The following is a 115,343-nucleotide window of genomic DNA, read 5'->3' on the forward strand; positions in this document are numbered from 1 at the left end:
CCAGCGGGGCGGTCGCCGATATCGTGCCGCTGGCGTGGAAAACCGGCACCAGCTACGGCTATCGCGACGCCTGGAGCGTCGGTATCACGCCGCGCTATCTGATTGGCGTCTGGGTGGGCAGGCCGGATGCCACACCGGTTGCCGGCCAGTTCGGTTACGCGTCGGCGGTGCCGGTGATGCAGCAGGTTAATCACCTGCTGGCGGGACACCTGCCGGCGCGCGGCGTACCCGGCGATCCGCGCCCGGCGACGGTCAGCGCCGTCAGTATCTGCTGGCCCGGCGGCCAGCCGTTGCCCGCCGGCGACGAGAACTGCCGGCAGCGGCGTTACAGCTGGGTGCTGAATCAGACCGTGCCGCCAACGCTGCTGGCGCCGGGGCAGGAGGGCGTCAATGGCTTACGCCAGCGCTTCTGGCAAAATAGCAAAGGGCTGCGCGTGGCGGCGGATTGTCCGGATGCGCAAAGCCGGGAACGCGTAATGTGGCCGCTGCCGCTTGAGCCGTGGCTGCCACCGGGCGAACGGCGGGCGCAGCGCCTGCCGCCAGTGGATGCGACCTGCCCGCCGCTGAATCAGGGGGACAGCGCGCCGCTGCTGGTGACCGGCGTGATCAATGGCCAGCGCGTGCAGCCGCTGCCTGGTAAGGCCGTATTGCTGCTGCCGGTGGCGGTGCAGGGCGGGCAGGGTACGCAGCGCTGGTGGTTTTTAAACGGGCAGCCGGTGGAACTGGCGGCGGGAAAAAACAGCGCCTCGCTGGTGCTGCGCGAGCCCGGTCGTTATCAGCTGGTGGTGATGGATGAGGCCGGGCAGCTGGCTTCGGTGTCCTTCACGCGTGGCTAAACGCAGCGCTATGGCATATTTTTTGCGTGTTTGCCCCGACAGAAATCAATTATTTTCAATAATTCCTCTCTTCACTCATAGGCAAGGCGCACCGATCTCCCTATAATCGGCGCGTTTTCTTACCGGGAGCGGGTTCCCGGTTTCTTCAGGATGCTAATCAGAGGTAATCATGGCAATCGAACGCACTTTCTCCATCATCAAACCAAACGCCGTCGCTAAGAACGTGATTGGTGCTATCTACAACCGTTTCGAAAGCGCTGGCTTCAAAATCGTTGGTGCGAAAATGCTGCACCTGACCAAAGAGCAGGCTGAAGGCTTCTACGCGGAGCACAAAGGCCGCCCGTTCTTTGATGGTCTGGTTGAGTTCATGACTTCTGGCCCGGTTGTGGTATCTGTTCTGGAAGGCGAAAACGCTATCCAGCGTCACCGCGATCTGATGGGTGCAACTAACCCGGACAACGCGCTGGCCGGTACGCTGCGTGCTGACTACGCAGACAGCTTCACCGAAAACGCCACCCACGGTTCTGACTCTGCAGAATCTGCGGCACGCGAAATCGCTTACTTCTTCGCAGAAAACGAAGTCTGCCCACGTACCCGCTAAGTGCGCGGTAGCGGATGCGGACAGGCGTCTTTACACCTTGTAACCGGTGGCTAAGACGTTCCCCTGGCATCACGCAGCAGATGTAGTACAATTATGCGCCCTTGTTGAGCCTGGCTCAGCGAGGGCGCTGTTTTTTTCCTATTCTTAACCAGAGCCGTAACGTGTAACAACGAGGCCAGAGAACATTATGTCCGAACAGATTGTGACGCCGTCGTCCGCTTCCCCCGTGGTTGTTTCCCCGAAAAACGAAAAAATTAACCTGCTGGATCTTAACCGTCAGCAGATGCGCGAATTCTTTGTTGAGATGGGCGAAAAACCGTTCCGTGCCGATCAGGTCATGAAGTGGATGTACCACTACTGCTGCGATGATTTCGAGCAGATGACAGACATCAATAAAGTGCTGCGTGGCAAGCTGATGCAGCGCGCTGAAATTCGTGCGCCGGAAGTGGCGGAAGAGATGCGCTCCAGCGATGGCACCATCAAGTGGGCGATTCGCGTCGGCGATCAGCTGGTGGAAACCGTGTATATCCCGGAAGCCGACCGCGCCACGCTGTGCGTCTCCTCGCAGGTAGGCTGTGCGCTGGAGTGTAAATTCTGTTCGACCGCGCAGCAGGGCTTTAACCGTAACCTGCGCGTGTCTGAAATCATTGGTCAGGTATGGCGCGCGGCAAAAATTATCGGTGCCGCTAAAGTGACCGGCCAGCGTCCGATCACCAACGTGGTAATGATGGGCATGGGTGAGCCGCTGCTCAACCTTACCAACGTGGTACCGGCGATGGAGATCATGCTGGATGACTTCGGTTTCGGCCTCTCCAAACGTCGCGTGACGCTGTCGACCTCGGGCGTAGTACCAGCGCTGGATAAGCTCGGCGATATGATCGACGTGGCACTGGCGATTTCGCTGCATGCACCGAATGACACCATCCGCGATGACATCGTGCCAATCAACAAAAAGTACAACATCGAAGCCTTCCTGGCGGCGGTGAAGCGCTACATTGGCAAATCCAACGCCAATCAGGGCCGCGTGACGATTGAGTACGTGATGCTGGATCACGTCAACGACAGCACCGAACATGCGCATGAGCTGGCGGCGCTGCTGAAAGAGACGCCGTGCAAGATCAACCTGATTCCGTGGAACCCCTTCCCGGGCGCGCCGTATGGCCGCAGCTCGAACAGCCGTATCGACCGCTTCTCCAAAGTGCTGATGGAGTACGGTTTCACTACCATCGTGCGTAAAACGCGCGGCGACGACATTGATGCCGCCTGTGGTCAGCTGGCCGGCGATGTTATCGACCGCACCAAGCGTACGCTGCGTAAAAAAATGGCCGGTGAAGCCATCTCTGTGAAGGCGCTCTGAAAGATCGCGCCCGCTGCTACGCATCGGGCGTCAGGCATGGCAGTCTCTGCGCTGAACTGACAGGGAGAGACTGAGATGCGTAAAGGATTACCCGCCGCGCTGCTGGCCGGCTTTGTTGTAACTGGGTGTGTCGAAGCACCGGCACGGCACGGCGCGGCCGATATCCGGCTGCAGCTGGGATTGCACTATCTGGCGGTGAAGGATTATGCCGCGGCGCAGCGCAATTTGCTGCGCGCGCAGCAGGCCGCGCCGCGCGATTACCGGGTGCCGCTGGCGCTTGCGCGCGTCGCGCAGGCACAGCAGAATAACGCCCGGACGCGCCATTACTACCAGCGCGCGCAGCAGTTAGCGCCGCTGAATGGTTATGTGGCTAACAATTACGGTGCGTTTCTCTGCGGTTTGAGGCAGTATGACGAAGCGCATCAACAGTTTAAGCTGGCAACTGAAGCGCAGCACAGCGACGCCGCTCAGGATGCCCTGCTGTTTTCGGGCTATTGTTACCTGCAGGCGGGAGAGGATCGCGCCGCGCGCCAGCAGTTCGATCTCGCGCTGGATGCCGCACCGGAGCAGGGCAGTATGCTGCTGACGGAAGTGGAACGACGGCTTGAACAGCAGCAGTGGGCTTCAGTGCCGCTGCTTTTAGAAGTTTACCATCAACATTTGCCGGCAACGGCAGAGAGTCTGGGGTTACAGATACGTTTCGCCGCGCAACAGGGAAACGCTGCTGACGTTACACGTTATGGCGACCGGTTGGCGCGAAGTTTTCCACAATCGATACAGTACCAGCGTTATTTAGCTAATGAATACTGAAGCCACTCAAGAGAATTCTGCAGTACATTCCACAGGTGAACGCCTGCGTCTGGCCCGTGAGCAGATGGGGCTGACCCAGCAAAACGTCGCTGAGCGCCTGTGCCTGAAACTTTCTACCGTGCGTGATATTGAAGAGGATAAATCCCCGGCGGATTTGGCCTCGACCTTCCTGCGCGGCTACATTCGCTCTTATGCGCGTCTGGTGCATGTACCTGAAGATGATCTGCTGCCGATGATGGCAAAGCAGGCTCCGGTGCGTGCGGCGAAAATTGAGCCGATGCAGAGCTTCTCACTGGGTAAGCGTCGTAAAAAGCGTGACGGCTGGTTGATGATCTTCACCTGGCTGGTGATTTTCGTGGTGGTCGGCCTGACCGGCGCCTGGTGGTGGCAGAACCATAAAGCCTCACAGGCGGATCTGGTGTCGATGGCTGACCAGAACGGCAGCAGCAGCGATAACAGCCAGTCGATTCCGCTGGGTGATAACAGCACGGACAGCACTACCGACAGCGACACTAACGCGGCCGGTACGCCGATTGACACCGGTGCCGGTGCGGTCAGCACGCCAGACAACGCTGGCAGCACTAACTCTGCGCCAGCAGCGACCAGCAGCAACACGGCAACCAGCAGCGACAACGCAGTGGTGTCACCGAGCCAGGCGCCGATTGATAACGCACCGCCAGCGGCCACCTCACCGGCGCCGGCCAACAGCGTGCCGGCAGGCTCAATGCCAACCGGTACCGCGGCCGTCAGCCAGCCCGCGGGCGATCCTAACGCCGTGGTGATGAACTTCAAAGCTGACTGCTGGCTGGAAGTCACCGATGCGACCGGTAAGAAGCTGTTCAGCGGATTGCAACGTAGCGGCGGTAAACTCAGCCTGTCCGGCACCGCTCCGTATCGTCTGAAAATTGGCGCTCCGGGTGCGGTTGACGTGCAATATCAGAATCAGCCCGTTGATTTAAGTCGTTTTATCCGTAATAACCAGGTTGCCCGTCTGACGCTGGGTGCGCAATAACGCGCAGCGCGCTTTCCGGGTAATTGTGGAGAGAGAATATGCATAACGAAGCACCCATTATCCGTCGCAAATCTACACGTATTTACGTCGGCAAGGTGCCGGTTGGCGATGGCGCGCCTATCGCCGTTCAGTCAATGACCAACACCCGTACCACGGACGTCGAAGCCACGGTGAATCAGATCCGTCAGCTGGAGCGCGTCGGCGTGGATATCGTGCGTGTGTCCGTGCCCACCATGGATGCGGCGGAAGCCTTCAAACTGATTAAGCAGCAGGTCAACGTGCCGCTGGTAGCGGACATTCACTTTGACTACCGCATCGCTCTGAAAGTGGCCGAGTACGGCGTCGATTGCCTGCGCATTAACCCGGGCAACATCGGTAACAACGAGCGTATTCGCCAGGTAGTGGATTGCGCCCGTGACCACAATATTCCGATCCGTATCGGTGTTAACGCCGGTTCGCTGGAAAAAGATCTGCAGGAAAAATACGGTGAGCCAACGCCGCAGGCGCTGCTCGAATCCGCGATGCGTCATGTTGATCACCTCGATCGCCTCAACTTTGACCAGTTCAAAGTGAGCGTCAAAGCCTCCGATGTGTTCCTGGCGGTGGAATCTTACCGTCTGCTGGCAAAAGCCATCGATCAGCCATTGCACCTTGGCATCACCGAAGCCGGTGGCGCGCGTGCGGGAGCGGTGAAATCAGCGATCGGCCTTGGTCTGCTGCTGGCGGAAGGGATTGGCGATACGCTGCGCATTTCGCTGGCCGCTGACCCGGTTGAAGAGGTTAAAGTCGGCTACGACATCCTGAAATCACTGCGCATCCGCTCACGCGGCATCAACTTCATCGCCTGCCCGACCTGTTCGCGCCAGGAGTTTGACGTCATTGGTACGGTGAACGCACTGGAAGAGCGGCTGGAAGACATCATCACGCCGATGGATGTCTCGATCATTGGCTGCGTGGTGAACGGTCCCGGCGAAGCCACGGTCTCGACGCTCGGCGTCACCGGCGGCAACAAGAAAAGCGGTTTCTACGAAGATGGCGTGCGTCAGCGCGATCGCCTCGACAACAATGACATGATCGATCAGCTGGAAGCGCGCATCCGTGCAAAAGCCACCATGCTGGACGAGAGCCGCCGCATCAACGTGCAGCAGCTGGAAAAATAAAGGACGGTGTGCGCCCGGCGCACGCCAGTTGTGATTGAACCTGTGCGGTTTCATCCTCATAAGGTATGATGCCGGACAGGTTTTTTGGTATTAAGAGATTCTAACGTGGCGAAGAATATTCAAGCGATTCGCGGGATGAACGATTACCTGCCGGCAGATACCGCCATCTGGCAGCGTATTGAGGGCACCCTGAAGCAGGTGCTGGCCAGCTACGGCTACAGTGAAATCCGTCTGCCAATCGTCGAGCAAACCCCCCTGTTCAGCCGCGCGATCGGTGAAGTCACCGACGTGGTTGAAAAAGAAATGTACACCTTTGAAGACCGCAACGGCGAAAGCCTGACGCTGCGTCCGGAAGGCACCGCAGGCTGCGTGCGCGCCGGTATCGAACATGGTCTGCTGTACAATCAGGAGCAGCGCCTGTGGTACATCGGTCCGATGTTCCGCTACGAGCGTCCGCAGAAGGGGCGCTATCGCCAGTTTCACCAGATGGGTGTGGAAGTGTTTGGCCTGCAGGGGCCGGACGTGGACGCCGAGCTGATCATGCTGACCCATCGCTGGTGGAAAGCGCTGGGTATTGCTGACCACGTTGAGCTGGAGCTGAACTCCATCGGTTCACTGGACGCGCGCGCCAACTACCGCAGCGCGCTGGTGGCCTTCCTCGAACAGCATAAAGAGGTGCTGGACGAAGATTGCAAACGCCGCATGTATACCAATCCGCTGCGCGTGCTGGACAGCAAAAATCCGGATATTCAGACGCTGCTTAACGACGCGCCGACGCTGGGTGAATTCCTCGACGAGGAGTCACGTGAACACTTCAGCGGCCTGTGCGCGCTTCTCGACGATGCCGGCATCAAATACCGCATCAATCAGCGCCTGGTGCGCGGCCTCGATTACTACAACCGCACCGTGTTCGAATGGGTGACCAGCAGCCTCGGCTCGCAGGGCACCGTGTGCGGCGGCGGTCGCTATGATGGTCTGGTGGAGCAACTGGGCGGCCGCGCGACGCCGGCGGTCGGTTTTGCCATGGGGCTCGAGCGTCTGGTGCTGCTGGTGCAGGCGGTGAATCCGGAATTTGAACCGACGCGCATTGTTGATGTCTATGTTATCGCTTCGGGGCAGGGCGTGCAGTCCGCCGCGATGCAACTGGCGGAAAAACTGCGTGATGCCGACCCGGCGCTGAAGCTGATGACCAACTTCGGCGGCGGTAACTTCAAAAAGCAGTTTGCCCGTGCAGACAAGTGGGGCGCACGCATTGCGCTGGTGCTGGGCGAAGACGAAGTGAAAGCGGGCCAGGTGGTGATTAAAGACCTGCGCACCGGCGATCAGCAGACGCTGGCGCAGAGCGACGCCGCCGCGACGCTGCACACGCTGCTGCAGTAAGCGCAGCACTGCAACAGGCATTTTAAGGAGAGGGATTGCGTGGAAGTTTACAGCAACGAAAACGAACAGGTTGATGCGCTGCGTCGCTTCTTTGCCAATAATGGCAAAGCGCTGGCGGTCGGGGTCATCGTCGGTATTGCTGCACTGGGTGGCTGGCGTTTCTGGAGCAGCCATCAGGAAGGAGCGGACAAAGCCGCGTCGGCGCAGTATCAGCAGCTGACCAGCGCCATGCAGGCAGACAAGCCGCAGACGCTGGAAGCGGTCGCCAGCTTCGCCAGCGAGAACAACAACACCTACGGTGCGCTGGCCGCGCTGGATCTGGCTAAACAGTACGTTGCCGCCAATCAGTTAGACAAAGCCATCACGCTGTTACAGAGCGGGCTGAAAGACACCAAAGATGCCAATCTGCAGGCGGTGATCAACCTGCGTCTGGCACGCATTCAACTGCAGCAAAATCAGGCCGATGCCGCCCTTACTACCCTGAACAATGTGAAGGGTGATGGCTGGACAGCCATTGTGGCGGACATTCGTGGCGAAGCACTGCTGAGCAAAGGCGATAAGCAGGGCGCCCGTGATGCCTGGAGCAAAGGTGCGGAATCGCAGGCTTCTCCTGCGCTGAAGCAGATGCTGCAGATGAAGATGAATAACTTAAGTTAAGCCAGTCAAGAGAGCGCACATGGAATTACGTAAATACCTGCTGCCAGGGCTGATGTCAGTCACTCTGCTCAGCGGTTGCTCGCTGTTCAGCGGCGAAGAAGATGTAGTGAAAATGGCCCCGCTGCCGAAGGTTGAAAACCAGTTCACGCCGGAAACCGCGTGGAGCACCTCGGTCGGTGACGGCGTGGGTGATTTCTACTCCAATCTGCATCCCGCCTGGCAGGACGGCACCGTGTATGCCGCCGACCGCTTCGGTATCGTGAAAGCGCTCGACGCCAGCAACGGCAAAGAGAAGTGGAAAGTGAACCTCTCTGAGAAGACCGGCTTCTTCTCGAAAAACATTTCGGCACTGCTGTCTGGCGGTATCACGGCCAATGGCGATCGCCTCTACATCGGTAGCGAGCGGGGACAGGTATTTGCCCTGAACAGCAGCGACGGCAACATTGCCTGGCAGACCAAAGTGGCTGGCGAAGCGCTGTCGCGTCCGGTGGTCAGCGATGGTCTGGTACTGATTCACACCAGCAACGGTATGCTGCAGGGGCTCGATCAGAGCAGCGGCGCGGTGAAATGGAGCGTGAATCTGGATATGCCAGCGCTGTCGCTGCGCGGTGAATCGGCGCCGGCAGTAGCGTTCGGCGGCGCGATTGTTGGCGGCGATAATGGTCGCGTCAGCGCGGTGATCATGAACCAGGGCCAGCTGATCTGGCAGCAGCGTATCTCCCAGCCAAGCGGTGCGACCGAGATCGATCGTCTTAACGATGTCGACACCACGCCGGTGATCGTCAATGGCGTGGTTTATGCGCTGGCCTACAACGGTAACCTGACGGCGCTGGATCTGCGTTCCGGTCAGATTCTGTGGAAGCGTGAAATCGGCGGCGTCAAAGATCTGATCGTCGATGCCGGTCGCATCTATCTGGTGGATCAGGATGACCGCGTGATTGCGCTCAACGCCGATGGCGGCGTGGCGATCTGGCGTCAGAGCGATCTGCTGCACCGTAACCTGACGTCGCCGGTGCTGTTCAACGGTTACCTGGTGGTCGCCGATAGCGAAGGCTATGTGCACTGGATCAACACCCTGGACGGCCGCTTCGTGGCGCAGCAGAAACTGGACAGCGATGGCTTCCAGACCGAGCCGGTCGTGGCCGGTGACAAGCTGCTGATCCAGGCGAAAGGCGGTGAGGTCTACGCCATCACCCGTTAAGGCGATGGCCCGACGGGCAGCGTTTCGCACGCATTGATACGGCTCCTGATTCGTCAGGGGCCGTTCTGTTTTTAGTCAGGCATGATATTCTTGGCGCCTGCGGCCTGAACCTGACGGCAAATGCCGTTATAATCACGCCATTCGGGCGATTTATTTTTAAAACTGAGGCAAGTGTTATGGTACCTGTGGTCGCGCTGGTTGGGCGTCCCAATGTGGGGAAATCCACGCTGTTTAACCGCTTAACGCGCACACGTGATGCGTTAGTGGCCGATTTCCCTGGACTGACTCGCGATCGCAAATATGGTCGCGCCGAAGTGGAAGGGCGCGAATTTATTGTTATCGATACCGGCGGTATTGATGGCACCGAGGAAGGCGTGGAAAACCGCATGGCGGAGCAGTCGCTGCTGGCGATTGAAGAGGCCGATGTGGTGCTGTTTTTAGTCGATGCGCGCGCTGGCGTCATGCCGGCGGATCAGCAGATCGCCAATCATCTGCGTTCGCGCGATAAAGCGACATTCCTCGTTGCCAACAAAACTGACGGTCTCGATCCGGATGCTGCGGTGCTGGACTTCTACGCGCTCGGCCTGGGTGAGATTCACCCGATTGCCGCGTCGCACGGTCGTGGCGTCACCAGCCTGCTGGAAACCGCGCTGCTGCCGTGGATGGATGACATCGCGCCGCGGGAAGTCAGCGAAGAGGACGAAAACGAAGCCTACTGGGCCGCGTTAGCCGCCGAAGAGAACGGTGAAGCGCTGGAGGAAGAAGAGGAAGAAGCCTTCGATCCGACCGGTCTGCCGATCAAACTGGCGATTGTCGGGCGTCCGAACGTAGGTAAGTCAACGCTCACCAACCGTATCCTCGGTGAAGACCGTGTGGTTGTGTACGACATGCCGGGCACCACGCGCGACAGCATCTACATTCCGATGGAGCGTGATGACCGCGAGTACATTCTGATTGATACCGCGGGCGTGCGTAAGCGCGGCAAAATCACTGATACGGTGGAAAAATTCTCCGTCATCAAAACGCTGCAGGCGATTGAAGATGCCAACGTGGTGATGCTGGTGATTGACGCGCGCGCGGGCATTTCCGATCAGGACCTGTCGCTGCTCGGCTTTATCCTGAATAGTGGGCGCTCACTGGTGATTGTGGTCAACAAGTGGGATGGCCTGTCGCAGGAGATTAAAGATGAAGTGAAAGAGACGCTGGACTTCCGTCTCGGCTTTATCGACTTCGCGCGTGTGCACTTTATCTCGGCACTGCACGGCAGCGGCGTGGGCAACCTGTTTGAATCCGTGACCGAAGCGTACGACTGCTCGACCAAACGCGTAAATACCTCCATGCTGACGCGTATCATGAACATGGCTGCTGACGACCATCAGCCGCCGCTGGTGCGTGGCCGCCGCGTGAAACTCAAATACGCGCATGCCGGTGGTTATAACCCGCCGATTGTGGTGATTCACGGTAATCAGGTGAAGGATCTGCCGGATTCCTACAAGCGTTACCTGATGAACTACTTCCGCCGCTCGCTGAACGTGATGGGAACGCCGATTCGCATCCAGTTCAAAGAGGGCGATAACCCGTATGCGGGCAAACGTAACCTGCTGACGCCAACCCAGCAGCGTAAGCGTAAGCGTCTGATATCGCATCTGAAGAAAAACAAACGCTAAACATGATGAGGGCCCGGATGGGCCCTCTTTTTTTGGCGTAACATCCGGTTTTATCACGATCCTCAGCCACGATCCCGGAGTCATCATGCTCACCCCATGCCCTCACTGTCAGCAACCGCTCACTTACAGCGAGCAACGCTTCGACTGCCCGCACTGCCAGCGTCATTTCACCGCACTGGCCTGCTGTCCCGACTGCCAGCAGCCGCTACAGGTGCTGAAAGCGTGCGGTGCCATAGATTATTTCTGTACCCACGGTCACGGCCTGATCTCCAGCAGACGCGTGCATTATCACCCGGAAGACGTCAGGGAATGAGGGGTTGCGATAGCGCGAAGTGGCGCTGGCTGCTCGCTTCGCGCTGCGTTTGTAGCAAAAATGCTATTGCCCAGTAACTACCGCGTTATGGATGTTCACTTTTAATTGTACCGGATGGTACAATCCTGCCCGCCTTGTCGCGAATGCCAGCGGATGTTGATCCTGCGGCCTCGCTCACAAGCGCTGCATAACGGGCGTAGCTCCCGTACCAACAGATATAAAATAAAGCGTAACGGATAACTTCCTGTCCCTGCTCAGTCAGGAGGACATTGACCGGCAGCTCCCGCATTCCGGCCGCCACGCGTTATTTTTTCAGGAGAGTTTGTGTTATGGCAGAAAATTCCGCTCGTCCCGGTAAAGGGTTGAGTCTCTGGTCCGTGTTATTCGGGCTGGTCCTGCTGGCGATCGGCCTGTTCTTCGCGATCGGTGGCGGTAAACTGGTGGCCCTGGGCGGCAGCTGGTACTTCCTCATTGCCGGTATCGTCATGTTACTGTCGGCGATTCAGTTCTTTCGCCGTAAATCCTCGGCGGTTACGCTGTTCATTCTGGTCTTCGCCGGTACGCTGATTTGGGCGCTGTACGATGCTGGCTGGCAGTTCTGGCCGCTGGTGTCGCGCCTGATGGTGCCGGCCGGCCTGATGGTGCTGGCGTTTATTACCTGGCCGGCGCTGCGTAAGCGTGAGGGCAAGGCCTCGCTGGCGAAGCTTTCGTATGCGCTGTCGGCGGTGATTGCCGTTGGTATGGTGGTCACCTTTGTCCAGATGTTCCAGCCGCATCCGACTGTGGCTTTCACCGGCAAGCAGCTGCCGCTGATCCCGGTAGATAAAAGCAAACCGCAGCAGGACTGGAGCAGCTACGGCCGTACGCCGCAGGGTGACCGTTTTGCCGCTATCGACCAGATTACCCGCGACAACGTGAAAGACTTGCAGGTTGCCTGGACGTTCCATACCGGCGACACGCCGATCAGCCCGACCGGTAACGGTGCAGAAGATCAGGAAACGCCACTGCAGGTGGGTAATACCCTGTATCTGTGTACGCCGCACAACAACGTGATTGCGGTGGAAGCCGACAGCGGTAAGCAGATCTGGAAGCGCGAAATCAATGCGCAGGCGCAGGTGTGGAACCGCTGCCGTGGTCTGGCGTACTTTGATGCCACCAAACCGGTACAGCAGCCAACGCAGCCGGGCTCCACGCCGGTGCCAGCGGTAACGCTGGCGGCGGGCGATAGCTGCCAGCGTCGCATCCTGATGAATACCATCGATGCGCGTCTGATTGCCATCAACGCCGATAACGGTGAACTGTGTGAAAACTTCGGTAACCACGGCGTGGTCGATCTGAAGCAAGGTCTTGGCAGCGCGCCGGACCCGCAGTATCAGCTGACCTCGCCGCCGCAGGTGGCAGGCACCACGGTCGTGGTGGGTGGTCGCGTCGCGGATAACGTCCAGACAGACATGCCTGGCGGCGTTCTGCGTGGCTTCGACGTCATCACCGGCCAGATGCGCTGGGCGTTTGACCCGGGCAACGAAGATCCGAATGCCGTGCTGATGCCGGGTCAGGATTACACCCGCAGCACGCCAAACTCATGGGCGCCAATCTCTTACGATCCGGCGATGAACACCGTGTTCCTGCCGATGGGCAGCTCGTCGGTGGACCTGTGGGGTGCCAACCGTACCGCGCTGGATCACAAATATGGCGCGTCGGTGCTGGCGCTGGATGCCACCACCGGTAAAGAGAAGTGGGTGTATCAGACGGTCCACAATGACCTGTGGGACTTCGACCTGCCAATGCAGCCGAGCCTGGTGGACTTCCCGATGAAGGACGGCACCACCAAACCTGCGGTGGTGATCGGCGGGAAAACCGGCATGATCTGGGTGCTGGATCGCCTGACCGGCAAGCCTTTAACCAAAGTTGAAGAGCTGCCGATGCCGCAGGGCCATATCCCGAACGAGCAGTACACCAAAACTCAGCCGCACTCGGTAGAAATGCCAAACATTGGCAATCAGAAGCTGACCGAGTCAGACATGTGGGGTGCTACGCCGTTTGACCAGCTGGCTTGCCGTATTGCTTTTAAAGGCATGCGTTATGACGGCCTGTTCACCGTGCCGGACACCGATGTTTCGCTCAGCTTCCCGGGCTCGCTCGGTGGCATGAACTGGGGCAGCATCTCGTTCGATCCGAACAACCAGTACATGTTCGTTAACGATATGCGTCTCGGCCTGTGGGTGCAGATGATTCCGCAGGACACCACCAAATCGGCTGCCAGCAACGGCGGTGAAGCCATCAACACCGGCATGGGTGCGGTACCGCTGAAAGGCACGCCGTACGCAGTAAACAAAAACCGCTTCATGTCGCCGCTGGGCATTCCGTGTCAGGCACCGCCGTTCGGTACGCTGTCGGCCATCGACATGAAGACCCGTCAGATTGTGTGGCAGGTGCCGGTTGGTACGGTGCAGGATACCGGTCCGTTTGGTATCAAAATGCATGCGCAGATGCCGGTCGGTATGCCGACGCTGGGCGGTACGCTGGCAACGCAGGGCGGTCTGGTATTTATTGCCGGCACCCAGGATTACTACCTGCGCGCCTTCGACAGCTCAACCGGTAAAGAAGTGTGGAAAGCACGTCTGCCGGTGGGCAGCCAGGGCGGACCAATCAGCTATGTTTCGCCGAAAACCGGCAAACAGTACATCCTGATCTCCGCAGGCGGTGCGCGTCAGTCACCGGATCGCGGTGATTACGTGATTGCTTACGCGCTGCCCGACAGCAAGTAAGCCGCAGTAAAAGAAAGGCCGACATCATGATGTCGGCCTTTTTTATTAACCTTCCGTGGCGTACTCCTTCCTGTAAGGATCCTTACTTACTTCTGCTTAGAGGGGCGACGGCTTTTTTGACCTCCTTTTCTTCCAGCTTCCCTGGCTCTCTCAGGATCGTTCCTGAAATTGCCCCCACTGACTTTGCCGCCCGCGCTACCGGCTTCCCTGGCGCGCTCCGGGTCCTCTGCAAAGTTCCCGGCACCGCCTCGTTGCTTGGTTTGTGTCATAGCAGAGACCTCATCTAAGGGTATTTTCTTTGATGTGGACTAGCTAGCCACGTTATCCAGTATAGTCAGTTAGTTACGGCGATGCTGTGGGAACTGTCTAAGTTATTCTTCGCCATCGCGCCACAGCGCCTGCAGTTCAGGAGGCGCAACGTTTTCCGGAATCAGAATCACAATCGTTCCGGCTTCGCGGTGGGTCGCGTAGCTTATCTGGATGCGAAAATAGCGCTGGTCGCCGCGCCCGATACTGGCGGCCTGTTCCTCCGGCTCGCCGAGCGGCAGCGCCTGCTCCAGCACGTTGCACACGCGCTGCTTTTGCGGTTCCGGCAGCTGCGCCAGCGCAAATCGCCGCTCGCTGCGCAGGCCGGGGATAAATGCAATGCCGCCTTCACGCGCCAGCTCAATGATGGCGTCATCGGTCAGCTGAATATTCACCTTACACCTACCTCGTGCCACGCGGACTGAATCGCCTGTGCCACCGTGTTATCAAAACGTTTTGCGGCATGCTGCACGGTAAAGCGCGCAAAGGTGCTGAAATCGGCATCCTGTGGCAGTTCCTTATCACACAGCGTGTCGTACCATGCCTGACCGGCCCGTTCCCAGGCAAAGCCGCCCAGCGCGGTCGCTGCCAGATAGAAGGCGCGATTGGGTATGCCGGAGTTAAGATGCACGCCGCCGTTGTCTTCGCGCGTGTCGATATAGTGATCCATATCGGCAGGCTGCGGATCTTTGCCGAGCAGCGGATCATCATAGGCGGTACCGGGCGCGGACATAGAGCGCAGGCCGCTGCCCTTAATACCTGCCGCCAGCAGCCCTTCGCCGATGATCCAGTCGGCCTGATCGGCGCTTTGCCTGAGGTGATACTGCTTCACCAGCGAGCCAAACACATCGGACATCGATTCGTTGAGCGCACCCGCCTGCTGGAAGTAAATCAGCCCGGCTTCGGTTTCGGTCACGCCGTGCGTCAGCTCGTGCGCGACCACATCAATGGCAATGGTAAAGCGATTGAAGATCTCACCGTCGCCGTCGCCAAATACCATCTGCTGGCCATTCCAGAAGGCGTTCTGGTATTCCCTGCCGTAATGCACGGTGCCATCCAGTTTCAGGCCTTTGTTGTCCAGCGAGTTGCGCTGGTAGATCTGCCAGTAAAAATCATAAGTGATGCCGAGATAGTTCCAGGCTTCGTCGGCGGCGACGTCACCGTTACCGGGCTGGCCTTCCTCACGGATCAAGGTGCCGGGCAGATTTTGCGTATTACCCGCGTCGTAGATAGCACGCAAAACACTGCCGGGCTGCGCGGTGCTGGCTGCGCTGGCGGTGTGAGGATGTTCCGCCATCAGCTGTTGCACGTGGGTGAGGGTGCGCCGCGCGTAATCCTGCTGTGCGCCGGAACAGTTATCGATGATGTTTCGCAGAATGTACGGAGGAATAACGCTGTAAGGCATGTCGGACTCCCTGACGGATGGGTATGTCAGAAAGTATAGACCCGCTTATCAATCGCGCGCCGCTGCGTCTGCAGCCCGCGCGATTTACGGGGGTTATCAATCATTTATGCGGCTGAAAAGATTATCACGCCTTACGGCTGCGCGTCTTCTGTGGTTGTAACGCCGTCACCTGACTCTCCACCCAGCCATCATCCAGCCGGGTACGCAGCAGATCGCCGGTATGCAGCTGACGGGTCTTTTTCACCACCTGGCCCTGAGCATCGGTGGTGACGCTAAAGCCGCGCGCCAGCGTCGCCAGCGGACTCACGCCTTCCAGCTGTGCTGCCAGCGTACCAAAACGCTGCCGGCTGTGATTGAGCTGTTTTTCCATGCCCTGCTGCAGCCGGTAGTGCCACTGCTGTAACTGTTGCTGAGCGCGCAGAATACGTCCCTGCGGCTGCTGGGATTGCAGGCGCTGCAGCAGGCGATCCTGCTGGCGATGCGCCAGGCGCAGCCGCTGGTCGGCCGCTTCCTGCAGACGTCGCTGCAGCTGAATCAGCGTGGTTTGCTGGCGTGCCAGGCGCAGCTGCGGATGCTGCTGTTGCAGACGATGCTGCAGCCGGGTGAAGCGGCGCTGCTGCTGCGCCACGTAATAATCCATCGCCATCTCCATGCGCTGCTGCTGAGACTGCAAACGGCGCAGCAGCTCGATCTGGTTGCGGCTCACCAGTTCGGCAGCGGCAGAAGGCGTCGGCGCGCGCAGATCGGCAACAAAGTCGGCGATGGTCACATCGGTTTCATGCCCAACGGCGCTGACGATTGGCAGGCGGCTGGCAAAGATGGCCCGCGCCACGCGCTCGTCGTTAAAACTCCACAGATCTTCCAGTGAACCGCCGCCGCGCCCGACGATCAGCACGTCGCACTCGTCACGCTGGTTGGCCAGCTCGATGGCGCGCACGATGGCGGCGGGCGCATCAACGCCTTGCACTGCGGTCGGATAGATCACCACCGGCAGCGAGGGATCACGGCGATGCAGCACGCGCAGCACGTCGTGTAATGCCGCGCCGGTGGCGGAGGTGATCACGCCCACCTGGCGCGCCGGCTCCGGCAGCGGTTGTTTAAACTGCTGGTCGAACAGCCCCTCCGCCGCCAGCCGGGCTTTCAGCTGCTCAAACTGTTGCTGCAGCAGCCCTTCACCGGCCGGATGCATGCTTTCGATAATCAGCTGATAGTCGCCGCGCGGCTCATACAGCGTGATGCTGGCGCGCACCAGCACCTGCTGACCGTGCTGCGGGCGAAAGCTGACGCGTCGATTGCTGTTGCGGAACATGGCACAGCGCACCTGCGCGCCATCGTCCTTCAGGGTGAAGTACCAGTGACCGGAAGCGGGCTGGGTGAAATTGGAAATTTCAGCGCTGAGCCACACCAGGCCCATCTCATTTTCCAGCAGTTGGCGCACCGTGGTGTTCAGGCGGCTGACAGTAAAAATATTGGCGGTTGGCGGTAGCGACATGTGATGAGGATCAAATTTCAAATCAGAGGGTTAATTAACCGATACTACATGCCTGCCCCGGAGGATCAAGACTTTTTCCGAAAAAACACTGGAGGCAACCGATTTCGGCCTGTATAATGCCGCGGCAATATTTTATCTGTTTTAAACGCCCCAGGTGGAGATATTGCAATGTTAAGAATCGCGAAAGAAGCCCTCACATTTGACGACGTCCTGCTCGTTCCCGCTCACTCCACTGTTTTACCCAACACGGCCGATCTCAGCACCCAGCTGACCAAAAACATCCGTCTCAACATTCCTATGCTGTCTGCAGCGATGGACACCGTGACCGAAGCCGGTCTGGCGATTGCGCTGGCGCAGGAAGGCGGTCTGGGCTTTATCCACAAAAACATGTCGATTGAGCGCCAGGCGGATGAAGTTCGCAAGGTGAAAAAACACGAAAGCGGCGTCGTAACGGAGCCACAGACCGTGCTGCCAACCACCACGCTGGCCGAGGTAAAAGAGCTGACCGAACGTAACGGCTTCGCCGGTTACCCGGTGGTTAACGCCGACAACGAGCTGGTGGGCATCATTACCGGTCGTGACGTGCGCTTCGTGACCGATATGACGCTGCCGGTGACCGCGGTCATGACGCCGAAAGAGCGCCTGGTGACGGTGAAAGAGGGTGAAGCGCGTGAAGTCGTGCTGCAGAAAATGCACGAAAAACGCGTCGAGAAAGCGCTGGTTGTTGACGACAGCTTCCACCTGCTGGGCATGATTACCGTTAAAGATTTCCAGAAAGCTGAGCGTAAACCCAACGCCTGTAAAGATGCGCAGGGTCGTCTGCGCGTCGGTGCCGCGGTGGGTGCCGGTGCCGGCAACGAAGAGCGCGTTGATGCGCTGGTCGCTGCGGGCGTTGACGTACTGCTGATCGACTCCTCGCACGGCCACTCCGAAGGCGTGCTGCAGCGTATCCGTGAAACCCGCGCAAAATATCCGGACCTCGAAATCATCGGCGGCAACGTGGCGACCGGTGCAGGCGCACTGGCGCTGGCTAACGCGGGCGTGAGTGCGGTGAAAGTGGGCATCGGCCCGGGCTCCATCTGTACTACCCGTATCGTTACCGGCGTTGGCGTACCGCAGATCACGGCGGTATCCGACGCGGTTGAAGCGCTGGAAGGTACCGGTATTCCGGTCATCGCTGACGGCGGTATCCGTTTCTCTGGCGACATCGCCAAAGCCATCGCCGCGGGTGCGTCGGCGGTAATGGTTGGCTCAATGCTGGCCGGTACCGAAGAATCGCCGGGCGAAATCGAGCTCTACCAGGGCCGTGCGTTCAAATCCTACCGCGGGATGGGTTCACTGGGCGCGATGTCCAAAGGCTCGTCTGACCGTTACTTCCAGAGCGATAACGCCGCCGACAAACTGGTGCCGGAAGGTATCGAAGGGCGCGTTGCCTATAAAGGCCGCCTGAAAGAGATCGTGCACCAGCAGATGGGCGGCCTGCGCTCCTGCATGGGCCTGACCGGTTGCCCGACCATCGACGATCTGCGCACCAAAGCCGAGTTCGTGCGCATCAGCGGCGCCGGCATCAACGAAAGCCACGTGCACGATGTGACCATTACCAAAGAGTCACCGAACTACCGCATGGGTTCATAATCCCGTAAGATTTCCCGCCCGGCTCCAGCCGGGCGCTTTTATTATTAAGTCCATCCCAATGGAAACGCCTCAATGACGACTGAAAATATTCATAAACATCGTATTTTGATCCTCGATTTTGGTTCTCAGTATACGCAGCTGGTCGCGCGCCGCGTGCGTGAGCTGGGCGTCTACTGCGAACTCTGGGCGTGGGATGTCACCGAAGAGCAAATCCGCCAGTTCAACCCGAACGGCATCATCCTGTCCGGTGGCCCGGAAAGCACCACCGAGCACAACAGCCCGCGCGCGCCGGAATATGTGTTCAACGCTGGTGTGCCGGTGCTGGGCGTGTGCTACGGCATGCAGACCATGGCGATGCAGCTGGGCGGTAAGGTTGAAGGCTCGAACGAGCGTGAATTTGGTTACGCGCAGGTTGAAGTGACAACCCCGAGCGCGCTGGTGCGTGATATCGAAGATGCCATCAGCGCGGCGGGCAAACCGCTGCTAGACGTGTGGATGAGCCACGGTGACAAAGTCACGGCGATCCCGGCAGACTTCGTGACGGTTGCCAGCACCGAAAGCTGCCCGTTTGCCATCATGGCTAACGAAGAGAAGCGTTTCTACGGCGTGCAGTTCCACCCGGAAGTGACGCACACCCGTCAGGGCCTGCGCATGCTGGAGCGTTTTGTGCGCGACATCTGCGGCTGTGAAGCGCTGTGGACGCCAGCCAAAATCATCGAAGATGCGGTAGAGCGCATCCGTGAGCAGGTGGGTGAAGACCGTGTGATTCTCGGCCTGTCCGGCGGCGTGGACTCGTCCGTGACCGCGATGCTGCTGCACCGCGCGATTGGCGAGCGCCTGACCTGTGTGTTCGTCGATAATGGACTGCTGCGTCTGAATGAAGCTGAGCAGGTGATGGACATGTTCGGCGACCACTTTGGTCTGAACATCGTGCACGTTGCGGCAGAAGGGCGCTTCCTCGACGCGCTGGCGGGCGAGAACGATCCGGAAGCCAAACGTAAAATCATCGGCCGCGTGTTCGTGGAAGTGTTCGACGAAGAAGCACTGAAGCTGACCGACGTGAAATGGCTGGCGCAGGGCACCATCTATCCGGACGTGATTGAGTCGGCGGCTTCAGCTACCGGTAAAGCGCACGTGATCAAATCGCACCACAACGTGGGCGGTCTGCCGAAAGAGATGAAGATGGGCCTGGTTGAGCCGCTGAAAGAGCTGTTCAAAGATGAAGTGCGTAAAATCGGTCTGGAACTCGGCCTGCCTTACGACATGCTGTACCGCCATCCCTTCCCGGGCCCGGGCCTGGGCGTGCGCGTACTGGGTGAAGTGAAGAAAGAGTACTGCGACCTGCTGCGCCGTGCCGATGCCATCTTTATCGAAGAGCTGCGCAAAGCCGATCTGTACAACAAAGTCAGCCAGGCCTTTACCGTGTTCCTGCCGGTGCGCTCCGTCGGCGTGATGGGCGATGGGCGTAAATACGACTGGGTGGTTTCCCTGCGTGCTGTCGAAACCATCGACTTCATGACGGCTCACTGGGCGCACCTGCCGTACGACTTCCTCGGCCGCGTCTCCAACCGCATCATCAACGAAGTGAACGGCATTTCACGCGTGGTTTATGATATTTCAGGTAAACCGCCCGCGACGATTGAGTGGGAGTGATTATCTCTGTAGTTAAATTATTCAATTAATGTTAAGCCTGCATCAGCAGGCTTTTTTTTATTTCAACATATAGTCTAGTTCATCTTTTATGGGTATAACTTGTTCATAAAGACGATGGTATGATTTACCTATTGCCCCTCTAAATTGTACTAACTTTGGAGGAGTAGACCCTATATTGATTATATGATCCTGAGTAATTCCAGGGTATGGATCAATGAATATCACTTCAGATATACCAAGTTGATATGCTTTCTTGGCGCATAATTCACATGGACTGGCTGTGGTATATAATTTCCCACCTTCAATCCCCGAGTTGCCATATTTTACTAATTGTAAAAAAGCATTCTCTTCAGCATGTAAAGCTCGTGTATGAACTTGGTTGCTTTTATTATCTATACTATTATGTATGTCTTTAAAACAATATGAAATTGTTCTTCCTTTAAATATTTCATTTTTTATATTTATTGGTTTGAACTTAATGAGAAGGTCTTTGGCCTTCTCTCTAAATTTTTGATTGTTTCTCTCATATTCACTATATTGGTTTATGTCAAAATCATTAAGTAATCCATCAATAGATCTCATAGCACAAGGAATTTGGCCTTTCGCTACATCATTCCAACCAACTGATTTTATTGAATTATTGTCATCTGTCACTACAGCTCCCACTTGACGTGATATGCAGCCTGAGTTTAACTTTACAGAACATGCAACCTGCATTACTCGCTCCATTGAAGTGGGTGATATCAGGCCTGGGTGCTGCATGAGGGATATATACCAGGCAATCTGAGCTTTTAATACATTATTGTTATCAAATTCATTCTTTGGATTGAAAAGGTGAATATCAGAAATCTCAATGCACTTTTTAACGTTTGGGTTTGTGAGATGATTATATTCCCCCGTTCCTTTACCTGATTCTTCGTCATCGATTTTTTTTATTTGTTCGGCAGAGAATTTATGTAATCTTTGTAGGTATTTTGTTCTATGTTCATCTGGAGCATTTATAGAAATTAAATGAAATGCAGCATAGCGATCTTTGAAAAATTTAGCTTCATAAGGATTTCGGATTGCGTCGATAACAATATAGGCTTTATTGTTCTTTACTTTTCTAATTAGCTTTATTACTCGATTTATAGTTTCAGGTAAATGAAATACCGAATTTGGAACAAAATTTTCAGTATTATAACTTGCATCAACTCTCCCTATCCTTCGAATAGATTTTCCTGCAGATTGATACAAGGCAACATATAATCCAGATTCAATTGAATTAAGTTCGTGTTTTAAATCTCGTGTGAATTTTCTTACTAACTGCAGTATTCTAATAAAAGTGACATTTCTCCTATCTGCGAAATCAATATCATTGTTATGATCTAACAAGTTACGTAACACCCCAAGATAGTTTGTTTTTAGTAAGCTTTTTGACAAAACTCCATTTTTTACTAAGTCTAAAACTGATTTCTTTGATGCTGCATTTGCACAGCTCTGAATAAATTGTAATAATTTTGTGCTGGGCAAAACGAGTAAATAAATAGAAATAAGATCGCTTACTTTAATTGAATAAAAGTTCTCCCAATGGTTTTCAGCGAAATCCTTTACTATTGAGTAACGATTCAAATCCAGCCCACTATAAAATCCATTTAGGCTATTAATCTCTGGGAATGATATTTCCTTGCCTTCCAATATGTTAGCTGTTGTTGTGCAGCCAGAACCAGTTCTGCCTGTTAAACCAACCAAAATAAATTGACTGTTCTCTAAAAAAAGCTCACTAATAAACTTTTGGTCATTCATGGAGTCACCTCATTATTGTTATGATTTATCTTTATTGCAATTGTAGTCTTATGAAAAGGTTGCCATATTCATCCTCATGAAAGTTATATAATGTTATTAAATATTAGGTGCATCTATGCCAAAATATTCTTGCCAATGAAATTTCCAATGATCATTTAATGAGAATAAAGTTCTGCTACCAACTACATGTTTATCAAGCCACGGAAGCTGAAGTATTTTTTTGTTTCTCAATTCTCGTGATAAATTATTAGTTGCAATTTTAGGTCTATTTAATGTAATTATTATGTGTTCATTGATGAGCTTGGTTAGCTCTGCAGCATAACTTCTATTATAACCTTTAGCTTTTCTTAAGACTAAAGCTACTAGAATAATGGGAATATAAATTGTACCACCAATTTTTTTAATGCCTATATTATTTGGAATTGAGTTCAAAAAGTCTTCGTTTATCGACTTTTCGATAGTTGTCTTAAGTCTATGTTGTTTTTCTGGTAATTGTAATTTGTCTGAAGAGTCAATAAGATTTAATCTTAATTGACCATTCGAATCATCAAGATCTAGGATTGAATTTCGAACAGATCTATAATCTGATTTTGGTATTTCTATATATTGCAATTCATTATTATCGTTACAGTCAATTATTAAACCTAGTGGCGCATTTTTGGAAGACATCAACTCTACATAGCAACCATAATCAAGGGTATATAATGTGTACTTTTTGCCCACAGTACTTCTTGCTGATACACCTTGTTTAAGTACATGAATAACTCTCATATCATATAAATAATCGATAAGAGGATGACTTTTTTCATTGCTTAATAAGAAACCACGTGACTTTCGATGGCCTATTACTTCGTTAATGATTTTATCGAGCAAAGATACTGCTTCAGGCCTACTATTCAGAGCTGAATGTTTATTAACTTGAAACCATCGTTGTGCTGAGTGCCTTATATTCGAAATTGATATCTTATTTTCATTGGCATGCTGAGCAGCAAATGCAATTATATTAATTGCGTCTCTTGGAACTCCTTCGACAGCGCGGACATATTCATCAAATGAAGACGTCTGACTAAATATATCATTAATAAATGTGTGGTTATCATCAGGATAATCTAGGGTTTCATCAATTGCAGTAACATGTCGATAAAGTAATTTCTTGAAAAAATCTTTGGCTGCTGAGCTATCATTATCGAATACCATATATTCATCGAGGTTAATTACTGACGATGCATCTGAACCTAACTCAATCCCAATGGAACTAAAAGTTTTTGAATCGCTTTCCATAAAATTACATCTGTGAGCGATTGCGGCAATTTTGACAGTGATTCCAGGGATAGGAAATAAAATTCGACGCAGAAGTTCAGCTAAATAGGGTTGTAGCTCTAGTGGGACTTCAGACCATTCATCAATCAGAATCCAAAGTTCTTGATGCGGTAATTTCCCAATTAGTTTATTGAGTAAGCTTGTTATCGAGCCAAAATGAACTCGAAGAATTTCTTTGCCGGATGTTTTATTTTTTTCATTTTCGGTGTTACTGTCTCTCTTTGTATGATTAAATCCCGGACTAAAAATGTTGTTGCTGAAGCTGGCTGACAAAGAAACCTGCTTTTCAAGTGACGTAGATATACTGGCTTCTTCTTCTTTTGTACCAATGATACTCAACTCTGTTGCTTGATCAATAAAATCATTGAGTATCGAGGAGATTTCAGCTGTATTTTCAAGGTCATTATTGAAAGTATAGTCAAGTATATTCTCATGGATTATACATAGAGTATCGGATAAAAGGCGAGTTGCTCTCTCACTTAAGGGGATGTTCAGATCAGAAAAAATACCGCCTGTAGAACCGATTAAACGCATATCTATCGATACACTAATAACACCACGCTTAGTTATGTCATTATTGAGTACAGATAAAAAATGCGTTTTACCTGTACCTCGGCGACCGAACATTATTTGGTTATCAGTGCTGGAAAGCAGAGTGTATGTAGGGCCAACATCAACGAAAGATTTTACTAAGTAAGCAGTTTTTAATTTCTCAGCTCGTTTTGCTAGCATTAGAAATGCTTTATTTATTTTCCTCATGATCACCTACTTATAATTCCAAATTTTATTATTGAATTAATAATATGTATAAGGTTTCTTAAAAATGGGTGGTGGTGCTTTAGATTTCAATTAAGGTTTTCTTTAAGTTATTTAATTTTTTAAATTCCATTTTTCCTTTCTTGTAAGGTCTGTGTGCAGATTTATTTTATTAATGTGGTTTATATTTGATTGCAATGGGATTGAATTTGCATTGTGATAAAAAGTTAATAATGCTGCCGCCGCAAACATAGTAAAAAAGTGGCAGTGAATTATATGTGTATTGATTACTTACAATATTCAACACTTAAACGAAGCTGAAGTCAATATGTGGCTTCATGATTTTATATGCTGAATCAGACGAAGTTTATCCTTCCTGTTCATCTGCAGTTCAAAAGAAAATCCAGGGCTGGGTATCCGACTTACAAAAACACATTGAGAACTTCAGCAAAACAGAGATTACTTACAGACTTAAGTAATATATTTCAATGACATGTGGCATTACAAGTCCGTAAGGCTCGTATCATTTTCAGGTGAGCTAACATATGGGCGGAGTCCTATAGAGATTCTAGTACTCTAAACGAAACCAGCAATTGCAGGGCCCAGTACTGTAAGAGAAATGATGGCAGAGGAATTTTAAAAACCGCTGAACATGTCTGAAGATGAACTGAGGAAAACAATGAATTTTTGACAACAGGATATTGAAAATATCATTTTTGATATTCGTCGTCTTAATGATCATAAGGTTCGCTGGCAACCGCCAGCACCTGAAGCCTCAAAGCCCGCGTAACTGCGGGCTTTTTTATCCTGCCATCTTTCGCATCGCCCGATCCGCGCAGAATTCAGATACAGCGCCTACAGCCGTGCCGCCTGTTGTTCAATAAATTCCCTGAACCACTGCTGGGCGGGATGCGCGTCGCTGCGCCGGTGCCAGATCAGGTTGAACACCATTTCGGGCAACGACAGCGGTGGAGGGAACAGCACCAGCTGGCGACTGGCCTGCGCATGCAGTGCCACGCGCTTCATCACGGTCGCCGTCATGTGGGTTTGCGCCACGATAGACGGCACCGTAAACATCTGCTGGACCGTCAGCCCCAGCCGGCGCTTTTTACCCTGCTGCGCCAACACCTGATCAACCAGGCCGTACAGTTCACCTTCCGGCGAGACCAGAATATGCGGCAGCGCCAGGTAGCTCTCCATATTCATGCCGCGTCTGGCCGCCGGATGGTTGCTGGCGACGATGGTGACGAATTCGTCGCGCAATACCGGCCGGGAGATGATGCGGCTATCGCTGTGGGTAGGAATGACGCCGATGGCGACATCAATCGCGCCGGCATCTAACAAATCGACCGCGTGATCGCGGTTGGTAAACGCCTGCACATTCAATGACACGCCGGGGGCGACGTCCTGTAGCGCCTGCATTAACGAAGGCAGCAACACGAAAGCCGGATACTCCGACACGCCCAGTTTGAAGTTTATTTGCGCTTTTTCCGCTGCAAATGCGGGCTTTGCCACCAGCGTCGCTTCGAGCTGGCGCAACGCCCCGGCGATGGGGCCGGACAGATCGCGCGCACGCGCTGTTGGCAGTAAACCCTCCGCGCTGCGCATGAACAGCGGGTCACCGAACAGGGTGCGTAACCGTGACAAAGCGGCACTCATCGCCGGCTGGCTGACGCCCACCTGGGTTGCCGCCCGCGTGACGTTGCGCTCGTTCATCAGCGCGTCAAAAGCCACTAACAGATTGAGATCGATGCCATGAAAATCCATACGGCAAATAATCACTCATATTGAATATTTGTTGGACGAATTGTAGGGCGCTGCGCAAAATTCCACAACCAACCCCCACCTGAAAGTGAATAACGATGAATCCAGCAGCAGAATACGTACAACGGCTCAAAATTGAACGACAGGCGGTAGAGACGCTCTATCAGGCCTTCAGCGACAATAACCCCGATCTGGTCGATAGCGTGCTGGCTCCGTCATGGGAAGACATTCCGCTGGCGCCAGGACAAGTTGCCGGACCGGAGGGCATCAAGCCGATCATTCGCATGCTGGCGCAGGCCTTTCCGGACGTGAAGATCGTGGTGCATGACATGATTCAGGAACCGGGCCGCATCGCGGCGCGGGCGGAAATCAGCGGCACCCATCTCGGCGAAATTTTCGGTATCGCGCCGACCGGCAAGAAAGTCAGCTTCCGGCTGCATGAGTTCCATGCGCTGGAGGACGGCCGTCTGATCACCACCTGGCACATGGAGGATTGGTTTGGCCTGTTCCTTCAGCTTGGCCAGTTTCCGCCACAAGCCTGAATCAGACCGGAGAGTTGATAATGAAAGCAGCATTGATTGATACGTTTGGCACCGCCGATGTGCTGACTATTGGCGAACGTCAATTACGCGCCGCCAGTCCGGATGAGGTGACGGTACAGGTTGAAGCGGCGAGCGTTAACCCGCTGGATGTGAAAATTATCTCAGGGCACATGCAGCAGGTTTTCCCGGTGGACCTGCCTTACGTGCCGGGCATGGATTTCTGCGGCGTGATTACAGCAGCTGGCGAGCGCGTTAGCCATTTAAAACCGGGCGATCGCGTATTCGGGCGCACGCCACCTGGCGCAGGCGGGGCTTTTGCACAAAGCCTGGTGATCGCCGCCGATGACGTATGCCTTGTCCCGGCAGCGATGAGCGCCGAACAGGCCGCGGCGCTGCCTACCGCGTTTGGCTCCGCGCAGCAGGCATTGTTCGATGTGGGTCAGCTGCAGCGCGGCGAGCGCGTGCTGATTCACGCCGCAGCGGGTGGCGTCGGCAGCATGGCGGTTCAGCTGGCGCATCAGGCGGGCGCTTATGTCATCGCCACGGCGTCGGCGAAAAACCACGCGCTGGTGACCAGTCTGGGTGCCGATGAGGTGATTGACTACCGCACGCAGGACTTTGCAGCAACGCGCGATATCGACCTGGTGATAGATAGCGTCGGCGGCAAAACGCTGAGCCGCTCCTGGTCCGTGCTGCGCGCCGGCGGGCGCATTGCCACGCTGGTGGAGTTTGGCATCACGCCCGTCGGCGGCCAGCACGGCGAGTTTGTCTTCTTCGCCAGCGCGACGCCGTATCTTGCCCGGGCGAGCAGCCTGTTCCAGGCCGGGCAGTTACAGGTCATCATCGACGCTATCTTTTCGCTGGATGATGCACGCTCCGTGCTGGAGAAGGTGGCGACCGGCCATGCGCGCGGCAAAGTGATTATCCGCGCCAACCCTTAACGCCTGGCGTCATGTCGCAGTAAAAACGCGCCCGCTACCCCGCGGGCGTTTGTTTACCGGTCTGTCGCAGGGGATAAGGATGTGTTAATAATCTGGCGTTAACGGCAGAGGCTTCAGGAGGAAACGTGCTGTTTAATTTCAGAGCCGCGGGCAAGCGCGCACCACCTGGCAAACGCCCGCTGACATCCATCATCATTCTCTATCTTGTGATGCTGTGCGGTACGGCTTTTCTCGCGTTTCTGCCGCTGATCTGCGCGATGGGCGCCGGATATGTCGCCAGTCTGGCGGGCTGCCAGCTGGACGAAGGCAACGTGCATCCCTGTTACATCCTGGGAGAAGATCGCGGCCAGTTGCTGTATGAATTAGGCGTCATGGGCTGGTTCCTGCTCGGCACCATTCCCCTGGGTGGGATACTGTTTTTACTCGCAACGCTCACCTTCATCGTTCAGCTGGTGGGCTATTACCGGCAAACACGCGCTGAGGGTAATCGGTAATTTGCGTCAGCTCTGTTCCGCACAAATCTCCAGGCAAAAACCGAGAAATGCCTCCACCGCCGCCGGGGCCAGACGGCGCGAAGGCCGGGTGATAAACAGCGGATAGGTTTCGTCAGGCCAGTCGGGGAAAAGTTCGACCAGTTCACCGCTGGCGATCAGATGTTGCACGCTCAGCGCCAGCACCTGGGCCACGCCGGCACCGCCGACGCACGCCTGTACCATTAAATCCGGATCGGTGGTGGTCAGATGGCCGTGGGTGGCGACCGTCAGCCGCTGCGTGCCACGATGAAACTCCCAGCTAAAGGGCTTATTGCTGCGCGGATCGATGTATTGCAGACAATTGTGCTCAGTCAGCTGCTGCGGCTGCGTCGGGCGGCCACAGCGTGCCAGATAGTCCGGAGCGGCCACCGTCAGGACGCGCGTTTGTAACAGCAGGCGTGAGGTCATGGTGGACGGCGGCTGCGGCCCAAAACGCACCGCAACATCAATACCTTCTGCCACCAGATCGCCCACATCGGGCTGCTGCAAAATCGTCAGTTCCAGATGCGGATAACGGGCACGCAGCAGCGGCAGCTTTGCCGCCAGCACATAGCGGGAAAACAGCGGATTGAGGCTCACGCGCAGCGTACCGCGCACCGTCACGGCGGCGCCGGAGACGTAGTTTGCTGCTTCTTCAATCCCTTCCAGATGCGGCGCTGCCCGCTCATACAGGCTGGCACCTTCGCTGGTGAGATGCAGGGTGCGGGTGGTGCGATCCAGCAGGCGCACGCCAAGACGCTGTTCCAGTCGTGAAATCGCCCGGCTGACGCCCGAGGCGGATAACCCCAGCACCTCACCGGCGCGGCTGAAGCTGCCGGCTTCAACCACGGCTGCCAGCACGCTCATGCCGGATAATAGTCGGCCATCAAAACTCATCCTGTTCTCCATCTTTGATTTTTAGCAAAGATCATTTGCCTGAGCCTACCTTTATCAAAAATGCGCTGCAACTTATTGTGTGCTCCGAAACGCGACCGGCACTGACCGCCGGATTCTGATCCCTTTTGAGGAGAATGTTATGACTGTACGGCGCACCCTTTTTAAAGGCGGCACTATCCTGACGCTGGACGCCAGCGTGCCCGACCTCGTCTGTGGCGATGTGCTGATTGAGGACGATCGTATTGCCGCCGTGGGGGAAAACCTTTCCGCCGACGATGCGCAGGTGATTGATGCCCGCGGCCATATCGTGATGCCGGGCCTGGTGGATGCGCATCACCATATGTGGCTGGGCGCGATGCGCCGCCTGATGCCCAACGTTGACGACCTGTTTGTCTATATCGATGTGGTGGCAGAAACGCTCGGCGCGCATTACCGTCCGCTGGATATGTACCTCAGCACCCGGCTGACCGCGCTGGCTTGCCTGGATGCCGGCATCACCACGGTGATTGATGCCTGCCACAGTTCACGCAGTCCGGCGCATACCGATGCGGCGCTCGACGCGCTGCAGGAGAGCGGTATTCGTGCGCTGCACATGGTTGGCGCAGCAATGGATAAGCAGGCTTCCAGCGATCATCTGCCGGGCGATCTGGCCCGTCTCGCCAGCCGCTGGAACCACGCCAGCAGCCGTGTGCAGGTTGGCCTGTTTGGTCAGCTCAACCTGGCGTGGTGGCGCGTGGCGCGCGAGCTGGATATGCGCATTCTCACCGAGTTTATTGGTGACCTGGCGCAGCTGCCGGCAGAGTTTGCTGAACCCGGCTTGCTGGGTCCGCACAACATTTTCAATCACTGTACGCGCGTACCGGCGCACACCTGGCAGCAGCTGGCGGACGCGGGCGTCAACATTACCGTGAATCCGCGATCGGATGCGCTGTTTGGTTTCGACGACGACAGCTTTGCCTGGCAGCAGGCGGTCGATCGCGGAATGACGCCGGCGCTCGGTATCGATCTCGATACTGCCTTCGGCAGCGATCTGTTCGGTGAAATGCAGGCGCTGTTTAACCAGCAGCGCTCAGCGATGCGCTATCGCCGCTTCCGGGGCGAAAACGACGTACCGGCACCGATTAGCGTGGAAGCCGTACTGCAGTCGGCAACGATTAACGGCGCACGTGCGGCCGGGCTGGAGCAGCAAACGGGCACGCTGACGCCAGGTAAACAGGCCGACGTCATTATGCTGCGCACCGATGGTATCGGCGTTTTCCCGCTGACCAGCGTGACGGCAACGGTAGTGCAGGCGGTGCAACGCGCCGATGTTGATACCGTGATGGTGGCGGGTGAACTGCGTAAACGTCATGGTCAGTTGCTCAACGTCGATGTGGCACAGCTGAACGCGGAAATTACCGCCTCGCGCGATTATCTGCTGAATGCCAGCGGCTATCACCATTCTTTGTTTGCCTGATTTTCCGCAGCGCGGCGTCCTGCCGCGCTGTCTGTTCATTTATGGAGGCTGTTATGTCTGCATTAAGCGCGCAGGCTGAAGCTGCGCATTTGTCGCGACCGGCGACCGGCGTGATTGCCGCGCTGTTTTGCGGTTATCTGGCGGTCGGCTTGCCGCTGCCGGTAATCCCGCTGTTTATCCATCAGCATCTCGGTTTCAGCAACCTGTGGGTCGGGCTGGTGATCGGGATACAGTTTGTCGCCACCGTGCTGACGCGCGGTTACGCCGGTCAACTGACCGATCGCGTTGGCGGTAAGCGCTCGGCGCTGCAGGGCGCGGCGGTGTGCGCGCTGGCTGGCGTGCTCTACTGGCTGGCCGCACTGCCGGGCTTTTCACCGGCGGTCAGTCTGGCGCTGGTGATTGCCGGACGGCTGGCGGCGGGCATGGGCGAAAGCCAGTTCGTCACCGGCTGCGTGGCCTGGTCAATCGCCTCGGTCGGGCCACAGCGTGCCGGTCTATCGATGTCCTGGACCGGCATCGCCATGTTTGCCGCGCTGTCGCTCGGTGCCCCTGCCGGTATGATGCTGTATCAGCACGTCGGCTTAGCGGCGGCGATGCTGGCCTGCATCGCGGCTCCGCTGCTGGCGGCGCTCATCGCCACGGCTGCCAGCGGTTATCGCGCGGTCGGAGGGGCTCGTTTGCCGTTCTATCGGGTGATTGGCCGCATCTGGCGTGAAGGCTGTGGCCTGATGCTGCAGGGCGTCGGACTGGCCGGCCTGACGGCCTTCGCCTCGCTCTACTTCGCCGCGCGTCACTGGCAGCTGGCCGGCTGGGTGATGACCGCGTTTGGCGTTGGTTTTATCGCCGTGCGCCTGGTGCTGGGACATCTGCCGGATCGCATTGGTGGCTACCGCGTGGCGGCTTATTCACTGCTGGTGGAGGCGCTGGGGCAGATGCTGCTGTGGTTTGCGCCTGACGAAACGCTGGCACTCACCGGCGCGCTGATTACCGGTCTTGGCTGTGCGCTGATCTTTCCCGCCCTCGGCGTGGAAGCGCTGAAGCGCGTGCCGCCGGCCAGTCGCGGCAGCGCCATGGGCGCCTTCGTTGCTTTTCTCGACATCGCTTATGGTATTTCCGGACCGATTGCCGGTGCCATCGCCAGCCACTTCAGCTATGCCGCCGTCTATCTGTTTGGTGCGGCCTGTGCGCTGCTCGGGGCGCTGCTGGCGCTGACATCGCGCGCCGCTTCACTTCACGCTTAAGGAGTTTTCCATGTCACGTATTTTTATTTCCGGTTCATCCACCGGCCTCGGGCTGATGGCGGCTGAACTGCTGGTTGAGCAGGGCCATCAGGTGGTGCTGCACGGACGCAACGCCGCGCGTGCCCGCGCCGCGCAGGAGGCGCTACCGCAGGCTGAAGCCGTGGTCAGCGGCGACGTGATAACCATCGCCGGCGCCCGCAGTGTGGCGCAGCAGGTTAATGCGCTCGGCAGATTTGATGCGGTGATCCACAACGTGGCGGTTGGCTATCGCGAGCCTTATCAGTTAACCGCAGATGGCCTGCCGCATCTGTTCGCCATCAACACGCTGGCACCCTATATTCTTACGGCGCTGATTGAACGGCCGCAGCGGCTGATTTACCTCAGCTCAGGCATGCATCATCATGCCGAAGCTAACCTGGATGATATTTTGTGGCAGCGGCGGCGCTGGCACGCTTCGCAGGCTTATGCTGAGAGTAAACTGCATGATGCCATACTGGCGTTTGCCATCGCCCGGCGCTGGCCGCAGGTATACAGCAACGCGCTGGAGCCAGGCTGGGTGCCGACCAAAATGGGCGGTGCCGGGGCACCCGACGATCTTGATCAGGCGCATCGTACCCAGGTGTGGTTAGCCACCGCCGATGAGGCGCGGGTCAGCGGGGAGTACTTTTATCACCGTCAGGCGCTGGCGGCTAATCCGCAGGCGCGCAATCCACGGCTGCAGCAGCAGTTGCTGGCGATATGCGCCGATATCAGCGGTATCGCCCTGCCTGACTAAGGAAAAATCAGCTGACCGGGCACCGCAACGCATTTTTTGTCCACCGCATAGTTGGTGAATACAGACGCTACCGTTTCGGCGCATCATGGCGGGAGCGTTTTTTCACCACCGGGATGCCCATGCATGTTGCCTGTTAAAGCTGTTTTACTCTCTTTTCTCTGTGTGGTGTTACTGTCGCTGGCGGCCAGCCTGGCGCAGGCGACGCGCAGCGGTGAGTTCACCACCGAACGCGGCGGCTGGGCGACAGCGCGCCGTGATTCGGCCGGGCTGGCACCGGATCCGCAGCGCTTCGCCAGTGAGGCGATTGTGCAGGTGTATGCTGCGCCGACCTACGGCTGGAAAGGCGCGGTGGCCGTGCATCCGTGGATTATCTTTAAGCGCGCCGGAGAAACCCGCTACAACCGTTATGAGGTGATCAGCTGGGGCAGCGGCGATAAAGTGCGGCGCAACAGCAATCTGCCGGACGGCTACTGGTACGGTGCGCGTCCGCGTTTGCTGGTGTCACATCGCGGTGCGGCTGCGCAGGCGATGATCCCGCAGATTGAAGCGGCAATTCAATCCTATCCGTGGCCCAACACCTATCATGCGTGGCCGGGCCCCAACAGCAACACCTTCCTCGCTCACATTGGCCGTGAAGTGCCGGCGCTGAAGCTCGATTTGCCCGCCAATGCTATCGGTAAGGATTTCCGTTCGCTGCTGCATCCGCTTGGCCTGCCGCCATCCGGGCGCGGCGTGCAGCTGTCGCTGCTTGGCGTGCTGGGCGTCACGCTGGGAGCGGAAGAGGGCGTGGAGGTGAATCTGCTGGGACTCAATCTGGGGCTGGATTTCACCCCGCTGCGTCTGCGGCTGCCGTTTATCGGCGGGGTGGGGCAGGATAATTTACAGAAGGATAAGCCCTGAGACAGCGCCGCGCCGCGACAGCATCGGTTCGCGGGCGGCGCGGGCTCGCAGCCGTTAACAGACGCCGAAATCCCCGTCTTCATGATAGAGATTGACGCTGTCGGCCTTCACCTCGATCTCTTTTTTGATCGGATCGTCAACGCGGGCGCACCACAGCGTATCGCCCGCAACGCGCAGCACCTGCATTTTTGGCCCACCGGTTTTCGCCTGCACAAAATCATCCACGTTAAACATCACTGCTCTCCAGCTGATTAGGGATCAACGCTGATTGTAGCTGCGCTTTAGTGGCCGTGCAGCAGAAACAGCGTGGCCAGACCGAGGAAGATAAAGAAGCCGCCGGTATCGGTGATGGCGGTGATCAGCACGCTGGAGCCGACCGCCGGGTCGCGTTTGAGTTTGGTCATGATGAGCGGAATCAGCACGCCCATCAGCGCCGCCAGCAGCAGATTCAGCACCATCGCCAGCATCATCACGCCGCCCAGTTGCAGATTGTCGTACATCAGCCAGGTCACGCCACCCATGATGCCGCCCCAGAACAGGCCGTTAAGCAGCGCCACGCCGAGTTCACGCGCAATCAGAAACGAAAAGTTGCCGGGTTCAACCTGATGCAGCGCCAGCGCGCGTACGATCATGGTGATGGTCTGATTGCCGGTGTTACCGCCAATGCCGGCGACAATCGGCATCAGCGTGGCCAGCGCCACCAGCTGCGAAATGGTGTCCTCAAACAGACCAATGACGCGCGAGGCGATAAACGCCGTACACAGGTTGACGGCCAGCCAGGTCCAGCGCTTTCTTACCGCTTTGCGCACCGGTGCAAACACGTCTTCACCCTGGCTGATGCCGCCCATCTTACGGATGTTGCTTTCGTTCTCTTCGTTCACCAGGTCAATCACATCTTCCACGGTGATACGGCCAATCAGCTTGCCTTTGGCATCGGTCACCGCAGCAGAGATCAGGTTATAGCGTTCGAAGGCGCTGGCGGCCTCTTCCGCTTTGTCATCCAGCTGGAAAGTGGTGGGGCGCGCGTTCATCACCTCAGCCACCAGCGTTTTAGGCTTGTTGAGCAGGATATCGGTCAGCGCCAGTTCACCCAGCAGCTGATTGTGTTCGTCGGTGATGAAGATTTTATCGGTGCCGTCCGGCATGCTTTTGCGCTTGCGCAGAAAGCGTTGCACCGTCGCCAGCGTCACGTCTGAGCGCACGGTGAGAATATTGAAGTCCATCACCTGGCCGACGCGATCGCGATCCAGCTCAATCACGTCCAGCAGCCGGGCGCGCAGGCTGGGATCGAGCGTGGTGAGCAGGCGGCCGGTGAGATCGCGCGGCAGATAACGCGCCAGATAGACCTGATCGTCAATATCCAGCGGCTCGATGGCGCGCAGGATTTCGCGGTCGGTCATCTCTTCCGTCAGGCTGGCCCACACGGTTTCGGAGGCCTCCACCAGCACGCGACCGCGCTGCTCGTAGGGCACCAGCCGCCACAGCGCCAGACGCTCCTCTTCCGGCAGCGCTTCGAGAATGTCCGCCAGGTCGGCCGCGTGCAGCTGCGGCAGTTCATGCTCCAGCTGCTGACGCCAGCCGGTGATTTTGCGCAGTTCGGCGGCATTGAGATCGACGGATTTATCCAGCAGCACATCGACTAAATCGTGCTCGCTGAGCAGAAGGTGCAGAATTCGCTGGCGGGTTTCTGATAGTTGTTGTGCGTGCGAAGCAGACATAACGCGTCCTTTGTGTCTGTAAAGTCAGGTCAAAGTGTAGCGCGTTGCGGGTAAAGTGGGCGTAACAAGCAGCATTGCCGCGGCGGACAATGTGATGGAAGAGCGACGATGACCCGCAAATTCCTTAGCGCGTCTCGCTGGTGCTCAGTGTGACCGGTTCAGGTGCGGCTTTCTTTTGCTGATGATGCTCGATGGCACCGGGAATAATGAAAATCAGACGGCCAACCAAAATAAAGAAACTGATCAGCAAAACAATGCGGGTCATGGTACCGGTTTTGGGACGTCTTCGTGCAGAGATGGCGCTATTCACGCGGGGTGGTTCCTGTCAAAGCCCGGCTGGGCGGTGGCAACATTTAGTCACAACCCGACCGTGAGGTCAACCGCTGCGTTAAAAATGAGCAGAAAAGGTTAAGGTTGCTTTGATCGATATCAGCCGCCGGGCGAAGCGTGCGTCATCGACTCTGCAGGGGCGACATTTATGACGACCAAAACCCGCATGATGTGACTCATGCCAGTTAACCTTTGAATTTATTCAAAAAAGAGGCACTTTTCGTAGCGGCGCAATTTATTGCGCGATGAATCGCGCCGCTACGATAGGGTACGGCTTGCGTTTTCGTCACCGAACGGCATGACGCCATTGATAGCGACCGAAAGCCGCATGATGTAACGCTTGCCAGTTAACCTTTGAATTTATTTAAAAAAAGAGGCACATTTCGTAGCGGCGCAATTTATTGCGCGATAAATCGCGCCGCTACGATAGGGTGCGGCTTGCGTTTTCGTCACCGAACGGCATTACGCCATTGATGGCGACCAGAACCCGCATGATGTAACGCTTACCAGTTAACCTTTGATTTTATTTAAAAAGAGGCACTTTTCGTAGCGGCGCAATTTATTGCGCGATAAATCGCGCCGCTACGATAGGGTGCGGCTTGCGTTTTCGTCACCGAACGGCATCACGCCATTTATGGCGACCAGAACCCGCATACTTTCACCAACCGCACTAATCCGTTGTAGGGTCGCCATTCATGGCGACCGGACCATCATGATGCCAGCCATCAGTAGCTGGCTTTCTGCGCCAGCAGGGTAGCGAAGCGATACTTAATGCGCTGACCGTGTTCATCGCGGCGATGCAGTTCACCGACCTCTTCGTTGTACTTCACGATGTGCCAGTTACGGTAATAATGGCTCAGCTCGCCCGATTTAAAGGTAAACGGGAAGTTTTGCGTGTTGGGATAATCGTCGGTGCTCATCGCCGCCACAATCAGGTTGTAACCGTACTTGCGCGTGCTGGCCTGCATATCGGCGATCAGCTGCGGAATGGTCGCCGGCTGCAGGAACATCATCACCACGGTGGAAAACACAAACTGATAATCACCGTTGAAGCGCACCTGATTCAGGTCGCACTGTTCGGTATGTATCTGCTGCAGCTGCTCTTCCGCGATGATGCTGTTAAGGCGTTCCAGGCTCTGCGGATTGTTGTCCCAGGCGGTCACCGTAAAACCGTGCTGATTAAGCAGCAGGCTGTTGCGGCCCTGGCCGCAGCCGAGGTCCAGCGCATTACCCACTTCCAGTTTTGGCAGCGCGGCCAGCACTTCGGAGTGGGGCGGCGTCAGGCCGTATTTCTCCGCAAAATAGTTATCGGGGCGTGTTGTCATAGTGCTATTGCGGGCCTGAAGCCCGCGTTACTCCTCTTCCAGCATCAGTTTCCAGCCGGTGACGTCATTCCAGTAAGCCTGCTCCCGCTCCAGATCCAGCTGAACCAGCGTGTTCTGGCTGAGGAAACCGGCCGGGAAGGTCAGCGTCCAGTGACCATCGTCGGTGCTCAGCTTCAGCGTGTCGGGGCGCGTGGTGGCCTGACGCTGATTGTTCAGCAGGGTGCCGAGCCGCAGCAGGAAGATCATCGGCAGGAACTGTTTCTTTTTAAACAAGGTGAAACGCGGCATCTCATCCTGCTTCACCGCTTTACGGTGGAAGCGTACCAGCGTGGCCAGCAGCATCTGTTGATCCTGATTAAAGCCCGGCATATTGGAGTTCTGCAGGATATAGGCCGAATGGCGCTGCATACCGCTGTGGTTGATGGTCAGCCCGACTTCATGCAGCAGCGCTGCCCACTTCATCAGCGCCGTCAACTGGGGATTGGCCAGCTTCGGGTTCTGCTCCAGCCACTGGCTGTACAGCTGCTCGGTGGTTTCCAGCACGCGGCGTGCCTGGTCGCTGTCGATGGCGTAATGATTTGCCAGGCTCTGCGCGGTGCGGCTGCGGATATCCTGATGGCGGAAGCGGCCCTCCATCTCATACAGCACGCCTTCACGCAGCGCGCCATCCGACAGGCGCAGCTCGCGAATGGCCAGCGCGTCAAACACGCCACACAGAATCGCCAGCCCCGGTACAAACACTGCCTTGCGCTCGTCCGACAGCCCGGGCAGGCTCAGGGCAGCAAAGGATTTGTGCTTCAGGACTTCGCTCACCAGCATGTCGAGGTTTTCCGGCGTCACGCGCTTCTCTTTCTCGCCCATCGCCAGCAGCACTTCACAGGCCGCTTTGATACTGCCGGACGCGCCCAGCGCATATTGCCAGCCCTGCAGACGATACTGCCACGCCAGCGTTTCCAGCTTTTGCGCGGCGGCCAGCCGGGCGCGGCGGAAATTCTCCTGGCTAATCTCGCCTTTCGGGAAGTAGAGGTTGGCGAAGCTGACGCAGCCCATGCGGCGACTCTCCACCAGCTGCGGCTCAAAATCTTCGCCGATTACCAGCTCGGTCGAACCGCCGCCGATATCAATCACCAGCTTGCGGCCTTTCTCCGGCTGCGTGTGCTCAACGCCCATAAAGATCAGGCGCGCTTCTTCATTGCCGGAAATCACCTCAATCGGATAAGGGATGACCTCCGCGGCGCGCTGCAGAAACTCTTCCGCGTTGGACGCGATGCGCAGCGTGTGCGTACCGACGATGGTGACGTTGGCGGCACTGAACCCCTGCAGGCGCTCGGCAAACAGCGCCAGGCAGCTCAGCCCGCGCTCCATCGCTTCTTCGCTCAGGCGATTTTGCGCATCCAGCCCGTCGGCGAGGTGCACGCGCTGTTTCAGGCGTCCCAGCACCTGCATGGCGCCATCCACCACACGGGCAATCACCATGTGGAAGCTGTTCGAGCCGAGATCGATGGCGGCGAATTCCTGCGGTTTCGGCGTACTTTTATGGGAGATTGGCATAGGCGTTATTCGGGTTGTTCCAGTTGCTTGATGTAATCGTAAATCGCCAGCTGCGAGCGCACCTTCTTGCGATTGCCGCGCGGAACATAACGGTTACTCAATTCTTTGTCTACGATGCGGGCTTTTACCGTATCACTTAACAGAATGGCAATGATATCCAGTATGCGCTGTTTCAGGCGCGGATCGAGCACCGACACCGCCACTTCGATACGATAATCGATGTTGCGCGTCATCCAGTCCGCCGACGACAGGAATACTTTTTTATCGCCGCCGCTTTCAAAAATATAGACGCGGTCGTGCTCGAGGTAGCGGTCAACGATACTGGTGATGCGAATATTTTCACTGATGCCCGGCAAATCGGGGATCAGCGAGCACATGCCGCGCACCAGCAGGTTGATCTTCACGCCAGCCGATGAGGCGGCATACAGCCGATCCACCAGACCATTGTCCACCAGGTTGTTGATTTTCAGCGTAATGCCGGAAGGATTGCCCTGCTGTGCGTTGGCAATCTCGTTATCAATCAGCTGATACAGCATGGCGCGCGAGTTTTGCGGCGACACCATCAGGTGTTCGAACGTTACCGGGCGATACGGGTTTTCGATAAAGTTAAATACGCGCCGGACTTCATTGGTGATGCGCGCGTCGGCGGTCAGCAGCGAATAGTCGGTGTAAATACGCGCGGTTTTTTCGTTGAAGTTGCCGGTACCGATATGGGCGTAACGCACCACTTCTTCGCCCTCGCGGCGGGAGATCAGGAACAGCTTGGCGTGAATCTTCAGGCCGGGCGCTGAGAAGATCACGTGCACGCCCGCTTCGGTCAGCCGCTTCGCCCAGCGAATGTTGGCTTCTTCATCGAAGCGCGCCTGCAGCTCGACCACCACCGTGACCTTTTTACCGTTGTAGGCGGCGTGGATCATCGCATCCATAATGCGCGAATTCTTGGCCACGCGGTAAATGTTGATCTTGATGGCCAGCACGTTCGGGTCGAATGACGCCTGACGCAGCAGCTCCAGCACGTGCTCAAAGGTGTGGTACGGATAGTAAAGCAGCACATCGCGGTTGCGGATGGCATCAAAGCCGTTGCGGAAGCCATCAAAACCGATATGACGAATCTGCGGCAGCGGGCGATTTTCCAGGTTGGCTTTGCCCACGTTCGGGAAGCCGATGAAATCTTTGAAGTTATGGTAACGGCCGCCCGGCACAATCGAGTCGTAGCTGGAGATCGACAGCTTATGGCGCAGCATTTCCACCATCGCATCGGGCATATCGCGCTGATAGACAAAGCGCACCGGCTCAGCGGTCAGGCGCTGTTTCAGGCTGGAGGACATCAGTTCCAGCAGGCTGGATTCCATCTCCGTGACCAGGTCGTACTCGGCGTCGCGCGTCATTTTCATTGAGTAGGCGTTCAGCGCGTCGTAATCAAAGAAGCCTTTGAAAATCTCATCAAGGCAGTAGCGCAGAATGTTATCCAGCAGAATCATTGGCTTGCGACGGCGCGGCGATTCTGCCGGCAGATTCACAAAGCGCGGCACTTTATCGGACGGGATCTCCAGCAGGGCGTAACGGATTTCTTCGCCGCGGATAATCTCCACCGCCAGATAGGTGTAGTCGTCTTTCAGGAACTCAATCAGGTCGGTGTCGTGGTTGATCAGAATGGGCGTGACGTGCTGGCGCAGCTGATGCTTGAAGTAGTAGCGCAGCCACTCCTGCTGATTGGGTGACAGCTGGCGCTCGTTGATCAGGAAAATCTGGTTGCGCGCCATCTCCAGCAGCAGATCGTTATACAGCGCATCGAACTCCTGATCCGATTTCTGTACCCGCAGCTGAATCTTTTTCAGCAAATGGCGCAGGGTGGTGGGCGTCCCCTGTTCTTCGCCAATCAGAATGCGGCGCTTGAGATCGGCAAAGCGCACTTTGTAAAACTCTTCCAGGTTGTTGGAATAGATGCCGAGAAAACGCATGCGCTCAATGAGCGGATTGCTTTTATCAGCGGCTTCCTGCAGCACGCGTTCGTTAAAGGTTAACCAGCTTAGTTCTTTTTCTATATACAGCTTTTCCTGACCCATTCTGACTCCGTGATGCTGTTGCTGGACGGAATGTCCGGCGGAATAAACGCAAAATTGCGGTTCCGCTCAGTGTCCTCCACCATTATGGCGAGAGTATGGCAGCCTTGTCCAACCTCAACAGTTGTCTTATCAATCAGCTACGGGCAACATAGCGGCATAACTTCAAGGGTAACTCTGGCCTGCATGAGCATAAATCGTATTCCTGTCCACTTTAGTGACCGTCGTCGACGCGCCATCGATCAGTTCGTGCGCCGCATCGTCACGGCCTGCGGTGTGGGAATTTTACTGCTGATGCTGCTGCTGTTCTTCTGGCTGATCTGGGTGGTGATGCCGCTGTTCAGCGCGCCGGGCATGCAGCCGACGCTCAGTCAGCAGCTATGGGACAAAGCCCCGGCGCTGGCGCTGGGCAGCGAAGGCCAGCTCGGCTGGCGCATCAGCCGCAACGAAGCGCGCTTTATTCCGCTCGACGGCCAGCCAGCGGGCGACGCGCTGGCGCTGAACGGCCAGCCGCAGGCGGCGGTGACCAGCAGTGACGGCAGCAGCGTATTGCTCAATATGCAGGGCGATCTGTTGCTGATGCAACCGCTCATCCACGGCCAGCACGGTGAATGGTATTTCCCGCTGGGCGATCGGCCGCTGCATCTGCCGCAGGGCGCGGTCAGCCAGATGGCGCTGACAGTGCCGGGCGATCACCAGTGGCGCATCGCCGCACAAACGCCGGCCGGTATCAGCCTGCTGACCTTTGCCGGCCAGAAACGCGTCGACCTGATTGTATTGCCCGGTGAGCAGGCCGACCTGATGCGGTTGTCGCCGGACGGCACGCTGCTGTACACCAGTGCCGGACGGCTGTTGCGGGTGTGGCAGATTACGCCGCAGGGCGCGCAGCTGCGGGAAACCCAGACGCTGACTCAGCAACCGCGCAGCCTGCAACTGCTGGCGGGCGGGCGCAGCTTACTGATTCAGGATGCGCGTGGCATTCAGCAATGGTTTGCCATCACCGGTGACCACGGGCCACGGCTGCAGCAGATTCACACCTTCACGCACAGCGCGGGTGTGCTCGGCATCGTGCCTGAGGCGCAGCGGCGCGTTTTTGCCAGCTTTGACGCGCAGGGCGTGGTGCGCCTGTTCGCCAGCAAGCAGGCGGGCCCGATTGTCACGCGCCAGCTGGCCGCGGGCATCAGCGCACTGGCGTTGTCTCCGCGCGGCGATAGCCTGATCGTCGAACGTGCCGGACAGTGGCAGCAGTTCGCGCTGGATAATCCGTGGCCCGATTTCAGCTGGCGCAATCTGTGGCAGAAAATCTGGTATGAAAACTATCCGCAGCCGGACTGGGTATGGCAGTCCACCGCCGCTGGCGACAGCTATCAGGCCAAATTCAGCCTGATGCCGCTGGTGATCGGCACGCTGAAAGCGGCGTCGCTGGCGCTGCTGTTTGCCACGCCGCTGGCGCTGGCGGCGGCGATGTATACCGCATGGTTTATGTCGCCGGGCCTGCGCCGCTGGGTCAAGCCGGGCATTGAAATGATGGGCGCGCTGCCGAGCGTGGTAATTGGCCTGATCGCTGGCGTGTGGCTGGCGCCGCACATCAGCCGCGCGCTGCCCGGCGTGATGCTGCTGCCGCTGGTGCTGGCCGCCACGCTGCTGGTGTGCGGCGTGCTCAGTCCGCGTTTGCCGGCGCGCTGGCGGCGGCCCGGGTTTGAAGTGCTGCTGCTGATGCCGCTGCTGTTACTGGTGACGTTACTGACGCTGTGGCTGCCGACACTGTGGTGGCCGCAGATGGGCGAACAGCTGGCGCACTATGAGCAGCGTAACCTGCTGGTAGCGGCGCTGGCGATGGGCTTTGCGCTGGTGCCGCTAATCTTCACCCTGGCGGAAGATGCGCTGTTTAGCGTGCCGGTGGCGCTGGGGCAGGGCTCGCTGGCGCTGGGTGCGACACCGTGGCAAACCCTGACGCGCGTGGTGCTGCCGGGCGCGTCGGCAGGCATTTTTGCCGCGCTGATGATCGGCTTTGGTCGTGCAGTAGGCGAAACCATGATTGTGCTGATGGCCACCGGCAACACCCCGGTGAGCGAAGGCGGACTGTTTGCCGGGCTGCGCGCGCTGTCGGCCAATATCGCCATTGAAATGCCGGAAGCCGCAGCGGGCAGCGCCCATTATCGCATCCTGTTTCTCAGTGCGTTGCTGCTGCTGATATTCACGCTGGCGATCAACACCGTGGCGGAACTGATTCGTCAGCGGCTGCGCCAGCGCTACAGTCAGCATGAGGGGCAGGCATGAGCGCGCTGCGTCAAAACGATCGCTGGCGCTGGCTGACTGCCGGTGCGGTCGCCGTCTGCCTGCTGGCATTTACCTTATTAATCGGCCTGCTGGGCTGGCAGGGCGTCAGGGCGTTCTGGCCGCAGCCGGTCGATCAGTATCAGTTCCAGCCGCCGCAGGGGGCACCGCTGATGGTGCTGGGTGAAACGCTGGATCGCCAGCAGCAGGGCGATCGCTGGCGCTACGTAGTGAAAACCGGCAACCGCGATTTTGCCGCGCCGGATTTCCGCGTCATCGTCAGTCAGGGCGAAGCGCAAACCCGACGCCCGGCAGAAGTGCTGGTGCTACAGCGACGCAGTGGCGGCAATGCCTACGGCTGGCTGGTGGAGCTGCGTGAAGACAACGAGGTGCTGACCGCGCGCGACCGCGATGCACTGCTGCAGCAGCGGCTGAAGCAGGTGCATGAGCAGCTGCGCCAGGCGAGCAACATCCGGCGTATTGAAATGGCGCGCCTTAACGCGCAGCTGGAGAGTCTGCAACAGCAGGCCGACGAGCAGCGGCGCGGTGGTCACTTCAGCCTGCAGGATCAGTCAGAACTGGATGCCAACAGCGCAGCGCTGCATAAACGCTTCGGCGCGCTGGCGCAGCAGCTGGCGCATCTGCAGCATGAAAGCCAGCGCGATACGCTGGTGCTGCGCGACGTGCAGGGCGACGATCATCTGATTCCGCTGGCGCAGGTGGTGGCCGCCTGGTATCCAAACAGCCTGAGCATCGGGCAGAAAATCGGGCATTTCCTCAGTCAGATCTGGCAGTTTGTCAGTGACTCGCCCACCTCGGGCGGCAGTGAAAATGGCGCGCTGCCGGCGATTTTCGGCACCGTTTTGATGGTGCTGCTGATGTCGGTGATTGTCATGCCGCTGGGCGTGGTGGCCGCCGTCTGGCTGCACGAATACGCCGGGCGCAACGCGCTCACCCGGCTGGTGCGCATTGCGGTGGTGAATCTGGCTGGCGTGCCGTCGATTGTGTATGGCGTGTTTGGCCTCGGCTTTTTTGTCTGGCTGATTGGCGGTACCCTCGATCAGCTGTTCTTCTCCCGCTCGCTGCCCAATCCTACCTTCGGCACGCCTGGCCTGCTGTGGGCGGCGCTGACGCTGGCGCTGCTGACGCTGCCAGTGGTGATCGTCGCCACCGAAGAGGGGCTGTCGCGTATTCCGGACAATCTGCGTCAGGGCTCGCTGGCGCTGGGCGCGACTCAGGCAGAAACCCTGTGGCGCGTGGTGCTGCCGCTGGCGGTACCGGCAATGCTCACCGGCCTGATTCTGGCGGTGGCGCGCGCCGCCGGCGAAACCGCACCGCTGATGCTGGTGGGCGTGGTCAAAATGGTGCCTGAGCTGCCGGTCGATGCGGTGTTTCCTTACCTGCATCTTGACCGTAAATTTATGCATCTCGGTTTTCAGATTTACGATCTGGCCTTCCAGAGCCCGAACATCGACGCCGATCGACCGCTGGTGTATGCCACGGCACTGCTGCTGGTGGCGATCATTCTGTCGCTTAACCTGCTGGCGATGGTGCTGCGCCATCGGCTGCGCGAGCGCTACCGGTTAATGACGCACTAAAAAGGTTTACACATGACGCCCGATTACGCTATTGCGCTCACCGTTAATCAGCTGTCGCTGTGGTACGGCGAACGCCAGGCGCTGAATAACATTGATTTGCAGATCCCGAAGCATCGCATCACGGCGCTGATTGGGCCCTCCGGCTGCGGTAAATCGACGCTGCTGCGCTGCTTCAATCGCATGAACGACGTCATTGATGGCTGCCGCATCGAAGGTGAGATTCTGCTCGATAGCCACGCGGTGATGCAGGCGAACCAGGATCTGCCGGCGCTGCGGCGGCGCATCGGCATGGTGTTCCAGCGCCCGAATCCGTTCCCCAAGTCGATCTATGAGAATGTGGTTTACGGTCTGCGTTTGCAGGGCGTGCGCGATCGTCGCGTGCTGAATGAGGCCTGCGAACGCGCGCTGCGGGCGGCGGCGCTGTGGGGCGAAGTGAAAGATCAGCTGGGGCAGAATGCGCTGACGCTGTCGAGCGGTCAGCAGCAGCGTCTGGTGATTGCGCGCGCCATCGCCATCGAGCCGGAAGTGCTGCTGCTGGATGAACCCACCTCGGCGCTGGATCCGATTTCGACGCTGGTGATTGAAGAGTTGATGACCACGCTGAAGCAGCATTTCACGCTGGTGCTGGTGACGCACAACATGCAGCAGGCAGCGCGCGTATCCGATTACACCGCGTTTATGCATAACGGGCAGCTGGTGGAGTTTGATGAAACCGACCGGATTTTCACCGCACCGCAGGCGCGGCGCACCGAGGATTATATTACCGGCCGGTTTGGATAAGTATTGTTAGGTTAGCGCGAAGAATCGCGCCGCTACGAAATGTGCAAATAAATCAGGCAGTAATTAAACCCGGCACAGCCCCGTAGCGGCGCAATTTATTGCGCAATTCCTGCAAGCGCACGGCGTACAGGTCAATCAATCGTGCGCATAACCTTCCGGCGGCAGCGGTTCGCCATCCAACCACGCTTTGCCCGCGCGCATCTGCAAGCGACCTTCGACAAACCAGCTGATCACCAGCGGGTAAATCGCGTGCTCCTGATGCTGCACGCGGGCGCTGATCTCAGCTTCGTCATCGTCAGCAAATACCGGCACGCGCGCCTGCAGAATGATCGGTCCACCGTCCAGCTCGTCAGTCACAAAATGCACCGACGTACCGTGTTCCGCGTCCCCGTTCGCCAGCGCCTGGCGATGCGTATGCAAACCGGGATATTTCGGCAGCAGCGACGGATGAATATTCAGCAGACGATCGTGATAGTGCGCGACAAACGCCGGGCTCAGAATGCGCATATAACCGGCCAGCACCACCAGATCCGGCGCATAGGCGTCGATCTGCTGCATCAGCTGGCGGTCAAAGGCGTCGCGATCGGTGAAATCCTGCGCGGACAGCGCGTGAGCAGGCACGCTGGCCAGCTGCGCCCGCGTCAGACCATAGGCCGAGGCTTTATTACTGAAAACGGCAGCCACGCTGCCGTTGATACGCCCGCTCTCGCAGGCGTCGAGGATGGACTGAAGATTGCTGCCGTTGCCGGAGATCAGTACAACCAGTTTCTTCATGGGTTAATAACCACACGCTCTTCGGCATCTGACGCGTTAATCACGCCAATTTTCCACGCCTGCTCGCCAGCCGCGGTCATCAGCTGTACCGCTTTGTCGGCATCGGCCGGGCTCAGCGCAATCACCATGCCCACGCCGCAGTTAAAGGTGCGGTACATCTCGTGACGGCTGACGTTACCGGCCTGCTGCAGCCAGCTGAATACCGCCGGCCACTGCCAGCTTTTCTCGTCAATCACCGCCTGGGTGTTATCCGGCAGGACGCGCGGAATGTTTTCCCAGAAGCCGCCGCCGGTCAGGTGGGCAATGGCGTGCACGTCCACCTGCTCAATCAGGCTGAGGATATTTTTCACGTAGATGCGGGTCGGCGCCAGCAGGTGATCGGCCAGCGGTTTGCCTTCCAGCTGTTTAGTGGTGGGATCGGTCTGGCTGACTTCAAGAATTTTACGCACCAGCGAGTAGCCGTTAGAGTGCGGACCGCTTGAGCCCAGCGCGATCAGCACGTCGCCATCCTTCACTTTGCTGCCGTCGATGATCTCGGACTTTTCCACCACGCCGACGCAGAAACCGGCCACGTCGTAATCTTCGCCGTGATACATGCCCGGCATCTCAGCGGTTTCACCGCCGACCAGCGCACAGCCCGACTGCAGACAGCCTTCGGCGATACCGGTGATCACCGCGGAGGCGGTATCTACATCCAGCTTGCCGGTGGCGTAATAGTCGAGGAAGAACAGCGGCTCAGCGCCCTGTACCACCAGATCGTTCACGCACATCGCGACCAGATCGATGCCGATGCTGTCGTGGCGTTTGAGATCCATCGCCAGACGCAGCTTGGTGCCGACGCCATCAGTTCCGGAGACCAGCACCGGCTCGCGGTATTTCTGCGGCAGCGCACACAGCGCGCCAAAGCCACCCAGTCCACCCATCACTTCCGGGCGGCGGGTTTTCTTTACTACGCCTTTAATACGGTCAACCAGATCGTTACCAGCATCAATATCAACACCGGCGTCTTTGTAGCTGAGAGAGGTTTTGTCGGTCACTGCGGAATCCCCACGCGATTGCGGTTGGTGGCAAAAATTAAGCGCGGCAATTCTACCAGCGCAGGCAAACGTTTGCGAGTCCCATCTCAGGGCACCTTTGCAGCGTGCTGATTTTTCGCTAATCCTTATTCTCAGGCGATTTGTGCACGTTACCTGACCAATCACCGGTGGCGCGGCGGTAAAAAGGCGGTATAATCCGGCGATTTTTTTTAGCTCAACTCAATTCCGGGAGAATAATCATGAAGATCGTGGAAGTCAGACACCCGCTGGTCAAACATAAACTGGGCCTGATGCGTGAGCATGATATCAGCACCAAGCGCTTCCGCGAGCTGGCCTCGGAAGTGGGCAGCTTACTGACCTATGAAGCCACCGCCGATCTCGAAACCGAGCGCGTGACCATTGAAGGCTGGAACGGTCCGGTCGACGTCGATCAAATCAAAGGCAAAAAAATTACCGTCGTCCCGATTCTGCGTGCTGGCCTTGGCATGATGGAAGGTGTGCTGGAACACGTACCGAGCGCGCGCATCAGCGTGGTGGGCGTTTACCGTGACGAAGAGACGCTGGAGCCGGTGCCTTACTTCCAGAAGCTGGTGTCAAACATCGAAGAGCGTATGGCGCTGGTGGTTGACCCGATGCTGGCGACCGGCGGCTCGATGATCGCCACCATCGATCTGCTGAAGAAAGCCGGCTGCAACAGCATTAAAGTGCTGGTGCTGGTGGCCGCGCCGGAAGGCATTGCCGCGCTGGAGAAAGCGCATCCGGACGTTGAGCTGTACACCGCGTCAATCGATCAGGGCCTGAACGAGAAGGGGTACATTATCCCGGGCCTCGGCGACGCCGGCGACAAGATTTTCGGAACCAAATAAATAAACCAGCCGGCCAGAGAGTCGGCTTTTTTTTGGCAAAAATACCAACAAATAATCCCGAGTAATTTGGCTTAGAGCAAGGCGGCAAGCGAGTTCATCCCGATGAGCTTACATAAGTAAGTGATTCGGGTGAGCGAGCGCAGCCAACGCCGCTATAAGCCAAAGAACGAAGGGAAGGGGATAAATGATGACTCGCAGAGCCATAGGCGTTAGCGAACGCCCGCCACTGTTGCAAACCATTCCGCTCAGCCTGCAGCACCTGTTCGCCATGTTCGGCGCTACCGTGCTGGTGCCGATTCTGTTCCACATCAACCCGGCTACCGTGCTGTTGTTCAACGGCGTCGGCACGCTGCTGTATCTGTTTATCTGTAAAGGCAAAATTCCTGCCTATCTTGGCTCCAGCTTTGCCTTTATCTCGCCGGTGTTGCTGCTGCTGCCGCTCGGTTATGAAGTGGCGCTCGGCGGCTTTATCCTGTGCGGCGCGCTGTTCTGCATTGTGGCGCTGATTGTGAAGAAGGCCGGCACCGGCTGGCTCGATGTCATGTTCCCACCGGCGGCGATGGGTGCCATCGTGGCGGTTATCGGTCTCGAACTGGCTGGCGTAGCGGCGAATATGGCCGGGCTGCTGCCCGCTGACGGCACCACAGCGGACAGTAAAACCATCATTATTTCGCTGGTGACGCTGGCGGTGACGGTGTTTGGCTCGGTGCTATTCCGTGGTTTCTTCGCCATTATCCCAATCCTGATTGGCGTGCTGGTTGGTTACGCGCTGTCGTCGGCCATGGGTATCGTTGACTGGAGCGCAGTGGAAAACGCGCCGTGGTTTGCGCTGCCGACCTTCTACACGCCGCGCTTTGAGTGGGCCGCGATGCTGACCATCCTGCCCGCAGCGCTGGTGGTGATTGCCGAGCACGTGGGCCATTTAGTGGTGACCGCCAACATCGTGAAGAAGGACCTGATTCGCGATCCGGGTCTGCATCGCTCGATGTTCGCCAACGGCCTGTCGACCATGATCTCCGGCTTCTTTGGTTCCACGCCGAATACCACCTATGGTGAAAACATTGGCGTCATGGCGATCACCCGCGTTTATAGCACCTGGGTGATCGGCGGTGCGGCGATCTTCGCCATTCTGCTCTCCTGCGTCGGTAAACTGGCGGCCGCGATTCAGGCGATCCCGGTACCGGTGATGGGCGGGGTGTCGCTGCTGCTGTATGGCGTGATTGGCGCTTCCGGTATTCGCGTGCTGATTGAATCCAAAGTTGACTACAACAAAGCGCAGAATCTGATCCTTACCTCGGTGATCCTGATCATTGGCGTCAGTGGCGCGAAGGTGCACGTGGGCGCCGCCGAGCTGAAGGGCATGGCGCTGGCCACCATCGTCGGCGTTGGCCTGGCGCTGATTTTCCGGGTAATCAGTCTGTTACATCCGGAAGAAGTGGTGCTGGACGCGGAAGAAAAACGCGAGCTTTAAAGGATCCTGCGGGCAGGGAAGCCCGGTTCATCTCTGCGGCGGATCGTGATAAACTTGCCCGGTTTTCTGCCCGCTCATCCGTTGAGGTACTTCTGAACACGCCGGCACAGCTTTCACTGCCACTCTATCTACCCGATGATGAAACCTTTGCCAGTTTCTGGCCGGGGGAAAATCCGTCACTGCTGGCGGCGCTGCAGGGCGCGCTGGCGCAACAGCACGGCAGCTATCTCTACTTCTGGTCGCGCGAAGGCGGCGGCCGCAGCCATTTGCTGCACGCAGCCTGCGCCGAAATGTCCGCGCGCGGCGAAGCGGTGGGTTACGTGCCGCTCGATAAGCGCACCTGGTTCGTGCCGGAAGTGCTGGAAGGCATGGAGAATCTGGCGCTGGTGTGCATTGATAATATTGAGTGCATCGCCGGCGAAGCCGAGTGGGAGATGGCGATCTTCGATCTCTACAACCGCATTCTGGAAACCGGCAAAACCCGCCTGCTGATCACCGGCGATCGCCCTCCGCGTCAGCTCAATCTGGGCCTGCCGGATCTGGCGTCACGTCTCGACTGGGGACAAATTTACCGCTTACAGCCGCTGTCCGACGAGGACAAACTGCAGGCGATGCAGCTGCGTGCCGGCCTGCGCGGCTTTGAGTTGCCGGAAGACGTTGGGCGTTTCCTGCTGAAACGCCTCGACCGCGAAATGCGCACGCTGTTTGACACGCTTGATCGTCTCGATCGCGCCTCGATCAGCGCACAGCGCAAGCTGACCATTCCCTTCGTGAAAGAGGCGCTGGGGCTTTAGAGAATCTCCAGCACCGCTTCCGGCGGACGACCAATGCGGGCGCGGTCGCCCTGAATCACAATCGGCCGCTCGATCAGTTTTGGATGCTCCACCATCGCCTGTAACAGCTGTTGTTCGCTGAGATCGTTACTGGCCAACCCCAGCGTTTTATAGATTTCCTCGCCACGGCGCATTAGCTCGCGCGCACTGTGCATGCCGAGCTGTTGCAGCAGCGTTTTCAGCGTATCGATGTCCGGCGGCGTGTCGAGATACAGCACCACCTGCGGTTCAATACCCTGTTGCTGCAGTAGTGCGAGGGTTTCGCGGCTCTTGCTGCAGTGCGGATTGTGATAAATACGGACCATGTTTTTTTATCCTGCGTAATCCATTGTTGCCAGGTGCGCATGAATGCGCACCCTACGAATAACTGCTGGTGCGCATCAATGCGCACCCTACAAAAAACGGCTAATGCGCATCAATATGCACCCTGCGAATCGATGAAATGGTTTATCTGACGACCGTAGGGTGCGCATTGATGCGCACCGAAATCCTGCCAGCCATCCACCCGCGTAACCGGCTATTTACCCTTTTGCATACTGCTTAAAACGCCGCTGTAACTCGCGGAACTGGTCGATGCGCGCATCGTAACGCGCCTGCTTCAGGCTGCCGAGCGGCACCTGGGCGCTGGCGCTGCTCAGGGTGGTGATGGCCTGATCGAGCTGGCCGTTCAGCGCCAGACTCTCAGCCCGCGCCGAAAGCTCCTCATCGCGCAGCCCCTGCGCGGCTGAAGCCTGCGCCAGTAAATCCCATGCGTTGAGATCGTCAGGGTGCGCAAAGGTGTAGCGGTTAAGGATGCGGCTGGCGTTGGCCGGCTGCTTCGCCTCGACGTAGGCGTTCGCCAGGTTAAGCTGCAGCACCGGACTGGTCTGGCTGCCGCGGGCGGCGTTCAGCATGCTGATGGCCTGCTGCGGCTGGTTCAGACCGATGTCGATATCGGTCATGATATCAAGGAACCACAGGTTATCCGGCTGCTTCGCCAGCAGCGGCGCGATGATCTTTTTCGCGTTGGCAAAATCTTTCGCCTGCAGGAACTGCACCGCTTTGCCGTACTGCGCCGCCTGCTGTTCCCGCGTGTTGCCTTTGGCGTACTCATTCAGCAAATCGTCAGTCAGCTGATTGCGGCCGGTGGCGTACATACCCAGCGCGCGCACCTTCGCCATATAGAAATCCTGCGACGACTGCACCACCACCGGGCGCATCTGGTTGGCGCGGTTACGCGCGTCGGCCAGGCGGCTATCGGGCAGCGGGTGCGTAAGCAGAATTTCCGGTGGTTTTGACGAGAAGCGGCTTTGATCGGCCAGCTTTTGCAGAAACGCGGGCATCGCCTGCGGATCGAAACCGGCGCGCTGCAGCACCTGAATGCCGATGCGATCTGCTTCCTGTTCGTTGCCCTGGGTAAAGCTGATAATCCCCTGCTGCGTACCGGCCAGCGTACCGGTCAGTGCCGCCATCCCGGCCTGCGGGCTGGCCAGCGCCAGCAGGATCGAACCCAGCGCGCCGACCCAGGTGAGCGGGGCGCTGCGCTTTTGCTCTTCCATGGCGCGCGCCAGATGGCGCTGCGTCACGTGCGAAATTTCGTGCGCCATCACCGACGCCAGCTGGCTTTCGTTATCGGTATAGCGGAACAGTGACGAGTGCAGCACCACATTGCCGCCAAAGAAGGCGAAAGCGTTGAGCTCGTCATTCTGAATCAGGAAAAAGTGAAACGGCGTGCGCACCGAATGGGCGTGTGCCACCAGCCGCTGGCCGAGTTCATTGATGTACTGATTGAGCAGCGGATCGTTAATCAGTGGCGCGCTGGCGCGCAGCTGGCGCACGTAGAAGTCGCCAATCTGCAACTCCTGATTAATGGAGAGCGTGGATCCTGCCGTGGTGCCCATGTCGGGCAAATTGTCGCTCAGATCGGCGCGGACACCGACCGCAGGCGTGAGCAGCAGCGCAGGAATAAGGGCCGCCAGCACTGATTTTTTCAACCGGTTAAACATGCCTTGATCCTGTAAAAGTCTCCTGCCATTGGACAGGAAAGTCATGCCAATGTTCTGTGGCGGCGTTTCCTTTTCTGCCGCGGCTCTATCTTAACCACAGTGAGAATACAAGCAAATGCCGCCGTCACATTGACGTGATGGCAAAGAATGGCTGACTGACGCGAAATTTGTAGCAAAAAATTGAATAGCGAAAAGGCAAAAGAAAACGGCGCAGCGCGCTGGTGAAATTAAAGTTACGTAAAGTTGCTCAAAATAATTGAATCTGGCATGGTTTTTTCCAGGTTTACTCTGAAAAACACGTCTGAAATCCCACGGTTGGCCCGCTTTATCCATCAGTGATTTTTATCGTGCTGCTCTGGCCGTGCATCACCAGCCCAGAAATGAATGGTCAGGTTTTGCTCACTGGTCAACTGGCGCCGCGCGATGACAGTATTAACCCGCACGATGAGGCGCTGTCATTTGCTGTGCATCCCTCTGCCTGGTGACTGCCGGTATTTCCGGCCAGCTATTTTTCAACTCGCCCGCACCGCTCAATTAACAGCCTTATTCAATCAGCTGGCGCAATGATTTCTGCTGGCAGCCAAACGCCGGACAGCCCGCCAGTACAGGCGTTTTGCCCGCCGCGCGCTGTGGTATAGATAAAGCACTTTTTCAAACGGACTGTGAATTAACGCGCAGTGCATGCCGGAGAGTTTCTATGCGTTCTGTTGTTTCCTATGCCCTGATTGCCATCGTGGGTGGGATGGTCGGTGCCGCCGTAATCAAAAGCGATGACCTGTATCAGCGCATCGCGGGCCATTTTTCCGCTGAACCTGCCGATCCGGACGGGTTCTGGAGCACGCCGGCGGTCGCGGGCTACGGCAAAATTCATTATGAAGCCGACGCCGCGTTTAAACCGACGGTGGGGCTGAGCAACAAAGTGGTGTTCCAGCTGACCCGCAATGAAGGCGATATCAAACGGCCTAACCTCGGGCTGGAGCGCGTGGCGCGCGTGGTCAATCTGTACATCGCCGCTGGCGTACCGGCCGAACAGCTGCAGTTTGTGGTGTCGATGACCGGCGATGCCACGCCCGCCACGCTGGATAACGCGCATTTTAAGCAGTTTTACGGCGTCGATAACCCCAACCTCGCGCTGATTGGCGCGCTGAACAAGCTGGGCGTCAAAGTCTCGGTGTGCGATCAGTCGGTGGCGTTCCATCACTATCCGCGCAACTGGATCGACCGGTCGGTGATTCATGCATTATCCAGCCCGACCACGGTGTCGACGCTGGAAAATCAGGGCTATGCCTTTTTACAGATGTAATCGCGTCTTTGGTTAAGGAGAAGTGTCATGCGTCCAGCATCCTATATTGTTATCGCCGCGCTGGCGGGCTTTGTCGGCGGAAATGTGCTGCAGCTGCCGGAACTGGTGGATAAAGTCAGCGGGAAATTCGCTGACCAGAAAACCGAACCGGCGGATTTCTGGAGCACGCCGGCGATTGCCGGTTACGGTAAAATTCACTTTGTTAACACGCCGGATTACAACCCGGCCAACACGCCCGGGCTGAGCAATAAGATTGTGTTTCAGATCAACCGCAGTGAAGGGGATATCCATCAGCCAAACCTCGGCCTTGAGCGCGTGGCACGCGTCACCAACCTCTATTACGCGGCTGGCGTGCCGCTGAATCAGCTCAACTTTGTGGTGTCGATCAACAGCGATGCGGTGCCGGCCGCGCTCAATAACGATCAGTTCCGTAAAGCGTACGGCAGCGATAACCCTAACCTGAAGCTGATTGATGAGCTGAAGAAAGCCGGGGTGAAAGTGACCATTTGCGACCAGTCGGTGGCCTTCCATCAGCTGGAGCGCGACTGGATTGATACCCGCGTCACGCATACGCTCTCCAGCGGCACCACCGTCGCGTCGCTGCAAAACGAAGGGTACGCCTTCCTGATGCTGTAATCCTGCCGACAGCAGTGCAGGCTGCTGTCATCTTTTCGTCATCCCTTCGCGATGTCATTGTCACAGTTCGCCGTTAGTTTAGGCGCCAATGAGATCGATCTCATCGGCACTTTACGAGGCGAACATGTCCGATTTACTCACGGTGGCAAAGCTGGCAGGCGTTTCACGCGCCACGGCCGCGCGCGCCTTTTCCGATCCCCATCTGCTGCGGCGCGACACGCTGGAGAGAGTGCTGGCGGCGTCGGAGCAGCTCGGCTTTCGTCCTAACCACATCGCGCGCCAGCTACGCACGCAGCACTCTACCACCTTCGGCGTGCTGCTGCCCTCGCTGCTTAACCCGATCTTCTCCTGCCAGTTACAGGCGATGGAGCGCCAGGCGCGCGACGCCGGCTATGGCCTGCTGGTGGCCACCAGCGATTACCAGCCCGAGCGCGAAGCTGCCATCGTTGAACATATGCTGCGCCAGCGCGTGGCGGGCCTGGTCCTGACGGTGGCCGATGCGGATAACAGCGCGGTGCTCAGCACGCTGCAGGCGGCTGGCCTGCCGTTTGTGCTGGCGCATAACGTGCCGCAGCACAGCCACTGGCCGGCGGTGTGCGTGGATAACCGCCAGGCGATGCGCGAAGCCACCGCACAGCTGCTGGCGCTCGGCCATCGCCACATTGCCATGGTCGCCGGACCGATGCTGCAGTCAGACCGTGCACGCCTGCGCTATCAGGGCTATTGCGACGCCATGCAGCACGCGGGCCTGACGGCGCTGCCGGTGATTGAGATGGCCAGCCACACCCAATCCGACTTTACGCTGCTGGCCCCGATGCTCGGCGGTGCCACCCCGCTCAGCGCCGTGATCTGCACCAACGACCTGCTGGCCATCAGCCTGATTGGCGCGGCAGCGCGCGCGGGCGTGCCTGTGCCACAGCAGCTCGCGGTGATGGGCTTTGACGGGATTGCGATGGGGGCACAAATGGCCCCGTCGCTGGCCAGCGTAGCGCAGCCCGCCGAACGGCTCGGCGCCTGCGCCATCGATATGTTGTTGCATAACGTCAGCCGCGGCACCCGCGTGCTGCCACATCAGTTGCGGAGCGGTGAGAGTGTTGCTGCCCCCGCGTTTATTGCCACCACCAGGGAACCTCATGATGCTGCATAAAAAAGTAAAAATTTACGCCGGCGCCATCGCGCTCAGCGCCAGCGCCAGCGCGTTGTTTACCAGCCTGACGCAGGCGGCGGAAACCGCCATCTGTTACAACTGTCCGCCCGAGTGGGCCGACTGGGGCACTCAGCTCAAAGCGATTGCCAGAGACACCGGCATTCAGGTGCCGCAGGACAACAAAAACTCCGGCCAGGCGCTGGCGCAGCTGGTGGCGGAGCAGGGCAATCCGGTGGCCGACGTGGTCTATTACGGCGTCAGCTTCGGCATTCAGGCCGACAGCGCCGGCGTGGTCGCCAGTTACAAACCGGCGCACTGGGATGACATTCCTGCCGGCATGAAAGACAGCAACGGCAAATGGGTGGCGCTGCACTCGGGCACCATGGGCTTTATGGTCAACGTCGATGCGCTGGGCGGCGCGCCGGTGCCGCAATCCTGGGACGACCTGCTGAAGCCGGAATACAAAGGCATGATTGGTTATCTCGATCCGGCCAGCGCCTTTGTCGGTTACGTGGCGGCGGTGGCGGTCAACCAGGCGAAGGGCGGCAACATGCAGGACTTCACGCCGGCGCTGAACTGGTTCAAAAAGCTGCAGACGAATCAGCCTATCGTGCCTAAGCAGACCGCGTATGCGCGCCTGATTTCCGGCGAGATCCCGATTCTGCTCGACTATGACTTCAATGCTTACCGCGCCCGCTACAAAGATCACGCTAACGTCGCCTTTGTTATTCCCAAAGAGGGCACGGTAACGGTGCCGTACGTCATTAGCCTGGTGAAGAATGCACCGCACGCGGCGAACGGCAAAAAAGTGATCGACTATGTGCTGTCTGACAAAGGGCAGGCCATCTGGGCCAGCGCGTTCCTGCGCCCGGTGCGCACCGGCGCCATGAGCGCAGAAGCGAAGAAATATTTCCTGCCGGACAGCGACTATGCGCGTGCGCACACCGTTGACTATCAGCAGATGGCGGCAGCGCAGAAAGCCTTCTCGGCGCGCTATCTGAGTGAGATTCCCTGATGGCGATGACGGACACCCTGGCGGCTTCGTGCCGCCGGACACCGCGCCTGGCCGGCAGCCGCTGGCTATGGCTGACGCTGCCGGCGCTGCTGTTCTTCTGCGCCTTCTGGCTGCTGCCGTTTGTCCGTCTGCTGCAGATGGCAATGCAGGACGACCGCAGCACCCGGCACAGCGGCTACTGGACGGTACTGACGCAGCCACACTATCTGCTCAGCCTGCTGAATACCGTGCTGCTGTCGCTCGCCGTCACGCTGGTGACGCTGGCCATCGCCGCGACAGTCGGCTGCTTTCTGGCACGCCAGCGCTTCAGCGGACGCAGCACGCTGCTGGCGCTGCTGACGTTTCCGCTGGCCTTTCCGGGCGTGGTGGTGGGATTTCTGGTGGTGATGCTGGCGGGCCGTCAGGGACTGCTGGCGCAAATCAGCCTGGCGCTGTTCCACGAGCGCTGGATGCTGGCCTATTCGTTTACCGGCCTGTTTATTGGCTATCTCTATTTTTCACTGCCGCGCGCCATCATCACGCTGGTGGCGGCGAGTGAAAAACTCGACCGCTCTCTCGAAGAGGCGGCGCGTTCGCTGGGCGCCAGTCAGTGGCGCATCACCTGGGATGTGATTGTGCCGGGGCTGCAGCCGGCGCTACTCTCCACCGGCGCGCTCTGTTTTGCCACCAGCATGGGTGCCTTCGGTACCGCGTTTACCCTGGGCACCGATCTGGCGGTGCTGCCGCTGACCATTTATGGCGAATTCACCAACTACGCCAATTTCGCCACCGCCGCCGCGCTGTCGGTGGTGATGGGCGGCGTCGCCTGGCTGGCACTGATGTTGGCGCGCCGACTGGCCCATCAGGAGGTGACATGAGACGTCGCGGCCTGTTCAGCCTGCAACTGCTGGTCACCCTACTCACCGCGCTGTTCATGATCGTGCCGGTGGTGCTGTCGATGCTGGCCGGCGTGACCAACAACTACTTTACCGGCCTGCGCAGCGGCCTGACGCTGAAGTGGGTGACCCAGGTGTGGCAGCTTTACGCCGACACCTTCTGGCTGTCGCTGCTGATTGCGCTGGCCTGCCTGCTGATCACGCTGCTGATCGGCGTGCCGGCAGCGTGGGGGCTGTTAAAAGCGCCGCAGCGCTGGGCGGCGCGCATCGAAGAGTGCCTGATGCTGCCGGTCGCGCTGCCGGGCCTCGCCACCGCGCTGGGCATCATCCTGCTGTACGGCCAGTTCTCCGGCCTGCGCGATAGCTGGCTGTTCATTCTGATCGGTCACGTGCTGTTTACCTTGCCGTTTATGCTGCGCCCGGTGCTGGCGGTGATGCAGGCGGTGGAGATGCCGCGACTGGAAGAGGCAGCGGCCAGTCTCGGTGCCAGCCTGTGGCAGCGCTTTTTTACCGTGGTGGTGCCCAACTGTCGCAACGGCATTCTCGCCGGGGCGTTTATGGTGATCACCCTGTCGGTGGGTGAGTTCAACATCACCTGGATGCTGCATACGCCGCTGACAAAAACGCTGCCGGTGGGGCTGGCAGACAGTTATGCCTCAATGCGACTGGAAGTGGGATCGGCCTACACGCTGATCTTTATTCTGCTGATTCTGCCGCTGCTGCTGATGCTCAACGCGGTCAATCACTGGCTCAACCGTACGCTGACGCGTGCTAATAAGGAGGCGGCATGAACCCTGCGGCCGTAACCGTTACGCTGCGCCACTGTGCGCGGCACTTTAATCACCAGCTGGCGCTGCAGCCGCTCGATCTGACGGTGCAGCCTGGCGAAACCCTGGTGCTGCTCGGTCCGTCCGGCTGTGGCAAAACCACCACGCTGCGCATCATCAGTGGCCTGGAGCGCTGTGACGACGGCGGCGAAGTGTGGTTTGACGATCGTAACGTGACAGCGCTGCCGATCGAGAAACGCAACGTGGGCATGGTGTTCCAGAACTACGCGCTGTTTCCCCATCTCAACGTGGCGCAGAACGTCGCCTACGGCCTGAAAGTGCAGGGCGTGGGGCGCGCCGAACGCGACGCGCGCGTGCAGGAGATGCTGGCCCTGGTGGATCTCAGCGCGCTGGCGCAGCGCAGCATCGACAAGCTGTCGGGCGGTCAAAAGCAGCGCGTAGCGCTGGCGCGTGCGCTGGCGGCGCGTCCGAAGGTGCTGCTGTTTGATGAGCCGCTGGCGGCGCTGGATGCGCGCCTGCGCGACCGGCTGCGGCTGGAGATTGGCGCGCTGCTGAAACAGCTGGCGATCACCGCCGTGTACGTCACGCACGATCAGCAGGAAGCGATGGCGCTGGGCGATCGCATTGCGGTGATGGAGCAGGGACGTCTGGTGCAGATCGATACGCCGCAAAATATTTACCAGCGCCCGGCGTCACAGTTTGTCGCGGATTTTGTCGGCGCGATTAACTGTGTCGGGGTCGATGCGCGCGGCAATCCGCAGCATTTCTGCCGCCCGGAGGATGTGCTGCTGGCGGCGGACCAGCGCTACGTACGTCCTGGTTTTATCCTCGGCACCACCTTTCTCGGCGCTGCGCAGCGGCTGAGTATTGATATCGGGCTGGCGGCGCCGATCCAGGTTGATCGCCACGCGCGCGAAGCCTGGCACGCCGGCCAGCCGGTAAGCTGGACGCTGGCGCAGGATGCCGCGCTGCACTTTTCTGCCTGATAAGGAGCTGTTGTGACTGACGCAATGACGCTGATTGCGCAAATCAGCGATTTACACATCAAGGCCCATGGCCGTCTCTCCTATAAAAAAGTGGATACGCACGCTGCGCTGCTACGGGTGATCGACACGCTGAATCAGCTGGTGCCGCGACCGGATACGGTGGTGATTACCGGCGACCTGGTGGATTTTGGCACTGCGGAAGAGTACCAGACGCTGCGCGAGGCGCTGCGCCATCTGCAACTGCCGTTCCTGCTGATGCCGGGCAATCACGACGATCGCCAGCAGCTGCGCACCGCGTTTCCGGAGCATCACTACCTGCAGCACGGCGAAACGCTTAACTGGCAGATGCGTGTGAATCATCTGCAGCTGCTGGCGCTCGACTCCAGCGTACCGCATCAGCCGTGGGGCTACGTCGATGACGCACAGCTGCAATGGCTGGCAGAGCAGCTGGCGCGTGAACCTGATTTGCCGACGCTGGTACTGCTGCATCATCCGCCGTTCCTGAGCGGCATTGGCCATATGGATCGGCAGCCGCTGTGCAATCCGGCGGCGCTGGCTGCCATTATTGGCCAGCATCCCCAGGTGGAACGGGTGCTGAGTGGTCACCTGCACCGCTCGGTGCAGGCGCGTTTTGCCGGCACGCTGGCCTGCGTGGCGCCCGGTGTGTCGCATCAGGTGGCACTGGATTTGCGTGACCACGGTCCGGCGAACTTTGTGCTGGAACCGCCCGGTTTTCTGCTGCATCGCTGGCAGCCGCAGCAGGGGATGACTACGCATCTGTGCGCAATCGGCGATTATCCAGGACCCTGGCCGTTTTACGATGCGCAGGGTTTAATTGATTAGCACCAGTAATAGCACAATAAAAAAGCGTTCCTGAGGGTCTGCGTCGTAGTCAATTTGGCTCAGAGGTGTACAATTGTCTGTTACCTCACCAGGGTAAACACCTCCAATTATAACAAGATAGTCAGGCACGCTAACTTATGAAGCTACTCACCAGGGCGGTTGCGCCATGTTAACGCGCATCCGGCCAAAAACTGATCTGCGCACGCTGATTGCGCTGCTGGCGATCACCAGTATCGTCATTACACTGGCTAATACGCTGTACGCCACCTGGCGCGTACAGCGCATGGTGCTGATCGAAAGCACCCTTGAAGCCAATCGCGCTTACGCCACCAAACTGGCGGCCACCACCGAAGTGTTTTTCCAGCTGGCGCAGTCGCAGCTGCACTACAGCGCCAATCAGCTGGGTAAAGATTTCGACAATCCCGAACTGCTGCAGCAGGAAGTGAACCGACTGCGCGAACAGACCAGCAGTTTTAACTCGGTGGCGATTGTCGACAGCAACGGCGTGATTAAAGCCATTTCGCCGGAATCGCTGATGCTGAAAGGCATGCAGCTCACCAGCCAGTCTTCGCGCGAAGCGCTGGCGCAGCGCCAGCCGATGGTCAGCCGGCCCACCATTTCTGCCACCAATAACCTGCTGGTGTTTGTTTCCTGGCCGGTATGGAGCACCGATGGGCGCTATCTTGGCTACGTCGGTGGCACTATTTATCTGAAGAAAAAAAGCATTCTCAACGTGCTGCTCGGCGAGCAGTACTATCGTGACGGCACCCATGTTTACGTACTGGATCGCGAAAACCGCGTGCTGTATCACCAGAACAATCAGCTGATTGGCAAAAACGTGCCGGGCATCGTCAGCGATCGTCAGCGCCAGGAGCACAGCAATGGCGAAGTTCAGCTGACGGAAGAGGGTACGGCGAAGCTGGCGGGCTACGCTGTGGTGCCCACCACCGGCTGGATGGTGGTGGCGCTCAAACCGACAAACGTCACGCTGGCGCCGCTCTCCGGGCTGCTGCTCCAGGTGCTGAAGAATTCGGTGCCGTTTGCGCTGCTGACGCTGCTGGTGGCGGTGATTCTGGCCCGGTTGATCGCCTTGCCGCTGTGGCAGCTGGCGCGTAAAGCCAGCCAGATGGATACCCAGGGCGTTTCCGGGGAAATTGGCGTGATCCGCGCCTGGTACTTTGAAGCGGCGCAGGTGAAGCGCGCGCTGCTCACCGGCATTGGTCTGGTACAGGATAAAATCGGCCGGCTCAAGTCAGAGGTGCAGAGCGATCCCATGACCAGCCTGCTCAATCGCCGTGGCCTGAGCGCGGTGCTCGACTATTTCGATACCATGCAGCAGCCGTTTGCCGTGCTGGCGCTGGATATTGACCACTTCAAACGGGTGAATGATAACTTCGGGCATGATGTTGGCGATGAGGTGATCAAACAGGTGGCGCGCACGCTGCGCCAGAGCGCGCGTCAGACCGACGTGGTGTGCCGGAACGGCGGCGAGGAGTTTCTGATGCTGCTACCCGCCACCGCCCCTGATGAAGCGCGGGTGATTGCGGAGCGCGTGCGCACCAGCATTGCCGGCGGCTGGATTGATCCGGTCGGGCAGATCACGATTTCGATTGGTATCGCCAGCTGGCAGCCGACGCACGGCAGTCAGGAACAGATTCTGAAGCAGGCCGATGATGCGCTGTATCAGGCGAAAAACGCCGGACGTAACTGCGTGGTGATCGCCGGGCAGGAAGCGCTGGCCAGCACGGTTTCGCGCTATTAACCGCGCAGCGTCACAGCAGGATAAAAAAACGGGTGCCTGGCTGGCACCCGTTGGTAATCAGGCTGATTTCAGGTAATCGAGCACGATATCGTGGTGGTTCGAGGTTTTAAAATCGTCGAACACCTTCTCCACTTTGCCATCGCCGCCAATCAGGAAGCTGATGCGGTGAATGCCGTCGTAGGTTTTCCCCATAAAGGTTTTCTCACCCCAGACGCCAAACTGCTCGCAAACCTGATGATCTTCATCCGACAGCAGGGTGAAGTTGAGCAATTCTTTCTCGACAAAGCGAGACAGTTTTTCCGGCTTGTCGGTGCTGATGCCCAGCACTTCCACGCCCGCCTTCTTTAAATCATCCATGTTATCGCGCAGACCACAGGCCTGCGTGGTGCAGCCCGGCGTCATGGCTTTCGGGTAGAAATAGACCAGAACGCGCTGTCCCTGGAAGTCGGCCAAATTTACTTGTTCGCCATCCTGATCGGGCAAGCTAAATTTCGGTGCGGTGTCACCGGCTTTCAGTGGATTCATCACAACTCTCCATTTTTTTCTTCATGCTGTGGGTAATACACCATCAGCGGCAAAAGCGCCAGGTGGAGTTTACCTCAGGGTTATTTCACTACACGGTATGCCAGCGCGGCAGAGTGTGTGGCGGAATAACCCGGAGCCTGATTCAGACGGCGCTGTGCGCGTCGTTGGTGACACTATAGAGGCGAATTGAACCTTGTGCATGCAGTTCTTCGCACAGCCGATGGAAAGCCTGCTCAAACGGTGCGCTGGCATGATTCGCCGGGCTGTGCGCGGTCATCTGAATATAGAGCACCGGCGGCGCGTCGTCCTGGGCGGGCGTAATGCGCGACACCAGCTCGGCGATGTTCATCTGATGTTTATCGAACAGATCGGTGAAGCGTTCGATGATATGCGGTGAATCCGGCACTTCCACCTGTACCCAGACGGTAGCGGGCATCGGCGGCGTGACGCGCGCGTTGGTGCGCTTCATCACGATCAGCAGCTCCAGCTCGGCACCTTTCATCGGCAGGGTCGATTCAATCAGGGTAATGGCGTTCCAGCTGCCGGAGAGCAGCATAATAAAGGTGAACTCGTCGCCCAGCATCGCCAGGCGGCTGTCTTCAATATTGCAACCGCAGCTGCTGACGTGGCGGGTAATGGTATTGACGATACCCGGACGATCAACGCCCAGAGCGGTGATCACCAGATGGTGCGGCTGTGACTGCGGCAAAATGGCGTTTCCTGTACGTTCGCTAATAACCATAAGGTAAACATAAAAAAAACTGCTGACAAGCGCGGTAATGGCGTGGCTCGCTTGCTTTTCTTTCGGCGGAAAACGTAACATGAGGCACTTGTTTGTCGAGGGGATAGCCCATGTTCACCGGAAGTATTGTTGCGCTCATTACGCCTTTGAATGAAAAAGGTGATGTCTGCCGCGCAAGTCTGAAAAAACTGATTGATTATCATGTCGCCAGCGGTACGGCGGCGATTGTTTCTGTTGGCACCACCGGCGAATCCGCGACCCTCAGCCATGAAGAGCATGGCGATGTGGTGATGCAAACCCTGGAGCTGGCCGATGGCCGCATTCCCGTGATTGCCGGGACCGGCGCGAATGCCACCGCCGAAGGGATCTCTCTGACAAAACGCTTTACCGGCACCGGCGTAGTCGGCTGCCTCACCGTGACCCCGTACTACAACCGTCCGACGCAGGAAGGTCTGTACCAGCACTTCAAAGCGATCGCCGAAAGCACCGATCTGCCACAGATGCTGTATAACGTCCCGTCACGTACCGGCTGTGACATGCTGCCGGAAACCGTTGCCCGCCTGGCTGAAATCAAAAATATTATCGGAATCAAAGAGGCCACCGGGAACTTATCGCGTATTTCGCAGATCCAACAGCTGGTTGGAGATGAGTTCATTATTGTCAGCGGTGATGACGCGACAGCGCTGGACTCCATGCAACTGGGCGGCAAAGGCGTTATTTCGGTCACGGCTAACATTGCAGCACGTGAAATGGTTGAACTCTGTGCGCTGGCACAAGAGGGCAAATTTGCCGAAGCGCGTCGCCTGAATCAGCGTCTGATGCACCTGCACCAGACGCTTTTCTGTGAACCGAATCCTATCCCGGTGAAATGGGCCGCGAAACAGCTAGGATTGATCGCCGATGACACGCTGCGCTTGCCGATGACGCCGCTGACCGAAGCCGGTCAGGCGAAAACCGCGCAGGCGCTGATCCAGGCGGGTCTGCGATAATTTAGGGAGAATCAATGAGTTATTCAGTTAAGCGCTCGACGCTGGCAACCGTGGTGGGCCTGTCCACCCTGATGCTGCTAACAGCTTGTTCCAGCGATCAGCGTTATAAGCGCCAGGTCAGCGGTGATGAATCTTACCTGCAGGCGCCTGAACTGCATGATTTAAAAGCCCCGGCGGGCATGATTCTGCCGCTGCAGAATGGTGATTACGATGTGCCGCACAGCGTGGCGAAAGGCGCGCTGGGTAAAGAGCTCGATATCCGTCCACCGGCGCAGCCGCTGGCGCTGATGAACGGCACCCGCGCGCAGTTCACCGGTAACACCGGCGTGCTGGCGGTTGACAGCAGCCGTGGCTCCATCTGGTCGCAGGTGGTGAACGTGGTGCAGTCGTACAAATTCCCGGTTGCCCAGCGTGATGATGCGGCGCAGCAGCTCACCACCGACTGGGTACAGTGGAACCGTGCTGACGAAGATAACCAGTATCGCGGCCGTTACCAGATCAGCGTGCAGAACCAGGGCTATCAGCAAGTGCTGACCGTACGTCTGCTGGAACTGCAGCAGCAGGGCCAGACGGTCACCACGCCGGTCCAGGTTCAGCGCTATACCGGTCAGATGCTGAATGACATCAGCACCGGTCTGGATAAGATCGATACCGCCAGCCAGGATGCGGCTGCCGGACGTGCCAGCGGACAGATTGATGTCCAGAGCGGCGCGGACGACACCGGCCTGCCACTGCTGGTGCTGCGCTCACCGTTTAACGTCACCTGGCAGCGTCTGCCGGCGGCGCTGAAGCGTATGGGCATGGAAGTTACCGATGACAACCGCTCGCAGGGCAGTCTGAAAGTGACCTACAAGCAGCCGGGCAGCAGCGCGTTTGACGCCATCGGCGCGAAAGATCCGGAACTGCCAAACGGCGACTACAAGTTGCAGGTGGGCGATCTCGATAACCGCAGCAGCCTGCAGTTCATCGATCCGAAAGGACACGTACTCACCCAGGCGCAGAATGATGCGCTGGTGGCGGTCCTGCAGGGCGCGCTGAACAAATAAATGCAATAAAGGCCGGAGATTCTCCGGCCTTTTTGTTTTGGTTTTGGCATAATAGCGCCCGGCGAGGTAAACGATTGCGTCAGGCAGTCATCGCGCGGTGAAACACCGCTGAACACGGGTTCTTTCATGTTTGGAGTTAACAAGATGCAAAAGCGAGCTGAGTTGTATCGCGGTAAAGCGAAAACCGTATACAGCACCGACAATCCGGATCTGCTGGTACTTGAATTCCGCAACGATACGTCAGCAGGAGACGGTGCACGAATCGAGCAGTTTGATCGTAAAGGCATGGTGAACAACAAGTTCAACCATTTCATCATGACCAAACTGCAGGAAGCGGGCATTCCGACCCAGATGGAAGCGCTGCTTTCTGATAACGAAGCGCTGGTGAAAAAGCTGGAGATGGTGCCGGTAGAGTGCGTGGTGCGCAACCGGGCGGCCGGATCGCTGGTGAAACGTCTGGGCGTGGAAGAGGGCATGCTGCTCAATCCACCGCTGTTTGATCTCTTCCTGAAAGATGACGCCAAACACGACCCGATGGTCAACGAATCGTACTGCGAAACCTTTGGCTGGGTGAGCAAGGCCAACCTGGCGCGCATGCAGGAACTGACCTTCAAAGCCAACGAAGTGCTGAGCAAACTGTTTGATGATGCCGGCCTGATTCTGGTGGACTTCAAGCTGGAGTTCGGTCTGTTCAAAGGTGAAGTGACGCTGGGCGACGAATTCTCGCCAGACGGCGCGCGTCTGTGGGACAAAGAGACCATGGACAAGATGGATAAAGACCGTTTCCGTCAGAGCCTCGGCGGCCTGATCGAAGCGTACGAAGAAGTGGCACACCGTCTGGGTGTCAAACTGGACTAAGCTTCTGCCGGTGTGCGTCACGGTATAACAGACGCAAACCTTTCAGCGCATGAAGGTCGCCCTTGCTGGCGGCCTTTTTTATTGTCTGTTTACGGCCTTCACGCTGCGCCCTGCACGCAATCTCGCTCCGCTGGCATCGCATCGCTGGTACTAACCTCTGCCGCCAACTAAAATCATGCAAAAGTCATTGATAACAGGAGCAGGCCATGCGCTGGCAAGGGCGTCGTGAAAGCGACAATGTGGAAGATCGTCGCGGCGATTCGCCGGGTTTTAGTTCTGGCGGACGCCAGATTCGTCTGCCGCGCGGCAAGGGCGGCATTATTCTGCTGATTGTGGTCGCGGTCGCTGGCTATTACGGCTACGACCTCACCGCGCTGCTGGAAGGCGGCGCGCCGGTGTCGCAACAGCAGCAGCGTCAGGTCAATTCGGCGCAGGATAACGAGGCGGCCAAATTCACCTCGGTGATCCTCGCCACCACCGAAGATACCTGGGGCAAACTGTTCCAGCAGATGGGCAAACAATACGCGCCGCCGAAGCTGGTGATGTATCGCGGTGCGACGCGCACTAACTGCGGTACCGGCCAGTCGGCAATGGGGCCGTTCTACTGCCCGGCCGATCAGACGGTGTATATCGATCTCTCTTTCTATGACGACATGAAAACCAAACTCGGAGCCGGGGGGGATTTTGCCCAGGGTTACGTCATCGCCCACGAAGTGGGGCATCACGTGCAGAAACTGCTGGGTATCGAACCGAAAGTGCGCCAGATGCAGCAGGGCGCCACGCAGGCGCAGGTGAACCAGCTGTCGGTAAAGATGGAGCTGCAGGCGGACTGCTTTGCTGGCGTCTGGGGTCACTATATGCAGCAGGAGAACATTCTTGAGGTGGGCGATTTGCAGGAAGCGCTGAACGCCGCCGAGGCGATTGGCGACGATCGTCTGCAGCAGCAAAGTCAGGGGCGCGTAGTGCCGGACAGCTTTACTCACGGCACCTCACAGCAGCGCTACACCTGGTTCAAACGCGGTTTTGACAGCGGCAATCCGGGCCAGTGCAACACCTTCGCCAGTAACTGATGTTGCACGCTGAACTGACGGCGGCGATGCAGCAAGCCGGTATCCGCCGTCTGTGCGTGATTGCCGGTGAGGCCGGCTGGGCGCGCCAGGAGGCGGCCACATGGCAGGCCGCGCTGCCCGGTGACTGGTTAACGGTCAGCGACAGCGATGACTTCCCGCAGCGCGTCGCGCCTGCGGCGCTGCGTACCCTGCTGGGCCGGGAATTCCAGCATGCCATTTTTGATGCGCGCCACGGCTTTCACGCGGAAGCGTTCGCTGCGCTGGCCGGGACGCTGCGGGCCGGCAGCTGGCTGCTGTTACTGACGCCTGACTGGAACGCCTGGCCGGCACAGCCCGATCGCGACAGCCTGCGCTGGGCCGATGTCGACCAGCCCATCACCACGCCGCATTTCATCCACCATCTGCAACAGCATATCCTGCAGGATGCGCAGGTGATGCTGCTGCGTCAGCACCAGACGCCGCGCCTGCCGGCACCGCAGTCCTTCGCGCCGTGGCAGTGTCGCGCCCCCGAGCAGCAGGCGCAGATTGTCCGTCAGCTGTGCGCCATGCCGCCCGGTGTCGCGGTGATCATCGCCCCGCGCGGTCGCGGCAAATCGGCGCTGGCGGGGATGCTGGCGCGCCAGACGCAAAGCGCGCTGGTGACGGCGCCGGCCAAAGCCGCGACGGAGGTGCTGGCGCAGTTCGCCGCTGAGCAGTTTAGATTTATGGCCCCGGATGCGATTCTCGCTCAGCCGCAGGAGGCTCAGCCGCTGGCAGAATGGCTGATTGTGGATGAGGCCGCGGCGATCCCCGCGCCGCTGTTACAGCAGCTGGTGCAGCGTTTTCCTCGCGTTCTGCTGACCACCACGGTGCAGGGCTACGAAGGTACCGGGCGCGGTTTCATGCTGCGCTTTTGCGCCACGCTGCCGCAGGTGCGCTATTTCCAGCTGGATGAGCCGCTGCGCTGGTCGGCGCAGGATCCGCTGGAGCAGTGGCTGAGTGCGGCGCTGCTGTTTGCTGAGGCCGAAGCCTGCGACGCACCCGCGCAGACAGCGATTTTTGCCGCCACGCCCGCGCAGCACGCCGGCGCCTTACAGGCTGGCTATCGTCTGCTGGCGAGCGCCCACTATCGCACCTCGCCGCTCGATCTGCGACGTATGCTGGATGCGCCCGGCATGCATTTCTGGCTGGCCGGGCAGCCGCAGCAGGTCACCGGCGCGCTGTGGCTGGTGGAAGAGGGCGGACTGGATGCCGCGCTGGCGCAGGCGGTGTGGGCCGGCTTACGTCGTCCGCGCGGCAATCTGGTGGCGCAGTCATTAGCGGCACATGCCGGTTTTACTGAAGCGGCGACGTTACGTTCGCTGCGCATCAGCCGCATCGCCGTGCAGGCCGCACAGCGCCAGCGCGGCATCGGTCGCGCGCTGGTGGCGACGGCGCGGCAGCAGGCGCAGGGCGCGGATTATCTGTCGGTGAGCTTTGGCTACACCGCAGCGCTGTGGCAGTTCTGGCGTGCCTGCGGCTTTACGCTGGTGCGTATCGGTTCACAGCGCGAAGCCAGTAGCGGTTGCTATGCGGCGATGGCGATTTGTGCGCTGACGCCAGCCGGTGAAGCCCTGCAGCAGCGCGCCGCGCAGCGTCTGGCGCGCGACTGGCCGTGGCTGCAAAAGCTGATCGCGGTGCCGCTGACCCTGTCGTCCGCCGACCATCAATCCCTCAGCGCCGACGACTGGCCGCTGCTGGCCGCGTTTGCCTGGGCGCAGCGGCCCTATGAAGCCAGCTATGCGGTGCTGCAGCGGCTGGCGGGTGTCGCATCGCCACCGTTGCTGTGTGCCATACTGCAACAAAAACAAACGCTGAGTGAAGCGGCACGGCTGGCCGGCGTGAGCGGGCGTAAAGCGCTGATGCTCAGGCTGCGCGCGGAGGCGGCTGACGCACTCATCACGCTGGATGCCGCCGCCGCGCAGCACTGGCAGCAGCGCCTCGGCACATTGCAATAAATCTATTATCTCGTTCAAATTTTCCCAATATCACTTTGCCGTCAGCGGCGTATAGTGATTTGAGGAGGACGTTATGGCACTACGATATGTAATTGTTCAGCAACCGGATAACGCCGCGCAGCTGTTTTTGCTGTATCACGGCGTGAACGACAACCCCGATTCGATGGCGCAGATTGGCAGCTGGTTCGCGCAGGCGTTTCCGCAGGCGCAGGTGGTGTCGGTGGGCGCACCTTATCCGGCCAGCGCGCCGCAGGGCCGCCAGTGGTATGCCGAGATACCGGAACACGACCGCTCGCAGCAGCAGGGCGTGGATGCGGTGATGCCGTCCTTTGTCGAGTCGGTGCGTCACTGGCAGCAGCAGAGCGGCGTGCGGCCGGAAGCCACCGCGCTGGTCGGTTTTTCGCAGGGCGGCACCATGGTGCTGGAAGGCGTAAAAGCCCAGCCGGATCTGGCGGGACGCGTGGTGGCCTTTAGCGGCCGCTACGTCACGCTGCCGGAGCAGGCCAGTACGCGCAACACTATCCACCTGATTCACGGCGATTATGACGAGCAGGTGCCGATGCAGCATGCGGAAGCGGCGATGCAGCGCTTAACCGCGCTGGGCGGCGATGTGACGCTGGATATCGTTGACGATCTGCCGCACGCAATTGATGAACGCAGCATGCAGCTGGCGCTGAATCACCTGCGCTATACCGTGCCGCGCCGCTATTTTGATGAGGCGCTGAGCGGGGCGAAGCCGGGCGACGATGATGTGGTGATGATGGTGTGAGACCGGCGCGCCATAAAACAAAGGTCGCCGTGCAGGGCGACCTTGTACGCTAAACGATCAGCGGCGACTACTTCTTCTTCGGCCAGTCGTCGTCATCGTCCCACTTATCGTTGAAATCGCGATGCGGTGGCAGATCCGGTTTGTTATCCATATATTTTTTATGATCGATGCGCTTCAGGTCTTTATAGACGTTCATCAGCACGCCCACCATCAGCAGAATCACAATCACCCACCAGTACTCTTTTAACCATTCCATGAGGTTTCTCCTTCAAGGTGTCATCAGGCGATCAGCTGTTCCATAATGCGCTGATACATCCGGCTCAGCAGCTGCAAATCCGAGGCTTTCACGCACTCATTGATCTTATGAATAGTGGCATTCACCGGGCCGAGCTCCACCACCTGTGCGCCCATGCGGGCAATAAAGCGCCCGTCAGAGGTGCCGCCGGTGGTTAACAGCTGCGGCTTGATCTCATTATAGTGCGCCACGGCGTTGACGACCGCATCCACCAGCTTGCCGCGTGAAGTCAGGAATGGCTGACCGGACACATTCCACTCCAGCGTATAGCGCAGCTGGTGGCGATCGAGCAGCGCCGCCACGCGATCTTTGATCATCTGATCGGTCAGTTCGGTGCTGAAGCGAAAGTTAAACTGCACGAAAAACTCGCCAGGGATCACATTGTTACTGCCGGTGCCGGCCTGCACGTTGGCGATCTGCATGCTGGTCGGCGGGAAGAATTCATTGCCCTGATCCCACTCGGTCGCCACCAGCTCGTTGAGCGCCGGCATCGCGCGATGCACCGGGTTATCAGCCAGATGCGGATACGCCACGTGGCCCTGCACGCCGTGAATGGTCAGATTGGCGGTCATCGAGCCGCGACGGCCATTCTTCACCACGTCGCCGACCACTTCGGTGCTCGACGGTTCGCCGACGAGGCAGTAATCCATACGTTCGTTGCGCGCCATCAGGCGCTCAACCACTTTTACCGTACCGTTGACGGCGCTGGCTTCTTCATCGGAAGTGATGAGAAACGCCAGCCGGCCAGCATGATTGGGATGAGCAGCAACGAAGCGCTCGGCCGCCACCACCATCGCCGCCAGCGAGCCTTTCATGTCAGCGGCGCCACGGCCAAACAGCATGCCGTCGCGAATCGACGGTTCAAACGGCGGGCTGATCCAGCGGTTGGCATCGCCCGGTGGCACCACATCAGTGTGCCCGGCAAAGGCCAGCGTTTCGCCCTGGCCGCGCGTGGCCCAGAAGTTAAGCGTATCGCCAATGTGCATCGGCTCGACGTGGAAACCAATCGCCTCCAGGCGCGCAATTAACATGGCCTGGCAACCGGCGTCATCCGGACTAAGCGAGGGGCGACGAATAAGCTGCTGAGCCAGCTCAATGACCGGACAGAACATGTTATGACTTCTCCTGGATAAAGGCGTGATAAACGGGTTCTTTGAAACCCACCAGCAATGTACCGTCTGGCGCCGCCAGCAGCGGACGTTTGATCAGCGCCGGGTGCGCCAGCATCAGCGCTTTAGCGCTGGCCGCATCGCGGATGGCATCGCGTTCCGCTTCCGGCAACTGACGCCAGGTGGTGCCGCGCGTGTTCAGCAGCACGTTATACCCCAGCTGGTCGATGAAGGATTGCAGCAGCGCCGCATCCAGCCCGTCAGCGCGATAATCATGAAAATGAAAGTCGATGCCGGAAGTGCTCAAATAGTTGCGTGCTTTTTTTATGGTGTCGCAATTCTTAATTCCGTACATCACCCACTGCGCTGTCATCGCGTATTCCCGTCCTGTGTTAAATAAAGCGCGAGTTTACCATAGCGCGCCGTGGGCTGTGAGGTCAGACGCGCAGCAGCGCTGTTTTTCATCTCGCCGCGACGCCAATAAACGACGCTAATCAGGGCCAGTAAACGCTTTCACTTACCTGCGAAATTGTCGCCTGCGGCATCATTAGCGATCTAAGAATTATCTTAGGCGGCAAAAGCGGGCCTGGCGGATTAAGTCCGCGCTTTTATGAGTCGCATTAACAGGTTGCTGAAATGTGCGTCAGTCCGCAGTTTCGGCAAATTCAAGCTTTCTGCGGTAGTTGCCGATAGTGATGAGAGGTGGAAACGTATTCACCTGTAGAAAAAAACGGCGTAAAATCGCCACTACAAGAAGAGAGGGTATTATGGTTGAACACGAACTGGGGAACTGGAAAGAATTTATCGAAGCGATGTTACGTAAGTAATTCGTGAAGAGAAAAGCAGGGCACTTCCCAACTTGCTGTTATTCTTACCGCACACATCAATAAAGCCGCCATTCATCATGGCGGCTTTTTATTTGCCCGGAGTTAGCCTCAGTCGTGCGGCTTTGCCCGCAGCGGGAAGCGGCGGCGCACCAGCACAAAGAACAGCGGCACGAAGAAGATGGCCAGCACCGTGGCGGAGATCATGCCGCCCATCACGCCAGTACCGACCGCATGCTGGCTGCCGGAACCGGCACCGCTGCTGATCGCCATCGGCAGCACGCCGAAAATAAAGGCCAGCGACGTCATCAGAATCGGCCGCAGGCGCTGCCGCGATGCCTCCAGCGTCGACTCCAGCAGTTCACGCCCTTTGCTGTTGATCTCATTGGCGAACTCGACGATCAGGATCGCATTCTTCGCCGACAGACCAATCACCGTCAGCAGGCCGACCTGAAAGTAGACGTCATTCTCCAGTCCGCGCAGCCAGGTGGCGACCAGCGCGCCCACCACGCCCAGCGGCACCACCAGCATCACCGAGAATGGAATCGACCAGCTCTCGTAGAGAGCCGCGAGGCACAGGAACACCACCAGCAGCGAAATCGCATACAGCGCCGGCGCCTGCGAGCCGGAGAGACGCTCCTGATAGGAGGCACCGGTCCACTGGAAGCCAACGCCGAGCGGCAGCTGCGCCACCAGTTTCTCCATCTCATCCATCGCCGTGCCGCTGCTGACGCCGTTAGCCGCCTCGCCGACAATCTCCAGCGACGAATAGCCGTTATAGCGTTCAAGACGCGGTGAACCGGTCTCCCAGTGGCTGGTGGCGAAGGCGGAGAACGGGACCATGCCGCCGCTGTTGTTGCGCACATACCATTTGTTGATGTCGCCCGGCAGCATGCGGAATTCCGGTGCCGCCTGGACGTAGACTTTCTTCACGCGGCCGCGGTCGAGAAAATCATTCACGTAGGTCGAGCCCCAGGCGGTGGTCAGGGTGTCGTTGATGGTATCCAGCGAGACGCCGAGCGCCTGCGCTTTGCGCTGGTCGACATCAATCTGCAGCTGCGGGCTGTCGTCAAGCCCGTTGTGGCGCACGCGCGACAGCGCCGGATTGTTGTCGGCCAGCGCCAGCAGCCGATCGCGCATCGCCATCAGCTCGGTGTGCCCGATGCCGCCGTGATCCTGCAATTCCATATCAAAGCCGGAGGAGCTGCCCATGCCGGTGATCGCCGGTGGACTGCTGGCGATGACGCGTGCCTCTTTGATCTTTTTGAAGGCTGCGGTGGCGCGATCGATGATGGCAAACGAGGTGCGATCGCGACCTGGCCGCTGCTCCCAGTCCTTCAGACGCACAAACAGGCGCGCCACGTTTTGTCCGTTACCGCCCGGACCGGCACCAATGGTGGAGAACACCGACAGCACATTGTCCTTCTCGGCAGTCAGGTAATAATCCTCAACCTTTGCCACCACCTGCGAGGTTTGCTGCAGCGTCGAGCCCGGCGGCAGTTGTACCTGAGTAAGAAATACGCCGCGATCTTCCAGCGGCAGGAAGGAGGTAGGCAGACGAATAAACAGGAATGCCATCACGCCGATAATCGCCAGGTAGAGCAGCAGCCAGTGGCCGCTCTTCAGCAGAATGCGCGCCACACCGCGCTCGTAGCGTTCGGCGCTGGCATTGAAGTGACGGTTAAACCAGCCGAAAAATCCGCGCCGGCCATGGTGCTGGCCCTGCGCCAGCGGTTTGAGCAGCGTGGAGCACAGCGCGGGCGTCAGAATCATCGCCACCAGCACCGACAGCACCATCGCCGAGACAATGGTGATGGAGAACTGGCGATAGATAGCGCCCACGGTGCCTCCAAAGAACGCCATCGGCACAAACACTGCGGACAGCACCAGCGCGATACCCACCAGCGCACCCTGAATCTGCCCCATCGATTTACGCGTGGCGGCCCGCGGCGATAGTCCCTCTTCGCTCATGATGCGCTCGACATTCTCCACCACCACGATGGCATCATCCACCAGCAGCCCGATGGCCAGCACCATGGCGAACATGGTCAGGGTGTTAATACTGAAGCCGCAGGCGTACAGCACCGCAAAGGTACCGAGCAGCACCACCGGCACAGCAATGGTGGGAATGAGCGTAGCGCGGAAGTTTTGCAGGAACAGGTACATCACCAGAAACACCAGCAGGATCGCTTCCAGCAGGGTTTTCACCACGTCCTTAATGGAGGCTTTGACGAACGGCGTGGTTTCAAACGCCACTTTGGCTTCGAGTCCGTGCGGGAAGTATTGCGCCAGTTCGGCAACGCGGGCGCGCACCAGCTTGTCGGTGTTCATCTCGTTAGCGCCGGAGGCCAGCTTGATGCCGAGACCGGAGGCCGGCTGGCCGTTATAGCGGCTCAGAAAGTCATACTTTTCGGCGCCCATGGCAATGGTGGCCACGTCGCCGAGCGTCACCACTGAACCGTCGGTGTTGGTTTTCAGCGTAATGGCGCGAAACTGCGCGGGCGTCTGTAGCATTGACTGGGCGTTAACCGTAGCGTTCAGCGCCTGTTTGTCCACCGACGGCAACCCGCCGACCTGGCCGACCGCCACCTGGGTGTTCTGCGATTCGATGGCGCTGACCACATCGTCGGTGGTTAGCGCGTAGTTAATCAGCTTGTTGGGATCGAGCCAGATGCGCATGGCGTATTGCGAGCCGTAGGCATCGACCTGGCCGACGCCGTCGATGCGGCTGAGCGGATCCTGAATGTTACTGGCGACGTAATCGGCAATATCCTGTTTATCCATGCTGCCGTCGGTGGAGACAAAGGCGATCATCAGAATGTTGCTGTCGCCGGTTTTGTTTACCGTGACGCCCTGCGACTGCACCGCCGCTGGCAATTTGCGCAGCGCGCTCTGCAGCTGATTCTGTACCTGTTGCCGCGCTTCATCCGGGTTAGTGCCGGCGGTAAAGGTGAGGGTGATCTGCGCCTGGCCGGTGTTGCTGCTGTTCGAGGACATGTACATCAGGTTATCGATTCCCGTCATATTCTGCTCGATAACCTGGGTGACGGTGTTTTCCAGCGTCTGCGCGGATGCGCCGGGATAGTTGGCGGTGATGCGCACGTTGGGCGGCGCGAGATCCGGATACTGTTCCACCGGCAGCGAGATAATGGCCAGCGTGCCACACAGGCACAGCAAAATAGCCAGCACCCAGGCAAAAATGGGGCGGTCGATAAAAAAGTTCGACATGAAACCGACACTCCTCAGCTGCGTACTTTGTACTTGTTATTAGTAAAAGCGTGCCGCACGCTGCGCTTCACGCTGGCGGAGTGCAAGGGCGATCCTGAAAACTCCGGCTGCTGCTTACTGTACGCGGGGCAAATTAGGGAATCGTGGATAAATTATGGAGAAAGTGTAAAAGTCGCAGCAGCTTTATGTGCGCAATCACACATTGCGGCTCTCCAGCCACAGCACCGTTGCCGCAACGCGGGAACGGACGTCGAGCTTACGCAGCAGGTTGCGGATGTGTACCTTTACCGTTTCTTCCGAAATGTGCAGCGTGGCGGCAATCTCTTTGTTGGATAAGCCGCGTGCCACTTCCTGCAACACATCCAGCTCGCGCTCGGTCAGCTGTCTGAACGGATTGGCGCTGGGCTGGCGGGTCGCCAGATATTCTGCCACCACCTCGCTGAACACGTTCTCGCCCTGTGCGCCGCGCATTACCTGCGCCAGCAGCAGTTCCGGTTCGCTGTCTTTGAGCAGATAGCCATCGGCACCGGCATCCACCATGGCGTAAATATCGCTGCGCGCGTCGGACACCGTCAGCACCAGAATGCGTGCCGCGACGCCCTCGTGGCGCAGCGCCTTCAGCGTATCCAGCCCGGACATGCCCTTCATATTCAGATCGAGCAGGATTACATCCGGTACCAGACGGCGCGCTTCGGCCAGTGCTTCGGTACCGTTATTCGCCTCAGCCACCACTTCCAGACGCGGTTCCAGCGCCAGCAACTGGCGGATACCGCGACGCATCAGCGGATGATCGTCAACGATCATAATAGACAGGGAAGGGTGAGCCATAGGTTCTCCAGAGTTTCAATCCATTTGCTAAGTGTAATGCGTTAAGCCAGCCGGTGCGCGGGGCGGGCGGGAAAACGCAGCGTGACGCAGGTGCCCTGCGCCTGCGGGGTAATCAGTAAGCTGCCGGCGAGACGCGCCGCGCGCTCGGCCATGATGGTCAGCCCGTAGTGGCCCGGCGGCTCTTCCACGCTATTGATACCGCAGCCGTCATCTTCGATGGTCAGCAGGTGCTCATCATCAGCGACACGCTGATAGCGAATCTGAATCTGCTGCGCCTGCGCGTGACGAATTGCGTTGAGCAGCGCCTCGCGTGCAATCTGCAGCACGTGCACCTGCTGCTGGGCATCCAGCGTTTGCAGGCCAGGCTGATAGTCAAAGGTAATCGCCGCCTGCGACTGCTCCTGCAGCGGGGCGATCATCGCCTGCATCGCCTGCACTAAATCGGCCTGTTCAATGCTCAGGCGGAAGGTGGTGAGCAGCTCGCGCAGCTGCTGATAGGCCTCGGCCAGCGCGCGATCAAAATCGGCGATGATCGCCTGTGCCTGCGGCTGGCTGCTATCGACATTACGCCGCAGCAGCGTCAGCTGGATACGCAGAAAAGAGAGCGACTGCGCCAGCGAATCGTGCAGCTCGCGCGCAATGGTGGCGCGCTCTTCAATCAGCAGCATCTGCTGATACTGCTTCTGCGTCTGCCAGATCCACAGTGCACGCGCCAGCATGTTGGCCAGGCTGTGCATCAGCTCATCGGCCGGCGGCGCGCGGCGGGTTTGCCAGCACAGTTCGCCGAGGCGCTGCTCCTCCTGCTGCAGCGGCAGCCGCTGCCAGCTGAGATCGTCGGCGGGCACGCCGGCCTGGAAGGCGATATCTTCGCTGGCGATTTGCAGCACCTCCAGCGCTTCCCGCCGCTGCACCAGCCGCAGCAGGCCCTGAAACAGCTCGGGATTGAGCGGGCTGCCGGTGAGAATCTGCGAGCTTTCATACAGCAGCGACAGCGTGCGGTTGGCCTGGGTTAAATCTTCGGTTTTATTGCGTACCGCGCACTCCAGCAGGCGATAGTGCGAATGCAGCCGCTCCGCCATAGTGGTAAACGCCTGCGCCAGCACGCCCAGCTCGTTGGGCTGATGCACGGAAAGCGGCGGAAAACTGAAGTTGGCCTGTTCGACGTACTGACTGGCGGTGACCAGCGAATCGAGCGGACGCACCACGTTGCGGCGAATAAAGCCAATGCTCCACAGCGCCAGCGCGACAATCGCCAGAAAGCCGAACAGGCTGCTGGCGGCCACCAGATGCATTTTCAGCTCGGCATAGTGCTGCACCGCCAGCACGAAGCGGTCAATCTCACTGACGTAGCCCGCCACGCGCTGCTGGTACACCTGCGCCCGCGCCGGCTGCAGCGTCTCCTGCAGTACCGGCCAGCTGTCGCGCAGATAGCGGTAGCGGCTGCTGACTTCAATCGGCACCCACGGACGCTCCAGATGTTGCAGCGCCGGTGACTCCAGCGTCTGCTGATATTGCTGCATATGGTGCGCCAGCTGCTGCGGATCGCGCGTGCTGTCCCACGCCAGCCGGTAGATTTGCATGCGCAGCGAGCCGGCGACATTCACCGCTTCGGCATCGCGCAAACTGCTGGAGAGCGTCATCAGCGCCAGGCCGGTGGTTAACAGCGACAGCAGCACAATCGCGCTGAGTGCGCGGGCAATGGTGCGGGTAACGGGACGTTTCACTATCACAATAATAACCCTTACAAGAGCGGGGGATTATAAGTCAGCCGCAGCGCGGGTGCGAGCGCGAAATTGACACATCTGGTTACTTTTACCAGAGAAACTCACCACGTTTTACGTTTCCCTGGATTAACCGCGTTTGGCTGGCGAAATATTGAACGCTTTTACCGCTCGCGCAGCCTGGTTTGCACTGGCTCGCCGATACTTTGACGCGTAACCCTTTTCCCGCACGACAACAGGAGCACCTCATGAAGACACGTTATGCCGTAATGACTGCTGCACTGCTTGCCAGCGCATCGTTTACTACCTTTGCCGCCTCGCCGTTGAGCGAGGCACAAACCCAGGACCTGCAAAGCAGCGGCACCGTATCGGTGAGCGGCGTGCGCGGTTCGCTGGATGACGCCACCCGTCAGCTGTCGCAGAAAGCGGAAGAGATGGGCGCCAGCCACTATCGCGTCATTGGCATGCAGAATCCAGGCGATTCCAGCATGTGGAGCGGCAGCGCCGAGATTTACCGTTAATGCCCTTCATTATTCCCCTCTGGTAGTTTTTTCCTGTAGCCACCGATTACCGGCCACCCCACTGGCCGGTTTTTTTGTGCGTCGCGACGGATTATTACAAATCAACCCGTGCAGTCAGCCAGTAAATTTTGCTTCGTTCATGCAGAACGGGTAGGATTCATCGCCGTAATTTCCCGGCTCGCCGCGCGGCATCGTTCCGCCGCTCAGGGGCCGGTTTTACCCCATTTCGCACTGCCCGGCGCAATCGATTGGTTACGCGGTGATTGATGGACAGGACAAACAGGAAAGCTATGAAATCTACTAAAAAAACGCCAGCCGAACAGCGTGCTGCGAGAAGGCGCTGGCTTAACTCTCACGATACGGGTTACCACAAAGCGATGGGTAACCGTCAGGTACAAATGATCGCCATTGGCGGCGCTATCGGTACCGGTCTGTTCCTCGGTGCCGGCGCGCGTCTGCAGATGGCCGGTCCGGCACTGGCACTGGTGTATCTGGTGTGCGGTATCTTCTCCTTCTTTATTCTCCGTGCGTTGGGCGAGCTGGTTTTGCATCGCCCTTCCAGCGGCAGCTTTGTTTCGTACGCGCGTGAATTCCTCGGGGAAAAAGCGTCCTACGTCGCGGGCTGGATGTATTTCGTTAACTGGGCGATGACCGGTATCGTCGATATCACCGCGGTGGCGCTTTACATGCATTACTGGGGCGCGTTTGGTGATGTGCCGCAGTGGGTATTTGCGCTGGGCGCGCTGGCGATTGTCGGCACCATGAACATGATCGGCGTGAAGTGGTTCGCCGAGATGGAATTCTGGTTCGCGCTGGTGAAAGTGCTGGCCATCGTGGTGTTCCTGATTGTCGGCGTGGTGTTCCTCGGCAGCGGTAAACCGCTGGACGGCAACACCACCGGCTTCCATCTGATCACCGACAACGGCGGGCTGTTCCCGCACGGTTTGCTGCCGGCGCTGGTGCTGGTGCAGGGCGTGGTGTTTGCCTTCGCCTCGATTGAGCTGGTGGGCACGGCGGCGGGCGAGTGTAAAGACCCGAAAACCATGCTGCCGAAAGCCATCAACAGCGTGATCTGGCGTATCGGTCTGTTCTATGTGGGCTCCGTGGTGCTGCTGGTACTGCTGCTGCCGTGGAACGCCTATCAGGCCGGTCAAAGTCCGTTCGTCACCTTCTTCTCCAAACTGGGCGTGCCCTACATTGGCAGCGTGATGAACATTGTGGTGCTGAGCGCGGCGCTGTCGAGCCTGAACTCGGGCCTGTACTCTACCGGACGTATTCTGCGTTCAATGTCGATGGGCGGCTCGGCGCCGCAGTTCATGTCGAAGATGAGTAAGCAGCAGGTGCCGTACGCCGGTATCCTGGTGACCATCGGCGTGTACGTGATCGGCGTGGTGCTCAACTACTACGTTCCGTCACAGGTGTTTGAGATCGTCCTGAATGTGGCGTCGCTGGGGATTATCTCCTCGTGGGCGTTCATCGTGGTGTGCCAGATGCGTCTGCGCAAAGCCATCAAAGAGGGCAAAGCGGAAGATGTCAGCTTTAAGCTGCCGTGGGCGCCGGTTACCTCGTGGCTGACGCTGCTGTTCCTGGTGAGCGTGCTGGTGCTGATGGCGTTTGACTACCCGAACGGTACTTACACCATTGCTTCAATTCCGCTGATTGCCGTGCTGCTGGTGCTCGGCTGGTTTGGCGTGCGTAAGCGCGTGCAGGCGGAGGCGATGAAAGAGCACGAGCATCATCATGACGATCAGGATGATGCGGCGCCTAAACTGGCGGAAGACAACGCGCGTTAATCGCAGCGATGCTCACCTGCGGGGGCCAGTCGGCCCCCGTTTTTATTTCAATTCTCCTTCTCTTGATCCCGCATCGGGAATTACACCTTTCGGGTGATATAGCCCTTCATAACCTCAGGTTATTTTACGCACCATCTCTACATCCCCGCATTGAGGTGAGCCGATGGCGCTGTCGCGACGTGAACTCTTTACCGGGCAGCGCGTCATGCCTGCCGGCGGTATCGCGTTGCCGTGGTGGCGGGGAGAGAGCGGCTGTGACGGCTGCGCCCGCTGCGTACAAGCCTGCGAGAGCGGCATTATCCGCATCGCCGCTGGCGAAGCGCCGCAGCTCGACTTTCTGCAGGGCGAATGCACCTTTTGCGCCGCCTGTGCCGATGTCTGCCCGCAGCCGCTGTTTCAGCCGCGCGACACTGAACCTTTTAGCCGGCGCATCCGCATCGACAGCCGCTGTATCGCTTTTCTTGGCGTTAACTGTCGCAGCTGCCAGGAGAGTTGTGAGCAGCAGGCGATCCGTTTTCGCCTGATGCCCAACGGCATCGGCCAGCCGGAAATCCTTCCGCAACACTGCACTGGCTGTGGCGCCTGTATCGCGCCGTGTCCGGTCTCAGCCACAGGACTGCATCATGACGAATAACGACAGCTGGCACGTATGTGGCCTGGTGATTCAGGCACGTCCGACCGCGATCGCGGCGGTGCGGCAGGCGCTACTGAACTTTGCCGACAGCGACATTGCGGCAGAAGATGCGGCACGCGGCACGCTGGCGCTAACGCTGGGCGCGGCCGACAGCGCCACGCTGCTGAGCAACATTGAAGCCACCCGCAACATCCCGGATGTGCTGGCGGTATCGCTGGTTTATCACCAGCAAGACGAAATTGAAGAACCCTGTAAGGAAGCATCATGAACCTGAGTCGTCGTGATTTTATGAAGGCCAATGCGGCGGCTGCTGCTGCAACGGCTGCTGGTCTCACCATTCCGACCGTGACCAAAGCGGCCACCAGCCTGGCTGAGCCGATTCGCTGGGAAAAAGCGCCGTGCCGGTTTTGCGGCACCGGCTGTGGCGTGCTGGTCGGCACGCAGAATGGCCGCGTGGTCGCCTCGCAGGGCGATCCGCAGGCGGAGGTTAATCGCGGTCTGAACTGCATCAAAGGCTACTTCCTGCCGAAGATCATGTACGGCAAAGATCGTCTGACCCAGCCGCTGCTGCGCATGACCGACGGCAAATTCGATAAGAACGGCGAGTTCACCCCGGTAAGCTGGGATCAGGCGTTCGACATCATGGAAGCGAAGTTTAAGGCGGCGCTGAAAGCCAACGGCCCGGAATCGGTCGGCATGTTTGGCTCCGGCCAGTGGACCGTATGGGAAGGTTACGCCGCATCAAAGCTGATGAAAGCCGGCTTCCGCACCAACAACCTCGATCCGAACGCACGTCACTGCATGGCGTCTGCGGTGGTGGGCTTTATGCGCACCTTCGGTATGGACGAACCGATGGGCTGCTACGATGACATCGAGCAGGCCGATGCGTTTGTGCTGTGGGGATCGAACATGGCCGAGATGCACCCGATTCTCTGGTCACGCCTTACCGCGCGGCGTCTCAGCAATGACAACGTCAAAGTAGCGGTGCTGTCGACCTATCGCCACCGCAGCTTCGAGCTGGCCGATAACGCCATCGTCTTCACGCCGCAGAGCGATCTGGCGATCCTCAACTTCATCGCTAACTACATTATTCAGAACAACAAAGTCGATAAAACCTTCCTGCAGAATCACGTCACGCTGCGTAAAGGCGTGACGGATATCGGCTACGGTTTGCGCCCGACCAATCCGCTGCAGGCGGCGGCGAAAAATCCGGACAACGGCGAGTCGACGCCAATCAGCTTCGATGAGTATGCGAAATTTGTCGCGGAATACACGGTGGAAAAAGCCAGCGCCATGAGCGGCGTAGAGCAGGATCAGCTGATCGCGCTGGCGGAGCTGTACGCCGATCCGAACGTGAAGGTGGTCTCTTACTGGACCATGGGCTTCAACCAGCATACGCGCGGCGTGTGGGCGAACAACCTGTGCTACAACATCCACCTGCTGACCGGCAAAATTTCCCGTCCGGGCACCGGACCGTTCTCGCTCACCGGCCAGCCATCGGCCTGTGGCACCGCGCGTGAAGTGGGCACGTTTGCGCACCGTCTGCCAGCCGACATGGTGGTGAACAATGACAAACACCGCGCTTTAGCTGAAAAACTGTGGAAGCTGCCGCAGGGCACGGTGCCAGCCAAAGTCGGTCTGCACGCGGTGGCGCAGGATCGCGCGCTGAAAGACGGCAAGCTGAATGCCTACTGGGTGATGTGCAACAACAACATGCAGGCCGGGCCGAACCTGACGCAGGAGCGCATGCCGGGCTGGCGCGATGCGCGCAACTTTGTGGTGGTATCCGACCCGTATCCGACGATCAGCGCCCTGTCTGCCGACCTGATTCTGCCGACGGCGATGTGGGTAGAGAAAGAGGGTGCCTATGGCAACGCCGAGCGCCGTACCCAGTTCTGGCATCAGCAGGTGAAAGCGCCTGGCGAGGCGAAATCGGATCTGTGGCAGCTGGTGACCTTTGCCAAACGCTTCCGCGTTGAGGACGTGTGGCCAGAGGCGCTGATTGCTCAGCAGCCTGAGCTGAAAGGCAAAACCCTGTACGACGTGCTGTATGCCAACGGCCAGGTGAATCAGTTCCCGCTGAGCGAAGTGGCCGACGACCGCCTCAACGATGAAGCGCGTGAGTTCGGCTTCTATATTCAGAAAGGCCTGTTCGAGGAGTATGCCAGCTTTGGCCGCGGTCACGGTCACGATCTCGCACCGTTCGATACCTATCACGAGGCGCGCGGTCTGCGCTGGCCGGTAGTGGACGGCAAAGAGACGCGCTGGCGCTATCGTGAAGGTTTCGACAGCTACGTGAAAGCCGGTGAGGGGGTACGTTTTTACGGTAAGCCGGACGGCAAAGCCACCATTTTTGCCCTGCCGTACGAGCCGCCAGCGGAAGCGCCGGATGCCGAATACGACCTGTGGTTCTGCACCGGTCGCGTGCTGGAGCACTGGCACACCGGCACCATGACGCGCCGCGTGCCGGAACTGCACCGCGCGGTGCCGCAGGCGCTGCTGTATATCCATCCGCTGGACGCCAAAGATCGCGGTTTCCGTCGCGGTGAGAAGGTGCGCGTGGTATCGCGTCGTGGCGAAACCCTCGCCACCGTGGAAACGCGCGGGCGTAATCAGCCGCCGCAGGGGCTGGTATTTATGCCGTTCTTTGATGCCGGCGTGCTGGCCAACAACATCACGCTGGACGCCACCGATCCGCTGTCGAAGCAGACCGATTACAAAAAATGCGCCGTTAAGCTGGTGAAAATCTGAGGCAGGATGCAATGAAACCTTTTATCACTCTTGTAACCGTTGCCGCCCTGATGCTGGGCGGCGTGGTGTACGCTAATAACGGCGTCGATCTCAATCAGTCACCGGAAGTGACGGCAACGCAGCAGGGCACCATTCATCAGCCCAAAGAGCAGAGCCGCAAGCCGCTGAACTATGTTAATCAGCCGCCGGTGATCCCGCACAGCGTGGAGGGCTACCAGGTGACGAAGAACGTGAACCGCTGCCTGCAGTGTCACGGCACCCAGAGCTATCTGACCACCGGCGCGCCGCGCGTCAGTCCGACGCACTTTACCGACCGCGACGGCGTGGTGAGCAGCACGGTATCGCCGCGTCGCTACTTCTGCCTGCAGTGTCACGTGCCGCAGACCGATGCCAAACCGGTGGTGGAAAACACCTTTAAGCCGGCTGACGGCTTTGGGCAGTGAGGTGGCGATGAAACAGAAACTTTTACGTATCTGGCGCTGGTGGCGACGCCCCAGCCGTCTGGCGCTCGGCACGCTGCTGATTCTTGGCTTTGCTGGCGGCATCATCTTCTGGGGTGGTTTTAACACCGCGATGGAGATGACCAACCGCGAGCAGTTCTGTATTGGCTGTCACGAAATGCGCAACAACGTCTATCAGGAATATATGCAGACGGTGCACTACAACAACCGCAGCGGCGTGCGCGCCACCTGTCCGGATTGTCACGTGCCGCACGAGTGGGGGCCGAAGATGATTCGTAAGATCCAGGCGAGTAAAGAGGTGTACGCCAAGATCTTCGGCCTGATTGATACGCCGCAGAAGTTTGAAGAGACGCGTATCGAGCTGGCGCAGAACGAGTGGCGCCGGATGAAGAACAACAATTCGCAGGAGTGTCGTAACTGCCATAACTTCGATTATATGGACTTCACTGCGCAGAAAACGGTCGCCGCCAAAATGCACAGCAAAGCGGTGCAGGACGGACAGACCTGTATCGACTGCCACAAAGGCATTGCCCACCATCTGCCGGATATGAAAGACCAGCCAAACGGTTTCTAATCGCGACCCTGGCCGCGCCTGCCGGTGCGGTATCAGGGTTTTCGTGCCGACCGGTTGATACAGCCGCAAACCACACAACATCGTAGCGGCGCGATTTATCGCGCTAAGTTAATCACTGCACAGCTGCCCGGATGCGCACTGAATGGCGCCGCTACGACACGTGCTATGAAGGTTGAAAAGGCGTAATGCTCAACTGACAGCCTTACGCCATCGCAGGCAACCTGCTCCACAATTCAGATAGTTTTCCCTGCGGCTTCGGCCTATTATCTCAGGCTCCCTCAGCTACGCAGTGGAGCGGCTATGTCGTTAAAGATCAACATCATCAAAGATAAGTTGTTGTCTGATAATTATTTCATTCTGCGCAACTATACCTACGAACTCACCCGCAGCAACGGCGACGTGGTACGTCACAAACGTGAAGTCTATGATCGCGGCAACGGCGCCACCATCCTGCTCTACAACCGTGAAAAAAACAGCGTGGTGCTGATTCGTCAGTTCCGCATCGCGACCTATGTTAACGACAACGCCAGCGGTGAGCTGATTGAAACCTGCGCCGGACTGCTGGATAACGACACGCCGGAAGATTGCATCCGTAAAGAAGCGGTGGAAGAGACCGGCTACCAGGTTGGCAAGGTCGAGAAACTGTTTGAGGCCTACATGTCTCCAGGCGGCGTGACCGAACTGCTGCACTTTTTCGCCGCTGAATACAGCGATGCGCAGCGCGCTAACGACGGCGGCGGCGTGGAAGATGAAGAGATCACCGTACTCGAGCTGCCGTTTCCTCAGGCGCTGGCGATGGTGAAAGAGGGGCGCATTCGCGACGGTAAAACCATTATGTTACTGCATTATGCGCAGCTGATGGGCTGGTTGCAGGCATAACCGCGGCGGTAATTCGCAGGGCCGGCACGAATGCCGACTCTGCCGATGCCGGGGCGCAATGCATTGCGCCACTACGCCATGTGCGTTGTTTCCGGGGCATTTAACGGCGTCACTTCACACTCCGGATGAGCCTGCATGCGCGCCAGCGCTTCGGCGTAGGAGGGCATGGAATTGGCCGCGCCGGAACGCTCGACGCACAGCGAGGCAAACGCCGCTGCAAACAGCGCCGCCTGCGGTAACGCATCGCCGGACGCCAGGCGCGCCGCCAGCGCACCGTTGAAGGCATCGCCGGCACCGGTGGTGTCGAGCGGCTGGGCAGGAAACAGCGGAATACGCAGCTGCTGCTCCGCGCTGGAGAGCAGGGCGCCCGCGGTGCCAAGCGTAATAATCACCTGACGCGCGCCCTTACGGTGCAGCACTTCGGCGGCGCGCTGCGCGCTGGCAAAATCGGTCACTTTTATCCCGCTCAGCTGCATCGCTTCGGTGCTGTTGGGCGTTAACAGATCCACCTTAGCCAGCAGCGCATCGCTGACTTTCTGCCACGGTGCCGGATTCAGAATGACAAACGTGCCGCCGGCACGCGCGTTGTCGATCATGCGCTGAATGGCGCTGAGGTTGTTCTCCAGTTGCACCAGCAGAATATCGGCGGCAGCCACGGTGGGCTGACAGCGCGCCACTTCGGCCGCGGTCACGGTGGTATTTGCGCCGGGATAGACCGATATCATGTTCTCGGCATCATCGCCCGCCACGTAAATCAGCGCGTTGCCGGTGGGCTTCTCTTTACAGGTGAACAGCGTAATGGCGTCGAAACCGGTCTTCTCCAGATGGCGACGGGCAAACGTGCCAAAATCGTCATTACCCACCTTGCCGATATAGTGCACGCGCGCCCCGGCGCGCAGCGCGGCGGTGGCCTGGTTGGCCCCTTTGCCGCCTGGCCCCATCATGCTGTTGTGCGCCGTGAGCGATTCGCCCGGCAGGGGGAAACGGTTCATCACCGCCACCACGTCGAGGTTGAACGAGCCAAACACACACACTTTTCCTTTCATTGCGCGCTCCTGAACAGCCGTTCTGCGGCGAGGCAGGCGCCGCGACAGCCGGTGTGATCGGTGGATTGACTGAAGATGATTTTCAAACCATCCCGCGTGGCCGGCGGCCGTAAATGCTGCTGAATCTGGCTGCGCAGCTGCGCCAGCGGGAAATCTGCCATCGCCAGCACGCCGCCGCCCAGAATCAGGTACTCCGGATCGAGAATGTTCATCTCGGTGGCGATCAGCTGCGCCAGACGCTGCACAAACGCCTGCAGCGCCGGGTCAGAACCGTGATGGGTAAACAGCGCCGACATCGGCGTTTGCGCCGCATTGGCCTGCGCCCAGTGGCTTAACCAGTGGCCGGAGGTCACGGTTTCCGCGCAGCCGTGGTTGCCGCACGGGCAGGGCAGCGCGTTACCGGCCACCGGCACGTGGCCGAGTTCACCGGCTCCGCCATGTTGACCATGGTAGAAGCGGCCGTTGATCCACAGGCTGTTGCCCATGCCGGTGCCAGGATACAGACCTACCGCATTTTCCGGCAGCTGCTCCAGCTGCATTAAATCCCACAGCATCAGATGGTTAACGTCTTTATCCATCGCCACTGGCACGCCCAGTCGTTCACTCAGCAGCGCCGCTACCGGCTGATGATCGAGCGCCTGAATGAACGGCAGTGAAATCACCTGCTGGCGATCGCGGCTGAGAATGCCCGGCAGGCCGAGCATTACACCGCTGACTGGCTGCTGCTCCAGCGTTTCCGCAATCAGCTGCCCGAGTGCGGCCAGCGCATCGGGCTGCTGCGCCCAGCTGGCGGTGGGCACTTTACGAAAGCTGCTCCAGATGCGGCCTGACTCCATCAACTGCAGACGAGTGCCGGTGCCGCCAATGTCGATACCGAGCCAGCGTGTTGTCATGCCGACACCTGCGCCAGGCCCTGCGCTTCATCAATGCTCTCACGCATCATGTTCCACGCGGTGGCGAGGTCTTCGTGAATGTTAAACAGGCCGGAGGTGCCGACAATCAGCACTTCGGCACCGGCACCGACCAGCGTGTTGTAGGTGCGCGTATTACAGGAACCGTCGATCTCAATCAGGTAGCGGTGGCCGTGCGCCTGCTTCAGCGCCTTCAGCTCCTGCACTTTCTGCACCATCTCCGGAATAAACGGCTGACCGGCATAGCCAGGGTCCACGGTCATCACGGTGATTTTATCCAGCAGATGAATGTAATGATGGATAAAGGAGACCGGCGTGGCCGGGTTGAGCACCACGCCCACTTTTTTGCCGTAGCTGCGAATCAGGTTAATCACGCGGAACGCATCACGATTGATGGTTTCAGCGTGCGGGCAAATGTAATCGGCGCCGGCATTGGCCACCGCTTCAATAAAGTCGGTCGGCTCTTCCACCATCAGATGCACATCGATCGCCACCTGGGTATGCGGGCGGATCTGCTCAATAAAGAACGGCGACAGGGTGATGTTTTTAACGTAGTGACCGTCCATGATGTCGATGTGCAGGAAGTCAGCGCGGGAGTCCAGCACGGCCAGCTGGTGCTTGATCTCCATCAGATTCATACACATCAACGACGGGGAGACTTGAATACGCATCATACTTCCTTTTTTTCGGTCAGAGGATTAAGCGCCGCGGCCAGTTTGCTGAGCCTGACGGCACGGTGATCGTTAAAGCGCGCTTTGAGTTGTTTGAAGGCCAGCACCACCACCAGCACGGCACCCCACATCGCCAGACTGACGTGCTGGCTGATGTTCATCAGGTTGAAGCCGGTGGAGAGCACCTGCAGCGCAATCAGCGCCAGCACCACGCCGGTCACGCGGCCAAAACCGCCGTTGGGATCGGTGCCGCCGAGAATGATGGCCAGTACGGTCAGCAGCAGGTAGGCATCACCGTAGCCCATGCGCGCCGAGTTAAAGCGCGCCATCATGATCAGGCCGGCCAGCACGCACAGCAGGCTGGAGATGACGTACACCAGCATCACCATACGGTGGGTATTGATGCCGCTGAACCAGGTGGCGTTGATGTTGCTGCCGCCCATGTAGATGCATTTGCCGGCGCGGGTTTTGCCGAGGAACAGCGCCAGCAGCGCGGCGGCAACCAGGAATACCCACAGCGGCAGCGGCATGCCCAGCAGTGTGTCTGAGCCGAGCGACTGCACCACCGGCGGCATACCGCTCACCGCCGCACCTTTGGTCAGCCAGATGCCGATGCCGTTGAGCGTCATCATGGTGGCCAGCGTCACCAGAATCGGGTGCGCGCCGATGCGCGTTACCATCACGCCGGTGATCACGCCAATCACGGCGGCAATCACCATCGCGCCGACGATAGCGATAAACAGCCACAGCAGCTGCTGACCGGTACCGGCATCAGCGGGCAGGGCGCTCATCAGGGTCCAGGCGATGAACAGCGCCGTCAGGTTGGCGGTGGCGATGATGGCGAGGTTCAGGCCGCCGCTGAGGATGGCGATAAACATCGCCAGCGTTAACAGGCCGAGCTCCGGCAGCTGAAACGCCATGCTCATAAAGGTCGAGTCGGTGAGAAAGCGGCCTGGCAGCATGACGCTGAAGGTGGCCAGCGCCAGCGCAATTAACAGCATCAGGCCGATGTTGGTGCCGTCCGGCCGCAACGCAGAGAGAGATTTCATGGTGATGGCTCCTCCCGTCAGACGAAACTGACGTCGGTTTCTTTACGTTTTTTGTAGTGGGTGACGGCAATCGCCACCATAATCGTGCCGCCGACCACAATGTTCATGAAGTAGTTGGAGACGCCGATCAGATTGAGGCCGTTTTTCAGGATGGCGATCAGGAATACGCCCATCAGCGTGCCGCTGACCGTGCCTTTGCCGCCCATCAGGCTGGCACCGCCCAGCACCGTTGCAGCCAGCACATCCAGCTCACCGCCCACCAGCGCGTTCGGCACCACTTCGCCCATGCGGTATACCTGCACCAGTCCGCCAATCGCCGCCATTGCCCCGAGCCAGCCGTAGGCAAAGACGTGAATCAATCCCACGCGGATGCCAATGCGCCGCGCCGATTCCGCATCGCCGCCCACCGCATACAGCTGGCGGCCCAGGTTAGTTTTGTTGAGCAGCAGCGCGGTGAGCCCGGCAATCACCAGCATGATCGTCAGCGGTAAGCCAATCTGAAAACTGTTGCCCTGTACGCTAAACGGCAGCACGCTACGCAGGGTGATCCACCAGTCCGGCAGCGAGTAGAGGCTTTTGCCGCCGGTAACCCACATCAGCAGACCAAACAGCAGCGACTGCATACTGATGGTGATGATGATCGACACCACGCGCAGCGAGATGATCAGCAGGGCGTTGATCACGCCAAACAGCGTGCCACAGACGATAGCCAGCAGAATGCTGAGCAGCGCGTTATCAAACTGGAACTGCACAAACAGCGAGGCGATCAGGTATTGCACCACCGACGCCACGGCGGCGAAGGAGATATCGATACCGCCGGTCACCAGCACCACAAACAGGCCGAGGGCGAAAATGCCGGTAACGGCATAGCTTTCCGCCAGATCCAGCAGGTTCTGCACCGTCAGGAACTGATCGCTGGCCAGCGAGAAGAACACCATGAAAGCCAGCAGCACCCAGGCGAGCCAGCCCTGGCTGGAGTGCGGACGTAAACGAGAAAAATCAGGCATTAATCACCTCCGCCAGCTGTTCCTGCGCCACGGTATCGGGTTGGTATTCGGCATGGATGGTGCCGTCGCGAAAGTGCAGAATGCGGTCGCAGTTGTACCAGACCTCCGGCACTTCGTCGGAAATCAGGATGATCGACAGTCCCTCTTTCGCCAGCTCGTGGATCAGCTGATAGATGCTGGCCTTGGCACCGACATCCACGCCGACGGTCGGCGAGTCGAGGATCAGAATGCGCGGCTGGGTCAGCACCCATTTCGCCAGCACGATTTTTTGCTGGTTGCCGCCGGACAGGGTAGAGATCGCCAGGTTGGGATCGGCCACGCGCACGCCGAGCTGCTGAATCCACTGCAGGATCAGCTTGTTCTTGCGGTATTCGTCGATCAGGTGGAAACGGTTTTTGCAGCTTATCGAGGATCGGCAGCACCATGTTGTCGGCCACCGATTGCTGCTGCACCAGGCCGAGCGTCAGGCGATCTTCCGAAACGTAGCCGATGCCGGCTTTGATGGCGTCTTCGTGCCCGCGAAAACGCACCGGCTTGCTGTCGAGCCAGATTTTGCCGCTGTCCGGTTTGGTCATGCCAAACAGCGACAGCGCCAGTTCGGTGCGGCCGGAGCCGAGCAGGCCGCACAGGCCCAGCACTTCACCGGCGTAGAGTTTGAAATTGACGTCATGATACTGACCGGCGCGCGTCAGCTTCTCCACTTCGAGAATCGCCCGATCGGCGTTGCGCGTTGGCGCTTTTAACTGGTAGTCGAGCTTCAGGCCGGTCATCAGTTCGGTCAGGTGATGCGGCGTCATCTCCCTGGCTGGCCAGCAGCCCATCTTGCGGCCGTCGCGGATCACCGTCACGCGATCCGAAATCTCCAGCACTTCATCCAGCCGGTGACTGACAAACACCACACAGATGTTTTTGTCTTTCAGATAGCGCACGGTGCGCAGCAGCTGATTGACCTCGGTACGCGTCAGCGACGCGGTGGGTTCATCCATGATCACCAGTCGTGCATCGGCCACCAGCGCGCGGCAAATCGCCACCTGCTGGCGCTGGGCAATCGACAGCGCAGCGACCTTCTCATTCAGATCAAGGTCAAACTTCAACTCATCAATAATGCCGCGCGCGGTGTCACGCAGCCGGGCCTGACGGTGCCAGCCGAGCAACCCGTTGAGGTTATGCTCAAAAGCGATGTTCTCCGCCACGCTCAAATTGGGGAACAGCGACAGATCCTGGTAAATCACCTGGATACCGAAGTCGCGCGCCTGACGGGTGGTCAGACGCGGGAAACTCTGGCCGTCGCCGAGGGTAATGCGGCTGCCACTGTCCGGGGCGTGCACCCCGGAAATGACTTTAATTAAGGTGCTCTTGCCACAGCCGTTGGTGCCAGCGAGACAGTGCACTTCGCCGGCCAGCAGGGTCAGCGAGATATCGCTCAGTGCGCGGTTGCCACCAAATGTTTTCGACAGGTTGTCGAGCGCAATCAGCGTCTGTGGAGTGACCTCTTGCATGTTACAGCCCCATTTTCACCAGTTTTGGCAGGTTCTCTTTATCGAGACTTTCGGTGTTGTTACCGAGAATGGTGTGCGTCGCCTCATCCACCTTCACTTTGCCCAGCCCTTCAATGGTCATGCCGTCGGTGATCGGCTCTTTTTTCTCCATCATGTCGGCGATACGCACAAATACTTCACCGGCGGTCTGCGGATTCCAGATATAGCCGCCCTTGATAGCACCGCGCTGTACCAGCGACGCGCCCTGGCCCGGGCTGAAGGCACCGATGACGCACACCTGATCGATCTTGTTGCGGTTCATGACCGCGCGGCCGGCGCCAATCGGTCCCTGTGAACCAAAGGCCATAATGCCTTTCAGATCCGGATATTTAGACATCAGCTCGTTGGTGGTGCGGATGGAGTCATCCAGCGATTCGCCGACGCCGAACTTGTCGGTCACCAGCTGCATCTTCGGATAGTGCTGTTTCTGGTAGTTGAGCGCGGCGTCGGTCCACTCCTGATGCAGTGGCACCGTCAGGCTGCCAACATACATGGCGTATTTGCCTTCTTCGTGCATGCATTTCGCCAGCGCTTTCATATGGTTGATACCGTGGGTCGGCGCATCGACCAGCTCGAAATCCCAGTTAGCGTTTTTCTGGCCGGGCGATTCGTGGGTAATCACCATGATTCCGGCTTCACGCGCGCGCTTCAGCACTGGCTCAAGCACTTTCGGGTCGTTTGGCACCACGCCGATGATGTCGACCTTCTGCGCAATCAAATCTTCAATCGCGCGCACCTGCAGCGCCGGGTCAGCGGCGGTTGGCCCGACCATCCACGCGTCGATGCCGCGTTTTGCCGCTTCACTTTTGATGCCCGCTTCCATGGCGTTGAACCACGGAATACCGCCAATTTTTACCACGATGCCCATGCGGATTTTGTCAGCGGCCTGCGCGCCAGCGGCGGCAAACAGGGCAAGCAGAGAACAGGCGATAAGATGTTTTTTCATAAAGACTCCGGATTAATTTTTTATTAGCTGCATCGAATGGCTGCGTTGCGAGCAATCAATAATATTGACGCCGTTCCACGCCAGTTCTTGTTCCAGCTCTTTGTCTTTTAATTGGTCAGTGATGAGAAAATCCACATCGCGGTAGTGACAAATACGCGCGAATGAGGGGCGCAGAAATTTACTGCCGTCCAGCAGCAGATGTTTTCTTTCTGCCGCTAACAACATTTGCTGTTTTAAATGTGCGTTGTTTTCGTTACCTTCGCGTAAATAACCGTCATTGCCCAAACTGCTGCAGGAAAAAAAGATCTTATTGATCTGAAATTCCCGTAGCGGCTGCTCTGCGACGACGCCGTGGAAATCTTCATAACGGTCAGAATATTCTCCACCCAGGCAGATGGTGCGGATACTGCCGCGCGCTGCAAGGGTCTGGACGATTCTGATAGAATTGGTTAACACCGTTAATTCAATATCCGGTAGCTGTCGTGCCAGATACCAGCAGGTGGTACTACTGTCGAGTAATAAACAATCACCGGGGCTGATAAAATCGAGCGCTCGTTTGGCTATCGCCATCTTGGCCTCGACGTTTTCATTCATGCGCTGGCGAAAAGATAATTCATACTCGTTAATACCGCGTGTATTTCCCTGAATGTTGGCGGCCTGTCGTTTGGCTGGTACTGCACCACCGTGACTGCGCTGTAATACGCCACGTTTCTCCAGCTGCGTTAAATCACGGCGAATAGTTTCCTGCGAAACCTGACACAGCGTGACTAATTCAGCGACAATGACCCGACCATTTAAATTAAGCTCGTCAATAATTCGCTGCTGTCTTTCAATCGGCAACATGACTTCCCTCCGATGGCTATAAATTACTGGATGCCGGAATGTGAAAATGTGGGCTGGGCACGAGTCCGCAGCGACCAACTGGCCCGGCGACATTAAGGTGATTTTCATTGGATTTTTTATGTAAATGAGATCTCTTTATTTCAGATTTGAGTGATCGCATTCACATAAATGCGCGTTATTACGCGAGGGAATGAGAGAGTCCATGCACAGCGTTGACGCTCTGTCAGCACCATAGCATGACCGCTTATGACCGTTTATGTGTATTTGACCGTTTTGTGAAGGGGGTAAAAATTGTCCGACGAATCCGATTGAGCAGAAATCAGCCGCACCGGATGATGGAGCTGTTGCGCTATTCCACACAGATCGCCCATAAGGCGACGGCTTTTTCAGCAGTTAACTTCGCTTTTCAGGCCACTTCACAGTTTCGGCCTGATGACCGCGCATGCATTGCGCTATCATTTTCTTTCCAGGAATCGGGGATCGTTTTTTTTCATGTCGTATTGGATGAAGTCGCTGCTTTTATTGCCCTTTCTGCTGATCGCCAGCGTACAGGCCGAGCCGCTGCAAAAGTCGTTTTCCGACTGGCAGATCACCTGCAATAACGCGGCGTTCTGCGTGGCACGCAGTTTTCCTGGCGATAATGGCCTGGTGATGACGATTTCGCGTCACGCCGGGGTCAACGATCGGCCACTGCTGCGCATTGATTACGGCAGCGCCTATAGCGGTGCATTGCCGGGCGCGGCGCTAAAAGACAACCTGCTGCTCGACCAGCGTCGCCTCAATCCAGACCTCAAACACTGGACGGTGGAGCCGCACCATCTGGCCACCAGCAACGCCATCGCCATCGACGAATTTCTCGCCCAGACGCTGGATGCCAGCAATTTACAGCTCACCTATAAAGCCAGCGCCAGTATTCCGCTGCGCGGTATGAAAGCGGCGCTGCTGCTGATGGATGACGTACAGGGGCGGGTTAACGGGGCCAGCGCCTGGGTAAAGCGCGGTGATCGCGTGCAGTGGGATGTGCCACCGCCGCCCTCAATTCCGCAGCTGCCGGCACCACTGTCCGCACCCGCGCCGCTAACGCAGCAGGAAACCACCGGCCTGATCGATTACGGAACCTGGCGCGTCAATACCGATAACTGCTCGCTCGATCCGCTGCGGCGGGAAGTCAGCGTTGCGCCACTCACCGACAGTAAAGCGCTGCTGCTGATAAGCTGCGAAACCGGTGCCTACAACGTGATCGATCTGGCGTTTGAAGTCACGCGCAGCCAGCCGTATGTGTCGCGCGGCATCACGCTCAACCTGCCGTTTACCCCGCCGTCGCGCACTGATAATCAGCTGGAGCTGGTGAACGCCGAGTTCGATGCCAGTAACGGCCAGCTGTATACCTTCAGCAAAGGGCGCGGTCTGGGCGACTGCGGTGTGGCCACACGCTGGCAGTTTGATGGTAATGCTTTCGTGCTGGCGGAGTATGCGGAAGAAAAGACCTGCGACGCCTGGCATAGTAGTGATGACTGGCCCACCCTCTGGGTCACTCAGTAATCCCCGTCATCCTTCGTACTGCAGGGGCGTTGGCTGCGGCTGCTCACCCCGGTCACTTACCTGAGTAAGCTCCCGGGGATGCCCATCCTTGCCGCCTTCCTGCAGCACGAATGATTTAGGGGAGGGTTCGCAGCAAGAAATCACTAGCTGTTGGTCAAAGGCTTAGCGAATATTGCCGATCATCATCGGTGATCCCGTCTGGTTGCCCACCAGCTCAGCCAGCATGTTGTTGACGCCATCGCTCATCGGGGTGAAGCGGGTCAGCGGCGAGCGCGTCACGACCACAAATACGCCGACGTTGTGCTGTGGCACCATCGCCATGTAGGTGATGAAGCCGCCGCCGCCGCCGGTTTTCTGAATGATGCCCGGATGGCCCGCCTTCGGTGCCATGTAAACCCAGCCCATACCCAGCGCGTCGGCGCGTCCCGGTACATCCATGCCTTCCACTTTGGTCAGCTGGTCGCGGCGGTAAATCAGCGTTTGCAGCCGATCAATCTGCGGCGTGCGGTGAGAGACTGCCGAGTTGAGGAACTGCTGCATCCAGCGTCCCATATCGTCCGGCGTGGAATACACGCCGCCGCTGCCGATGGCTGCCAGCGTGTTATTGCACGGGCTGGCCCCTTTTTCGGCAATCATCAGGCGCTGACACTGGTCCGGTGATGGCGTGAAAGTGGTGTCCTTCATGCCGAGCGGACGCGTCACCAGCTGCTGCAGCAGTGCCGGATAAGGCATACCGGCGGCTTTGGCCAGCGCGTCGCCCAGCAGATCGAAGGCGAGGTTGGAATAGGCTGCCTGCGTGCCTGGCGCGGCTTTTAGCTGCGCACCGCGCAGCCACTGCCAGCGATCCGCTTTGGTTGGCCAGACAAACACCGGACGATGCGGTTTGCCACCCGGCTGTTCACGCGGCAGGCTGCTGGTGTGGGTGGCGAGATTGATCAGCCGAATCGGCTGGCCGTTGTACGTCGGTACGCGGGCGCCCGGCGGCGCGTATTTGCTCAGCGGATCGTCAAGACGAATCTGGCCGCGCTCGGCCATCTTCACCATCACTTCGCTGGTCATCAGTTTGCTCAGCGAGGCGATACGGATCAGTGAGTCCTGCTGTGGGCGCACGTTATTGCCGGGACGGGTTTCGCCGAAGCTGGCGAACACGCGCTGGTTACCGTCAATTGCCACCAGCGCCATGCCGGTCGCACCGCTGCCATAAAAGATGTGTTCTGCATAGCGATCAACAATCTGCGAGGCCAGCAGCGGATCGGGCGATACCTGCGCCGCGCTGGTAAAGGGCAGCACGGCAACCATTAAGGCCAGTAAAAAAGGAGTACGTTTTTTCAACGGGAAAGCGTCCGCTATAGGAATCGGAGGAAAACCTATAGTAATCAGTTTGCGCAAAGCGGGAAGGGGGCGGGGCGGATTTTTTTCTGTATCAGGCTGTGAAATAAAACGGCCCTCTCCCGGCAGCGGGAAAGGGCCAGACACTCAGGCAGGCTTAAGCAGCGATTCGGCGTGGCTCACCACGTTCTCAACGGTAAAGCCAAAGGCCGGGAACAGCTTGCCGGCTGGCGCCGATTCGCCGAAGGTGGTCATGCCGACAATTTTGCCGTCGATGCCGACGTATTTGTACCAGTAGTCGGCAATACCGGCTTCAACCGCCACGCGCGCGCGCACGGTGGAGGGCAGCACCGATTCACGATAGGCCACGTCCTGTTTATCAAACACGTCAGTGCTCGGCAGCGACACCACGCGCACCTTGTGGCCGTCGGCGCTGAGTTTCGCTTCGGCGCCCAGCGTGATCTCCACTTCGGAACCGGTGGCAATCAGGATGACGTCCGGCGTGCCGTCACAATCCTTGAGGATGTAGCCACCGCGCGCGATGTTCTCTACCTGTTGCGCGCTGCGCTCCGGCTGCAGCAGGTTCTGACGCGACAGAATCAGCGCGGTCGGACCGTGATGGCGCTCAATCGCCGCTTTCCACGCTACGGCGGTCTCGACCTGATCGCACGGTCGCCAGGTGCTGAAGTTTGGCGTCACGCGCAGGCTGGCCAGCTGTTCAACCGGCTGGTGCGTCGGGCCATCTTCGCCCAGACCAATTGAGTCGTGGGTGTAGACCATAATCTGGCGCGCTTTCATCAGGGCGGCCATGCGCGCTGCGTTACGCGCGTATTCGACGAACATCAGGAAGGTGGCGGTATAAGGCACAAAACCACCGTGATGCGCGATACCGTTGGCAATCGCCGTCATGCCAAATTCGCGTACGCCGTAATGAATGTAGTTACCGGCGTGATCCTCTTTGATCGGCTTCGAACCGGACCAGATGGTGAGGTTGCTGGGCGCGAGGTCGGCGGAACCGCCGAGGAACTCCGGCAGCAGTTTACCGAAGGCTTCCAGCGTGTTCTGTGAGGCTTTGCGGCTGGCGATTTTCTGCGGGTTAGCCTGCAGATCGCGAATGAACTGGCTGGTTTTGTTTTCCCAGTCAGCCGGCATTTCGCCCTTCAGGCGGCGGCTGAATTCGTCCGCCAGCTGCGGATGTGCCTGCTGATAAGCCGTGAACTTCTCTTCCCAGGATTGCTCCTGCGCGGCCCCGGCTTCTCTGGCATCCCACTGCTGATAAATATCCTGCGGGATCTCGAACGGACCGTAATTCCAGCCGAGCTGTTTACGCGTCAGCGCCACTTCCTCTTCGCCCAGCGCGGCCCCGTGCGACTCCTCTTTGCCGGCTTTGTTTGGCGAGCCAAAGCCGATTACCGTGCGGCAGATGATCAGCGAAGGCTTGTCGGTGACGCTTTGCGCTTCTTTGATGGCCGCCGCGATGGCGTCCGGATCGTGGCCGTCGATGCCTTCGGCGCTGCCCACCACGTGCCAGTTATAAGCTTCAAAACGCTTGTGGGTGTCGTCGGTAAACCAGCCTTCGGTTTCGCCGTCGATGGAGATACCGTTGTGATCGTAGAAGCCAATGAGTTTGCCGAGGCCCAGCGTGCCGGCCAGCGAACAGACTTCGTGTGAGATGCCTTCCATCAGACAGCCGTCGCCCATAAACACATAGGTAAAGTGATCGACGATATCATGGCCCGGCTGGTTAAACTGGGCCGCCAGCGTGCGCTCGGCAATCGCCAGACCGACAGCGTTGGCCAGCCCCTGGCCGAGCGGGCCGGTGGTGGTTTCAACGCCCGGCGTGTAGCCAATTTCCGGGTGGCCCGGCGTTTTTGAGTGCAGCTGGCGGAAGTTTTTCAGCTCTTCCAGCGGCAGATCATAGCCGGTGAGATGCAGCAGGCTATACAGCAGCATCGAGCCATGCCCGTTAGACAGAATGAAGCGATCGCGATCCGCCCAGGCCGGGTTGGTCGGGTTGTGCTTCAGGAAGTCGCGCCACAGCACTTCGGCGATATCAGCCATGCCCATCGGCATACCTGGGTGGCCGGAATTTGCTTTCTGTACCGCATCCATGCTCAGGGCGCGGATCGCGTTAGCCAACTCTCTGCGTGAAGACATAGGGTTCTCCCTTGTAATTGGGCAAAAGCGGACGGGCCGCAACCCGTCCGGCAGAAGGTGAGTTCAGGATTACAGGCGGGCGGCCAGCACGTCTTCCAGCTTCTGCTGGTCGACGGCAAACTGGCGGATACCGTCGGACAGTTTCTCCACCGCCATCGCATCCTGGTTATGCTCCCAGCGGAACTCCGCTTCGGAGAGCGGTGCCGGCTGGTGGAAGCCCTCGGTTGATGGCTCCAGTTTGCGCTCCACCGGCGCTTCGCTGTTGGCCAGCTCTTCCAGCAGGTTCGGGGAGATGGTCAGGCGATCGCAGCCGGCCAGTGCCACAATCTGCTCCACTTTACGGAAGCTGGCACCCATGATGACGGTGTTGTAACGGTGCTTTTTGTAGTAGTCGTAAATACGACGCACCGATTTAATGCCCGGATCTTCGTCGACCACATACGGGTCGAGCGGTTTGCGCGTGTTGTACCAGTCGTAGATTCGGCCGACAAATGGCGAAATCAGGAACACGCCGGCTTCGGCACAGGCGCGCGCCTGGGCGAAGGAGAACAGCAGCGTCAGGTTACAGTTGATGCCGTTCTTCTCCAGCTCTTCCGCCGCTTTGATGCCTTCCCAGGTGGACGCCAGTTTGATCAGAATACGTGAGCGGTCGATGCCGTTCTCTTCATACAGGCGGACCAGTTTCTCCGCTTTGGTCACACACATGCCACGATCGAAAGAGAGGCGCGCATCCACTTCGGTCGAAACACGGCCCGGTACGCTTTTCAGAATTTCCATACCGAGGTTGATCGCCACTTTATCGCTGGCGTTGATGATTTGCGTCTCTTTGCTGCCGCCCTGTTTTTTCGCGTACTCAATGGCGTCATCAATCAGGTGTTTGTAAGCGTCGAGGCCGGCAGCTTTGAGGATCAGAGATGGGTTAGTAGTGGCATCTTCCGGATGGTAATGGCGAATGGATTCGATATCGCCGCTGTCCGCCACCACGGTGGTGAACTGTTTTAATGCATCTAGCTGGTTCATCGCTTAACTCCTTGATTAGCAATAATGTGGGCAAAACAGGCACCCGGGCAGTCATCGTCTTAGGTGCGCCCTTATCGGGGAAGGGAGGTTCCACACAGTGCAACAGACGCCGGATGAAGAAAATGCGTTTTCTCTGATTGTGACGTCGGGGCGCGTTTCTGATAGTCAGGCCTGCCTGATCGGTTCAGCTCAGCGTTTTGCCACCCTTAAGCATAGCAGGCTGTCCCAAAGCCGCAGGCGAAGCCGTGGCAATCCGTGCCCTGGCGACTGTGCGTTCTTTGAGCGCCTTCACCCTCTTTTGCGCCGCGCGTTCTTATACTGAGGGCTTTTCAGCCGTGCAAAAGGATGTCTGATGGACGATCAACTCAAGCAAAGCGCGCTCGATTTTCACCAATATCCCACCCCCGGAAAAATTCAGGTGTCACCCACTAAGCCGCTGGCGACGCAGCGCGATCTGGCACTGGCCTATTCACCCGGTGTGGCGGCACCCTGTCTGGAAATTGCCGCCGATCCGCTGGCCGCGCACAAATACACCGCGCGCGGCAATCTGGTGGCAGTGATCTCCAACGGCACGGCGGTGCTGGGGCTCGGTAATATTGGCGCGCTGGCCGGCAAGCCAGTGATGGAAGGCAAGGGCGTGCTGTTCAAAAAGTTTGCCGGCATTGATGTGTTCGACATCGAAATCGACGAGCACGATCCGGACAAGCTGATTGAGGTGATTGCCGCGCTGGAGCCGACATTCGGCGGCATCAACCTTGAGGACATCAAAGCGCCGGAGTGTTTTTACATTGAGCAGCAGCTGCGGCAGCGCATGCAGATTCCGGTGTTTCATGACGATCAGCACGGCACCGCCATCATCTGTACCGCGGCAGTGCTTAACGGCCTGACCATCGTGAATAAGGCGATTGCCGACGTGCGGCTGGTAGTGTCGGGCGCTGGCGCGTCGGCCATTGCCTGCCTCAATCTGCTGGTGGCGCTTGGCATGCAGCAGAAAAATATCGTGGTGTGTGATTCAAAAGGGGTGATTTACCGCGATCGCGAAGCGGACATGACGCCGACCAAAGCCGCCTATGCCGTGGAAGATAGCGGGGCGCGCACGCTGGATGAGGTGATTGGCGGCGCGAATATTTTCCTCGGCTGCTCCGGTCCGAAAGCGCTGACACCAGAGATGGTGCAGAAGATGGCACCAAATCCGCTGATTCTGGCGCTGGCCAATCCGGAGCCGGAGATCATGCCGCCGCTGGCGAAGCAGGTGCGGCCGGATGCGATTATCTGTACCGGGCGCTCGGATTTCCCCAATCAGGTGAATAATGTGCTGTGCTTCCCGTTCATCTTCCGCGGCGCGCTGGACGTCGGTGCCACCGCCATCAACGAAGAGATGAAGCTGGCGGCGGTGCATGCGATTGCCGCCCTGGCGCAGGCGGAACAGAGCGACGTGGTGGCGTCCGCTTACGACGATCAGGATCTGAGCTTTGGCCCGGAGTATCTGATTCCCAAACCATTCGATCCGCGTTTGATTGTGCAGATAGCCCCGGCCGTCGCCAGAGCGGCGATGGATTCCGGCGTGGCGACGCGACCGATTGCTGACTTTGACGCCTATCGCGAGCAGCTCACCGAGTTCGTGTATAAAACCAATCTGTTCATGAAGCCGATCTTCTCGCAGGCGCGCAAAGCGCCGCAGCGCGTGGTGCTGGCGGAAGGTGAAGAGGTGCGGGTGCTGCACGCCACTCAGGAGCTGGTGTCGCTCGGGCTGGCGAAGCCGATCCTGATTGGCCGTCCCAACGTGATTGCCATGCGTTTACAGAAGCAGGGGCTGAAAATCGAGGCCGGGCGTGATTTTGAGATCGTGAACAACGAGTCCGATCCGCGCTTTAAGGAGTACTGGAATGAATATTATCAGCTGATGAAGCGTCGCGGCGTCACGCCGGAAACCGCCCAGCGCGCGGTGATTGGCAATCCAACGCTGATCGGCGCCATCATGGTGCATCGCGGCGAAGCGGACGCGATGATTTGCGGCACCATCGGCGACTACCGCGAACATTATGACGTGGTGGAGAAGGTGTTTGGCTTCCGCGATGACGTCAAGGTCGCCGGGGCGATGAACGCGCTGCTGCTGCCGAGCGGCAACACGTTTATTGCCGATACTTATGTGAATGAGGATCCCAGCGCTGAGCAGCTGGCGGATATCACGCTGCTGGCGGCAGAAACCGTGCGGCGTTTCGGCATCGAACCGCGCGTGGCGCTGCTGTCGCACTCCAGTTTCGGCACTTCGAACGCCCCCGGCGCGCGGAAGATGCGTGAGGCGCTGGCGCTGATTCAGCAGCGAGCACCGGAACTGGAAATTGATGGCGAGATGCACGGCGATGCAGCGCTGGTGGAGAGTATTCGTCGCGAGCTGATGCCGGACAGCCCGCTGAAAGGTACCGCCAATCTGCTGATCATGCCGAACGTTGAGGCCGCACGCATCAGCTACAACCTGCTGCGCGTGTCCTGTTCGGAAGGGGTGACGGTGGGGCCGGTACTGATGGGCATCCGCAAGCCGGTGCATGTGCTGACGCGTATCGCCTCGGTGCGGCGCATTGTGAACATGGTGGCGCTGGCGGTGGTGGAGGCGCAGACCGAGCCGTTGTGACCGGCAGGGCGACCCCACGGGGCGCGTTTTATCGGGTTATTCCGCAGGGTGCGCATGAATGCGCACCTGGCTTATTTTTCCAGCCCCAGCCAGTCCTGTACCGGCAGGAAATCGCGGGTCAGCGCGGCTTCCGGGGAGTCGTCGGCGGGTTGATAATCATATTCCCAGCGCACCAGCGGCGGCATCGACATCAGAATCGATTCGGTGCGACCGCCGGTCTGCAGACCGAACAGCGTGCCGCGATCCCACACCAGATTGAACTCAACGTAGCGGCCACGGCGGTAAAGCTGGAACTGACGCTCGCGCTCACCCCAAGCCAGTTCTTTGCGCTTCGCTACAATCGGCTGGTAGGCCTGCATGAAGCCGTTGCCGACCGCCTGCATGAAATCAAAGCAGTGGTCAAAATCCGGCGTATTCAAATCATCAAAAAACAGGCCGCCAATGCCGCGCTGCTCGTTGCGGTGTTTCAGGTAGAAGTAGTCGTCACACCACTTTTTGTAGCGCGCATAGACATCATCGCCAAACGGCTGGCACAGATCGAACGCGGTCTGATGCCAGTGCCGGGCATCCTCTGTGAAACCGTAGTAAGGAGTGAGATCGAAACCGCCACCAAACCACCAGACCGGATCGGCGCCCGGCTTTTCGGCAATGAAAAAGCGCACGTTGGCGTGGCTGGTTGGCACATACGGATTTTCCGGGTGTACCACCAGCGACACGCCCATCGCTTCGAAGCTGCGACCTGCCAGCTCCGGGCGGTGCGCGGTGGCTGACGCGGGCATCTGCTCGCCATACACATGGGAGAAATTAACCCCAGCCTGCTCGAACACCTTGCCATTACGCAGCACGCGGCTGCGTCCGCCGCCGCCGCCGGGGCGTTGCCAGGTGTCTTCGGCAAAGCTGGCGCTGCCGTCTTCCGCCGCCAGACCGGCGCAAATGTCATCCTGCAGCGCCAGCAGATAGGCTTTGACGCGCGAAATATCGGGATTGCTCATGGCTCACTCATTCCAAAAATTTGCCGCGATTCTAGCACAAAACGCTATCAGGCCTGGCGACGATCGTACTCATCAAAGTAATTGACGATACCGTCGGCAATCGCCCGGGCAATTTTCTGGCGAAACGCCGTGGTGCCCAACAGCTGTTCTTCACGCGGGTTGGTGATAAACGAGGTTTCCACCAGCACCGACGGAATGGACGGGGATTTTAGCACCGCGAACGCCGCCTGCTCGGTGTGCTGGCTGTGCAGGTGATGCACCGGGCGAATCTGGTCCAGCACGTGTTTACCCAGCGTCAGGCTGTTGCGGATGGTATCGGTCTGCACCAGGTCGAACAGGATCTGGTTAAGATAATTATCTTTTTCCTGCACCGCCGCGCCGCCCACTTTATCGGCGTCGTTTTCGCGCTGCGACATATAGCGCGCCATGGCGCTGCTGGCACCGCGATTGGAGAGGGCAAACACCGATGCACCGTTGGCTTCCGGGCTGGTGTAGCCGTCGGCGTGAATCGACATAAACAGGTTGGCGCCGTGCTGATGCGCAATCTCCACGCGCTGATAGAGCGGAATGAAGTGGTCGCTGTCACGCGTCAGCCGCACTTCCACCTTCGGGTGGTTCTGCAGCAGCGTACGCACAGTGTTGGCGATCTCCAGTACGATGTGCTTCTCTTCTGAGCCTTCCTGACCCACCGCGCCAGAATCAATGCCGCCGTGACCGGGATCGATCATCACGATGCGCTTGCCGCTGGTGGCCGGTTTTGGCGGCGTATGACGTGCGCTAACGGGCACTGCCGCGCGCGTTTCCTGCGCCTGGACCGCGCGCGGCGACAGCACCGCCAGCGCCAGGCCGGAGAGGATCAGCTGGCGGCGATTGGTCAGGCGCTGCAACAGTGAAATCTTGTTCATTAACATGTCCCTGAGAGTAAACCTGCCCCGTGTTATAGCCTAAGCGCCGTCCGGCGGCGACTGCCGAACCATTTCAGGACATTACTTTGTATTTCAGGCCGCGAATCGCTATTTAGCCGTTTTTTTCAGCCGTTGCGCCCTGCGAGGGTTGCGCCTGGCAAAGAATGCGTGATAATCAGCGAATTGTGCCTCATTGCAGGGTAACGCCGATGGAAATCCGCTCCTTCCGCCAGGAAGATTTTGAAGAAGTCATTACGCTCTGGGAGCGTTGCGATCTGTTACGGCCGTGGAACGATCCGGAACTCGACATCGAACGCAAAATGAACCATGACCCGGAGCTGTTTCTGGTGGCTGAGGTAGGCGGCGAGGTCGTGGGCACGCTGATGGGCGGCTACGATGGCCATCGCGGCTCCGCCTACTATCTGGCGGTGCATCCTGATTATCAGGGCCGGGGATTTGCCAATGCGCTGATGAACCGGCTGGAGAAAAAGCTGATTGCGCGCGGCTGCCCGAAAATCCATCTGATGGTGCGCGAAGAGAACGATCAGGTGGTGGCTTTCTACGAGAAGCTGGATTACGAGCCGGTCGAGTCGCTGCTGCTGGGCAAACGCCTGATTGAAGACCGTGAATATTGATTCCACGCGTCGCGCGGCCGGGTTTCTGCCCGCCATGCAGCACAGCGAATAAACTTTTTGCCGGTTTGCGACTCCAACAGGCACGCCAGTCGGCACAAAAGAAAGGAGTTTGCATGAAAGTTGTTCGTCCCGCCCTGCTGGTCAGCGCCCTGGTGCTGGCCGGTTGCGCCAGTTCCGGTTCCTCTTCCCCTGCCAGCACCAGCGAAAGTCACTGGTACAATCCGCTCAGCTATCACTGGTCGGCGCTCAATCCGTTTAGCTGGTTTGGCAGTTCGCTCACCGTCACCGAGCAGGGCGTCGCCGGGCTGAACAGCAACACGGCAATGTCGGAATCCGCCATTGGCGCCGCGCTGAACAATGATTATCAGCTGCGTCAGGGCATGCGCACGCAGAACGGGCAGGTGGTGGATTTCTGGCAGGCGCTGGATGACGGTAAGGTTAAGCTGGTGATCAATGGCCAGCGCAGCGTCGAGCGCATTGAAGTGCTCGATAGCGACGCACGCAGCGCCGACGGCAGTAAAATCGGTGATGCGTTCAGCGATAAATTCAGCAAAGCGTTTGATAACTGCAAAATGGTTGCCGGGCTGGATGTGCGCGATGTTGAGTGCCGCGCGCCGGGTAGTCAGCATATCGCCTATATCTACAGCGGCGAGTGGCACGGCCCGACCGGGCTGATGCCGTCGGACGATACGTTAAAAAGCTGGAAAATCAGTAAGATCGTCTGGCAGCGTTAACTGGCGAAAAAATTGCGTTAACGCATCTTCTGCGCAGGGCTTTCCGGTATGATACCGGCGAAAAAACGCCGTTAACTTTTATGCCGGAGAGCATTGTCATGTCTCAGTTTCAGAGCGGGATCCTGCTGGAGCACCGCCGTTTCGCCATTTGGCTGGAAGCCCGCGCCACCGGCGACCTCGCTGCGCTGCGTCAGGGTTGCCACGCCTTTCTGCAACAGCTGGCTGCGCTACAGCAGCAATTCCCGGACGCCGGCCTTGGTGCGGTCATCGCCTTTGGTGATGCGCTGTGGCGCGATCTGCAGGGCACCGACTCAGCTCCCGAACTCAAAGCTTTCACGCCGCTCGGCAAAGGTGCGGCACCGGCGACCCAGCGCGATCTGGTGATCCATATTCAGTCGCTGCGTCACGACGTGAACTTTTCGCTGGCGCAGGCGGCGCTGACGGCGTTTGCCAGCGCGGTCGCCATTGAAGAAGAGACGCACGGTTTCCGCTGGGTCGAAGATCGCGATCTTTCCGGTTTTGTTGATGGCACCGAAAACCCGCAGGGCGAGGCGCGCCAGCAGGTGGCGATCATTGCTGACGGCCCGGATGCCGGCGGCAGCTATGTGTTTACCCAGCGCTGGGAGCACAACCTGCCGCAGTTCAACCGGCTGGCGATTGATAAGCAGGAAGCGATTATTGGCCGCACCAAACAGGACAATGAAGAGCTGCCGGGCGATCAGCGGCCGGCGACGTCGCACCTGAGTCGCGTGGATTTGAAAGAAGCGGGCAAAGGCCTGAAGATTCTGCGCCAGAGCCTGCCGTACGGCACCGCCAGCGGTCGCCACGGTCTCTATTTTATTTCGTACTGTCATCGTCTGTATAACATTGAGCAGCAGCTGCTGAGCATGTTTGGCGAGCGCGACGGCAAGATGGATGCCATGTTACGGTTCACCAAACCGGTGAGCGGCAGCTACTTCTTTGCCCCTTCGCTGACGGCGCTGCAGGCGCTGTCACGTTAATCCATCGCGTTTTACCGGTGCGCCGCCGTGCGCACCACATCCCCGCTTGACGCGGCTCAGTTAATCCCGCCCTGCGCATAAACTCTGCCGCTGGCTTATGCCTTTTTAGACTTTGAAATCCCTAAACGATATATAAAACCGTTACAGCTTTCGCCAGAGTTATAAATACACTGACAGCATCTAATGGCATAGGCTCGAACTCCATTTCTCAGGGTGCAGCATGACACGTTCGGTTTCGAAAAAATGGCTTGGCGGTATAGCGCTGTCGCTGAGTTTAGCGGGCGCGGCACAGGCAACAGAGCTGCTCAATAGCTCTTACGATGTGTCACGTGAACTGTTTGTTGCCCTGAATGCGCCGTTTGAACAGCAGTGGAACGCGGCGCACCCTGACGACAAGCTGACCATTAAACAGTCACATGCGGGCTCCTCAAAACAGGCGCTGGCCATTCTGCAGGGGTTGCGTGCCGATGTCGTGACCTATAATCAGGTGACCGATGTGCAGGTGCTGCACGACAAAGGTAACCTGATCCCGGCCGACTGGCAGAGTCGTCTGCCCAACAGCAGCTCACCGTTTTATTCCACCATGGCCTTCCTGGTGCGCAAGGGGAATCCAAAGCAGATTCATGACTGGGCCGATCTGGCGCGCGATAACGTGAAGCTGATTTTCCCGAATCCGAAAACCTCCGGTAACGGCCGTTACACTTATCTGGCTGCGTGGGGCGCTGCCGACCAGGCGGACGGCAAAGATCGGGCCAAAACCGAAGCGTTTATGACGAAGTTCCTGAAGAACGTCGAAGTGTTTGATACCGGCGGCCGTGGTGCCACCACCACTTTTGCCGAGCGCGGGCTGGGTGATGTGCTGATCAGCTTTGAATCGGAAGTGAACAATATCCGTAACCAGTACGGTAAAGACCAATACGAAGTGATTGTGCCGAAAACCAACATCCTTGCTGAATTCCCGGTCGCGTGGGTCGATAAGAACGTCGAACACAACGGGACGGCGGAAGCGGCGAAAGCCTATCTTAACTACCTCTACACGCCGCAGGCGCAGAAAATCATCACCGGCTTTTACTATCGCGTGAACAACCCGCAGCTGATGGCGGAGCAGAAAGATCGCTTCCCGCAGACTGCGCTGTTCAATGTTAATGACGCGTTTGGCGGCTGGCCACAGGTGATGAAAACCCACTTCGCCAGCGGCGGTGAGCTGGATAAATTACTGGCAGCGGGGCGCGGCTGATGTTGGCTTCTGCACAGAAACGCGTTCTGCCCGGCTTTGGCCTCAGCCTCGGCACCAGCCTGCTGTTTACCTGTCTGATTCTGCTGCTGCCGATCAGCGCGCTGCTGATGCAGCTGTCGCAGATGACGCTGGCGCAGTACTGGCAGGTGATCAGCAATCCGCAACTGGTGGCGGCGTATAAAGTCACGCTGCTGTCAGCGGGCGTGGCCTCGCTGTTTAACGCGGTGTTTGGCATGTTGATGGCGTGGATCCTGACCCGCTATCGCTTTCCCGGCCGTACGCTGCTGGATGGCCTGATAGACCTGCCGTTTGCGCTGCCGACGGCGGTGGCCGGTCTGACGCTGGCCGGGCTGTTTTCGGTTAACGGCTGGTACGGTCAGTGGCTGGCACACTTTGATATCAAAGTGTCTTACACCTGGCTCGGTATCGCGGTGGCGATGGCTTTCACCAGCATTCCGTTTGTGGTGCGTACCGTGCAGCCGGTGCTGGAAGAGTTAGGCCCGGAGTATGAGGAAGCGGCGGAAACCCTCGGTGCCACGCCGTGGCAGAGTTTCCGGCGCGTGGTGCTGCCGGAAGTCGCGCCGGCGCTGCTGGCCGGGACCGCGCTGTCGTTTACCCGCAGCCTTGGTGAATTTGGCGCGGTGATTTTTATCGCTGGCAACATCGCCTGGAAAACTGAAGTGACCTCGCTGATGATTTTTGTTCGCCTGCAGGAGTTTGATTATCCGGCCGCCAGCGCCATCGCTTCGGTGATCCTCGCGGCGTCGTTGCTGCTGCTGTTTGCGATTAACACTCTGCAGAGCCGCTTTGGCCGCCGTCTGGGAGGTCACTAATGGCTGAGATTTCACAAATCAATCATGCCGAGCGTCAGCCGGTGAACTGGGGCAAATGGCTGCTGATCGGCATTGGCGTGCTGGTATCGATTGGCCTGCTGGTGGTGCCGATGGTCTCCATCTTCTGGGAGGCGCTGGGGCAGGGCATCGGCAAGGCCTTTAGCAACCTGCAGGATAGTGACATGCTGCATGCTATCTGGCTGACGGTGCTGGTGGCGCTGATTACCGTGCCGGTTAACCTGGTGTTCGGCACGCTGCTGGCCTGGCTGGTGACGCGCTTTACTTTCCCCGGTCGCCAGCTGCTGCTGACGCTGTTCGATATTCCGTTTGCCGTGTCGCCGGTGGTGGCCGGTCTGATGTATCTGCTGTTCTGGGGCGTGAATGGCCCGGCTGGCGGCTGGCTTGATGCGCACAACATCCAGGTGATGTTTGCCTGGCCGGGTATGGTGCTGGCGACGATTTTCGTTACCTGTCCGTTTGTGGTGCGCGAGCTGGTGCCGGTGATGCTGAGCCAGGGCAGCCACGAAGATGAAGCCGCCGTGCTGCTGGGCGCGTCTGGCTGGCAGATGTTCCGCCGCGTGACGCTGCCAAATATCCGCTGGGCTCTGCTGTACGGCGTGGTGCTGACCAACGCGCGCGCCATCGGCGAATTTGGAGCGGTATCGGTAGTGTCCGGCTCCATTCGCGGCGAAACCTATACCTTACCTTTACAGGTTGAATTACTGCATCAGGATTACAACACCGTGGGCGCTTTTACCGCCGCCGCGCTGCTGACCCTGATGGCAATTGTGACGCTGTTTCTGAAAAGCGTGGTGCAGTGGCGATTAGAGCATCAGCAGAAGCGCCAACAGGAGGAAAATCATGAGCATTGAGATTAAACACATTAATAAAGCATTTGGCCGCACGCCGGTGCTGAACGATATCTCTCTGGATATTCCTTCCGGCAAGATGGTGGCGCTGCTCGGACCGTCCGGTTCAGGTAAAACCACGCTGCTGCGCATTATCGCCGGGCTGGAGCACCAGAACAGCGGGCAGATCCATTTTCATGGCAAAGACGTCAGCCGCACGCACGCACGCGATCGTCAGGTCGGCTTTGTGTTTCAGCACTATGCGCTGTTCCGCCATATGACGGTGTTCGACAACATCGCCTTTGGTCTGACGGTGCTGCCGCGCCGCGAGCGTCCGAACAGCGCCGAAATTAAGCAGCGCGTTACCCGTCTGCTGGAGATGGTGCAGCTGGCACATCTGGCCAACCGCTACCCGGCTCAGCTCTCCGGTGGACAGAAACAGCGTGTGGCGCTGGCGCGTGCGCTGGCCGTTGAGCCGCAGATTCTGCTGCTGGACGAACCGTTTGGCGCGCTGGATGCCCAGGTGCGTAAAGAGCTGCGCCGCTGGCTGCGTCAGCTGCATGAAGAGCTGAAATTTACCAGCGTGTTTGTGACCCACGACCAGGAAGAAGCGATGGAAGTGGCGGATAGCGTGGTGGTAATGAGTCAGGGCAATATTGAGCAGGTGGGCGCACCGGATGACGTGTGGCGTGAACCCGCGACCCGCTTCGTACTGGAGTTCCTCGGCGAAGTGAACCGCTTTGACGGCGAAGTGCACGGCTCGCAGTTCCATGTGGGCGCGCATCGCTGGCCGCTGGGCTATACGCCAGCGCATCAGGGTGACGTGGAGCTGTTCCTGCGTCCGTGGGAAGTGGACGTATCACGCCAGAGTAGCCTGGAGACGCCGTTGCCGGTGCAGGTGCTGGAAATCAGTCCGCGTGGCCACTTCTGGCAGCTGGTGGTTCAGCCCGTCGGCTGGCAGAGCGAGCCAATCTCGGTGGTATTCGCCGGTGAACAGACGGCGCCGATCCGCGGCGAACGGCTGTTTGTTGGTCTGCAACAGGCACGTATCTACCAGGGCACCACGCCGCTGCGCCCGGTTGCCTTTGCCGAAAGCGCCTGATATTTTTGTCACTCCTTCGGGCGGGATTTTCCCGCCCGATTTATTTGTACTCCTTTCGGCTGGAATGACACCGTGACCACTCTGGAAAACACCATCGGCAATACGCCGCTGATTAAGTTGCAGCGCCTGACGCCGGATAACGGCAGCGAAATCTGGCTTAAGCTGGAAGGCAACAATCCGGCAGGTTCGGTGAAAGATCGCGCGGCCTGGTCGATGATCCACCACGCTGAGTTGCGGGGTGAAATCCAGCCCGGCGACACCCTGATTGAGGCCACCAGCGGCAATACCGGCATTGCGCTGGCGATGATTGCCGCGATGAAAGGCTACCGGTTACGCCTGCTGATGCCGGAGAACATGAGCCAGGAGCGGCAGGATGCGATGCGCGCCTACGGGGCTGAGCTGGTTTTGGTGACACGCGAGCAGGGCATGGAGGGCGCACGCGATCTGGCGCAGGCTATGGCGCAGCGCGGTGAAGGCAAAGTGCTGGATCAGTTTAATAATCCCGACAACCCGCTCGGCCATTATCTCACCACCGGTCCGGAGATCTGGCAGCAAAGCCACGGTCGTATGACGCATTTTGTCTCCAGCATGGGCACCACCGGTACCATCAGCGGCGTCGGGCGCTATCTGAAAGAGTTTGCCCCGGCGGTGAAAGTGATTGGTTTGCAGCCGCAGGAGGGCAGCAGTATTCCCGGTATTCGTCGCTGGCCGGCGGCCTATCTGCCGGGGATTTATCGTCCGGAACTGGTGGATGAAGTGATAGATATGGCGCAGCAGGAGGCAGAAGAGACCATGCGCGCGCTGGCGCAGCGCGAAGGCATTTTCTGCGGCGTCAGTTCAGGTGGGGCTGTGGCTGGCGCATTGCGCATCGCGACGGCGCAGCCGGGCAGTGTGGTTGTCGCCATTGTCTGCGATCGCGGCGATCGCTATCTCTCCACCGGCGTTTTTCACCGCTAGTTCCCCCCGCCTGTTTCTGGCTTCGTGCGCCCTGTGACGCGGCGTACGGGCCATTTTTGTCTATAGTCTCCCTAAGCATGTTCTGACGCGGTCACTGTAAGGATCGCGTAAAACCGGCTGCTTTCCCGCGGCACTCAGGACAAAATAGCGGCAATTTTGTACGAGAGAAAAAGATGAAAATCCTGCTTGTTGATGACGATGTTGAACTTGGCACCATGCTGAGCCAGTACCTGATTGCCGAAGGTTTTGAAACCCAGCTGGTGCTGACCGGCAGCGCCGGGATTGAAGGGGCGTTATCCGGACACTACACCGCGATGATTCTCGACATCATGCTGCCGGATATGAGCGGTATTGATGTGCTGCGTCAGGTGCGGCAGAACAGCCGCCTGCCGGTGATCATGCTGACGGCGAAGGGCGACAATATCGATCGCGTTATCGGCCTGGAGATGGGCGCGGATGACTACGTGCCCAAACCCTGCTATCCGCGCGAGCTGGTGGCGCGTCTGCGCGCGGTGCTGCGTCGCTTTGAAGATCAGGCACCGGTGCCGGATAAGAAAGAGGTCCTGCGCTGGGGCGATCTCAGCCTGAACCCGGCCACGCGTATCACGGAGTGGCAGGGCAAAGCTTTTGATCTCACCGCGTCGGAGTTCAATCTGCTGGATCTGCTGCTGCGCGCACCGGACCGCGTGGTGTCCAAAGATGAGCTGTCGGAGAAGGGGCTGGGCCGTCCGCGTGAAGCTTACGATCGCAGCGTCGACGTGCACATCAGCAATATCCGTCAGAAGCTGGCTGCGCTGACCGCAGACAGCGTGAATATTGAAACCGTGCGCAGCATTGGTTATCGCATTCGATGAAACACAGCTACCGTGGCCGCATGTTCTGGAAGATCCTGCTGGGCTTCTGGATTGTGTTTGTGATTATCAGCCAGCTGCTGTGGCTGGGCTTTACCTTGTCAGGAAACCGTCACGAGCCGCCGGAGATTGTGGCGGTACGCCGTATCGTCAATCTGCAAATGGCTTCGGCGGTGTCGGTACTGGAGCGCGGCGGCCCCAGCTCGCTCGACGATATGATGGCCGACTGGGAGCCGAACGATCGCCAGTTTTTCTCAGTGATTCAGCACGCCAGACCGGCCACTACGCCGGACAATGCGCCGCCGGAGACCTTTAATCAGCCGTTTCACGGGCCGTTTCCGCAGGTGATTGTGCGCTGGGTGAAGGGCGCTGATGGTAAAGAGTACGAACTGCGCTATGACGTCAAAGGACTGCGCGAAGACAGTTCAATGGGTGGCGGAGGCCCGCGTCGTATTCTGAATATCCCCGAGCCGATGTTTACCTTTGCCGGCGCGCTGGGGCTGCTGTTCAGTCTGCTGCTGGCGTGGAACCTGACGCGGCCAATGCGTCAGCTGCGCGAGGGGTTTGCCCGCGTGTCGCGCGGTGATTTGTCGGTGCGGCTCTATCCGGTGATGCGCCGCCGCCATGATGAGCTGTCGATTGTGGCCCAGGATTTTGATGCGATGGTGGAGCGGCTGGATACGCTGGTGAAAGCGCGCGAGGAGCTGCTGCACGATATCTCCCACGAGCTGCGCTCCCCGCTGGCGCGCCTGCAATTAGCCACCGGTCTGGCGCGTCAGACGCCGGAGTCGGTAGCCTCCTCACTGAATCGCATCGATGAGGAGGCGCGCCGTCTGGATAAGATGATCGGCGAACTGCTGACGCTGTCGCGCGCTGAGCATGAGAGCATGCCTGGCGAGCAGTATTTTGACCTGACCGGCCTGCTGCATGCGGTGGTAACTGATGTGCGCTACGAAGCGCAGATCCCCGGTGTGCACGTAGATTTTCTGGTGGATGAGAACGCGGATTACACCGTGCGCGGTAATGCTGAGCTAATCCGCCGCGGCGTGGAGAATGTGCTGCGCAACGCGCTGCGTTTCTCGCATCAGGGGCAGCATATCAGCGTGCAGTTGCAGGCGGAGAATCAGTGGCTGGCGATTCGCGTGCGCGATCAGGGGCCGGGCGTGGATGATGAGAAGCTGTCGAGTATCTTCGATCCGTTCGTTCGGGTGAATTCGCCGCTGATGGGCAAAGGCTACGGGCTGGGGCTGTCGATCGTGCGCAAAGTGGTTCTGGCCCATCACGGCGAAGTTCAGGCGGTGAATCGTCCGGAAGGCGGGCTGGAAGTGACGCTGCGGCTGCCGCGCTGGAAGCAGGCGTAAATCATCACGCCAGGCGCAGGCGGTCAGGACGACCGGACAGATCGCAAAGACGGCATAAACCGTCCCTGGGCCTCGGCCCGCGCCATCCATGGCGCGGGACGCTTTGCTCCTCTGCCCGGTCGTCCCGCCCTCAAACAGGCACGGTGCGCTTTGCCAGAAGCGCTCGCCTGCAAATCTTTCATCAACGTGTGAAAAAACAAAAACGGCACCCATTGGGTGCCGTTTTCACGCAATCAGCGCGGTTTACTTCCTGATGCGGATAACCGGCGTTTCGCCCACGGTAACCTGACCGGAGAGTTTCACCAGGTCTTTGATCTCATCCATATTCGAGATCACGACCGGGGTCAGCGTGGATTTGGCTTTCTCTTCCAGCAGCGGCAGATCAAACTCGATCACCACATCGCCTTTTTTCACTTTCTGGCCTTCTTCAGCGATGCGTTTGAAGCCTTCACCTTTCAGTTCTACCGTGTCGATACCGAAGTGCACGAACAGTTCGATGCCGTTATCAGACTCGATAGAAAACGCGTGGTTGGTTTCGAAAATCTTGCCGATAGTGCCATCCACTGGTGCAACCATTTTGTTGCCAGTAGGTTTGATGGCGATACCATCACCGACGATTTTCTCTGCGAATACCACATCAGGTACGTCTTCGATATTCACGATTTCGCCTGACAGAGGCGCAACGATATCGATAGTCCCTGACGCGCTCTCTGATTTATCGCCAAAAAGTTTAGAAAACAAACCCATGATCTTCTCCTAAGCAGTAATTTGGGGCCAGCGTCTCGTGGATCAGCAGAGCGTTTTTTCTTTGATGAACTTGTTCACCAGGTTCATCAAATCTTCCGCTGTGGGTTGAGCCAGAGCCTGCTCTGCCAGTGCCTTCGCATCTTCGAAATTGGTATTGCGAATGATCTTCTTGATGCTTGGGATTGAAATGGCACTCATGCTGAATTCGTCCAGCCCCATTCCCAGTAACAGTAGTGTAGCACGTTCATCACCAGCCAGCTCACCACACATGCCGGTCCATTTCCCTTCGGCATGTGATGCGTCGATCACTTGCTTGATGAGGCCCAGTACAGATGGCGTCATTGGGTTATAGAGGTGTGAAATCAAATCATTACCACGATCGACCGCCAGAGTATACTGCGTCAGGTCATTTGTCCCAATACTAAAGAAGTCGACTTCTTTCGCCAGATGGCGGGCAATCACTGCTGAAGCCGGGGTTTCCACCATGATGCCCACTTCAATGGACTCATCAAAGGCTTTACCTTCTTCACGCAGTTGTGCCTTCAGCATCTCCAGCTCAGCCTTCAGGAAGCGCACTTCTTCAACCGAAATGATCATCGGGAACATGATGCGCAGTTTGCCGAAGGAAGACGCACGCAGAATGGCGCGCAGCTGGGCATGCAGAATCTCTTTGCGGTCCATGGCGATACGAATCGCACGCCAGCCGAGGAATGGGTTCTCTTCTTTTGGCAGGTTCATGTAAGGCAGATCTTTGTCGCCGCCGATGTCCATGGTACGCACGATCACGGCCTGGGAACCCATCGCTTCCGCCACGGCTTTGTAAGCCTGGAACTGCTCTTCTTCGCTTGGCAGCGAATCGCGGTCCATAAACAGGAATTCAGTACGGTACAGACCTACACCTTCCGCGCCGTTGCGCTCAGCACCGGCGACATCTCGCACGGTACCGATGTTGGCGCACACTTCAACCTGGTGGCCGTCCAGCGTAATCGCTGGCAGATCTTTCAGTTTCGCCAGCTCGTGCTTCTCAGACAGATACTGCGTCTGAATCGCTTTCAGCTCTTCCTGCACGTCGTCGGTCGGATTGACGTAAATCTTGTTGTTCACGCCATCGATAATCAGGAAATCACCGTTTTTCACGGTAGCGGTCACGTTACCGGTGCCGACAATCGCAGGCAGCTCCAGCGAACGCGCCATGATCGAGGTGTGTGAAGTACGACCACCCAGATCGGTAATAAAGCCCAGCACCTTTTTCAGGTTCAGCTGTGCGGTTTCGGATGGCGTCAGATCTTTCGCCACCAGAATGGATTCGTCAGCAATGGCGCTCAGGTCAACGATATGCAGACCCAGAATGTTCTGTAGCAGACGCTTGCCGATGTCACGTACGTCAGCCGCGCGCTCTTTCAGATATTCGTCGTCGAGTTCTTCCAGCGCTTTCGCCTGGCCTTCAACCACAGAGTGGGCGGCGGCGTCAGCGGTTACGTGATCTTTTTTAATCAGGTCGATGATTTCCTGCTCAAGCTCTTCGTCTTCGAGCAGCATGATGTGACCTTCAAAGATCGCCGCTTTCTCTTCACCGAAGGTTTCACCGGCTTTCACACGGATGGCTTCAAGCTGCCCGGCTGCTTTGCTGCGACCGTCGAGGAAGCGCTGAACTTCCTGCTCAACCTGGTCGTCAGTAATCTTTTTACGGCTGATGACGATCTCGTCTTCCTTCAGCAGCAGTGCTTTGCCGAAAGCGATACCCGGTGATG

General features: G+C 58.3%; 104 protein-coding genes and 1 pseudogene (2 of these 105 cut by a window edge). 64 read left to right on the forward strand and 41 right to left on the reverse strand.

Going from position 1 to position 115,343, the window contains the following annotated elements; all coding sequences use genetic code 11:
* The 12 genes from pbpC to C1N84_RS05200 form a co-directional block, all read left to right on the forward strand.
* Positions 1-836 carry the final stretch of a peptidoglycan glycosyltransferase PbpC gene (gene pbpC / locus C1N84_RS05145; RefSeq protein WP_394541777.1) on the forward strand. It extends 1,483 nt beyond the left edge of the window, so only the last 836 of its 2,319 coding nucleotides appear in the window; its start codon lies off the left edge, out of view; it ends in the stop codon at positions 834-836.
* 169 nt (positions 837-1,005) lie between these two features.
* Positions 1,006-1,437 carry a nucleoside-diphosphate kinase gene (ndk, locus tag C1N84_RS05150; protein ID WP_021506555.1) on the forward strand — a complete coding sequence of 144 codons (432 nt, stop codon included), beginning with the start codon at positions 1,006-1,008 and terminating at the stop codon, positions 1,435-1,437.
* A gap of 187 nt (positions 1,438-1,624) precedes the next feature.
* The gene (locus tag C1N84_RS05155; RefSeq protein ID WP_021506556.1) at positions 1,625-2,794 is read left to right on the forward strand and encodes a bifunctional tRNA (adenosine(37)-C2)-methyltransferase TrmG/ribosomal RNA large subunit methyltransferase RlmN; all 1,170 of its coding nucleotides are present in this window, start codon (positions 1,625-1,627) and stop codon (positions 2,792-2,794) included.
* Positions 2,795-2,869: 75 nt separating this feature from the next.
* Entirely contained in the window at positions 2,870-3,604 is a 735-nt protein-coding gene (gene pilW / locus C1N84_RS05160) for a type IV pilus biogenesis/stability protein PilW (RefSeq protein ID WP_058770850.1), read from the forward strand.
* A complete protein-coding gene (gene rodZ / locus C1N84_RS05165; protein ID WP_058758298.1) occupies positions 3,594-4,616 on the forward strand; it encodes a cytoskeleton protein RodZ in 1,023 nt (340 codons plus the stop codon). Before pilW ends, rodZ begins: the two co-directional genes overlap by 11 nt.
* Before the next feature lie 38 nt (positions 4,617-4,654).
* Entirely contained in the window at positions 4,655-5,776 is a 1,122-nt protein-coding gene (ispG, locus tag C1N84_RS05170) for a flavodoxin-dependent (E)-4-hydroxy-3-methylbut-2-enyl-diphosphate synthase (RefSeq protein ID WP_021506559.1), read from the forward strand.
* 105 nt (positions 5,777-5,881) lie between these two features.
* Entirely contained in the window at positions 5,882-7,156 is a 1,275-nt protein-coding gene (gene hisS / locus C1N84_RS05175) for a histidine--tRNA ligase (RefSeq protein WP_031279395.1), read from the forward strand.
* Positions 7,157-7,195: 39 nt separating this feature from the next.
* Positions 7,196-7,813 (forward strand): YfgM family protein, encoded by a 618-nt coding sequence (locus C1N84_RS05180; RefSeq protein ID WP_021506561.1) that lies wholly within the window; start codon positions 7,196-7,198, stop codon positions 7,811-7,813.
* A gap of 19 nt (positions 7,814-7,832) precedes the next feature.
* Positions 7,833-9,014, forward strand: a complete 1,182-nt coding sequence (gene bamB / locus C1N84_RS05185; RefSeq protein WP_021506562.1) for an outer membrane protein assembly factor BamB — start codon at positions 7,833-7,835, stop codon at positions 9,012-9,014.
* Between the two features lie 176 nt (positions 9,015-9,190).
* A complete protein-coding gene (der, locus tag C1N84_RS05190) occupies positions 9,191-10,681 on the forward strand; it encodes a ribosome biogenesis GTPase Der (protein WP_021506563.1) in 1,491 nt (496 codons plus the stop codon).
* 85 nt (positions 10,682-10,766) lie between these two features.
* Positions 10,767-10,994: a zinc ribbon domain-containing protein gene (locus C1N84_RS05195; RefSeq protein ID WP_264442216.1), complete on the forward strand. Its 228-nt coding sequence runs from the start codon at positions 10,767-10,769 to the stop codon at positions 10,992-10,994.
* A gap of 329 nt (positions 10,995-11,323) precedes the next feature.
* A complete protein-coding gene (locus C1N84_RS05200) occupies positions 11,324-13,762 on the forward strand; it encodes a glucose/quinate/shikimate family membrane-bound PQQ-dependent dehydrogenase (RefSeq protein ID WP_021506565.1) in 2,439 nt (812 codons plus the stop codon).
* Between the two features lie 86 nt (positions 13,763-13,848).
* On the opposite strand, the gene C1N84_RS05205 is transcribed toward C1N84_RS05200, so the two are convergent.
* The 4 genes from C1N84_RS05205 to xseA form a co-directional block, all read right to left on the reverse strand.
* Positions 13,849-14,031, reverse strand: coding sequence for a con-10 family general stress protein (locus tag C1N84_RS05205; protein WP_071813581.1), 183 nt, complete (start codon positions 14,029-14,031; stop codon positions 13,849-13,851).
* 102 nt (positions 14,032-14,133) lie between these two features.
* The gene (locus tag C1N84_RS05210) at positions 14,134-14,463 is read right to left on the reverse strand and encodes a protealysin inhibitor emfourin (RefSeq protein WP_021314501.1); all 330 of its coding nucleotides are present in this window, start codon (positions 14,461-14,463) and stop codon (positions 14,134-14,136) included.
* Positions 14,460-15,473 carry a M4 family metallopeptidase gene (locus C1N84_RS05215; RefSeq protein ID WP_059011394.1) on the reverse strand — a complete coding sequence of 338 codons (1,014 nt, stop codon included), beginning with the start codon at positions 15,471-15,473 and terminating at the stop codon, positions 14,460-14,462. Before C1N84_RS05215 ends, C1N84_RS05210 begins: the two co-directional genes overlap by 4 nt.
* A 124-nt stretch (positions 15,474-15,597) precedes the next feature.
* Complete coding sequence (gene xseA / locus C1N84_RS05220) at positions 15,598-16,965, reverse strand: exodeoxyribonuclease VII large subunit (protein ID WP_058770878.1); 1,368 nt, start codon at positions 16,963-16,965, stop codon at positions 15,598-15,600.
* Between the two features lie 168 nt (positions 16,966-17,133).
* On the opposite strand from xseA, the gene guaB reads away from it, so the two are divergent.
* Positions 17,134-18,600, forward strand: coding sequence for an IMP dehydrogenase (gene guaB, locus C1N84_RS05225; RefSeq protein WP_021506568.1), 1,467 nt, complete (start codon positions 17,134-17,136; stop codon positions 18,598-18,600).
* A gap of 72 nt (positions 18,601-18,672) precedes the next feature.
* Positions 18,673-20,253 carry a glutamine-hydrolyzing GMP synthase gene (gene guaA / locus C1N84_RS05230; RefSeq protein ID WP_021506569.1) on the forward strand — a complete coding sequence of 527 codons (1,581 nt, stop codon included), beginning with the start codon at positions 18,673-18,675 and terminating at the stop codon, positions 20,251-20,253.
* A 57-nt stretch (positions 20,254-20,310) separates the two neighbouring features.
* On the opposite strand, the gene C1N84_RS05235 is transcribed toward guaA, so the two are convergent.
* The 3 genes from C1N84_RS05235 to C1N84_RS05245 all read right to left on the reverse strand — a co-directional run bounded on the left by C1N84_RS05235 (position 20,311) and on the right by C1N84_RS05245 (position 25,881).
* On the reverse strand, positions 20,311-22,038 hold the full coding sequence (locus C1N84_RS05235; RefSeq protein ID WP_394541778.1) for an anti-phage dCTP deaminase: 1,728 nt from the start codon (positions 22,036-22,038) through the stop codon (positions 20,311-20,313).
* Positions 22,039-22,134: 96 nt separating this feature from the next.
* Entirely contained in the window at positions 22,135-24,090 is a 1,956-nt protein-coding gene (locus C1N84_RS05240; RefSeq protein WP_394541779.1) for an ORC-CDC6 family AAA ATPase, read from the reverse strand.
* 879 nt (positions 24,091-24,969) lie between these two features.
* Complete coding sequence (locus C1N84_RS05245) at positions 24,970-25,881, reverse strand: LysR family transcriptional regulator (protein ID WP_264442224.1); 912 nt, start codon at positions 25,879-25,881, stop codon at positions 24,970-24,972.
* A 95-nt stretch (positions 25,882-25,976) separates the two neighbouring features.
* On the opposite strand from C1N84_RS05245, the gene C1N84_RS05250 reads away from it, so the two are divergent.
* The 3 genes from C1N84_RS05250 (at position 25,977) to C1N84_RS05260 (ending at position 27,855) form a co-directional block, all read left to right on the forward strand.
* Entirely contained in the window at positions 25,977-26,420 is a 444-nt protein-coding gene (locus C1N84_RS05250) for an ester cyclase (protein ID WP_264442226.1), read from the forward strand.
* A 20-nt stretch (positions 26,421-26,440) separates the two neighbouring features.
* Positions 26,441-27,361, forward strand: a complete 921-nt coding sequence (locus C1N84_RS05255) for an NADP-dependent oxidoreductase (RefSeq protein ID WP_264442228.1) — start codon at positions 26,441-26,443, stop codon at positions 27,359-27,361.
* Positions 27,362-27,486: 125 nt separating this feature from the next.
* Positions 27,487-27,855: a hypothetical protein gene (locus C1N84_RS05260; protein ID WP_141496592.1), complete on the forward strand. Its 369-nt coding sequence runs from the start codon at positions 27,487-27,489 to the stop codon at positions 27,853-27,855.
* Between the two features lie 6 nt (positions 27,856-27,861).
* On the opposite strand, the gene C1N84_RS05265 is transcribed toward C1N84_RS05260, so the two are convergent.
* Positions 27,862-28,770, reverse strand: coding sequence for a LysR family transcriptional regulator (locus tag C1N84_RS05265; RefSeq protein WP_136546898.1), 909 nt, complete (start codon positions 28,768-28,770; stop codon positions 27,862-27,864).
* 139 nt (positions 28,771-28,909) lie between these two features.
* Here C1N84_RS05265 and C1N84_RS05270 point away from each other — a divergent pair, with 139 nt between their 5' ends.
* The 4 genes from C1N84_RS05270 (at position 28,910) to C1N84_RS05285 (ending at position 33,142) form a co-directional block, all read left to right on the forward strand.
* Entirely contained in the window at positions 28,910-30,226 is a 1,317-nt protein-coding gene (locus tag C1N84_RS05270; RefSeq protein ID WP_264442232.1) for an amidohydrolase family protein, read from the forward strand.
* Positions 30,227-30,279: 53 nt separating this feature from the next.
* Positions 30,280-31,467, forward strand: a complete 1,188-nt coding sequence (locus tag C1N84_RS05275; protein WP_021506576.1) for an arabinose transporter — start codon at positions 30,280-30,282, stop codon at positions 31,465-31,467.
* Positions 31,468-31,477: 10 nt separating this feature from the next.
* On the forward strand, positions 31,478-32,242 hold the full coding sequence (locus tag C1N84_RS05280; RefSeq protein WP_021506577.1) for an SDR family oxidoreductase: 765 nt from the start codon (positions 31,478-31,480) through the stop codon (positions 32,240-32,242).
* Positions 32,243-32,365: 123 nt separating this feature from the next.
* The gene (locus tag C1N84_RS05285) at positions 32,366-33,142 is read left to right on the forward strand and encodes a DUF3750 domain-containing protein (protein WP_021506578.1); all 777 of its coding nucleotides are present in this window, start codon (positions 32,366-32,368) and stop codon (positions 33,140-33,142) included.
* 54 nt (positions 33,143-33,196) lie between these two features.
* Here the strand turns inward: C1N84_RS05285 and C1N84_RS05290 are convergent, their stop codons facing one another.
* From C1N84_RS05290 to ppk1, 6 genes are all read right to left on the reverse strand, one after another.
* Positions 33,197-33,376: a hypothetical protein gene (locus C1N84_RS05290; protein WP_010617609.1), complete on the reverse strand. Its 180-nt coding sequence runs from the start codon at positions 33,374-33,376 to the stop codon at positions 33,197-33,199.
* Positions 33,377-33,423: 47 nt separating this feature from the next.
* Positions 33,424-34,860: a magnesium transporter gene (gene mgtE / locus C1N84_RS05295; protein ID WP_021506579.1), complete on the reverse strand. Its 1,437-nt coding sequence runs from the start codon at positions 34,858-34,860 to the stop codon at positions 33,424-33,426.
* 124 nt (positions 34,861-34,984) lie between these two features.
* Positions 34,985-35,170, reverse strand: a complete 186-nt coding sequence (locus tag C1N84_RS05300) for a YfgG family protein (RefSeq protein ID WP_022548292.1) — start codon at positions 35,168-35,170, stop codon at positions 34,985-34,987.
* Between the two features lie 745 nt (positions 35,171-35,915).
* The gene (gene tehB, locus C1N84_RS05305; protein WP_132464747.1) at positions 35,916-36,515 is read right to left on the reverse strand and encodes a tellurite resistance methyltransferase TehB; all 600 of its coding nucleotides are present in this window, start codon (positions 36,513-36,515) and stop codon (positions 35,916-35,918) included.
* A gap of 27 nt (positions 36,516-36,542) precedes the next feature.
* The gene (gene ppx, locus C1N84_RS05310) at positions 36,543-38,066 is read right to left on the reverse strand and encodes an exopolyphosphatase (RefSeq protein WP_021506582.1); all 1,524 of its coding nucleotides are present in this window, start codon (positions 38,064-38,066) and stop codon (positions 36,543-36,545) included.
* 5 nt (positions 38,067-38,071) lie between these two features.
* Positions 38,072-40,132 (reverse strand): polyphosphate kinase 1, encoded by a 2,061-nt coding sequence (ppk1, locus tag C1N84_RS05315; protein WP_264442243.1) that lies wholly within the window; start codon positions 40,130-40,132, stop codon positions 38,072-38,074.
* A gap of 183 nt (positions 40,133-40,315) precedes the next feature.
* Here ppk1 and C1N84_RS05320 point away from each other — a divergent pair, with 183 nt between their 5' ends.
* From C1N84_RS05320 to pstB, 3 genes are read left to right on the forward strand one after another with little or no spacing between them, the layout of a single operon-like run.
* Positions 40,316-42,409 (forward strand): ABC transporter permease subunit, encoded by a 2,094-nt coding sequence (locus C1N84_RS05320; RefSeq protein ID WP_264442245.1) that lies wholly within the window; start codon positions 40,316-40,318, stop codon positions 42,407-42,409.
* Complete coding sequence (gene pstA, locus C1N84_RS05325) at positions 42,406-44,004, forward strand: phosphate ABC transporter permease PstA (protein WP_021506585.1); 1,599 nt, start codon at positions 42,406-42,408, stop codon at positions 44,002-44,004. Before C1N84_RS05320 ends, pstA begins: the two co-directional genes overlap by 4 nt.
* A gap of 12 nt (positions 44,005-44,016) precedes the next feature.
* Positions 44,017-44,784, forward strand: coding sequence for a phosphate ABC transporter ATP-binding protein PstB (gene pstB, locus C1N84_RS05330; protein ID WP_021506586.1), 768 nt, complete (start codon positions 44,017-44,019; stop codon positions 44,782-44,784).
* A 135-nt stretch (positions 44,785-44,919) separates the two neighbouring features.
* On the opposite strand, the gene purN is transcribed toward pstB, so the two are convergent.
* The gene (gene purN / locus C1N84_RS05335; RefSeq protein WP_211725365.1) at positions 44,920-45,558 is read right to left on the reverse strand and encodes a phosphoribosylglycinamide formyltransferase; all 639 of its coding nucleotides are present in this window, start codon (positions 45,556-45,558) and stop codon (positions 44,920-44,922) included.
* A complete protein-coding gene (purM, locus tag C1N84_RS05340) occupies positions 45,555-46,595 on the reverse strand; it encodes a phosphoribosylformylglycinamidine cyclo-ligase (protein WP_264442251.1) in 1,041 nt (346 codons plus the stop codon). Before purM ends, purN begins: the two co-directional genes overlap by 4 nt.
* Before the next feature lie 239 nt (positions 46,596-46,834).
* Between purM and upp the strand changes: the two genes are divergently transcribed.
* From upp to hda, 3 genes are all read left to right on the forward strand, one after another.
* Positions 46,835-47,461 carry a uracil phosphoribosyltransferase gene (gene upp / locus C1N84_RS05345; RefSeq protein WP_010617600.1) on the forward strand — a complete coding sequence of 209 codons (627 nt, stop codon included), beginning with the start codon at positions 46,835-46,837 and terminating at the stop codon, positions 47,459-47,461.
* Positions 47,462-47,648: 187 nt separating this feature from the next.
* Positions 47,649-48,932, forward strand: coding sequence for a uracil permease (gene uraA / locus C1N84_RS05350; RefSeq protein WP_058781750.1), 1,284 nt, complete (start codon positions 47,649-47,651; stop codon positions 48,930-48,932).
* A 92-nt stretch (positions 48,933-49,024) separates the two neighbouring features.
* A complete protein-coding gene (gene hda / locus C1N84_RS05355) occupies positions 49,025-49,726 on the forward strand; it encodes a DnaA inactivator Hda (RefSeq protein ID WP_031279417.1) in 702 nt (233 codons plus the stop codon).
* On the opposite strand, the gene arsC is transcribed toward hda, so the two are convergent.
* Together arsC and C1N84_RS05365 are read right to left on the reverse strand one after the other, a co-directional pair.
* Positions 49,723-50,070 carry an arsenate reductase (glutaredoxin) gene (gene arsC / locus C1N84_RS05360; protein ID WP_264442255.1) on the reverse strand — a complete coding sequence of 116 codons (348 nt, stop codon included), beginning with the start codon at positions 50,068-50,070 and terminating at the stop codon, positions 49,723-49,725. The genes hda and arsC overlap by 4 nt on opposite strands.
* 216 nt (positions 50,071-50,286) lie before the next feature.
* A complete protein-coding gene (locus C1N84_RS05365; protein WP_021506592.1) occupies positions 50,287-51,750 on the reverse strand; it encodes a beta-barrel assembly-enhancing protease in 1,464 nt (487 codons plus the stop codon).
* A gap of 697 nt (positions 51,751-52,447) precedes the next feature.
* On the opposite strand from C1N84_RS05365, the gene C1N84_RS05370 reads away from it, so the two are divergent.
* From C1N84_RS05370 to C1N84_RS05410, 9 genes are all read left to right on the forward strand, one after another.
* Complete coding sequence (locus C1N84_RS05370; RefSeq protein ID WP_264442260.1) at positions 52,448-53,053, forward strand: DsrE family protein; 606 nt, start codon at positions 52,448-52,450, stop codon at positions 53,051-53,053.
* 27 nt (positions 53,054-53,080) lie between these two features.
* Positions 53,081-53,689 (forward strand): DsrE family protein, encoded by a 609-nt coding sequence (locus tag C1N84_RS05375; protein WP_021506594.1) that lies wholly within the window; start codon positions 53,081-53,083, stop codon positions 53,687-53,689.
* 124 nt (positions 53,690-53,813) lie between these two features.
* Positions 53,814-54,836 (forward strand): substrate-binding domain-containing protein, encoded by a 1,023-nt coding sequence (locus tag C1N84_RS05380; protein ID WP_058758324.1) that lies wholly within the window; start codon positions 53,814-53,816, stop codon positions 54,834-54,836.
* On the forward strand, positions 54,823-55,851 hold the full coding sequence (locus tag C1N84_RS05385) for an ABC transporter substrate-binding protein (protein ID WP_264442264.1): 1,029 nt from the start codon (positions 54,823-54,825) through the stop codon (positions 55,849-55,851). Before C1N84_RS05380 ends, C1N84_RS05385 begins: the two co-directional genes overlap by 14 nt.
* Positions 55,851-56,708, forward strand: a complete 858-nt coding sequence (locus tag C1N84_RS05390; protein WP_021506597.1) for an ABC transporter permease — start codon at positions 55,851-55,853, stop codon at positions 56,706-56,708. Before C1N84_RS05385 ends, C1N84_RS05390 begins: the two co-directional genes overlap by 1 nt.
* Entirely contained in the window at positions 56,705-57,517 is an 813-nt protein-coding gene (locus C1N84_RS05395) for an ABC transporter permease (protein WP_264442268.1), read from the forward strand. Before C1N84_RS05390 ends, C1N84_RS05395 begins: the two co-directional genes overlap by 4 nt.
* Positions 57,514-58,500, forward strand: a complete 987-nt coding sequence (locus C1N84_RS05400) for an ABC transporter ATP-binding protein (protein ID WP_264442270.1) — start codon at positions 57,514-57,516, stop codon at positions 58,498-58,500. Before C1N84_RS05395 ends, C1N84_RS05400 begins: the two co-directional genes overlap by 4 nt.
* A gap of 24 nt (positions 58,501-58,524) precedes the next feature.
* Positions 58,525-59,343 (forward strand): phosphodiesterase, encoded by an 819-nt coding sequence (locus C1N84_RS05405; protein ID WP_394541845.1) that lies wholly within the window; start codon positions 58,525-58,527, stop codon positions 59,341-59,343.
* A gap of 166 nt (positions 59,344-59,509) precedes the next feature.
* Positions 59,510-61,105: a sensor domain-containing diguanylate cyclase gene (locus C1N84_RS05410; protein ID WP_021506601.1), complete on the forward strand. Its 1,596-nt coding sequence runs from the start codon at positions 59,510-59,512 to the stop codon at positions 61,103-61,105.
* A 57-nt stretch (positions 61,106-61,162) separates the two neighbouring features.
* Here the strand turns inward: C1N84_RS05410 and bcp are convergent, their stop codons facing one another.
* On the reverse strand, positions 61,163-61,630 hold the full coding sequence (gene bcp / locus C1N84_RS05415; RefSeq protein WP_021506602.1) for a thioredoxin-dependent thiol peroxidase: 468 nt from the start codon (positions 61,628-61,630) through the stop codon (positions 61,163-61,165).
* Positions 61,631-61,772: 142 nt separating this feature from the next.
* On the reverse strand, positions 61,773-62,339 hold the full coding sequence (locus tag C1N84_RS05420; RefSeq protein WP_264442279.1) for a glycine cleavage system transcriptional repressor: 567 nt from the start codon (positions 62,337-62,339) through the stop codon (positions 61,773-61,775).
* A gap of 143 nt (positions 62,340-62,482) precedes the next feature.
* Between C1N84_RS05420 and dapA the strand changes: the two genes are divergently transcribed.
* The 6 genes from dapA (at position 62,483) to ypfH (ending at position 69,080) form a co-directional block, all read left to right on the forward strand.
* Positions 62,483-63,361 (forward strand): 4-hydroxy-tetrahydrodipicolinate synthase, encoded by an 879-nt coding sequence (gene dapA, locus C1N84_RS05425; RefSeq protein ID WP_021506604.1) that lies wholly within the window; start codon positions 62,483-62,485, stop codon positions 63,359-63,361.
* 14 nt (positions 63,362-63,375) lie between these two features.
* Positions 63,376-64,407, forward strand: a complete 1,032-nt coding sequence (bamC, locus tag C1N84_RS05430; protein ID WP_021506605.1) for an outer membrane protein assembly factor BamC — start codon at positions 63,376-63,378, stop codon at positions 64,405-64,407.
* Positions 64,408-64,551: 144 nt separating this feature from the next.
* On the forward strand, positions 64,552-65,265 hold the full coding sequence (gene purC, locus C1N84_RS05435; RefSeq protein WP_031279423.1) for a phosphoribosylaminoimidazolesuccinocarboxamide synthase: 714 nt from the start codon (positions 64,552-64,554) through the stop codon (positions 65,263-65,265).
* Positions 65,266-65,471: 206 nt separating this feature from the next.
* Positions 65,472-66,335 carry a KPN_02809 family neutral zinc metallopeptidase gene (locus tag C1N84_RS05440; protein WP_021506607.1) on the forward strand — a complete coding sequence of 288 codons (864 nt, stop codon included), beginning with the start codon at positions 65,472-65,474 and terminating at the stop codon, positions 66,333-66,335.
* Positions 66,335-68,311: a tRNA(Met) cytidine acetyltransferase TmcA gene (locus C1N84_RS05445; RefSeq protein WP_264442286.1), complete on the forward strand. Its 1,977-nt coding sequence runs from the start codon at positions 66,335-66,337 to the stop codon at positions 68,309-68,311. Before C1N84_RS05440 ends, C1N84_RS05445 begins: the two co-directional genes overlap by 1 nt.
* A 73-nt stretch (positions 68,312-68,384) precedes the next feature.
* The gene (ypfH, locus tag C1N84_RS05450; protein ID WP_021508041.1) at positions 68,385-69,080 is read left to right on the forward strand and encodes an esterase; all 696 of its coding nucleotides are present in this window, start codon (positions 68,385-68,387) and stop codon (positions 69,078-69,080) included.
* 67 nt (positions 69,081-69,147) lie between these two features.
* On the opposite strand, the gene C1N84_RS05455 is transcribed toward ypfH, so the two are convergent.
* Genes C1N84_RS05455 through C1N84_RS05465 form a run of 3 tightly spaced genes read right to left on the reverse strand, consistent with a single transcriptional unit; the run spans position 69,148 to position 70,857 of the window.
* Positions 69,148-69,336: a YpfN family protein gene (locus C1N84_RS05455; RefSeq protein WP_021508042.1), complete on the reverse strand. Its 189-nt coding sequence runs from the start codon at positions 69,334-69,336 to the stop codon at positions 69,148-69,150.
* Positions 69,337-69,359: 23 nt separating this feature from the next.
* Positions 69,360-70,487, reverse strand: a complete 1,128-nt coding sequence (gene dapE / locus C1N84_RS05460; protein WP_010617581.1) for a succinyl-diaminopimelate desuccinylase — start codon at positions 70,485-70,487, stop codon at positions 69,360-69,362.
* 1 nt (position 70,488) lies between these two features.
* Positions 70,489-70,857 carry an ArsC family reductase gene (locus C1N84_RS05465; RefSeq protein ID WP_125309149.1) on the reverse strand — a complete coding sequence of 123 codons (369 nt, stop codon included), beginning with the start codon at positions 70,855-70,857 and terminating at the stop codon, positions 70,489-70,491.
* 394 nt (positions 70,858-71,251) lie between these two features.
* Between C1N84_RS05465 and ypfM the strand changes: the two genes are divergently transcribed.
* Positions 71,252-71,311 carry a protein YpfM gene (gene ypfM / locus C1N84_RS05470; protein ID WP_104085366.1) on the forward strand — a complete coding sequence of 20 codons (60 nt, stop codon included), beginning with the start codon at positions 71,252-71,254 and terminating at the stop codon, positions 71,309-71,311.
* A gap of 108 nt (positions 71,312-71,419) precedes the next feature.
* Here ypfM and acrD read toward each other — a convergent pair whose 3' ends face one another.
* From acrD to narQ, 3 genes are all read right to left on the reverse strand, one after another.
* Positions 71,420-74,536 carry a multidrug efflux RND transporter permease AcrD gene (gene acrD, locus C1N84_RS05475; protein ID WP_394541780.1) on the reverse strand — a complete coding sequence of 1,039 codons (3,117 nt, stop codon included), beginning with the start codon at positions 74,534-74,536 and terminating at the stop codon, positions 71,420-71,422.
* A gap of 195 nt (positions 74,537-74,731) precedes the next feature.
* Positions 74,732-75,364 (reverse strand): response regulator, encoded by a 633-nt coding sequence (locus C1N84_RS05480; protein WP_150361624.1) that lies wholly within the window; start codon positions 75,362-75,364, stop codon positions 74,732-74,734.
* Between the two features lie 41 nt (positions 75,365-75,405).
* Positions 75,406-77,094: a nitrate/nitrite two-component system sensor histidine kinase NarQ gene (gene narQ, locus C1N84_RS05485; protein ID WP_058758332.1), complete on the reverse strand. Its 1,689-nt coding sequence runs from the start codon at positions 77,092-77,094 to the stop codon at positions 75,406-75,408.
* A 239-nt stretch (positions 77,095-77,333) separates the two neighbouring features.
* Between narQ and C1N84_RS05490 the strand changes: the two genes are divergently transcribed.
* From C1N84_RS05490 to nudK, 8 genes are all read left to right on the forward strand, one after another.
* A complete protein-coding gene (locus C1N84_RS05490) occupies positions 77,334-77,606 on the forward strand; it encodes a YdgH/BhsA/McbA family protein (RefSeq protein WP_058770823.1) in 273 nt (90 codons plus the stop codon).
* Between the two features lie 290 nt (positions 77,607-77,896).
* The gene (ansP, locus tag C1N84_RS05495; RefSeq protein ID WP_031279802.1) at positions 77,897-79,399 is read left to right on the forward strand and encodes an L-asparagine permease; all 1,503 of its coding nucleotides are present in this window, start codon (positions 77,897-77,899) and stop codon (positions 79,397-79,399) included.
* A gap of 163 nt (positions 79,400-79,562) precedes the next feature.
* Complete coding sequence (gene napF, locus C1N84_RS05500) at positions 79,563-80,033, forward strand: ferredoxin-type protein NapF (protein WP_021508050.1); 471 nt, start codon at positions 79,563-79,565, stop codon at positions 80,031-80,033.
* The gene (locus tag C1N84_RS05505; RefSeq protein ID WP_021508051.1) at positions 80,023-80,301 is read left to right on the forward strand and encodes a chaperone NapD; all 279 of its coding nucleotides are present in this window, start codon (positions 80,023-80,025) and stop codon (positions 80,299-80,301) included. Before napF ends, C1N84_RS05505 begins: the two co-directional genes overlap by 11 nt.
* The gene (gene napA, locus C1N84_RS05510) at positions 80,298-82,784 is read left to right on the forward strand and encodes a nitrate reductase catalytic subunit NapA (protein ID WP_104188635.1); all 2,487 of its coding nucleotides are present in this window, start codon (positions 80,298-80,300) and stop codon (positions 82,782-82,784) included. The genes C1N84_RS05505 and napA overlap by 4 nt, the downstream gene beginning before the upstream one ends.
* 11 nt (positions 82,785-82,795) lie before the next feature.
* Positions 82,796-83,227, forward strand: a complete 432-nt coding sequence (napB, locus tag C1N84_RS05515) for a nitrate reductase cytochrome c-type subunit (protein ID WP_058758336.1) — start codon at positions 82,796-82,798, stop codon at positions 83,225-83,227.
* A 7-nt stretch (positions 83,228-83,234) separates the two neighbouring features.
* Positions 83,235-83,819, forward strand: coding sequence for a cytochrome c-type protein NapC (napC, locus tag C1N84_RS05520; RefSeq protein ID WP_058758337.1), 585 nt, complete (start codon positions 83,235-83,237; stop codon positions 83,817-83,819).
* 300 nt (positions 83,820-84,119) lie between these two features.
* A complete protein-coding gene (gene nudK, locus C1N84_RS05525; RefSeq protein ID WP_021508055.1) occupies positions 84,120-84,698 on the forward strand; it encodes a GDP-mannose pyrophosphatase NudK in 579 nt (192 codons plus the stop codon).
* A 71-nt stretch (positions 84,699-84,769) separates the two neighbouring features.
* On the opposite strand, the gene rbsK is transcribed toward nudK, so the two are convergent.
* The 8 genes and pseudogenes from rbsK to C1N84_RS05565 all read right to left on the reverse strand — a co-directional run bounded on the left by rbsK (position 84,770) and on the right by C1N84_RS05565 (position 92,709).
* Positions 84,770-85,744: a ribokinase gene (gene rbsK / locus C1N84_RS05530; protein ID WP_104188633.1), complete on the reverse strand. Its 975-nt coding sequence runs from the start codon at positions 85,742-85,744 to the stop codon at positions 84,770-84,772.
* On the reverse strand, positions 85,741-86,637 hold the full coding sequence (gene alsK / locus C1N84_RS05535; RefSeq protein WP_132464807.1) for an allose kinase: 897 nt from the start codon (positions 86,635-86,637) through the stop codon (positions 85,741-85,743). The genes rbsK and alsK overlap by 4 nt, the downstream gene beginning before the upstream one ends.
* Entirely contained in the window at positions 86,634-87,326 is a 693-nt protein-coding gene (alsE, locus tag C1N84_RS05540; RefSeq protein WP_031279804.1) for a D-allulose 6-phosphate 3-epimerase, read from the reverse strand. Before alsE ends, alsK begins: the two co-directional genes overlap by 4 nt.
* Positions 87,326-88,375, reverse strand: a complete 1,050-nt coding sequence (locus C1N84_RS05545) for an ABC transporter permease (RefSeq protein ID WP_021508059.1) — start codon at positions 88,373-88,375, stop codon at positions 87,326-87,328. The genes alsE and C1N84_RS05545 overlap by 1 nt, the downstream gene beginning before the upstream one ends.
* Before the next feature lie 17 nt (positions 88,376-88,392).
* Complete coding sequence (locus C1N84_RS05550) at positions 88,393-89,382, reverse strand: ABC transporter permease (RefSeq protein ID WP_264442308.1); 990 nt, start codon at positions 89,380-89,382, stop codon at positions 88,393-88,395.
* Positions 89,375-90,881, reverse strand: a pseudogene (locus C1N84_RS05555) (sugar ABC transporter ATP-binding protein). Before C1N84_RS05555 ends, C1N84_RS05550 begins: the two are co-directional and overlap by 8 nt.
* Position 90,882: 1 nt before the next feature.
* Positions 90,883-91,866: a substrate-binding domain-containing protein gene (locus tag C1N84_RS05560; RefSeq protein ID WP_159378607.1), complete on the reverse strand. Its 984-nt coding sequence runs from the start codon at positions 91,864-91,866 to the stop codon at positions 90,883-90,885.
* 12 nt (positions 91,867-91,878) lie between these two features.
* Positions 91,879-92,709: a DeoR/GlpR family DNA-binding transcription regulator gene (locus C1N84_RS05565; protein ID WP_021508063.1), complete on the reverse strand. Its 831-nt coding sequence runs from the start codon at positions 92,707-92,709 to the stop codon at positions 91,879-91,881.
* A gap of 236 nt (positions 92,710-92,945) precedes the next feature.
* On the opposite strand from C1N84_RS05565, the gene C1N84_RS05570 reads away from it, so the two are divergent.
* Positions 92,946-93,311 (forward strand): hypothetical protein, encoded by a 366-nt coding sequence (locus C1N84_RS05570; protein WP_141496611.1) that lies wholly within the window; start codon positions 92,946-92,948, stop codon positions 93,309-93,311.
* Entirely contained in the window at positions 93,202-94,251 is a 1,050-nt protein-coding gene (locus tag C1N84_RS05575) for a DUF1176 domain-containing protein (RefSeq protein ID WP_159378606.1), read from the forward strand. The genes C1N84_RS05570 and C1N84_RS05575 overlap by 110 nt, the downstream gene beginning before the upstream one ends.
* A gap of 162 nt (positions 94,252-94,413) precedes the next feature.
* Here C1N84_RS05575 and ampH read toward each other — a convergent pair whose 3' ends face one another.
* The 3 genes from ampH to tal all read right to left on the reverse strand — a co-directional run bounded on the left by ampH (position 94,414) and on the right by tal (position 98,757).
* Positions 94,414-95,583, reverse strand: coding sequence for a D-alanyl-D-alanine-carboxypeptidase/endopeptidase AmpH (gene ampH / locus C1N84_RS05580; protein ID WP_104094120.1), 1,170 nt, complete (start codon positions 95,581-95,583; stop codon positions 94,414-94,416).
* A 144-nt stretch (positions 95,584-95,727) separates the two neighbouring features.
* On the reverse strand, positions 95,728-97,737 hold the full coding sequence (tkt, locus tag C1N84_RS05585) for a transketolase (RefSeq protein ID WP_058758343.1): 2,010 nt from the start codon (positions 97,735-97,737) through the stop codon (positions 95,728-95,730).
* A 69-nt stretch (positions 97,738-97,806) separates the two neighbouring features.
* Entirely contained in the window at positions 97,807-98,757 is a 951-nt protein-coding gene (gene tal, locus C1N84_RS05590; RefSeq protein WP_394541781.1) for a transaldolase, read from the reverse strand.
* A 352-nt stretch (positions 98,758-99,109) separates the two neighbouring features.
* Between tal and maeB the strand changes: the two genes are divergently transcribed.
* Entirely contained in the window at positions 99,110-101,389 is a 2,280-nt protein-coding gene (gene maeB / locus C1N84_RS05595) for an NADP-dependent oxaloacetate-decarboxylating malate dehydrogenase (protein WP_127834412.1), read from the forward strand.
* Positions 101,390-101,460: 71 nt separating this feature from the next.
* Here the strand turns inward: maeB and hemF are convergent, their stop codons facing one another.
* Complete coding sequence (gene hemF, locus C1N84_RS05600; protein ID WP_021508069.1) at positions 101,461-102,381, reverse strand: oxygen-dependent coproporphyrinogen oxidase; 921 nt, start codon at positions 102,379-102,381, stop codon at positions 101,461-101,463.
* A gap of 47 nt (positions 102,382-102,428) precedes the next feature.
* Positions 102,429-103,286: an N-acetylmuramoyl-L-alanine amidase AmiA gene (gene amiA / locus C1N84_RS05605; RefSeq protein WP_264442321.1), complete on the reverse strand. Its 858-nt coding sequence runs from the start codon at positions 103,284-103,286 to the stop codon at positions 102,429-102,431.
* Between the two features lie 209 nt (positions 103,287-103,495).
* Here amiA and C1N84_RS05610 point away from each other — a divergent pair, with 209 nt between their 5' ends.
* The 10 genes from C1N84_RS05610 (at position 103,496) to C1N84_RS05655 (ending at position 112,845) form a co-directional block, all read left to right on the forward strand.
* Complete coding sequence (locus tag C1N84_RS05610; RefSeq protein WP_141496615.1) at positions 103,496-103,921, forward strand: GNAT family acetyltransferase; 426 nt, start codon at positions 103,496-103,498, stop codon at positions 103,919-103,921.
* Positions 103,922-104,034: 113 nt separating this feature from the next.
* The gene (locus C1N84_RS05615) at positions 104,035-104,655 is read left to right on the forward strand and encodes an RpoE-regulated lipoprotein (protein ID WP_021508072.1); all 621 of its coding nucleotides are present in this window, start codon (positions 104,035-104,037) and stop codon (positions 104,653-104,655) included.
* Between the two features lie 98 nt (positions 104,656-104,753).
* Positions 104,754-105,656 (forward strand): Dyp-type peroxidase, encoded by a 903-nt coding sequence (locus C1N84_RS05620; RefSeq protein ID WP_264442326.1) that lies wholly within the window; start codon positions 104,754-104,756, stop codon positions 105,654-105,656.
* Positions 105,657-105,876: 220 nt separating this feature from the next.
* Positions 105,877-106,893 carry a sulfate ABC transporter substrate-binding protein gene (locus C1N84_RS05625; RefSeq protein WP_394541782.1) on the forward strand — a complete coding sequence of 339 codons (1,017 nt, stop codon included), beginning with the start codon at positions 105,877-105,879 and terminating at the stop codon, positions 106,891-106,893.
* On the forward strand, positions 106,893-107,726 hold the full coding sequence (cysT, locus tag C1N84_RS05630) for a sulfate/thiosulfate ABC transporter permease CysT (protein WP_058775689.1): 834 nt from the start codon (positions 106,893-106,895) through the stop codon (positions 107,724-107,726). The genes C1N84_RS05625 and cysT overlap by 1 nt, the downstream gene beginning before the upstream one ends.
* Positions 107,726-108,598, forward strand: coding sequence for a sulfate/thiosulfate ABC transporter permease CysW (cysW, locus tag C1N84_RS05635; RefSeq protein WP_104188618.1), 873 nt, complete (start codon positions 107,726-107,728; stop codon positions 108,596-108,598). Before cysT ends, cysW begins: the two co-directional genes overlap by 1 nt.
* Positions 108,588-109,676: a sulfate/thiosulfate ABC transporter ATP-binding protein CysA gene (gene cysA, locus C1N84_RS05640; RefSeq protein ID WP_058770811.1), complete on the forward strand. Its 1,089-nt coding sequence runs from the start codon at positions 108,588-108,590 to the stop codon at positions 109,674-109,676. The genes cysW and cysA overlap by 11 nt, the downstream gene beginning before the upstream one ends.
* A gap of 72 nt (positions 109,677-109,748) precedes the next feature.
* Complete coding sequence (cysM, locus tag C1N84_RS05645; protein ID WP_264442334.1) at positions 109,749-110,633, forward strand: cysteine synthase CysM; 885 nt, start codon at positions 109,749-109,751, stop codon at positions 110,631-110,633.
* 173 nt (positions 110,634-110,806) lie between these two features.
* The gene (locus C1N84_RS05650; RefSeq protein WP_021508079.1) at positions 110,807-111,487 is read left to right on the forward strand and encodes a response regulator transcription factor; all 681 of its coding nucleotides are present in this window, start codon (positions 110,807-110,809) and stop codon (positions 111,485-111,487) included.
* Positions 111,484-112,845 carry an ATP-binding protein gene (locus tag C1N84_RS05655; RefSeq protein ID WP_021508080.1) on the forward strand — a complete coding sequence of 454 codons (1,362 nt, stop codon included), beginning with the start codon at positions 111,484-111,486 and terminating at the stop codon, positions 112,843-112,845. Before C1N84_RS05650 ends, C1N84_RS05655 begins: the two co-directional genes overlap by 4 nt.
* Positions 112,846-113,088: 243 nt before the next feature.
* On the opposite strand, the gene crr is transcribed toward C1N84_RS05655, so the two are convergent.
* Complete coding sequence (crr, locus tag C1N84_RS05660; RefSeq protein ID WP_010617547.1) at positions 113,089-113,592, reverse strand: PTS glucose transporter subunit IIA; 504 nt, start codon at positions 113,590-113,592, stop codon at positions 113,089-113,091.
* A gap of 42 nt (positions 113,593-113,634) precedes the next feature.
* Positions 113,635-115,343: the 3' portion of a phosphoenolpyruvate-protein phosphotransferase PtsI gene (ptsI, locus tag C1N84_RS05665; RefSeq protein ID WP_021508081.1), read on the reverse strand. 19 nt of this gene lie beyond the right edge of the window; only the last 1,709 of its 1,728 coding nucleotides appear in the window; the start codon falls outside the window, past its right edge; its stop codon occupies positions 113,635-113,637.

This window comes from Pantoea sp. SGAir0418 (genome assembly GCF_043529865.1).

Excerpts from the sequence above, each read along its gene's own strand:
- ndk (WP_021506555.1), top strand. The coding sequence starts at position 1,006 with ATGGCAATCGAACGCACTTTCTCCATCATCAAACCAAACGCCGTCGCT.
- C1N84_RS05155 (WP_021506556.1), top strand. The coding sequence starts at position 1,625 with ATGTCCGAACAGATTGTGACGCCGTCGTCCGCTTCCCCCGTGGTTGTT.
- pilW (WP_058770850.1), top strand. The coding sequence starts at position 2,870 with ATGCGTAAAGGATTACCCGCCGCGCTGCTGGCCGGCTTTGTTGTAACT.
- rodZ (WP_058758298.1), top strand. The coding sequence starts at position 3,594 with ATGAATACTGAAGCCACTCAAGAGAATTCTGCAGTACATTCCACAGGT.
- ispG (WP_021506559.1), top strand. The coding sequence starts at position 4,655 with ATGCATAACGAAGCACCCATTATCCGTCGCAAATCTACACGTATTTAC.
- bamB (WP_021506562.1), top strand. The coding sequence starts at position 7,833 with ATGGAATTACGTAAATACCTGCTGCCAGGGCTGATGTCAGTCACTCTG.
- der (WP_021506563.1), top strand. The coding sequence starts at position 9,191 with ATGGTACCTGTGGTCGCGCTGGTTGGGCGTCCCAATGTGGGGAAATCC.
- C1N84_RS05195 (WP_264442216.1), top strand. The coding sequence starts at position 10,767 with ATGCTCACCCCATGCCCTCACTGTCAGCAACCGCTCACTTACAGCGAG.
- C1N84_RS05200 (WP_021506565.1), top strand. The coding sequence starts at position 11,324 with ATGGCAGAAAATTCCGCTCGTCCCGGTAAAGGGTTGAGTCTCTGGTCC.
- C1N84_RS05205 (WP_071813581.1), bottom strand. The coding sequence starts at position 14,031 with ATGACACAAACCAAGCAACGAGGCGGTGCCGGGAACTTTGCAGAGGAC.
- C1N84_RS05215 (WP_059011394.1), bottom strand. The coding sequence starts at position 15,473 with ATGCCTTACAGCGTTATTCCTCCGTACATTCTGCGAAACATCATCGAT.
- xseA (WP_058770878.1), bottom strand. The coding sequence starts at position 16,965 with ATGTCGCTACCGCCAACCGCCAATATTTTTACTGTCAGCCGCCTGAAC.
- guaB (WP_021506568.1), top strand. The coding sequence starts at position 17,134 with ATGTTAAGAATCGCGAAAGAAGCCCTCACATTTGACGACGTCCTGCTC.
- guaA (WP_021506569.1), top strand. The coding sequence starts at position 18,673 with ATGACGACTGAAAATATTCATAAACATCGTATTTTGATCCTCGATTTT.
- C1N84_RS05235 (WP_394541778.1), bottom strand. The coding sequence starts at position 22,038 with ATGAATGACCAAAAGTTTATTAGTGAGCTTTTTTTAGAGAACAGTCAA.
- C1N84_RS05240 (WP_394541779.1), bottom strand. The coding sequence starts at position 24,090 with ATGCTAGCAAAACGAGCTGAGAAATTAAAAACTGCTTACTTAGTAAAA.
- C1N84_RS05245 (WP_264442224.1), bottom strand. The coding sequence starts at position 25,881 with ATGGATTTTCATGGCATCGATCTCAATCTGTTAGTGGCTTTTGACGCG.
- C1N84_RS05250 (WP_264442226.1), top strand. The coding sequence starts at position 25,977 with ATGAATCCAGCAGCAGAATACGTACAACGGCTCAAAATTGAACGACAG.
- C1N84_RS05255 (WP_264442228.1), top strand. The coding sequence starts at position 26,441 with ATGAAAGCAGCATTGATTGATACGTTTGGCACCGCCGATGTGCTGACT.
- C1N84_RS05265 (WP_136546898.1), bottom strand. The coding sequence starts at position 28,770 with ATGAGTTTTGATGGCCGACTATTATCCGGCATGAGCGTGCTGGCAGCC.
- C1N84_RS05270 (WP_264442232.1), top strand. The coding sequence starts at position 28,910 with ATGACTGTACGGCGCACCCTTTTTAAAGGCGGCACTATCCTGACGCTG.
- C1N84_RS05275 (WP_021506576.1), top strand. The coding sequence starts at position 30,280 with ATGTCTGCATTAAGCGCGCAGGCTGAAGCTGCGCATTTGTCGCGACCG.
- C1N84_RS05280 (WP_021506577.1), top strand. The coding sequence starts at position 31,478 with ATGTCACGTATTTTTATTTCCGGTTCATCCACCGGCCTCGGGCTGATG.
- C1N84_RS05285 (WP_021506578.1), top strand. The coding sequence starts at position 32,366 with ATGTTGCCTGTTAAAGCTGTTTTACTCTCTTTTCTCTGTGTGGTGTTA.
- C1N84_RS05290 (WP_010617609.1), bottom strand. The coding sequence starts at position 33,376 with ATGTTTAACGTGGATGATTTTGTGCAGGCGAAAACCGGTGGGCCAAAA.
- mgtE (WP_021506579.1), bottom strand. The coding sequence starts at position 34,860 with ATGTCTGCTTCGCACGCACAACAACTATCAGAAACCCGCCAGCGAATT.
- tehB (WP_132464747.1), bottom strand. The coding sequence starts at position 36,515 with ATGACAACACGCCCCGATAACTATTTTGCGGAGAAATACGGCCTGACG.
- ppx (WP_021506582.1), bottom strand. The coding sequence starts at position 38,066 with ATGCCAATCTCCCATAAAAGTACGCCGAAACCGCAGGAATTCGCCGCC.
- ppk1 (WP_264442243.1), bottom strand. The coding sequence starts at position 40,132 with ATGGGTCAGGAAAAGCTGTATATAGAAAAAGAACTAAGCTGGTTAACC.
- C1N84_RS05320 (WP_264442245.1), top strand. The coding sequence starts at position 40,316 with ATGAGCATAAATCGTATTCCTGTCCACTTTAGTGACCGTCGTCGACGC.
- pstA (WP_021506585.1), top strand. The coding sequence starts at position 42,406 with ATGAGCGCGCTGCGTCAAAACGATCGCTGGCGCTGGCTGACTGCCGGT.
- pstB (WP_021506586.1), top strand. The coding sequence starts at position 44,017 with ATGACGCCCGATTACGCTATTGCGCTCACCGTTAATCAGCTGTCGCTG.
- purN (WP_211725365.1), bottom strand. The coding sequence starts at position 45,558 with ATGAAGAAACTGGTTGTACTGATCTCCGGCAACGGCAGCAATCTTCAG.
- upp (WP_010617600.1), top strand. The coding sequence starts at position 46,835 with ATGAAGATCGTGGAAGTCAGACACCCGCTGGTCAAACATAAACTGGGC.
- uraA (WP_058781750.1), top strand. The coding sequence starts at position 47,649 with ATGACTCGCAGAGCCATAGGCGTTAGCGAACGCCCGCCACTGTTGCAA.
- arsC (WP_264442255.1), bottom strand. The coding sequence starts at position 50,070 with ATGGTCCGTATTTATCACAATCCGCACTGCAGCAAGAGCCGCGAAACC.
- C1N84_RS05365 (WP_021506592.1), bottom strand. The coding sequence starts at position 51,750 with ATGTTTAACCGGTTGAAAAAATCAGTGCTGGCGGCCCTTATTCCTGCG.
- C1N84_RS05370 (WP_264442260.1), top strand. The coding sequence starts at position 52,448 with ATGCGTTCTGTTGTTTCCTATGCCCTGATTGCCATCGTGGGTGGGATG.
- C1N84_RS05375 (WP_021506594.1), top strand. The coding sequence starts at position 53,081 with ATGCGTCCAGCATCCTATATTGTTATCGCCGCGCTGGCGGGCTTTGTC.
- C1N84_RS05380 (WP_058758324.1), top strand. The coding sequence starts at position 53,814 with ATGTCCGATTTACTCACGGTGGCAAAGCTGGCAGGCGTTTCACGCGCC.
- C1N84_RS05385 (WP_264442264.1), top strand. The coding sequence starts at position 54,823 with ATGATGCTGCATAAAAAAGTAAAAATTTACGCCGGCGCCATCGCGCTC.
- C1N84_RS05390 (WP_021506597.1), top strand. The coding sequence starts at position 55,851 with ATGGCGATGACGGACACCCTGGCGGCTTCGTGCCGCCGGACACCGCGC.
- C1N84_RS05395 (WP_264442268.1), top strand. The coding sequence starts at position 56,705 with ATGAGACGTCGCGGCCTGTTCAGCCTGCAACTGCTGGTCACCCTACTC.
- C1N84_RS05400 (WP_264442270.1), top strand. The coding sequence starts at position 57,514 with ATGAACCCTGCGGCCGTAACCGTTACGCTGCGCCACTGTGCGCGGCAC.
- C1N84_RS05405 (WP_394541845.1), top strand. The coding sequence starts at position 58,525 with ATGACGCTGATTGCGCAAATCAGCGATTTACACATCAAGGCCCATGGC.
- C1N84_RS05410 (WP_021506601.1), top strand. The coding sequence starts at position 59,510 with ATGTTAACGCGCATCCGGCCAAAAACTGATCTGCGCACGCTGATTGCG.
- bcp (WP_021506602.1), bottom strand. The coding sequence starts at position 61,630 with ATGAATCCACTGAAAGCCGGTGACACCGCACCGAAATTTAGCTTGCCC.
- dapA (WP_021506604.1), top strand. The coding sequence starts at position 62,483 with ATGTTCACCGGAAGTATTGTTGCGCTCATTACGCCTTTGAATGAAAAA.
- bamC (WP_021506605.1), top strand. The coding sequence starts at position 63,376 with ATGAGTTATTCAGTTAAGCGCTCGACGCTGGCAACCGTGGTGGGCCTG.
- purC (WP_031279423.1), top strand. The coding sequence starts at position 64,552 with ATGCAAAAGCGAGCTGAGTTGTATCGCGGTAAAGCGAAAACCGTATAC.
- C1N84_RS05440 (WP_021506607.1), top strand. The coding sequence starts at position 65,472 with ATGCGCTGGCAAGGGCGTCGTGAAAGCGACAATGTGGAAGATCGTCGC.
- C1N84_RS05445 (WP_264442286.1), top strand. The coding sequence starts at position 66,335 with ATGTTGCACGCTGAACTGACGGCGGCGATGCAGCAAGCCGGTATCCGC.
- ypfH (WP_021508041.1), top strand. The coding sequence starts at position 68,385 with ATGGCACTACGATATGTAATTGTTCAGCAACCGGATAACGCCGCGCAG.
- C1N84_RS05455 (WP_021508042.1), bottom strand. The coding sequence starts at position 69,336 with ATGGAATGGTTAAAAGAGTACTGGTGGGTGATTGTGATTCTGCTGATG.
- dapE (WP_010617581.1), bottom strand. The coding sequence starts at position 70,487 with ATGTTCTGTCCGGTCATTGAGCTGGCTCAGCAGCTTATTCGTCGCCCC.
- C1N84_RS05465 (WP_125309149.1), bottom strand. The coding sequence starts at position 70,857 with ATGACAGCGCAGTGGGTGATGTACGGAATTAAGAATTGCGACACCATA.
- acrD (WP_394541780.1), bottom strand. The coding sequence starts at position 74,536 with ATGTCGAACTTTTTTATCGACCGCCCCATTTTTGCCTGGGTGCTGGCT.
- C1N84_RS05480 (WP_150361624.1), bottom strand. The coding sequence starts at position 75,364 with ATGGCTCACCCTTCCCTGTCTATTATGATCGTTGACGATCATCCGCTG.
- C1N84_RS05490 (WP_058770823.1), top strand. The coding sequence starts at position 77,334 with ATGAAGACACGTTATGCCGTAATGACTGCTGCACTGCTTGCCAGCGCA.
- ansP (WP_031279802.1), top strand. The coding sequence starts at position 77,897 with ATGAAATCTACTAAAAAAACGCCAGCCGAACAGCGTGCTGCGAGAAGG.
- napF (WP_021508050.1), top strand. The coding sequence starts at position 79,563 with ATGGCGCTGTCGCGACGTGAACTCTTTACCGGGCAGCGCGTCATGCCT.
- C1N84_RS05505 (WP_021508051.1), top strand. The coding sequence starts at position 80,023 with ATGACGAATAACGACAGCTGGCACGTATGTGGCCTGGTGATTCAGGCA.
- napA (WP_104188635.1), top strand. The coding sequence starts at position 80,298 with ATGAACCTGAGTCGTCGTGATTTTATGAAGGCCAATGCGGCGGCTGCT.
- napB (WP_058758336.1), top strand. The coding sequence starts at position 82,796 with ATGAAACCTTTTATCACTCTTGTAACCGTTGCCGCCCTGATGCTGGGC.
- napC (WP_058758337.1), top strand. The coding sequence starts at position 83,235 with ATGAAACAGAAACTTTTACGTATCTGGCGCTGGTGGCGACGCCCCAGC.
- nudK (WP_021508055.1), top strand. The coding sequence starts at position 84,120 with ATGTCGTTAAAGATCAACATCATCAAAGATAAGTTGTTGTCTGATAAT.
- rbsK (WP_104188633.1), bottom strand. The coding sequence starts at position 85,744 with ATGAAAGGAAAAGTGTGTGTGTTTGGCTCGTTCAACCTCGACGTGGTG.
- alsK (WP_132464807.1), bottom strand. The coding sequence starts at position 86,637 with ATGACAACACGCTGGCTCGGTATCGACATTGGCGGCACCGGCACTCGT.
- alsE (WP_031279804.1), bottom strand. The coding sequence starts at position 87,326 with ATGCGTATTCAAGTCTCCCCGTCGTTGATGTGTATGAATCTGATGGAG.
- C1N84_RS05545 (WP_021508059.1), bottom strand. The coding sequence starts at position 88,375 with ATGAAATCTCTCTCTGCGTTGCGGCCGGACGGCACCAACATCGGCCTG.
- C1N84_RS05550 (WP_264442308.1), bottom strand. The coding sequence starts at position 89,382 with ATGCCTGATTTTTCTCGTTTACGTCCGCACTCCAGCCAGGGCTGGCTC.
- C1N84_RS05560 (WP_159378607.1), bottom strand. The coding sequence starts at position 91,866 with ATGAAAAAACATCTTATCGCCTGTTCTCTGCTTGCCCTGTTTGCCGCC.
- C1N84_RS05565 (WP_021508063.1), bottom strand. The coding sequence starts at position 92,709 with ATGTTGCCGATTGAAAGACAGCAGCGAATTATTGACGAGCTTAATTTA.
- C1N84_RS05570 (WP_141496611.1), top strand. The coding sequence starts at position 92,946 with ATGACCGCTTATGACCGTTTATGTGTATTTGACCGTTTTGTGAAGGGG.
- C1N84_RS05575 (WP_159378606.1), top strand. The coding sequence starts at position 93,202 with ATGTCGTATTGGATGAAGTCGCTGCTTTTATTGCCCTTTCTGCTGATC.
- tkt (WP_058758343.1), bottom strand. The coding sequence starts at position 97,737 with ATGTCTTCACGCAGAGAGTTGGCTAACGCGATCCGCGCCCTGAGCATG.
- tal (WP_394541781.1), bottom strand. The coding sequence starts at position 98,757 with ATGAACCAGCTAGATGCATTAAAACAGTTCACCACCGTGGTGGCGGAC.
- maeB (WP_127834412.1), top strand. The coding sequence starts at position 99,110 with ATGGACGATCAACTCAAGCAAAGCGCGCTCGATTTTCACCAATATCCC.
- hemF (WP_021508069.1), bottom strand. The coding sequence starts at position 102,381 with ATGAGCAATCCCGATATTTCGCGCGTCAAAGCCTATCTGCTGGCGCTG.
- amiA (WP_264442321.1), bottom strand. The coding sequence starts at position 103,286 with ATGAACAAGATTTCACTGTTGCAGCGCCTGACCAATCGCCGCCAGCTG.
- C1N84_RS05610 (WP_141496615.1), top strand. The coding sequence starts at position 103,496 with ATGGAAATCCGCTCCTTCCGCCAGGAAGATTTTGAAGAAGTCATTACG.
- C1N84_RS05615 (WP_021508072.1), top strand. The coding sequence starts at position 104,035 with ATGAAAGTTGTTCGTCCCGCCCTGCTGGTCAGCGCCCTGGTGCTGGCC.
- C1N84_RS05620 (WP_264442326.1), top strand. The coding sequence starts at position 104,754 with ATGTCTCAGTTTCAGAGCGGGATCCTGCTGGAGCACCGCCGTTTCGCC.
- C1N84_RS05625 (WP_394541782.1), top strand. The coding sequence starts at position 105,877 with ATGACACGTTCGGTTTCGAAAAAATGGCTTGGCGGTATAGCGCTGTCG.
- cysT (WP_058775689.1), top strand. The coding sequence starts at position 106,893 with ATGTTGGCTTCTGCACAGAAACGCGTTCTGCCCGGCTTTGGCCTCAGC.
- cysW (WP_104188618.1), top strand. The coding sequence starts at position 107,726 with ATGGCTGAGATTTCACAAATCAATCATGCCGAGCGTCAGCCGGTGAAC.
- cysA (WP_058770811.1), top strand. The coding sequence starts at position 108,588 with ATGAGCATTGAGATTAAACACATTAATAAAGCATTTGGCCGCACGCCG.
- C1N84_RS05650 (WP_021508079.1), top strand. The coding sequence starts at position 110,807 with ATGAAAATCCTGCTTGTTGATGACGATGTTGAACTTGGCACCATGCTG.
- C1N84_RS05655 (WP_021508080.1), top strand. The coding sequence starts at position 111,484 with ATGAAACACAGCTACCGTGGCCGCATGTTCTGGAAGATCCTGCTGGGC.
- crr (WP_010617547.1), bottom strand. The coding sequence starts at position 113,592 with ATGGGTTTGTTTTCTAAACTTTTTGGCGATAAATCAGAGAGCGCGTCA.